General features: G+C 71.6%; 102 protein-coding genes and 6 pseudogenes (1 of these 108 only partly in view). 62 read left to right on the forward strand and 46 right to left on the reverse strand.

Annotated elements, in window-relative coordinates:
• The 3 genes from ACFYOY_RS38755 to ACFYOY_RS38765 all read right to left on the reverse strand — a co-directional run.
• Positions 1–5,492: beta-ketoacyl synthase N-terminal-like domain-containing protein (locus ACFYOY_RS38755; RefSeq protein ID WP_388592313.1), on the reverse strand; the 5,492-nt coding region annotated here is incomplete at its 3' end.
• Positions 5,493–6,223: 731 nt separating this feature from the next.
• Positions 6,224–6,385: a hypothetical protein gene (locus tag ACFYOY_RS38760; RefSeq protein WP_351903371.1), complete on the reverse strand. Its 162-nt coding sequence runs from the start codon at positions 6,383–6,385 to the stop codon at positions 6,224–6,226.
• Between the two features lie 155 nt (positions 6,386–6,540).
• Positions 6,541–8,043 carry an FAD-dependent monooxygenase gene (locus ACFYOY_RS38765; RefSeq protein ID WP_388592316.1) on the reverse strand — a complete coding sequence of 501 codons (1,503 nt, stop codon included), beginning with the start codon at positions 8,041–8,043 and terminating at the stop codon, positions 6,541–6,543.
• Positions 8,044–8,140: 97 nt separating this feature from the next.
• Here ACFYOY_RS38765 and ACFYOY_RS38770 point away from each other — a divergent pair, with 97 nt between their 5' ends.
• Positions 8,141–8,782, forward strand: coding sequence for a helix-turn-helix domain-containing protein (locus tag ACFYOY_RS38770; protein ID WP_351903377.1), 642 nt, complete (start codon positions 8,141–8,143; stop codon positions 8,780–8,782).
• A 30-nt stretch (positions 8,783–8,812) separates the two neighbouring features.
• Here the strand turns inward: ACFYOY_RS38770 and ACFYOY_RS38775 are convergent, their stop codons facing one another.
• Positions 8,813–9,700: an AraC family transcriptional regulator gene (locus ACFYOY_RS38775; protein WP_351903380.1), complete on the reverse strand. Its 888-nt coding sequence runs from the start codon at positions 9,698–9,700 to the stop codon at positions 8,813–8,815.
• 145 nt (positions 9,701–9,845) lie between these two features.
• Here ACFYOY_RS38775 and ACFYOY_RS38780 point away from each other — a divergent pair, with 145 nt between their 5' ends.
• From ACFYOY_RS38780 to ACFYOY_RS38795, 4 genes are all read left to right on the forward strand, one after another.
• Positions 9,846–10,646 carry an alpha/beta fold hydrolase gene (locus ACFYOY_RS38780; RefSeq protein ID WP_388592319.1) on the forward strand — a complete coding sequence of 267 codons (801 nt, stop codon included), beginning with the start codon at positions 9,846–9,848 and terminating at the stop codon, positions 10,644–10,646.
• A gap of 267 nt (positions 10,647–10,913) precedes the next feature.
• A complete protein-coding gene (locus ACFYOY_RS38785) occupies positions 10,914–11,801 on the forward strand; it encodes a serine hydrolase (protein ID WP_351903386.1) in 888 nt (295 codons plus the stop codon).
• 124 nt (positions 11,802–11,925) lie between these two features.
• Entirely contained in the window at positions 11,926–12,570 is a 645-nt protein-coding gene (locus ACFYOY_RS38790; protein WP_351903389.1) for a LysE family translocator, read from the forward strand.
• Between the two features lie 110 nt (positions 12,571–12,680).
• Positions 12,681–13,373 (forward strand): M24 family metallopeptidase, encoded by a 693-nt coding sequence (locus tag ACFYOY_RS38795; RefSeq protein WP_351903392.1) that lies wholly within the window; start codon positions 12,681–12,683, stop codon positions 13,371–13,373.
• A gap of 51 nt (positions 13,374–13,424) precedes the next feature.
• Here the strand turns inward: ACFYOY_RS38795 and ACFYOY_RS38800 are convergent, their stop codons facing one another.
• Positions 13,425–14,729 carry an MDR family MFS transporter gene (locus tag ACFYOY_RS38800; RefSeq protein WP_388592322.1) on the reverse strand — a complete coding sequence of 435 codons (1,305 nt, stop codon included), beginning with the start codon at positions 14,727–14,729 and terminating at the stop codon, positions 13,425–13,427.
• A gap of 198 nt (positions 14,730–14,927) precedes the next feature.
• Here ACFYOY_RS38800 and ACFYOY_RS38805 point away from each other — a divergent pair.
• Positions 14,928–15,207 (forward strand): annotated as a pseudogene (locus ACFYOY_RS38805) (methylisocitrate lyase); the annotation flags it as partial.
• A gap of 103 nt (positions 15,208–15,310) precedes the next feature.
• On the opposite strand, the gene ACFYOY_RS38810 reads toward ACFYOY_RS38805, so the two are convergent.
• Positions 15,311–16,390, reverse strand: coding sequence for an NAD/NADP octopine/nopaline dehydrogenase family protein (locus ACFYOY_RS38810; RefSeq protein ID WP_388592324.1), 1,080 nt, complete (start codon positions 16,388–16,390; stop codon positions 15,311–15,313).
• Positions 16,391–16,473: 83 nt separating this feature from the next.
• On the opposite strand from ACFYOY_RS38810, the gene ACFYOY_RS38815 reads away from it, so the two are divergent.
• The 3 genes from ACFYOY_RS38815 to ACFYOY_RS38825 all read left to right on the forward strand — a co-directional run bounded on the left by ACFYOY_RS38815 (position 16,474) and on the right by ACFYOY_RS38825 (position 18,363).
• Positions 16,474–16,947 carry an FCD domain-containing protein gene (locus ACFYOY_RS38815; RefSeq protein WP_388592325.1) on the forward strand — a complete coding sequence of 158 codons (474 nt, stop codon included), beginning with the start codon at positions 16,474–16,476 and terminating at the stop codon, positions 16,945–16,947.
• Between the two features lie 91 nt (positions 16,948–17,038).
• Positions 17,039–17,863, forward strand: a complete 825-nt coding sequence (locus tag ACFYOY_RS38820; protein WP_388592432.1) for a CPBP family intramembrane glutamic endopeptidase — start codon at positions 17,039–17,041, stop codon at positions 17,861–17,863.
• A 119-nt stretch (positions 17,864–17,982) separates the two neighbouring features.
• A complete protein-coding gene (locus ACFYOY_RS38825) occupies positions 17,983–18,363 on the forward strand; it encodes a VOC family protein (protein ID WP_351903407.1) in 381 nt (126 codons plus the stop codon).
• Positions 18,364–18,375: 12 nt separating this feature from the next.
• On the opposite strand, the gene ACFYOY_RS38830 is transcribed toward ACFYOY_RS38825, so the two are convergent.
• From ACFYOY_RS38830 to ACFYOY_RS38840, 3 genes are all read right to left on the reverse strand, one after another.
• On the reverse strand, positions 18,376–18,738 hold the full coding sequence (locus ACFYOY_RS38830) for a DUF952 domain-containing protein (RefSeq protein ID WP_388592327.1): 363 nt from the start codon (positions 18,736–18,738) through the stop codon (positions 18,376–18,378).
• 56 nt (positions 18,739–18,794) lie between these two features.
• Positions 18,795–19,451, reverse strand: a complete 657-nt coding sequence (locus ACFYOY_RS38835) for a hypothetical protein (RefSeq protein WP_351903413.1) — start codon at positions 19,449–19,451, stop codon at positions 18,795–18,797.
• Between the two features lie 152 nt (positions 19,452–19,603).
• On the reverse strand, positions 19,604–20,635 hold the full coding sequence (locus ACFYOY_RS38840; RefSeq protein WP_388592329.1) for an ATP-binding cassette domain-containing protein: 1,032 nt from the start codon (positions 20,633–20,635) through the stop codon (positions 19,604–19,606).
• A gap of 143 nt (positions 20,636–20,778) precedes the next feature.
• Between ACFYOY_RS38840 and ACFYOY_RS38845 the strand changes: the two genes are divergently transcribed.
• The 3 genes from ACFYOY_RS38845 (at position 20,779) to ACFYOY_RS38855 (ending at position 23,150) form a co-directional block, all read left to right on the forward strand.
• A complete protein-coding gene (locus ACFYOY_RS38845) occupies positions 20,779–21,222 on the forward strand; it encodes a GNAT family N-acetyltransferase (protein WP_388592331.1) in 444 nt (147 codons plus the stop codon).
• Between the two features lie 78 nt (positions 21,223–21,300).
• Positions 21,301–22,374, forward strand: coding sequence for a permease (locus ACFYOY_RS38850; RefSeq protein ID WP_351903419.1), 1,074 nt, complete (start codon positions 21,301–21,303; stop codon positions 22,372–22,374).
• Positions 22,371–23,150 carry a TIGR03943 family putative permease subunit gene (locus ACFYOY_RS38855; RefSeq protein WP_351903524.1) on the forward strand — a complete coding sequence of 260 codons (780 nt, stop codon included), beginning with the start codon at positions 22,371–22,373 and terminating at the stop codon, positions 23,148–23,150. The genes ACFYOY_RS38850 and ACFYOY_RS38855 overlap by 4 nt, the downstream gene beginning before the upstream one ends.
• An 83-nt stretch (positions 23,151–23,233) precedes the next feature.
• Here the strand turns inward: ACFYOY_RS38855 and ACFYOY_RS38860 are convergent, their stop codons facing one another.
• The 4 genes from ACFYOY_RS38860 to ACFYOY_RS38875 all read right to left on the reverse strand — a co-directional run bounded on the left by ACFYOY_RS38860 (position 23,234) and on the right by ACFYOY_RS38875 (position 26,977).
• A complete protein-coding gene (locus ACFYOY_RS38860) occupies positions 23,234–23,527 on the reverse strand; it encodes a hypothetical protein (RefSeq protein WP_351903422.1) in 294 nt (97 codons plus the stop codon).
• A gap of 276 nt (positions 23,528–23,803) precedes the next feature.
• A complete protein-coding gene (locus ACFYOY_RS38865; RefSeq protein WP_351903425.1) occupies positions 23,804–24,322 on the reverse strand; it encodes a copper chaperone PCu(A)C in 519 nt (172 codons plus the stop codon).
• Positions 24,303–26,705, reverse strand: coding sequence for a heavy metal translocating P-type ATPase (locus ACFYOY_RS38870; protein ID WP_388592338.1), 2,403 nt, complete (start codon positions 26,703–26,705; stop codon positions 24,303–24,305). Before ACFYOY_RS38870 ends, ACFYOY_RS38865 begins: the two co-directional genes overlap by 20 nt.
• A complete protein-coding gene (locus ACFYOY_RS38875) occupies positions 26,702–26,977 on the reverse strand; it encodes a hypothetical protein (protein ID WP_351903430.1) in 276 nt (91 codons plus the stop codon). Before ACFYOY_RS38875 ends, ACFYOY_RS38870 begins: the two co-directional genes overlap by 4 nt.
• 367 nt (positions 26,978–27,344) lie before the next feature.
• Between ACFYOY_RS38875 and ACFYOY_RS38880 the strand changes: the two genes are divergently transcribed.
• From ACFYOY_RS38880 to ACFYOY_RS38930, 11 genes and pseudogenes are all read left to right on the forward strand, one after another.
• Entirely contained in the window at positions 27,345–28,421 is a 1,077-nt protein-coding gene (locus ACFYOY_RS38880; protein WP_351903433.1) for an ABC transporter substrate-binding protein, read from the forward strand.
• Positions 28,421–29,506, forward strand: a complete 1,086-nt coding sequence (locus ACFYOY_RS38885; protein WP_351903436.1) for an iron ABC transporter permease — start codon at positions 28,421–28,423, stop codon at positions 29,504–29,506. The genes ACFYOY_RS38880 and ACFYOY_RS38885 overlap by 1 nt, the downstream gene beginning before the upstream one ends.
• Positions 29,503–30,345, forward strand: coding sequence for an ABC transporter ATP-binding protein (locus ACFYOY_RS38890; RefSeq protein WP_351903439.1), 843 nt, complete (start codon positions 29,503–29,505; stop codon positions 30,343–30,345). Before ACFYOY_RS38885 ends, ACFYOY_RS38890 begins: the two co-directional genes overlap by 4 nt.
• A 105-nt stretch (positions 30,346–30,450) precedes the next feature.
• Positions 30,451–31,881: an MFS transporter gene (locus ACFYOY_RS38895; protein WP_388592343.1), complete on the forward strand. Its 1,431-nt coding sequence runs from the start codon at positions 30,451–30,453 to the stop codon at positions 31,879–31,881.
• 34 nt (positions 31,882–31,915) lie between these two features.
• On the forward strand, positions 31,916–33,742 hold the full coding sequence (gene asnB, locus ACFYOY_RS38900; protein WP_388592345.1) for an asparagine synthase (glutamine-hydrolyzing): 1,827 nt from the start codon (positions 31,916–31,918) through the stop codon (positions 33,740–33,742).
• Positions 33,743–33,754: 12 nt separating this feature from the next.
• Positions 33,755–35,011 carry a cytochrome P450 gene (locus ACFYOY_RS38905; RefSeq protein ID WP_351903448.1) on the forward strand — a complete coding sequence of 419 codons (1,257 nt, stop codon included), beginning with the start codon at positions 33,755–33,757 and terminating at the stop codon, positions 35,009–35,011.
• A gap of 190 nt (positions 35,012–35,201) precedes the next feature.
• Entirely contained in the window at positions 35,202–36,137 is a 936-nt protein-coding gene (locus tag ACFYOY_RS38910) for an L-tyrosine/L-tryptophan isonitrile synthase family protein (protein WP_388592348.1), read from the forward strand.
• Positions 36,138–36,282: 145 nt separating this feature from the next.
• A complete protein-coding gene (locus ACFYOY_RS38915) occupies positions 36,283–36,534 on the forward strand; it encodes a hypothetical protein (RefSeq protein WP_351903454.1) in 252 nt (83 codons plus the stop codon).
• A complete protein-coding gene (locus ACFYOY_RS38920; protein ID WP_388592352.1) occupies positions 36,534–38,825 on the forward strand; it encodes a heavy metal translocating P-type ATPase in 2,292 nt (763 codons plus the stop codon). The genes ACFYOY_RS38915 and ACFYOY_RS38920 overlap by 1 nt, the downstream gene beginning before the upstream one ends.
• 70 nt (positions 38,826–38,895) lie before the next feature.
• Positions 38,896–39,399: pseudogene (locus ACFYOY_RS38925) on the forward strand (copper chaperone PCu(A)C); the annotation flags it as partial.
• A 10-nt stretch (positions 39,400–39,409) separates the two neighbouring features.
• Positions 39,410–39,907, forward strand: a pseudogene (locus ACFYOY_RS38930) (transposase); the annotation flags it as partial.
• An 86-nt stretch (positions 39,908–39,993) separates the two neighbouring features.
• Here ACFYOY_RS38930 and ACFYOY_RS38935 read toward each other — a convergent pair.
• Complete coding sequence (locus ACFYOY_RS38935) at positions 39,994–40,170, reverse strand: hypothetical protein (RefSeq protein WP_351903459.1); 177 nt, start codon at positions 40,168–40,170, stop codon at positions 39,994–39,996.
• Positions 40,171–40,238: 68 nt separating this feature from the next.
• Positions 40,239–40,643: a MerR family transcriptional regulator gene (locus ACFYOY_RS38940; protein WP_351903462.1), complete on the reverse strand. Its 405-nt coding sequence runs from the start codon at positions 40,641–40,643 to the stop codon at positions 40,239–40,241.
• A 397-nt stretch (positions 40,644–41,040) separates the two neighbouring features.
• On the opposite strand from ACFYOY_RS38940, the gene ACFYOY_RS38945 reads away from it, so the two are divergent.
• Entirely contained in the window at positions 41,041–42,555 is a 1,515-nt protein-coding gene (locus ACFYOY_RS38945; protein ID WP_388592355.1) for a SulP family inorganic anion transporter, read from the forward strand.
• A 65-nt stretch (positions 42,556–42,620) separates the two neighbouring features.
• Here the strand turns inward: ACFYOY_RS38945 and ACFYOY_RS38950 are convergent.
• Positions 42,621–42,913 (reverse strand): annotated as a pseudogene (locus ACFYOY_RS38950) (arsenic resistance protein); the annotation flags it as partial.
• Positions 42,914–43,058: 145 nt separating this feature from the next.
• Between ACFYOY_RS38950 and ACFYOY_RS38955 the strand changes: the two are divergent.
• Positions 43,059–43,727: a CBS domain-containing protein gene (locus tag ACFYOY_RS38955; RefSeq protein WP_351903468.1), complete on the forward strand. Its 669-nt coding sequence runs from the start codon at positions 43,059–43,061 to the stop codon at positions 43,725–43,727.
• Positions 43,728–43,756: 29 nt separating this feature from the next.
• On the opposite strand, the gene ACFYOY_RS38960 is transcribed toward ACFYOY_RS38955, so the two are convergent.
• Entirely contained in the window at positions 43,757–44,713 is a 957-nt protein-coding gene (locus ACFYOY_RS38960; protein ID WP_388592434.1) for an Acg family FMN-binding oxidoreductase, read from the reverse strand.
• 117 nt (positions 44,714–44,830) lie between these two features.
• Positions 44,831–44,998 (reverse strand): annotated as a pseudogene (locus tag ACFYOY_RS38965) (DUF1918 domain-containing protein); the annotation flags it as partial.
• A gap of 211 nt (positions 44,999–45,209) precedes the next feature.
• On the opposite strand from ACFYOY_RS38965, the gene ACFYOY_RS38970 reads away from it, so the two are divergent.
• The gene (locus ACFYOY_RS38970; RefSeq protein ID WP_351903474.1) at positions 45,210–45,884 is read left to right on the forward strand and encodes a CBS domain-containing protein; all 675 of its coding nucleotides are present in this window, start codon (positions 45,210–45,212) and stop codon (positions 45,882–45,884) included.
• Positions 45,885–45,940: 56 nt separating this feature from the next.
• Here the strand turns inward: ACFYOY_RS38970 and ACFYOY_RS38975 are convergent, their stop codons facing one another.
• Together ACFYOY_RS38975 and ACFYOY_RS38980 are read right to left on the reverse strand one after the other, a co-directional pair.
• A complete protein-coding gene (locus ACFYOY_RS38975; protein ID WP_351903477.1) occupies positions 45,941–46,231 on the reverse strand; it encodes a DUF1876 domain-containing protein in 291 nt (96 codons plus the stop codon).
• 43 nt (positions 46,232–46,274) lie between these two features.
• Positions 46,275–46,874, reverse strand: a complete 600-nt coding sequence (locus tag ACFYOY_RS38980; RefSeq protein ID WP_388592358.1) for a hypothetical protein — start codon at positions 46,872–46,874, stop codon at positions 46,275–46,277.
• A 204-nt stretch (positions 46,875–47,078) separates the two neighbouring features.
• On the opposite strand from ACFYOY_RS38980, the gene ACFYOY_RS38985 reads away from it, so the two are divergent.
• The 21 genes from ACFYOY_RS38985 to ACFYOY_RS39085 all read left to right on the forward strand — a co-directional run bounded on the left by ACFYOY_RS38985 (position 47,079) and on the right by ACFYOY_RS39085 (position 67,701).
• The gene (locus tag ACFYOY_RS38985; RefSeq protein WP_388592361.1) at positions 47,079–47,954 is read left to right on the forward strand and encodes a universal stress protein; all 876 of its coding nucleotides are present in this window, start codon (positions 47,079–47,081) and stop codon (positions 47,952–47,954) included.
• Between the two features lie 28 nt (positions 47,955–47,982).
• A complete protein-coding gene (gene acsA / locus ACFYOY_RS38990) occupies positions 47,983–49,776 on the forward strand; it encodes an acetate--CoA ligase (RefSeq protein ID WP_388592363.1) in 1,794 nt (597 codons plus the stop codon).
• Positions 49,773–50,873, forward strand: a complete 1,101-nt coding sequence (gene pdhA / locus ACFYOY_RS38995; protein WP_351903489.1) for a pyruvate dehydrogenase (acetyl-transferring) E1 component subunit alpha — start codon at positions 49,773–49,775, stop codon at positions 50,871–50,873. Before acsA ends, pdhA begins: the two co-directional genes overlap by 4 nt.
• Positions 50,874–50,877: 4 nt before the next feature.
• Positions 50,878–51,873, forward strand: a complete 996-nt coding sequence (locus ACFYOY_RS39000) for an alpha-ketoacid dehydrogenase subunit beta (RefSeq protein ID WP_388592366.1) — start codon at positions 50,878–50,880, stop codon at positions 51,871–51,873.
• 2 nt (positions 51,874–51,875) lie between these two features.
• Complete coding sequence (locus ACFYOY_RS39005; protein ID WP_388592368.1) at positions 51,876–53,246, forward strand: dihydrolipoamide acetyltransferase family protein; 1,371 nt, start codon at positions 51,876–51,878, stop codon at positions 53,244–53,246.
• Positions 53,243–53,488 (forward strand): acyl carrier protein, encoded by a 246-nt coding sequence (locus ACFYOY_RS39010; protein ID WP_388592371.1) that lies wholly within the window; start codon positions 53,243–53,245, stop codon positions 53,486–53,488. The genes ACFYOY_RS39005 and ACFYOY_RS39010 overlap by 4 nt, the downstream gene beginning before the upstream one ends.
• 193 nt (positions 53,489–53,681) lie before the next feature.
• A complete protein-coding gene (locus ACFYOY_RS39015; RefSeq protein ID WP_388592373.1) occupies positions 53,682–53,852 on the forward strand; it encodes a PhzF family phenazine biosynthesis protein in 171 nt (56 codons plus the stop codon).
• A 42-nt stretch (positions 53,853–53,894) separates the two neighbouring features.
• Entirely contained in the window at positions 53,895–54,971 is a 1,077-nt protein-coding gene (locus tag ACFYOY_RS39020; protein ID WP_388592375.1) for a trans-sulfuration enzyme family protein, read from the forward strand.
• Between the two features lie 2 nt (positions 54,972–54,973).
• A complete protein-coding gene (locus ACFYOY_RS39025) occupies positions 54,974–55,732 on the forward strand; it encodes an MBL fold metallo-hydrolase (protein WP_388592379.1) in 759 nt (252 codons plus the stop codon).
• 399 nt (positions 55,733–56,131) lie between these two features.
• A complete protein-coding gene (locus ACFYOY_RS39030; protein ID WP_388592437.1) occupies positions 56,132–56,515 on the forward strand; it encodes a ribose-phosphate pyrophosphokinase-like domain-containing protein in 384 nt (127 codons plus the stop codon).
• Between the two features lie 286 nt (positions 56,516–56,801).
• The gene (locus ACFYOY_RS39035; RefSeq protein ID WP_388592382.1) at positions 56,802–57,953 is read left to right on the forward strand and encodes a 4Fe-4S dicluster domain-containing protein; all 1,152 of its coding nucleotides are present in this window, start codon (positions 56,802–56,804) and stop codon (positions 57,951–57,953) included.
• Positions 57,953–58,408 carry a cyclic nucleotide-binding domain-containing protein gene (locus ACFYOY_RS39040; RefSeq protein ID WP_351903510.1) on the forward strand — a complete coding sequence of 152 codons (456 nt, stop codon included), beginning with the start codon at positions 57,953–57,955 and terminating at the stop codon, positions 58,406–58,408. Before ACFYOY_RS39035 ends, ACFYOY_RS39040 begins: the two co-directional genes overlap by 1 nt.
• Positions 58,405–59,217 (forward strand): FAD/NAD(P)-binding protein, encoded by an 813-nt coding sequence (locus ACFYOY_RS39045; RefSeq protein ID WP_351903513.1) that lies wholly within the window; start codon positions 58,405–58,407, stop codon positions 59,215–59,217. The genes ACFYOY_RS39040 and ACFYOY_RS39045 overlap by 4 nt, the downstream gene beginning before the upstream one ends.
• A gap of 1 nt (position 59,218) precedes the next feature.
• A complete protein-coding gene (locus tag ACFYOY_RS39050) occupies positions 59,219–60,061 on the forward strand; it encodes an oxidoreductase (RefSeq protein ID WP_388592386.1) in 843 nt (280 codons plus the stop codon).
• Positions 60,058–61,419 carry a nickel-dependent hydrogenase large subunit gene (locus ACFYOY_RS39055; RefSeq protein ID WP_351903519.1) on the forward strand — a complete coding sequence of 454 codons (1,362 nt, stop codon included), beginning with the start codon at positions 60,058–60,060 and terminating at the stop codon, positions 61,417–61,419. Before ACFYOY_RS39050 ends, ACFYOY_RS39055 begins: the two co-directional genes overlap by 4 nt.
• Positions 61,416–61,925, forward strand: coding sequence for a hydrogenase maturation protease (locus tag ACFYOY_RS39060; RefSeq protein ID WP_388592391.1), 510 nt, complete (start codon positions 61,416–61,418; stop codon positions 61,923–61,925). The genes ACFYOY_RS39055 and ACFYOY_RS39060 overlap by 4 nt, the downstream gene beginning before the upstream one ends.
• A 493-nt stretch (positions 61,926–62,418) precedes the next feature.
• Complete coding sequence (gene hypF, locus ACFYOY_RS39065) at positions 62,419–64,650, forward strand: carbamoyltransferase HypF (RefSeq protein ID WP_388592439.1); 2,232 nt, start codon at positions 62,419–62,421, stop codon at positions 64,648–64,650.
• A gap of 18 nt (positions 64,651–64,668) precedes the next feature.
• Positions 64,669–64,968, forward strand: coding sequence for a HypC/HybG/HupF family hydrogenase formation chaperone (locus ACFYOY_RS39070; protein WP_388592393.1), 300 nt, complete (start codon positions 64,669–64,671; stop codon positions 64,966–64,968).
• Positions 64,965–66,086 (forward strand): hydrogenase formation protein HypD, encoded by a 1,122-nt coding sequence (hypD, locus tag ACFYOY_RS39075; RefSeq protein WP_351904096.1) that lies wholly within the window; start codon positions 64,965–64,967, stop codon positions 66,084–66,086. The genes ACFYOY_RS39070 and hypD overlap by 4 nt, the downstream gene beginning before the upstream one ends.
• Positions 66,087–66,141: 55 nt before the next feature.
• The gene (hypE, locus tag ACFYOY_RS39080; protein WP_351904114.1) at positions 66,142–67,131 is read left to right on the forward strand and encodes a hydrogenase expression/formation protein HypE; all 990 of its coding nucleotides are present in this window, start codon (positions 66,142–66,144) and stop codon (positions 67,129–67,131) included.
• Between the two features lie 291 nt (positions 67,132–67,422).
• Positions 67,423–67,701, forward strand: a complete 279-nt coding sequence (locus ACFYOY_RS39085) for a universal stress protein (RefSeq protein ID WP_388592397.1) — start codon at positions 67,423–67,425, stop codon at positions 67,699–67,701.
• 15 nt (positions 67,702–67,716) lie between these two features.
• On the opposite strand, the gene ACFYOY_RS39090 is transcribed toward ACFYOY_RS39085, so the two are convergent.
• The 9 genes from ACFYOY_RS39090 to ACFYOY_RS39130 are packed head-to-tail and all read right to left on the reverse strand — an operon-like array spanning position 67,717 to position 75,587.
• A complete protein-coding gene (locus ACFYOY_RS39090) occupies positions 67,717–68,334 on the reverse strand; it encodes a V-type ATP synthase subunit D (RefSeq protein WP_351904090.1) in 618 nt (205 codons plus the stop codon).
• Positions 68,331–69,746: a V-type ATP synthase subunit B gene (locus ACFYOY_RS39095; protein ID WP_351904087.1), complete on the reverse strand. Its 1,416-nt coding sequence runs from the start codon at positions 69,744–69,746 to the stop codon at positions 68,331–68,333. Before ACFYOY_RS39095 ends, ACFYOY_RS39090 begins: the two co-directional genes overlap by 4 nt.
• 46 nt (positions 69,747–69,792) lie before the next feature.
• The gene (locus tag ACFYOY_RS39100; RefSeq protein WP_351904084.1) at positions 69,793–71,562 is read right to left on the reverse strand and encodes a V-type ATP synthase subunit A; all 1,770 of its coding nucleotides are present in this window, start codon (positions 71,560–71,562) and stop codon (positions 69,793–69,795) included.
• Positions 71,559–72,083, reverse strand: a complete 525-nt coding sequence (locus tag ACFYOY_RS39105; protein WP_351904081.1) for a hypothetical protein — start codon at positions 72,081–72,083, stop codon at positions 71,559–71,561. Before ACFYOY_RS39105 ends, ACFYOY_RS39100 begins: the two co-directional genes overlap by 4 nt.
• The gene (locus ACFYOY_RS39110) at positions 72,080–72,265 is read right to left on the reverse strand and encodes a hypothetical protein (RefSeq protein ID WP_351904078.1); all 186 of its coding nucleotides are present in this window, start codon (positions 72,263–72,265) and stop codon (positions 72,080–72,082) included. Before ACFYOY_RS39110 ends, ACFYOY_RS39105 begins: the two co-directional genes overlap by 4 nt.
• A gap of 38 nt (positions 72,266–72,303) precedes the next feature.
• Entirely contained in the window at positions 72,304–72,723 is a 420-nt protein-coding gene (locus tag ACFYOY_RS39115) for an ATP synthase subunit C (protein WP_388592401.1), read from the reverse strand.
• Positions 72,720–74,162, reverse strand: coding sequence for a V-type ATPase 116kDa subunit family protein (locus ACFYOY_RS39120; protein ID WP_351904072.1), 1,443 nt, complete (start codon positions 74,160–74,162; stop codon positions 72,720–72,722). Before ACFYOY_RS39120 ends, ACFYOY_RS39115 begins: the two co-directional genes overlap by 4 nt.
• Positions 74,163–74,166: 4 nt before the next feature.
• Complete coding sequence (locus ACFYOY_RS39125) at positions 74,167–75,093, reverse strand: V-type ATPase subunit (RefSeq protein WP_388592404.1); 927 nt, start codon at positions 75,091–75,093, stop codon at positions 74,167–74,169.
• Complete coding sequence (locus ACFYOY_RS39130) at positions 75,093–75,587, reverse strand: hypothetical protein (protein ID WP_351904066.1); 495 nt, start codon at positions 75,585–75,587, stop codon at positions 75,093–75,095. Before ACFYOY_RS39130 ends, ACFYOY_RS39125 begins: the two co-directional genes overlap by 1 nt.
• Positions 75,588–75,754: 167 nt before the next feature.
• Here ACFYOY_RS39130 and ACFYOY_RS39135 point away from each other — a divergent pair, with 167 nt between their 5' ends.
• Positions 75,755–76,594 carry a CBS domain-containing protein gene (locus ACFYOY_RS39135; protein ID WP_388592406.1) on the forward strand — a complete coding sequence of 280 codons (840 nt, stop codon included), beginning with the start codon at positions 75,755–75,757 and terminating at the stop codon, positions 76,592–76,594.
• A 171-nt stretch (positions 76,595–76,765) separates the two neighbouring features.
• Positions 76,766–77,635 (forward strand): universal stress protein, encoded by an 870-nt coding sequence (locus ACFYOY_RS39140; RefSeq protein ID WP_351904060.1) that lies wholly within the window; start codon positions 76,766–76,768, stop codon positions 77,633–77,635.
• Between the two features lie 302 nt (positions 77,636–77,937).
• Here the strand turns inward: ACFYOY_RS39140 and ACFYOY_RS39145 are convergent, their stop codons facing one another.
• Complete coding sequence (locus ACFYOY_RS39145; protein WP_351904057.1) at positions 77,938–78,810, reverse strand: potassium channel family protein; 873 nt, start codon at positions 78,808–78,810, stop codon at positions 77,938–77,940.
• Positions 78,811–79,528: 718 nt separating this feature from the next.
• On the opposite strand from ACFYOY_RS39145, the gene ACFYOY_RS39150 reads away from it, so the two are divergent.
• Both ACFYOY_RS39150 and ACFYOY_RS39155 read left to right on the forward strand, forming a co-directional pair.
• Positions 79,529–80,212, forward strand: a complete 684-nt coding sequence (locus ACFYOY_RS39150; RefSeq protein ID WP_351904054.1) for a pyridoxamine 5'-phosphate oxidase family protein — start codon at positions 79,529–79,531, stop codon at positions 80,210–80,212.
• Positions 80,213–80,462: 250 nt separating this feature from the next.
• Entirely contained in the window at positions 80,463–83,192 is a 2,730-nt protein-coding gene (locus ACFYOY_RS39155; protein ID WP_388592410.1) for a GNAT family N-acetyltransferase, read from the forward strand.
• A gap of 21 nt (positions 83,193–83,213) precedes the next feature.
• On the opposite strand, the gene ACFYOY_RS39160 is transcribed toward ACFYOY_RS39155, so the two are convergent.
• Complete coding sequence (locus ACFYOY_RS39160; protein ID WP_351904111.1) at positions 83,214–84,092, reverse strand: universal stress protein; 879 nt, start codon at positions 84,090–84,092, stop codon at positions 83,214–83,216.
• A 315-nt stretch (positions 84,093–84,407) separates the two neighbouring features.
• Between ACFYOY_RS39160 and ACFYOY_RS39165 the strand changes: the two genes are divergently transcribed.
• From ACFYOY_RS39165 to ACFYOY_RS39175, 3 genes are read left to right on the forward strand one after another with little or no spacing between them, the layout of a single operon-like run.
• A complete protein-coding gene (locus ACFYOY_RS39165; RefSeq protein ID WP_351904048.1) occupies positions 84,408–86,093 on the forward strand; it encodes an NAD(P)H-dependent oxidoreductase subunit E in 1,686 nt (561 codons plus the stop codon).
• Positions 86,094–86,098: 5 nt separating this feature from the next.
• On the forward strand, positions 86,099–88,783 hold the full coding sequence (fdhF, locus tag ACFYOY_RS39170; protein ID WP_388592442.1) for a formate dehydrogenase subunit alpha: 2,685 nt from the start codon (positions 86,099–86,101) through the stop codon (positions 88,781–88,783).
• On the forward strand, positions 88,780–91,359 hold the full coding sequence (locus tag ACFYOY_RS39175; protein WP_351904045.1) for a cation-translocating P-type ATPase: 2,580 nt from the start codon (positions 88,780–88,782) through the stop codon (positions 91,357–91,359). The genes fdhF and ACFYOY_RS39175 overlap by 4 nt, the downstream gene beginning before the upstream one ends.
• A 51-nt stretch (positions 91,360–91,410) precedes the next feature.
• Here ACFYOY_RS39175 and ACFYOY_RS39180 read toward each other — a convergent pair whose 3' ends face one another.
• The 3 genes from ACFYOY_RS39180 to ACFYOY_RS39190 are packed head-to-tail and all read right to left on the reverse strand — an operon-like array spanning position 91,411 to position 94,032.
• Complete coding sequence (locus ACFYOY_RS39180) at positions 91,411–92,199, reverse strand: FAD:protein FMN transferase (RefSeq protein ID WP_388592414.1); 789 nt, start codon at positions 92,197–92,199, stop codon at positions 91,411–91,413.
• Positions 92,192–92,635, reverse strand: a complete 444-nt coding sequence (locus tag ACFYOY_RS39185; RefSeq protein WP_351904039.1) for an FMN-binding protein — start codon at positions 92,633–92,635, stop codon at positions 92,192–92,194. The genes ACFYOY_RS39180 and ACFYOY_RS39185 overlap by 8 nt, the downstream gene beginning before the upstream one ends.
• 32 nt (positions 92,636–92,667) lie before the next feature.
• Positions 92,668–94,032, reverse strand: a complete 1,365-nt coding sequence (locus tag ACFYOY_RS39190) for a ferredoxin reductase family protein (protein WP_351904036.1) — start codon at positions 94,030–94,032, stop codon at positions 92,668–92,670.
• A 148-nt stretch (positions 94,033–94,180) separates the two neighbouring features.
• On the opposite strand from ACFYOY_RS39190, the gene ACFYOY_RS39195 reads away from it, so the two are divergent.
• From ACFYOY_RS39195 to ACFYOY_RS39205, 3 genes are all read left to right on the forward strand, one after another.
• Positions 94,181–94,915, forward strand: coding sequence for a response regulator transcription factor (locus ACFYOY_RS39195; protein WP_351904033.1), 735 nt, complete (start codon positions 94,181–94,183; stop codon positions 94,913–94,915).
• Positions 94,912–96,366, forward strand: a complete 1,455-nt coding sequence (locus tag ACFYOY_RS39200; RefSeq protein ID WP_351904030.1) for a HAMP domain-containing sensor histidine kinase — start codon at positions 94,912–94,914, stop codon at positions 96,364–96,366. The genes ACFYOY_RS39195 and ACFYOY_RS39200 overlap by 4 nt, the downstream gene beginning before the upstream one ends.
• A gap of 478 nt (positions 96,367–96,844) precedes the next feature.
• Positions 96,845–98,122 (forward strand): beta-propeller fold lactonase family protein, encoded by a 1,278-nt coding sequence (locus tag ACFYOY_RS39205; protein ID WP_351904027.1) that lies wholly within the window; start codon positions 96,845–96,847, stop codon positions 98,120–98,122.
• 265 nt (positions 98,123–98,387) lie between these two features.
• On the opposite strand, the pseudogene ACFYOY_RS39210 reads toward ACFYOY_RS39205, so the two are convergent.
• From ACFYOY_RS39210 to ACFYOY_RS39250, 9 genes and pseudogenes are all read right to left on the reverse strand, one after another.
• Positions 98,388–98,836: pseudogene (locus tag ACFYOY_RS39210) on the reverse strand (hypothetical protein); the annotation flags it as partial.
• Between the two features lie 188 nt (positions 98,837–99,024).
• Positions 99,025–99,234, reverse strand: a complete 210-nt coding sequence (locus tag ACFYOY_RS39215) for a hypothetical protein (protein ID WP_388592419.1) — start codon at positions 99,232–99,234, stop codon at positions 99,025–99,027.
• 36 nt (positions 99,235–99,270) lie between these two features.
• On the reverse strand, positions 99,271–100,569 hold the full coding sequence (locus ACFYOY_RS39220; RefSeq protein ID WP_351904024.1) for an ArsB/NhaD family transporter: 1,299 nt from the start codon (positions 100,567–100,569) through the stop codon (positions 99,271–99,273).
• A complete protein-coding gene (locus ACFYOY_RS39225) occupies positions 100,562–101,032 on the reverse strand; it encodes a CBS domain-containing protein (RefSeq protein WP_351904021.1) in 471 nt (156 codons plus the stop codon). The genes ACFYOY_RS39220 and ACFYOY_RS39225 overlap by 8 nt, the downstream gene beginning before the upstream one ends.
• Positions 101,019–102,305, reverse strand: coding sequence for a cation:proton antiporter (locus tag ACFYOY_RS39230; RefSeq protein WP_351904018.1), 1,287 nt, complete (start codon positions 102,303–102,305; stop codon positions 101,019–101,021). The genes ACFYOY_RS39225 and ACFYOY_RS39230 overlap by 14 nt, the downstream gene beginning before the upstream one ends.
• A 344-nt stretch (positions 102,306–102,649) precedes the next feature.
• Positions 102,650–103,618 (reverse strand): pirin family protein, encoded by a 969-nt coding sequence (locus ACFYOY_RS39235; protein WP_351904015.1) that lies wholly within the window; start codon positions 103,616–103,618, stop codon positions 102,650–102,652.
• The gene (locus tag ACFYOY_RS39240) at positions 103,615–104,304 is read right to left on the reverse strand and encodes a phosphatase PAP2 family protein (RefSeq protein WP_388592423.1); all 690 of its coding nucleotides are present in this window, start codon (positions 104,302–104,304) and stop codon (positions 103,615–103,617) included. The genes ACFYOY_RS39235 and ACFYOY_RS39240 overlap by 4 nt, the downstream gene beginning before the upstream one ends.
• A gap of 166 nt (positions 104,305–104,470) precedes the next feature.
• Complete coding sequence (locus ACFYOY_RS39245) at positions 104,471–105,406, reverse strand: M56 family metallopeptidase (RefSeq protein ID WP_351904009.1); 936 nt, start codon at positions 105,404–105,406, stop codon at positions 104,471–104,473.
• Between the two features lie 109 nt (positions 105,407–105,515).
• Positions 105,516–106,154 (reverse strand): DUF5134 domain-containing protein, encoded by a 639-nt coding sequence (locus tag ACFYOY_RS39250; RefSeq protein WP_388592426.1) that lies wholly within the window; start codon positions 106,152–106,154, stop codon positions 105,516–105,518.
• Between the two features lie 215 nt (positions 106,155–106,369).
• Between ACFYOY_RS39250 and ACFYOY_RS39255 the strand changes: the two genes are divergently transcribed.
• Entirely contained in the window at positions 106,370–106,789 is a 420-nt protein-coding gene (locus ACFYOY_RS39255; protein ID WP_351904003.1) for a PPOX class F420-dependent oxidoreductase, read from the forward strand.
• A 145-nt stretch (positions 106,790–106,934) separates the two neighbouring features.
• Here the strand turns inward: ACFYOY_RS39255 and ACFYOY_RS39260 are convergent, their stop codons facing one another.
• Positions 106,935–107,321, reverse strand: a complete 387-nt coding sequence (locus ACFYOY_RS39260) for a VOC family protein (protein ID WP_351904000.1) — start codon at positions 107,319–107,321, stop codon at positions 106,935–106,937.
• Positions 107,322–107,424: 103 nt separating this feature from the next.
• Between ACFYOY_RS39260 and ACFYOY_RS39265 the strand changes: the two genes are divergently transcribed.
• Positions 107,425–107,982 carry a GNAT family N-acetyltransferase gene (locus ACFYOY_RS39265; RefSeq protein ID WP_351903997.1) on the forward strand — a complete coding sequence of 186 codons (558 nt, stop codon included), beginning with the start codon at positions 107,425–107,427 and terminating at the stop codon, positions 107,980–107,982.
• Between the two features lie 42 nt (positions 107,983–108,024).
• Here ACFYOY_RS39265 and ACFYOY_RS39270 read toward each other — a convergent pair whose 3' ends face one another.
• Positions 108,025–108,708, reverse strand: a complete 684-nt coding sequence (locus ACFYOY_RS39270) for a glycerophosphodiester phosphodiesterase family protein (RefSeq protein WP_351903994.1) — start codon at positions 108,706–108,708, stop codon at positions 108,025–108,027.
• 309 nt (positions 108,709–109,017) lie between these two features.
• On the opposite strand from ACFYOY_RS39270, the gene ACFYOY_RS39275 reads away from it, so the two are divergent.
• Genes ACFYOY_RS39275 through ACFYOY_RS39285 form a run of 3 tightly spaced genes read left to right on the forward strand, consistent with a single transcriptional unit; the run spans position 109,018 to position 112,309 of the window.
• The gene (locus ACFYOY_RS39275; RefSeq protein ID WP_351903991.1) at positions 109,018–110,415 is read left to right on the forward strand and encodes a DUF6421 family protein; all 1,398 of its coding nucleotides are present in this window, start codon (positions 109,018–109,020) and stop codon (positions 110,413–110,415) included.
• Positions 110,416–110,468: 53 nt separating this feature from the next.
• A complete protein-coding gene (locus ACFYOY_RS39280) occupies positions 110,469–111,251 on the forward strand; it encodes an SDR family NAD(P)-dependent oxidoreductase (RefSeq protein WP_351903988.1) in 783 nt (260 codons plus the stop codon).
• Entirely contained in the window at positions 111,248–112,309 is a 1,062-nt protein-coding gene (locus ACFYOY_RS39285; RefSeq protein WP_351904105.1) for a low specificity L-threonine aldolase, read from the forward strand. Before ACFYOY_RS39280 ends, ACFYOY_RS39285 begins: the two co-directional genes overlap by 4 nt.
• 298 nt (positions 112,310–112,607) lie before the next feature.
• Here ACFYOY_RS39285 and ACFYOY_RS39290 read toward each other — a convergent pair whose 3' ends face one another.
• Positions 112,608–113,073: the 3' portion of a lysophospholipid acyltransferase family protein gene (locus ACFYOY_RS39290; RefSeq protein ID WP_351903985.1), read on the reverse strand. It continues 266 nt past the right edge of the window; only the last 466 of its 732 coding nucleotides appear in the window; the start codon falls outside the window, past its right edge; it ends in the stop codon at positions 112,608–112,610.

Here is a 113,073-nt window from a genome sequence, read left to right on the forward strand (position 1 = left end):
TGGAGTTCGTGCAGGGCGTCGGTGTCGCCTGCGATGACGGTGGCGTTGGGGCTGTTGTGTGCGGCGATCCAGAGTTTGCCCTGCCAGTGGGTGAGGTCGATGGTGTCGGCGGGGGTGGCGAGGGACATCATGCCGCCGTGTCCGGCGAGGTGGTGGGCGATGGTCTGGCTGCGCAGGGCGACGATTTTGGCGGCGTTGGTGAGGGTGAGGTGTCCGGCGACGCAGGCGGCGGCGATTTCGCCTTGGGAGTGGCCGATGACGGCGTCGGGGTGGATGCCGTTGGCCTGCCAGAGTGCGGCCAGGGAGACGACGACCGCGAAGGTGGCGGGCTGGACGACGTCGACGCGGTCGAGCGAAGGGGCGCCGGGCGCGCCGGTGATGACGTCGATGAGCGACCAGTCGGTGTACGGGGCGAGGGCTTCGGCGCACTCGCGCAAGCGGGCGGCGAAGACGGGTGAGGTGTTGAGGAGTTGTGCTCCCATCCCCGCCCATTGGGCGCCTTGGCCGGGGAAGACGAATACGGTTTTGCCGTCTGTTCCGGTCTGCCCGGTGACCAGGTGCGGGTCGGGTCGTCCCTCCGCCAGGGCGCGGGCGGTGGCGATGCCGTCTTCGGTGTTGGTGGTGAGGATGACCGCGCGGTGATCGAGGGCGGCTCGGGTGGTGGCCAGCGTCCAGCCCACGTCCACCGCACGCGGAGCATCCCCCGATTCCAGGTGGCTGACCAGACGCTCGGCCTGGGCGCGTAGCGCGGCAGGAGTCTTGGCGGACAGCACCCACGGCACCACGCCGCCCGTGGTCACCAGCCCAGGAGCGCCCGCGTCGTCTACCTCTGCTTCGGGCACAGCCACCTCTGGTGGGGCCTGCTCCAGGAGCACGTGCGCATTCGTCCCGCTGACGCCGAAGGAGGAGATTCCGGCGCGGCGGGGGCGTCCGGTCTCCGGCCAGGGCCGGGCCTCGGACAGCAGCGACACCGCACCCGACGTCCAGTCGACCTTGCTGGTGGGCTCGTCGGCGTGGAGCGTTTTGGGCAGTACGCCATGCCGCATGGCCTGGACCATCTTGATCACACCAGCCACGCCTGCCGCAGCCTGCGCATGCCCGATATTCGACTTCAACGACCCCAGCCACAGCGGCCTTTCGGCCGGGCGTTCCTGACCGTAGGTGGCCAGGAGTGCCTGGGCCTCGATGGGATCACCGAGACTTGTACCGGTGCCGTGGGCCTCGACCGCGTCCACATCGGCCACCGTCAGCCCGGCGTTCGCCAGCGCCTGGCGGATCACCCGTTCCTGGGAGGGGCCGTTGGGCGCGGTCAGGCCATTGCTCGCGCCGTCCTGGTTGACGGCGGTGCCACGGATGACCGCGAGCACCTCATGCCCGTTGCGGCGGGCATCGGACAGCCGCTCCAGCAACACAAGACCGACACCCTCGGACCAGTTGGTGCCGTCGGCCCCCTCCGCGAAGGACTTGCAGCGGCCATCGGGGGCGAGGCCACGCTGGCGGGAGAACTCGATGAACGACGTCGGCCTGCTCATCACCGCGACACCCCCGGCGAGCGCCAACGAGCACTCGCCCGTGCGCACCGCCTGAACCGCCAGGTGCAGCGCCACCAGGGAGGACGAGCAGGCGGTGTCCACGGTCACCGCCGGCCCGGTCAGGCCCAGCGCGTAGGCCACGCGCCCGGAGACGACGCTCCCCGCGCTGCCCACGCCGAGATGTCCCTCCAGGCCCTCCGCCGCGGTCCCGGCGTCGGCCCCGTAATCGTGGTACATCACTCCGCTGAACACACCGACATCAGTGCCGTGCAGCGAACCCGGGTCGATTCCGGCGTTCTCGAAGGTCTCCCACGCGGTCTCCAGCAGCAGCCGCTGCTGCGGGTCCATCGCCAGCGCCTCACGGGGCGAAATGCCGAAGAAGGCGGCATCGAACCCGCCCGCGTCGGTGAGGAAACCGCCCTCGCGCACATAGGACTTGCCCACGGCGTCCGGGTCGGAGTCGAACAGCCCGGCCAGGTCCCAGCCGCGGTCCTCCGGGAACCCGGCGATCGCGTCCCGTCCGTCGGCCACCAGCCGCCACAGGTCCTCGGGCGTCGCGACCTCGCCCGGCAGGTGGCAGCCCATCGCCACGATCGCCACCGGCTCGTCGGACACCCCGCGCGCCTGCACCGGCGCCTGCTCGTTTCGCTTCCCGGTGATCTCCCGCACCAGATGCCGCGCCAGCCCGGCGGGGGTCGGATGGTCGAAGACCACCGTGGCGGCGAGCCGTGCCCCGGTGGCCGCGTTCAGCCGGTTCCTCAGCGCGACCGCGGTCAATGAGATGAAGCCGAACGCGCTGAACGCCTGGCCGGCCTCGACCGGGTCGGCCGAGGCCAGCCCCAGCGCCGCCGCGGCGTGCTCGCGCACCAGTGTCAGCGCCATGCGCTGTCGGCCGGACTCGCTCTCTGCGGCCAGCCGCCGCCGGAACTCCGCGGCGGCGGGTTCGTCCGACGCCGGTACGCCGGCCGGCGCGTCCACCAGGTGACGCAGCACCGCGGGCACCGGCTCGCCACCCGGCAGCCCCGTCGTGCTCGGCCTGAGCAGCACGAGCGGGCCCTGACCGGCCGTCAGCGCCGCGTCGAACAGGGCCAGCGCCTCGGGCAGGGGAACGGCACCGGCCACCGACGCCGTGCCATGCTCGTCCGGCAGCGGGCCCCAAGCCAGTGCCAGCCCACCCAGGCCGAGCGCTCGGCGCCGCCGCACCAGGGCTTCGCCGAACTGGTCGGCGGCCGCCCGGTCCGGGCGGCCCGGCGAGCCCAGCACCCCGGCGGCGGAGGTGACGACGACGAACAGCGCCGGGTCGGCCCCCCGCGTCCGTTCCTCCAGGTGCGTCATGCCGCGCAGCGACGTGTGGAGCGACCGTTCCGGGCCCGACTCCTCGATGTGTACGGCAGCGGTCACCGGCCGGTCCTGTGCCTCCAGCACCGAGTCCAGCGCCGTCCGGTCGGCCGGGTCGCACACGGCCATCGAGACCTGGGCCCCGTCCCGCGCCAACTCCGTCCGCAACGCGGCCGCCGCCTCTTCCGGCAGGCCATTCGCGCTGAGCAGCAGCAGGTTACGGGCGCCGTACGCGCTCACCAGATGGCGGGCCAGCGCGGTGCCGCGGGCGGTGTCGCCACCGGTGATCACGACCAGTCCGTCCGGGTCCAGGGCTGGGGCGGGGCCCGACTCCGCGGGGACCGAGATCCGCGTCAGGCGCGGGACCAGCAGCACTCCGCCGCGGATCGCCGCCTGGTCGTGCCCGTCCTGGACGGCCCGCAACAGCGCGGCCTCCCGACCGTCCTCCTCGCGCCCGTGCCCGTGCCCGTGCCCGTCCACGTCCACGTCCACCAGCGTCAGTCGTCCGGGGTAGGCGGCCTGCAGCGACCGCACCACACCCCACAGCGCGGCCGACAGAGGGTCCGGTGCGTCCTCCTCGGCGCCGGTGGCCACCGCGCCCGTGGTGGCCACCACGAACGTCGTCCCGGCCAGCCGGTCGTCGGCCAACCAGGCGCCCAGTCGGGCCGCCAGCCGGTCGGCGCCCTCGCCAACCGTGACCCCGACCTCGTCGGAGACCCCGGCCTCGTCAGGGACCCCGGTCTCATCCGGGAGGCCCGCCACCGACGGCGCCACCACGACCACATCCGGGGCGCCACCGTGATCTCCACTGGCGTCGGTCACGAGGTTGGCCACGAGATCGGCCACGGAGTCGGCCGCTGGATCCGCCACGGAGTTGGCCACGAGATCGGCCACGGAGTCGGCCACCGGATCGTCCACCACCCGCACCCCCACTCCGGCCGCCCGCAGCCCCTCCCCGATCCCGAGCGCGTCGGCGTCCACCAGCGCCCAGGTGCCGGTCCCGGCCGGGGCGTCCGGGAGCGCGGACTGCGGCACCCAATCCAGCCGCAGTAGCGAGTCGTACTGGCCGTCTCCGGCGGCCCGCAGCCGTGCGGGCAGCTCCAGCAGTACGTGCCGGGTGATCTTCCCCGAGGCGGTGCGCGGCACCCGCGCGATCTCGTAGATCTCCTCCGGGACCTTGAAGTACGACAGCCGCTCGCGACACGTGGCCAGCAGCGCCGACGGGTCGAAGCCGTCCGGGCCGGGCACCACGAAGGCCACCGGGACCTCGCCGAGCACCGCGTGCGGCTTGCCCACCACGGCCGCGTCCGCCACACCGGGCACGGTGCGCAGCACGGCCTCGACCTCACCCGGGTGGATGTTCTCGCCGGCCCGGATGACGAGTTCCTTGATCCGGCCGGTCACCGTGCAGAATCCGGCCTCGTCGCGGCGGCCGAGGTCGCCGGTGCGGTACCACCCGTCGCGCAGCGCCGCGGCCGTCGCCTCCGGCTGGTTGTGGTACCCGGCCATGATGTTCGGCCCGGACACCCAGAACTCGCCCTCCCGCCCGGCCGGAACGTCCACACCGGTGTCCGGGTCGACCAGCCGCACCGTCAGCCCCGGCACCGGCAGCCCGCATGACCCCTCGACTCGCGGGCCGGTGGGCCAGTTCACCGCGATCGCGCCACAGGTCTCGGTGGAGCCGTAGGCGTCGACGAGTGGCACTTCGAAGGTGGACTCGAACGACCTGACCAGGTCCGCGGTGGCCACCGCCCCGCCCACGAGCGCGATCCGCAGCTCGGGCGTGGCGAAGTCACGCTCGCGGGCCGCCTCGATCAGGTGGTGGTAGAGCGTCGGCACTCCGGCGATGAAGGTCGACCGCTCCTCGCGCAGCGCATCCAGCACATCGGACGTCGACACCCCGTCCACGATCCGGGTGCCGGCCCCGACGGCAGTGGCCGCCAGCAGACACACGATGTGCGAGAGGCTGTGGAACAGTGGCAGCGGCCACAGCACGCGGTCCTCGGCGGTCAGCCCCGTCACGGGTACGTAGCAGGCGGCCAGGGACCACAGGCAGTTCCGCTGCGTGGACAGCACGCCTTTCGGCAGGCCCGTGGTGCCCGAGGTGTAGAGCATCCAGGCGACTTCGTCCAGGCCCAGGTCGTCGCGGGCCGCCAGCTCCGGCTCCGTGTCCGGCAGCGGCTCGAACGCGATGAAGCCCTTCGGCAGTGGGCCGTCCCCGCTGACCACCACCCTCAGCTCCGGGAACTGTTCCCGCAGCCGGTCGAACTGCTCGGCGTGGGCGACATCGGTGAGCACCAGCCGGGCGCCGCTGTCGGCGAGCAGATAGGAGAGTTCCGCGTCGGTCGAACGCGGGTTGACCGGCACCGCCACGCCGTTCGCCCGCAGGACGCCGAAGTAACTCTCCACCGTCTCGACGCGGTTGCCCAGGCAGATCATGGCGCGGTCGCCGGGATGCAGCCGCAGCCCGGCGAGATGACCGGCCAGCCGCCGGGTACGGCGCTCGAGTTCGGCATGGCTGACCGTACGGTGTCCGTCGGAACAGGCCGGCTTGTCACCGAAGCGATCCGCGTTGGCCCGGAGCAGTTCGGGCACCGGCCGGATCAGGTCAGTCCGTAGCATGCCGCCACACCTCTCGGTTCGAAGCAGGGCGCGCGGGAGGAGCGACCGGCCCGCGCGGGATCGCCCTTGCGCGGGACAGCCGCGCTCCGGTTGCGCGGCCCAAGGGAAAGAAGGCCCGGGAGAGAAAGCTCGAACGAGCTTGAGGAAGCTCGCTGCTGTTGTTGTGATTCTTGTTCCGGCAGCGAGCGGGCCGTCCCCTAAACATCCCCCTCATTCCCCCTGACCACGGCGGCGACAGCGGCTGACAGGGGGAATGAGGGGTCTTCGGCCGCTCCGGCCGCCCGATGACGTGCAACTGCTCACGAGACACCCCTGGGTGGCCCGCGCCGTCTACGAGGGGGTGCGGTGCTCCTGGGCGGCGTACGGCCTGGTCGGGGGCCTTCGACCGGTCCAGACGTCGCCGTCACCGCACCCGGGAACACCTCCTCTCCCTACTCCATGGGCGGCCCCTACGACTGGGAGTTCCGCCGGGGCCCGGACGGCTGGCTCCTGGTCCGCCAACGGCTCGGCGTCTGGTGGACCGACGGCGAGGACGCCCTGAGGGCCTTCGGATAGGCGTAGGCAGAACGGCTAGGACAGCCACCGCATAGCTGCGTCGGCGCCGTCCTCAGGGCTGCTGTTGAAGGCGATGGCCGCGCCGGGCGCGTGCTGCCGGACTAGGTTGACCACCTTCTCGAAGAATTCGAGCAACGGTTCGTGCTTGCGGATGCCGCCCCCGACACGATCGTTCCTTAGGGGTTCTCGTCGAGTGCCACCAGGCACCAGTCGGCCTCGATGCCGTGATCGTCGAAACGGGCCCGACCTCGTGCCATCGCCGCCTGGACCGGCTCCGGGTCCCAGCCTTGGATCTTGGTGGGATCGAGACCGATCACCAGTACTCGTGCCACTGTCACGCGTCCTCCTTTTCGCGGAGCCCCTCCGCCCCAGCGCGGTGTGGAAGGTGGTGTCTCGAGCCATCGTCCTGGTCGGTCTGGCCCGAGGGGCGGCGCCACGCTATCGGTAGTTCTGCGGTCGCGTGAGTGTGGTCAGGCCATGGTGGACACCCGGCTCAGTGCGCCCTCGCGAGGTCGCCGGTGATCGCGGCCAGCAGGGTGTCGCCGCAGGCGGCGGAGGTGTCCGTAGCCCAGCAGACATAGCCGTCGGGACGGATGAGCAGCGCGGCGGCGCCCATATCGTCGGCACATGTGGCGCGGACGAGGTCGACTCGTGGCGGGAGTGGGAGGTCGGCCGGGACGGCTCCGGCCAGGTCGAGCAGGACGGCGTGCCCGGAGCCGAACAGCGTCGACAGCCGGGTGGGGCCGGTTTCGGTGATCAGGTCGGCGTTCGGCATGCGCTGTCCGGTGAGCGGGTGATCCCCGGGCAGGTCGTAGCGCAGCGAGAGGCCGGACATCAGCCCCGCGAGATGGCGGTTGGTGTCGGGCAGGCGCAGCAGGTCGGTGACGATGTCACGCAGGGCGGCCACGTCCTCGCTCGGGTTCGGAACCGCCAGGACGCGCTGCGCCGACGTGTGATGCAGGACCTGGGCAGCGGCCGGATGCCGCTCGGCGTGGTAACTGTCCAGCAACCCGCTCGGCGCCCGGTCCTGGAGGACCGCGGCCAGTTTCCACCCGAGGTTGAGCGCGTCCTGTACGCCGAGGTTGAGGCCCTGGCCGCCCAGCGGCGGGTGGATATGCGCGGCGTCCCCGGCGAACAGGACACGGCCCGCGCGGTAGTGCTCCAGTTGTCGCGTGGCGTCGGAGAACCGCGAGGAGTTGTCCACGGCGCCGAGGGTGGTCTCAGGGCCGTACACGGCCTCCAGCGCGGCCGCGATCTCCTCGTGGGTGACGGAGGTGTCGCGGGCGGTGTCCGCCTGGTCCGCGTGCCCGAAGGTGAACCGGTACCGGTCGCCGCCGAGAGGGACCAGCATGGACCAGTAGCCGTGCGCATGACGGGTCAGGGTGCTCATATGCCCCATCTGCTGTGGCACCAGCGAGGAAACGGCGGACAGACGGATATCGGCCAGCACCGCCTGATGCGTTCCGGCCCTGCCGGGAAACGGCAGCCCGAGCAGTTTCCGCACCGTACTGTGGCCGCCGTCGCACGCCACCAGATAGTGAGCCCGCACCCGCAGGCCGTCCGTCGTGACGACCACACCGTCGTCGTCCGGTGCGACCGCTGAGACGGCGGTGCCGCGCAGTACCCCCGCGCCGGCGGCGGTCGCCCGCTCTCCGAGCACCTCCTCGATCTCCCACTGAGGGATCCCGATCGGGAAGGGGTGATCCGTCTGCCAGGGGGCGCAGTCCAGGGGCACGGGCAGGGCCGCGAAATGACCGCCCACCGGATCCCGCGCAATGGCCCGCCGCAGCAGCGGCTCCAGCAGGCCGCGGGACTCCAGCAGCTCGGCGGTGCGGGGCTGAATCGTGCCGCCCTTCACCTGCTGGATCCGCTGGGGCAGTTTCTCCAGCACCAGGGTCTCGACCCCGGCCAGCGCCAGTTCGTACGCCAGCATCAGTCCGGTCGGGCCCGCGCCCGCGACAACGACCTCGGTCGTGCTCTCCGTCAACACCGTCACTCCATCTCATCTCAACGCTCTGGCTCGGCTCACTCAGGGTAAATATATACCCGGTGCAGAAATCCACCAGGGGTAGTTTTCTGCTACCGTGGACGCCGTGGACGGCAAGCCAGGGCTACGGGAACGAAAGAAGCAGCGGACCCACGCGGCGATCTCCGACGCGGCGATCTCGCTGTTTCTCGAACACGGCTTCAACCAGGTCTCGGTGGCCCAGGTGGCCGAGGCGGCCGAGGTGTCCAAGCGCACCCTCTTCGCCTACTTCCCGACGAAGGAAGACCTCGTGGTGCACCGCCTGGCGGACCACGAGACCGAATCCGCACGCGTCGTGCGGGCCCGCCCGCCCCGTACCGCCCCGCTGACCGCACTGCGCGAGCACTTCCTCAAGGGGCTTCGCGAGCGGGATCCGATCACCGGGCTCAACGACCAGCCCGAGGTGCGCAGGCTCCACCGCATGATCCTCGACGCGCCCTCGCTGGTGGCCCGGATGGCACGGTTCAAGACCGGCGCCGAGCGCGCACTGGCTCAGGCGCTACAGGAAACGGCGGACACTCCGGAACTCACCGCGCGGCTCGCCGCCGTCCAAATCGTCGCGGTCCACTGGGCGTTGGCGCAGGACAACGCCGAACGCCTGGCGTACGGCGAGCCGGCCGACGAGCGCTATGCGGGTGCGGTGGCCGACATGGAACACGCCTTCGCCCTGCTGGAGAACGGATTGCGGCACCTGCTCCCGCAACAGTGACTCTCCAGGCTCCCGGCCGCTGAGGGCGAGTCAGGCGCCGCGTGTGCCGACGGTGCTGTAGGCGGCGCGCCACGCGGCGGGGGGCATACCGGCCTGGCGCCGGAAGAACGTGGTGAAGTTGCCGACGTCCCGGAAGCCGAGGCGCCGGGCGCAGCCGCTGACCGGCAGGTCGGTGTGGGCGAGCAGTCGTTTCGCCTCCAGCAGGATGCGCTGGTCGAGGAAGGTCTTGGCGCCCGTGCCAGTGGCGGCACGCGTGGCCCGGGTGAGGGTGCGTACGTCGTAGCCCAATGCCCGCGCGTAGTCGGCCACATGGTGCCAGTCGGTGAAACGCTCTTCGACAGTGGCCCGATAGGCACGGAACACATCGGCATGTCGGCTGCCGGGTCTCCCCGACGCGCCGGCTGAGGCCGGTGTGTCGGGGAGTGCGCGCAGGATCAGTGCCGCCAGCAGGTGGGACAGCAGGGCGGGGGATGCCAGGCGTGGTGTGTGTACTGCTGCGCTGTGCTCCCGGCCGAGATGGTCGGCCGCGAGCAGGGCGAGGGACAGACGCTGCTGGTCCAGGTGCCAGCACGCCGGCGTGCTGGCCTCTGACGCTGTGAAGCCGGAAAGGAAGCCGGGCCGGAAGAGGATCAGCGGGCCGTCGCAGGCGTCGATGTCGCTCCAGCGGTGCACCATGCCCGGCCGGATCCACACGGCGCTGCCTTCCCTCAGCCGGTAGTTGTGGAAGTCCGCTTCGTGGGTGCCGGTTCCGGAGCCGATCAGCGCGAACACATGGAAGTCGGGGCGTTGCGGCTGGGTGCGACGGCGCTGGGCGTCCATCGAACGCAGCGCGGCGAAATCGAGGACCTCCACCCCGTACGCCGATCCCACGGCAGGCAGGTAGCGCAGTTGCCGCACCGCACTGGGTCCGTTTTCCACAATGAACGTGTTCCTTTCCACCAAGGGAGCGGACACCCCCTCGCCTACGGTCGATTCCGGGCCTGACCGGCAGGTCAGGTTACTGGTTCAGAGCTGCGGCAGGATGACGGAGTCGCTTTCCGCAGCCGACAGGGAAGGCGCGAAGATGACCGAAACGACAATGACAGTTCCGGTGGCGGGCGGGTCGCTCGACGTACGAGTCGGGGGCGATACCGGACCGACGCTGGTGTTCGCCCACTACTGGGGCGGCTCCGCCGACACCTGGAACGGTGTGATCGGCCACCTGTCGCCCGGGCAGGCGACGGTCCGCTTCGACCAGCGCGGCTGGGGCACCTCGCGGGCGCTGCCCGGGCCCTATCACCTGGACCAGCTCGCCGAGGATCTCGTCCGGGTGATCGAGGCGCGCGTGTCGGGGCCGTTCGTCCTCGTCGGCCACTCGATGGGCGGCAAGGCGAGCCAGCTCGTCGCGGCCCGCCGACCGGTCGGCCTGGTCGGCCTGGTGCTCGTCGCGCCCGCGCCGCCCCAGCCGCCCGCCATGGTGACCGAGGAGTACCGGCAGGGCCTGTCACACGCCTACGACTCGGCCGAGACGGTGGGGCACGCCCTCGACCATGTCCTGACCGCCACACCGCTGCCCGAGACGGTGCGGGCCACCGCGGAGCGCGACAGCCTCGCCTCCGGTGCTGAGGCCCGGCACGAGTGGCCCCTGCACGGAATCGCGCGGGACATCACGGATGCCGCACGGCGTATCGAGGTGCCGGTGACGGTGCTGGCCGCGGAGAACGACGTGGTTGAGCCGCCGCACATCTTGCGCGGACACCTCTTGCCCCACATCCCGCACGCGACCCTGACGACCGTCCCCGACGCCGGCCACCTGCTCCCCGCGGAAGCCCCCGGCGCCGTCGCGAAAGCCCTCGGAGACTTCCTCACGGTCATTCAGCGCTGACCGGGCCGGCCGTGGAAGCCGGGCCGCTCGGTGGTCTTCGCCGTTCTGGCCGTCGCCGCCCAGCTCGTCCACCGCACCGCACCGCACCGCGCCCGGCCCGCCCGGGCGCTGTGCCTATTGTGGAGCGATCTTGTGAGACTCGGACGCGTTCGTGAACCTCACCTGCCGCCGACTCGTCATCCAGGGTCGGAGTATCCGGGTGTCTTCGCAACGGAGCGAAGGCACCCGCGTGTCCAACCGCCCCACAAACGAATGGACAAGCGCACCATGGGTCGACACCGACGAATAACCCAGCCTCCCCGGAGCACCCTGGCGACAAGAGCGGCGCTGGCCGCAGGGGTTCTCGTGCCGACGATCGCCTCGGTGGGGTCGGCCCACGCGGCCACCCCACAGGCGGCGATCTGCACCTCGGACCGGCCGGAACTCGCCGACAAGCTCTCCGAGGACATCAACTCGGCACTGGACGGTTCCGCCGCCACCACGGCGATCAGCCTCCACGACCGCACCACGAACACCACCTGCACGCTGGATGCGGACCGGCACTTCGACTCCGCGAGCACGGTCAAGGTGACCGTGCTCAGCACCCTGCTGTGGGACGCGCAGAAGGACAATCGCGCCCTGACCCAGGAGGAGAAGGACCGTGCCACCGCCATGATCACCGAGTCCGACAACGACGCCACCACCGCGCTGTGGAAGCAGCTCGGGACGGACAAGATCAACGGATTCCTGCAGGCCGCGGGGATGACCAACACCGTCCTCGACAGCGAGGGCCACTGGGGGCTCACCCAGATCACCGCGAACGACGAGGAAAAGCTCCTCCAGCTGGTGACCCACACCAACCCGGTGCTCAGCGATGACTCCCGCGCCTACATCCTGAAGCTGACGTCCGAGGTCATCCCCTCACAGCGCTGGGGCACCCCGGCCGGTGCGCCGAGCGACGCCCAGGTGCATGTGAAGAACGGCTGGCTTGAGCGGGCCACGAACGGCTGGCGTGTGCACAGCCTCGGCGCCTTCACCGGCGGCGACCACGACTACACGATCACGGTGCTCTCGCAGGACAACGCCACGATGGACGACGGCATCGCCAACATCGAGGGCATCGCCCGCGCGGTCCACGCGAACCTCAACGCGCCGGTGTCCAGCGCTCAGCCGTAAGCAGCTGGCTCGCCGGCCGGGGCCCCTTCTTGCGAGCCCCGGCCGGGGGCCCGGGTCTGGAGCGGACATCCCGCCGTCTGCTTGTATGTCCCCTGGGCGGAGCGATTCAGGAGGTGGCGGACACGTGGTGTCCACGGAGAGTGTTCTCACGTTCGCAGCGATGTCGCTCTTGGTGATCGTGATCCCGGGGCCGAGTGTGCTGTTCGTGGTCGGCAGGGCCCTCGCGCACGGCCGCCGCACGGCGCTCGCGACGGTCCTCGGCAATGTGATCGGCTGCTACGCCTTGGTGATCGCCGTGGCGTGGGGCCTCGGCGCGCTGGTGCAGAGCTCGGTGGCGCTGTTCATGGGCGTGAAGCTGGCAGGAGCGGCGTATCTCGTCTACCTGGGTGTGCAGGCGTTCCGGCACCGCAGGGAGATGCGCGTGGCGAACATGGACGCTCCGGCCGGTGAGCGGCGCGGTGATCTGCGGTCGATTCTGGACGGCATTCTGGTGGGCGCCACCAACCCGAAGGGCATCGTCTTCTTCGCGGCGGTACTACCGCAGTTCGTCGACCACTCGGCGGGGCATGTTCCCGTCCAGATGATGATGTTGGGCCTGGTCCCGATCACCATCGGCATGGTGACGGACACCCTGTGGGGTCTGGGTGCCTCGGCGGCCCGCTCCTGGTTCGCCCGCTCGGACCGCCGCCTTTCGATGGTCGGCGGGGCGGGCGGCCTCGCGATGATCGGCCTGGGCGTGACGGTGGCGGCGACCGGCCGCGCAGACTGAGGACTGCCCCTCCACGTCGGCGGGCACGGAATCTCGTGTGCGGGGCGCCTACCTCTCCCAGTGGCCAATTCGGTTGCCGAGAATCGATCCAGCAGCCTACCTTCGGGCCCATGGCGGACGACGAACCCACGCGCGCGGCACGGTTGATGGATGCCCAGGCGAAGGCCGTGCGACTCTTCGCGGAGATCGAGGAGCGCGGGCTGGTGGCGCCGGGCGAGGGGGAGCGGGAGGTCAGCGACCGGATCCGGGATCTGGCCAACGAGATGTTCGGTACGACCCGGCACTGGCACAAGCGGATCGTGCGCTCGGGGCCGAACACGCTCCTGCCGTACCGGGAGAACCCGCCGGACCGTGTGATCGGCACGGACGACATCGTGTTCGCCGACCTCGGGCCGATCTTCGAAGAGTACGAGGCCGACTTCGGCCGGACCTTCGTCCTCGGCGAGGACCCGGTCAAGCGGCGGCTGCGGGACGATCTGCCCACGGTCTTCGCCGCAGGCAAGCGGTTCTTCGAAAGCGACCCGGAGATCACCGGGAAGCGGTTGCACGCCGAGGTGGACCGGCTGGCCGCCGAGGCCGGATGGGAGCTGGGCGGCTGGCACGCCGGCCATCTGGTCGGGGAGTTCCCGCACGAGACGATCGACGGCGCGCACGTCGAGTCGTACATCACGCCCGACAACGACACCCCGCTCCGGCGCACCGACAAGGCCGGACGCCGCTGCCACTGGATCCTGGAGATTCACCTCGTCGACCGGGAACGGGAGTTCGGCGGCTTCTACGAGGAGCTGCTCACCCTGGGCTGATCAATCCGCTACCCCCGCCCCCGTGGAGGGCGAGCCGGACCCGGTCGCGGGTCAGGGGAAGCTCCCACCTTCTGGCCGGTCGGCCTGATGCGAGTGCCGGGGCAGCAGTGTCACCGCGAGGGCCGGGACGGCGGCGAGGACGAGCCAGGGCGCGGCGGGCGGGAGGCCCAGGTCGAGCAGGGAGCCGGTGGCCGAGCTGCCGATGAGGACGATCAGGCCGGAGACGGAGGACAGCGCGCCGGTGTAGAGGCCGAGCCACCCGTTCTCGGCGAGGTCGGGCACCCAGGCGCGGGCGGCCGGGACGACCAGCATCTGGCCGAGGGTGAGCAGCACGACGTAGCCCGCGGCGGGCAGCAATCCGACGGTGCCCGTCCAGGCGGCGGGGCGCGCGGCGGCCACCACCGCGAAACCGGCCGCGATGAGGAGCAGTCCGATGGTCATCGAGCGGCGCAGGTCGAGCCGGTTGCCCGCCCAGTGGGTGACCGGGAGCTGGGCGAAGACGACCAGCAGCGAGGACAGGGCGAACAGCCACGACAGCGGCACCTGGGAGCCCGCCGCCCGCTCCACTTCGGCCGGCAGGGCCAGGTAGAGCTGGTTGTAGGCGAGCAGATAGGTGCCGTACGCGCAGCACAGGGCGAGGAATCGCCGGTTGCGCACCATCGCGCGGACGCCACCCCGATCCCGGTTACGGACCCGGCCCGGGATGTGCTGCGGCATCAGCCACGCGTGCCCGGCGAGGACGAGGAGGAAGACCCCGGCCCCGGCGAGGCACGCGGCGCGGAAGTCCACGCCGAGCAGCAAGCCGCCGAGGAGGGGGCCGACAAAGGTACCGGCCTGGCCGGAGACGGTGAACAGCGCCAGGACCCGGGTGCGCGAACCGTGGCCTTCCTCCTCCCAGGCCACCGCCTGCCGGGCCACTTCGGATTCCACCGCGGGGGAGAAGAGCGCGGCGGCGAAGCCGATCAGCAGCACCGCGCCGATCACCGCCCAGGTCCGCTCCGCGTAGCCGAGCCAGACGAAGCCCGCTATCCGCGCGACACAGCCGGTCAGGACCACCGGGCGCACGCCGTAACGGTCCACCAGCCAGCCGCCGACCACGAACAGCCCCTGCTGGCTGAAGGTCCTGAGACCAAGGACGAATCCGACCATCCATCCCGCCATGCCGATCGCGGTGCCCAGGTGTTCGGCGAGGAAGGGCAGGACCGCGAAGAAGCCGATGTTGAAGGCGAGTTGAGTCAGGATCAGCAGCCGCAGAAGCGGAGACAGGTGCTTCCAGGTGCGCTCGCGCGGCGACTTCGGAGTCGGCGCCGTCCGGGCGGATCGGCCGGTCGGGGCGCGGCGGATCAGGTCCGTCATGGGGTGTCGTCCGGGAGGGAGCCAAGACCGGTGCGCATCTCATGCATCAGCACATGGTATGCAACAAGTGCCGAGCGCCCGCCCCGGGCGCCGGAGGCCACCGTCGGCTGATGCGAGGACGTGAAACGGCCTCACGGCGTGAGGGGCAGGGTGGCCGCGGTGCGGGCGGGGTGGTGAGCGCCGAGGAAGACCGCGAGGCCCCTGCTCGCCAACATGACCGAGTTCGGCAAGAGCCGCCTGCTGGACGTGTGGACGCTGCAGAACCTCGGCTACGACATCGCGCTCTACCCGGTCACCCTGTTGCGCCTGGCCATGGGCGCCGTCGAGGACGGACTGCGCACACTCGGCGCCGAAGGCACCCAGGAATCGCTGCTGCCCCGCATGCGGACCCGCTCCCGGCTCTACGAACTCCTCGACTACGAGGACTACACGGCCTTCGGCTCGGGTCTTCGACTTCACCCTCCCGCCCGGCACCTGACGCACCGCGGCCCGGGCGTCCGGCCGCTGACCCGGCAGGCATGGCGCCTTCCGGGACAGCGGACGGCCCGCACCGCAGGCGGACTACGGCGTGTGGCGCACGTCTACACCACGCCGTCGATGAACGCGGCGCGGATGCCGTCGACGTCGGAGCCGAGCAGGCCCAGCGTTTGCGCTGTGCGGCCGCCGGCCACGAAGTCCTGTCCGCACAGAGGCCCGCTCAGGGCGATGAACGAGTCGGTCAGGGGCACGGAGAGTCCGATCTGCGCGGCCAGCGAACTCCAGATGACCAGTCCGAAGGGGATGTCTTCGGTGAAGTACCGGTGCTTGATCGAGTCGGGTTCGGGGAATGCCTGACGGCCGTAGCCCTGCACGATGCGCTCGACGAAGCTGCCCTCGGTGACCTCGTAGGCGGTGTTGAGGAAGTCCCAGAAGCTGGCCGCCTTCACTCCGAGGGCGTCCGCCAGGGCGAGGCGCTCGCGGTCCAGGGTGTCGATGACCTCGGCGATGCGCGGGGTCACCAGACTGTGCAGCGGGTGGCCGTCGGCGTCTTCGACGGTCTTGAAGTTCAGCACCGCCGGCGGAACGTGGTAGATGGGGTTGCAGTTGCCCAGCCCGACGGTCAGCGCGTCCTCCTCCGGCACGTACCGGTCGCCGAAGTACGTCCGCAGGATGTCGAGGGCCTGGGGCGTGGCCGCACTGGGTACGGCGGCCAGCGGGACGGCGTGCTTGATCGCCCCGATGTAGACGTGCGCGGGGCGGCGAAGCCGGCAGGTGTACAGACTGGTCGGCGTCTCCGCGATGAGGCAGGGCTGCCGGCCGGCGAGCGCGAACATGCGCGCGAGCTCGACGCCGCTGCCGAGCACGCCCGGCTGGAACAGGACGAGCTGGTCCGGCTCGAGGACGGACGCGAGTTCCTTGGACAGGTAGGCGTGGGCGAAGGCGGGCACGGCGACGATGACCACCTCGGCGCCTCGGACGGCGTGCCCGAGGCCGGTCGTCAGCACCGAGGGTGTGCCGTGGCCCTCCACATCGCCGGTCATGTCGATGCCGTCGTTGGCCTTGATCGGTTCGAGGTCGCGGCCCCACCTGTCGAAGATCCGTACGTCGTGTCCGTCGAAGGACATATGACCCGCGATTGCCTGGCCGACGTTTCCTGCGCCAATGATGGCGATGCTGCCCATAGTGCGTGACTCTTCCGTTCTGACGTGGCGGGGGAGTGGGCTCGGCCTTGCCGAGCCGTGCGAGGAGCTGAAGCCGTAGTGTCGTGACGGCCGTGCGCGGCTTCCTTTCGGTCATCGGGCGCCCGTTGTCCGGCGGGGAACCGCCGGGACGGGCGGCAGGGGGTCATCTGACGGGCACCCCTGGGCCGAGCGGAATTCCCAGGGCGTACCAGAGGGCGAAGAAGGACGACCACGAGACCAGCACGGCGAGCGACCTGAACGAAGCGAACCGGCTGCTGCACGTGGCGATCGCCGAAGTCGCGCGCGTATCGCTGATGATTCCAATGATCAACACGCTGCACGAGGAGATCGAACGCTTCCTCAACCTCCGGGGTGAACTCGACCGGCCCCCTTACACAAGCGTCAACCACGGGCGGTTGGTCGAGACCATCCGGAGGGGCTCGGAGGAGGAGATCCGACAGGTCGTCCTCGAAGGCATCGAGCGCTCGCGCCAGTACATGCTGGAAACCCTGCTCTCCGGAGGGAACGAGACGAGCGGCGCTTCGTCGATGCCGTAGGTCGTCCAGGCGGGGAAGGGTACGGGCTGGGACCTTCGGGCGCGCGAATCCGGGGACCTCTTTCGCGTCCGCGGCTACGCTCGTTCTCGTGATGAATCGGTGGAAAGGCCACGTCATCCGTCATCCGCTCTGGGGCGCGGTGGAGTTGACCTTCGCATGGCATGCGTTGCTGCTGCTGTTCGCCGAGGTGGTCCTGCCTCCGCTGGCGCCCTCGTGGTATCCGGACCTCGGCGCTACCCTGGTCAACGCCGTCTGTGCCGCGGGGGTGTCGCTCGTGCTGTGGCGGTGGGGTTGGCTGCGTGTCTCCGCGGTGGCCGTACTCGGCCCTCCACACCGCTGGTGGCCGGCCGCGCCGATGCTGCTCATTGCCTGCTCGTACGCCGCGGCCGGCCTCGACGGCAGTGCGACGGTTGTCGTCAGCGGCCTGGTCTCGCTGCTGTGGGTCGGCATCAACGAGGAGATCTACAGCCGAGGCCTCGTCCAGCAGGCCCTCAACCCACTCGGTCCGATCCGCGCGGCCCTCGGCGTCGCCGTCTTATTCGGAGCAGGGCACATCCAGAACTTCCTGTTCTTCGGTGCCTCGCTCGACGACACGCTGTGGCAGATGCTGTCCGCCGGTCTCTTCGGCTTCACCTGTGCCGGTCTGCGCTACGCGATCGGCTCGGTCTGGCCGATGGTCGTGGTCCACGGACTCGACGACTTCTTCCAGATCCGCTCCCCGGGCTCGGCCCCCGACTGGTGGCAGGCGAGCGTGCTCGTCTTCCAGGCCGCGTACGGCGTGTGGCTGCTGCTCCGATACGGCGCCGAAGGCGCCCACTCGTCTGCCGAGGCCGTCAGCCCCGGCCCCGGCCTCGGCCCCGGCCCCGGCCCCGGCCCCGACGAGCGTCCCGAGGGAGACAGCCAGGCGAGGGCCTGAAATCCATTCGCCACTGCTCGCCTCGCCCGGTAAGTTCGCGAGCGTCCTCGCTGCTGGGTGCCCCTGTGATCTGCGCATGGCCACCCCGGCAGTTCCCACGCTGAGAGTAGGTTTCGTCAATGGCATGCCGTATCAGTGAGCTCGTGCTCGGTTGCCGCGACCCCGAGGTGCTGGCGCGGTTCTGGTGCGAGGTCCTGGACTTCGTGGTGCTCGATCGCGAGGACGACGGAACTCTCGAGATCGGGCCGCGCGAAGGGTTCGGCGGTCCGCAGCCGACGATCATCCTCAGCCGCAGGGACGAGCCGGAGCCCGGGAAACCCCGGCTGCACATCGACGTCAACGCCACCGACCGCGATCAGGGCGCCGAGCTCGAACGCCTCCTGAAGCTCGGTGCGCGCCCGGCCGACATCGGCCAGACCGGGGAGGAGCAGTGGCACGTCCTCGCCGATCCCGAAGGCAACGAGTTCTGCCTGCTCAAGGCACGCCTCGCGCCACTCTGACGGCCCTCGTCGTCAGCTGACATCCGTCAGCCCCACCGCCCGGCCCTCCGAGTCCCATGCGACCTCCTGGATCCGCGCCACGGCGTCGCGGTTGAGCGGCCCGAAGACATGAGGAAACAGGGTGTTCTCGGCGATGCCGGGCGGCGGGGCGGGGTCCGCGGCTTCCCATTCGCACCTCGCGGTGAGCTGGTCCTCGGCGAGGAGCAGCGCCAGCAGCGGCCTCGGCGCATTGCGGTAGAAGGCGTTGACGACGGCCAGCGTGGTCTCCTCGTCGGAAGAGCAGTGGATGAAACCGTCCTCCGTGAGGGAGGCGGGGCTGTAGGGACAGTCGGGAGCAGCGTTCCACTCGGCAAGCGGTACGACGTGGTAGATCATGACTCGATTAAACCGCCATCATCTGCCGCAGAGTGAGAGGACGATCGTCTCGCTCGCTACCGCAGCCCCGGCTCCGGCTGCGGTGCCACATCCTTCGGAGCCGGGTATTCGGGATCATCCCGGCAGCCCAACCGCGACGTAATCTTCTTCGCCGAGGCGATGAGCAGTTTGGCGTGCGAGTGGTCGCTGACGGTGAAGTAGTCGCGCAGGGCGAACTCCAGAGAACGATCCCCTCTTAACTCCGTCCCGCCGCTGCCGGTATCACACGCGACGAGGAGCCTGCCGGCGTCCTCCGGACCGACGGTGGTCGTGTAGTGCACCGACCGGTCCGACGGGGGTGAGTGGGGAGTCCACGCCACGGTGATGGCGAGCAGTTCCTTCCCCTCAGCCTTGCCCGACAAGGTACAGAGGTCCTCGGGCGTGCTTCTCCTGGCCGACTCCTCCCGCAAGGCCTTCGCCACGCGACCAGTGCTCTCGGTCTTGACCGGATAGACCTCGCTGGGCCCGTTCGGCTCCCGCGCCTCCTTCGCGATGGCCTCGTCGAACAGGCCATCGCAGGCTTGGGCGACAGGTACGAGCCCGGCGTTGGCGGTCGGCTCCGAGGTCGGCTTCGGAGCCCCGGAATCGCCGCCGCCACAGCCCGTGACGGCGACGACAGACGTACAGACCAGGGCTGCCAGTCGCCCCAGAGTCAGGCGAAAATTGCGGTGCACGATCTCTCCTGTCGCTCCATCAACTGCCGCTATCCGTCAGACGGACGTCACCGACGCCGCGTACGTAGTCTGCCTTTCCGCGCTCGCTGGTCTGGTGGTACCAACGACCAGCGTGCGTGGTCCCAGGCGTCGAACGCGTCCGGGCTGCGCGGTCATGCTCCGTCGCCGCCCGAGCCGGGCGGGCCGGACAACGCGGCGGGCAGGACCTCGTCGACGGGCCCGCGCCGCACACAGCGGCCGCCCTCGAACAGCGCGGCCTCCCGGGTCAGCGCACGGACCGCGGGCAAGTCGTGGCTGATGAAGAGAAGGGCGGTCCGGGCCGGGGCGAGGAGGCGGGGCAGCGCGTCGAGGACCCGCTGCCGGGAGACGGTGTCCAGCGCCGACGTCACTTCGTCGCAGACGAGCAGGGCCGGACGTGCGGTCAGTGCCCGTACCAGTGCGCAGCGCTGGAGCTGGCCGCCGGAGAGCCGGTCCGGGGCCCGGTGCAGCAGCGCCTGGTCGAGTCCCAGCGCACCGGCGGCCTCCACCGCCTCTGCCGTCGCCTCCTCGTGGCGCAGGTCGCGCAACAGCCGTGCGGTATAGGCGAGTTGGTCGAGCACTGGACGGTGTTCCTCGAAGGAACCGGCGCTGTTCTGGTGCACGTACTGGATGGCGCGGCGCTGGGTGGGCGTGCGCCGGTCGATGCGGCGGGGGAGCGGTCGGCCGTCGAGCCGTATCTCGCCGCTGGACGGCGTGGTCAGCGCGGCCAGCGCCCGGGCGGTCTTGCCCGAGCCGAAGGGACCGAGCAGCGCGACCTCGTCGCCGGGCGGGAACGCCATCGAGACCGGCCCGGCCAGTGGACCGCCGGACCGGCGGCGTACGACGATATCCGTGGCGGCGACCCCGCCGCGGCCCTCCGGCGCAGGGCCGGTTGTGGTCGGGCCCGCCTCTTCGCCCGCGCCGGTGTTGCGTTCCGCGGCGAGCAGTTCCCGGGTGGCCCAGTGGCGGACGGCCGGAAGCCCCGTGGCGGCCGTCCCGGCGCCGGGTACGAGGCCGCCGGCGCCGAGGACGTCCGCCGTCGGCCCGTCGTCCACGGCCCGGCCGTGTTCCAGCACGATGACGCGGTCGGCCGTCTCGCGCACCAGTCGCAGGTCGTGACTGAGCAGCAGCACGCCCGCGCCGTCGTCCGCGAGCGCCCTCACCATCCGCGGTGCCGTGAGACACGCCCGGCGTCTTTGAAAAGCGTTTTCAGTTGACTAGTGTGGCGGGATCCGGGCGTCGCGGCACCGGGTCCCGCCGCGCGGCGCTGCCGTGCGCTCGGCCCATGCCGGACAGGGAGGAACCCTCAGTGACACGGACCGCGCACCATGAGTACACCGTGCGCCTCGCCACGACCGGCGTACGGCCCGCCCACCCGCCGCACCCGCTCTGGCTCGCTGAACGCTACTCGCAGGACACCACCGCACAACTGGTCCGTGTCTATGTGCGCCCCGAACACCGACGCCGCGGACTCGCCCGCACCCTGGTCGACGCGGTCTGTGACTTCATCGCGGACACCCCTGGCTACGACCGCGTCTACCTCCACACCAACGTCAACGTCGACGGCGCGGAAGCTTTCTGGCGAAGCCTGGCCAAGGAGGTGTTCGACGCCCGCACCACCGGCGAACACGGCGGCCCGGGCGTCGCCACGGTGCACTTCAAATCCCGATGTGACGACCCGTCGCACACCGAGACCAGGCACACACCGAGACCGCGCACACCTCAACGCCCCGCGCATCCAACACCGCGGTGAAACGTGGCGCATGAGCCCCGCCGCTAAGGTATGGCTGCGTATGTCGCCGTGAGCAACAGCCATCCGAGGGGAGGCGCAGTGGACAGGGATGTCGGCGTCGCGTCACCGCTGCCCGAGAGTCATGCCGACGACCGGACGCCGTCGGCCACACGTCCCGACGGGGGCGGCGGCCTGCGCGCAACCGTACGTGTCACCTCCCATGCGCTGATCGCGGGACTCCCCGTCGCGGTGCTCGGCGTCGTCGCCATCGTGCTGGGGCCCGAGATCTCCGCCGGGCTCGACAACCGGGCGGTGGCGGCGTGGCGGACGGTGTTCACCGCGATCGTCATCCAGGGGGTGCCGTTTCTGCTGCTCGGCACTCTGGTGTCGGCCGCGATCAGCGCCTTCGTACCGGCGTGGGTCTTCACCCGGGTGCTTCCGCGCAACCCGGCGCTCGCCGTGCCGGTGGCGGGGATGGCCGGGGCGGTGCTGCCGGGATGCGAGTGCGCGTCGGTCCCGGTGGCCGGCAGCCTGATGCGGCGCGGGGTGACCCCGGCGGCGGCGCTGGCCTTCCTGCTGTCGGCCCCCGCCATCAACCCGATCGTGCTGATGGCGACGTACGTGGCCTTTCCCGGCAACCCCTGGATGGTCACGGCCCGTCTCGTCGCCTCGCTGCTGACCTCCGTGGTCATGGGCTGGCTGTGGATCCGTCTGGGCCGCGAGGAGTGGCTGCGCACCCCGAAGGGGCCCACCGGGCACACCTCCGGCGCGAGCCGAGCGGAGGAGTTCCGGGTCTCGCTCCAGCACGACTTCCTGCACGCCGGGGGGTTCCTCGTGGTCGGCGCGGCGGCCGCGGCCACGTTCAACGTCGCGATGCCGCACGCCGTGCTGCGGCTCTTCTCCGACTCGCCGTGGCTCTCGCTGCCCATGCTGGGGCTGCTCGCGGTGGTCCTCGCGGTGTGCTCCGAGGCCGATGCGTTCGTCGCCGCCTCGCTCACCGGGTTCTCGCCCAGCGCCCGGCTCGCCTTCATGGTGGTCGGCCCGATGGTCGACCTGAAGCTGATCGCGCTGCAGTCCGGCACCTTCGGGCGCGCCTTCGCCCTGCGCTTCTCGTCGGCCACCTGGGTGGTGGCGGTGCTGTGCAGCGCTCTGGTGGGGTGGTGGCTGCTGTGAAGCGCAACATCCAGGTGCTGCTGCTCCTGTGCACCGGCGTCGGCCTGCTGCACATCGCGCTGCTGACCGATCTGTATCTGCGCTATGTGCGCCCTGGCCTGCGGCCCGCGCTCATCGCCTCGGGGGTGCTGCTGATCGTGCTCGGCGCGGTCAGCGCCGCCCGCGACGGCTTTCCCTTCAACCGCCCGCGTCCGGACGATGGCCACGACCACGGCCACGGTCACGGTGGCCACCAAGGCCATGGACACGGTCACTCTCAGGGGCCGCGGATCGCCTGGCTGCTGTACGTACCGGCCCTGACCATTCTGTTCCTCGCGCCACCCGCACTCGGCTCGTACACCGCCGCCCGCGACGAGGCGAAGGCCAAGGCCCCCACCGCCGGAGACAGCCTCTTCCCCGCCCTCCCGCGGAACGGGATCGCCGAGCTGTCGCTGAACGACTTCAGCTCCCGGGCGGTCTGGGACACCGGCGGTACCCTCCGAGGGCACACCGTGCGCCTCACCGGCTTCGTCACCCCCGGCCACCACGGCACCTGGTACGTCAGCCGCCTGGCCATCAGCTGCTGCGCCGCCGACGCGACGGTACGCAAGGTACGGGTGCACGGGGCCTCGGCGCCCCCCGCCGATGCCTGGGTCACCGTCACCGGCACCTGGCACCCCACCGGCAAGGTCGGGACGGACGACGCGAGCCCGGCCCTGGACGCCACGACCGTCAAGCGTGTTCCCGCGCCCAAGGACCCGTACAACGATGCGGTGGCGACCCGGCCCGGTCGGTGAAGACGGGCACACGGTTCAGCCCCAGGCCGTCGGCCTGGGGCATTCCGCGTCGAGGACGATCGTGGCATCGGCCAGGAGCGTGGTCAGTGGTCGTCCCAGTGGCCCTCGTGCTGCGCGTGGCGGTGGCCGTCGTGGAGGTAGTCCACATGATCGCCGTGCGGTACGGCGACATGTCCGCAGTCGTCGCGATGCTGGTGGTCGTGGCCTTCGTGGACGGTGTGGCCACTGGGCTCGCACTCGTCGACATGGTCGTCGTGTGTCCGGTGCAGATGGCCGTCGTGGACGTAGTCGGTGTGATCGTCGTGCGGGACCGCGACGTGGCCGCAGCCGCTTCCATGCTGGTGGGAGTGGCCGGTGTGGGGAGCGTGCGTTGTCATGGGGGCACCTACTTTCTCCCCCCCCTGACCCATTCTGCACTCGGGCCACGGCCATGCCACGCTTCGGCGATCAGGACAGGGAACCGTGTCGCCGTGGCCATGGGCTGGGGCTTCCGTTTCCGTGGCGTACCGGTGGTTGTCACGAGTCGGCCCAGCCCGGGGCTGTCTGCCGTCGTTCCACGTGGGGTGGGTAGGTCGGCGACGCTGCGGCGGGACGCTACCGAGGATGGCCTACTTCCTGGAGGGCCCCTCATCGATGGGGGGCAGGCAGTGCTCTCAACGATCGGTGAGATGCGATCGCATCGCCTCGGTCCCGACCCGGCCGCGTACGGAGAACCACAGGTTGAACGACACTCTCCGTCCCGGCCGCAGCCTCGGGGGGTCGAGGAGGGCGATGTGGATGCCTTCCCGTGACATCCGCAGTGTGCTGTGCGCGCGTACGGTCACCGCTTTCGGCCGCCGGACAGCGCCCGGCCGCTTCCGGTCGGGCTCACGCAGCATGGAGACTCCCAGCTCCGGGGAGTCGGCGAAGGTCAGGGTGTCGTCCGTGTCCCCGATGTTGCGAATCTCGAAGTAGGCGGCGGCCGTCTGCCCGGTCGACTGGACGATAAGGCCGTCCCCGACCCGGATCCTCGGCGCGGGCTCTCCCGCCGCCCCGGTCGCCGTGTAGCCCGTGAGCAGGGCCAGGGTCAGGGCGCAGCCGCCCACTGGCACCAGCGCCGCCCGTACTCCCCGGGCCACCGTCTCCCTCAGACGGCGTCGCGGCGTGGTGCGGTCATCGGTCGCTGAGGACATCGGACTTCCTTCCCGGGTGGCCGTGCTCGGTGGCCGCGGTGCCGAATGAGGAGAGGGGAGTGGGCGAGGTGCCGGTCTGCCACTCGCCGGGGGCGTAGGACCGCAGCCGGAGGCTGTTGGTGACCACCAGGACCGAACTCGCGGACATGGCCGCTGCCGCGACCATGGGGTTGAGCCAGCCGGTCGCGGCCAGCGGAACGGTGACCACGTTGTAGCCGAAGGCCCAGACGAGATTGGCGCGGATGGTGCTCAGCGTGCGCCGGGTGAGCCGGATGGCGTCGACGACGGCCGGCATGTTGTCCCGTATGAGGGTGATGTCGGCCGCGCCGATCGCGGCGTCGGTGCCGCCGCCCATCGCCATTCCCAGATCGGCGGAGGCCAGCGCGGCGGCGTCGTTGACCCCGTCGCCGATCACCGCGACGCACCGGCCCTGCTCGCGCAGTGCGGTGACGATCCGTTCCTTCTCCTCCGGGGTCACCCCGGCGTGGATCGTGTCGATGCCCGCCCGTTCGGCCATCGCGCGGGCGGGGGCGGCTCCGTCGCCGGTGACCAGCACCGGCTCGATGCCCAGGTTGCGCATCGCCCACACCGCCTCGTGGCTGGTGGGCCGCAGGCTGTCCCCGACGGCGAGCAGCCCTGTGGGACGGTCGTCGATCTCCACGATCACGGCGGTGTGCGCGGCGCGTTCGGCGGCCTCGCGCGCCCGGACCAATGGCTCCGGCAGCGGTTCCGACGGCCCAGGGCGGCGCACCCGCACCTCACGGTCCTCGACGCGACCGGACACCCCCTCGCCGGGATGGGCACGGAATTCCGTCACCTCCGGCAGACCGGCGTCACCGGCCGCGTCACGGCGGGCCGCCGCCACCACCGCCCGGCCGATGGGGTGTTCGGAGCCCTGCTCCACGGCCGCGGCCAGCCGAAGCACTTCCTTCGCCTCCAAACCGTCCTTCGCCACCGCCACATCGGCCAGTGACATGCGGCCGGTGGTGAGCGTGCCGGTCTTGTCCAGGACCGCGGTGTCCACACGGCGCAGCCGCTCCAGTGCCTCCGGGCCGCGGACGAGAACGCCCAGCTGCGCACCTCGCCCGCTGGCCACCAGGAACGCGGTCGGCGTGGCCAGCCCCAGAGCACACGGGCAGGCCACTACCAGCACGGCCACGGCCGCGGTCACCGCCGTCTCACTCGCCGCGCCCGCGCCGAGCCAGAAGCTCAGCACCGTGCCGGCGATTGCCACGATCACCGGCACGAACACCCCCGCCACCGCGTCGGCCAGCCGCTGGATCGCGGCCTTGCCCGCCTGGGCCTCGGCCACCAGGCGTGTGATACGGGCGAGTTGGGTGTCGGCACCGACCGCCGTGGCCCGTACGACAAGCAGTCCGCCGGCGTTGAGGGCTCCGCCGACCACGGCGGATCCGGGGGTCACCTCCACCGGCACGCTCTCGCCGGTGACCAGGGAGAGATCCAGCGCCGACCCGCCCTCGACGACCACCCCGTCCGTGGCGACCTTCTCACCGGGGCGCACCACGAACTCCTGCCCCGCAGTGAGCGCGGCCACCGGGACGCGGCGATTGCCTCCCGGCTCCCGCAACTCGACGTCCTTGGCGCCCAGTTCGGCCAGCGCCCGCAGCGCCGAGCCGCTCCGGTGCCTGGCCCGTGCCTCCAGATGCCGCCCGATGAGAACGAACAGCGGCACGGCGACCGCCGCCTCCAGATAGATATGGGGCACATCGTCGTCGGCCGAGGGCAGCAGGCTGAACGGCATGCGCATTCCCGTCGCACCCGCGCCGCCCAGGAACAGCGCGTACGCCGACCAGGCAAACGACGCGAGGACACCGAGGGACACCAGCGTGTCCATGGTGGCCGCGGCATGCCGCAGACCGCGCAACGCCCGTCGGTGGAAGGGCCATGCACCCCAGGTCGCCACCGGTACGGCGAGGGAGAAGCAGGCGTACTGCCATCGGTCGAACTGCCAGGAGGGGACCATTGAGATGACGATCACGGGCACCGCCGTCACCGCCGTGACGACCAGTCGTTCGATGTCGACGGCCTCGTTGCCAACGGGCCCATCGTCAGCCCTGCTCCCGGGCGATGGGCTGTCGTCCCCGCCGGTCGCGGCCGGGGGCGCGGGGAGTGCGGCGGTGTACCCGGCCCGTTCGACGGTGGCGATCAGCTCCTCCGGGGCCACGGTGGCCGGGTGGGAGACCCGCGCCGTGCCGGTGGCCAGGTTCACGGTGGCGCTCACGCCCTCGACACGGGCCAGTTTCTTCTCCACCCGGGCCACGCAGGCCGCACACGTCATCCCGCCGATCAGGAGGTCGGTGGTGCGCGCGGACACACCGGACGAGGTCGCCGGATCGGACGCGGTATCCGGCCGCTCGCTCATCGCGCCCCCTTCCAGGAGCGGGGGCCGAGCCACCCCATGCCGTGTGTATCCATGCCCCCGGCCCCGCCGTCCTCCGGCACGCTCCGGTGGATACCGGGCGCCACCGGGCCGGCCGCCCGCCCCACCGCGTAGGAGGCGGCCATCAACACCGCCAGGAGGACGAGAAACCCGGTCAGGGCGGGAGGTGGCAGCGCGCGACGCACCCGGGCGACGTGCGGCTCCGCCGCGTCGGGCGCCGGTCGCTGCGGCGAGGCGGTATCGGTCAACGGCATCTTCGGCACTCCCCTGTGCAGGCTTGGCGGAAACGGCCGGGGTTCGCCCACCTTTACGGTGCGGGGCCGGTCGGCCGCTCACCGGACGGAGGCTCTGTCACACATGGAGGAAAGCCGCCCGGCCGGGAACTGTCCGGGTGCGTCAGCCGACATCTGAGCCGTGAGAGGTTTCTGCCCCCGCCCGGCGGAGCGCGGAAAGTGCGGTTGAGCAGCGGCCGGGGCGCACCTGTCCACCCGGCCGGGCCGAGGGGCCTGGTGCGGGGACCATGACCCTCACCGGCCCCCAACGAGCGGGAACCGATGCCGTATCCGCCACGACTACTGATCCGGGGCAACCCGTGTATCAAGTGGATCCAGGAGAGTTTCGATGCGTTCTCGTGTGTGGTGGGGTACGACGGCCGCGGTGCTTTGCGGCCTCCTCGTGGCGGGTTGCGGCAACGGAGGCGGCAGCGGCGACGGTGACAAGGCGGGCCCCGCCGACGAGAAGTCGGCCACCGGCGACTACCCGGTCACCGTCACCGATTGCATGGGCGCCAAAACCAGGTTCTCCAAGGCCCCCCAGAGGATCGTCACCAGTAACGCCTCCAGCCTGGAACTGCTGCTCCGCCTCGGTGCCGGTGACAACGTCATCGGCACCGGCTTCCCGCCCGGCAAGGGCACACTGCCCGGTGAACTCGACGCGCAGGCACGGAAGGTGAAGGTGCTCGGCCAATCCGTGATCCCGAAGGAGAAGCTCCTCGGCTCCGGCGCGGATCTGTACATCGACACCTTCGCCTCGATGAACATGGGCGGCGGCATGGGCGACGCGCCGACCGAGGAGGAGTTCAAGGCGGCCGGGATCAAGCACATCTACCTCAAGTCCACCGCCTGTGCGGCGCAGAACGAACGCGCGGTGACCGACCTGTCCGCGGTGGAGGCCGACATCACCTCCCTCGGCGCGGTCACCGGCACCAGCGCGAAGGCGAAGGCACTCGTCGACGGCATGAAGGAAAAGGTGGACGCCGTCCGGAAAGCGGTCGGCGGGACGGCGGAGGGCGAGCGGCCGACGTACTTCTTCTTCGACTACGACGCCGGCACCAAGCAGCCCACCGTCGTCTGCAACCGCCAGGTCGCCAACGCGGTGATCACTTTGGCCGGTGCCCGCAATGTCTTCGCCGACTGCGACGGCGACTACAAGCAGGTCGGATGGGAGGACGTCATTTCCAGGAACCCGGACTGGATCCAGCTGGGCGTCCGCGATCGGGGCAGCGAGGCGGCGAACGAGAAGGCGTTCGACGAGGCGCGGACGTGGCTGAAGTCGAATCCCGCCACCAAGGGTCTGAAGGCCGTCGAGGAGGGCCACTTCCTGCGCATCGGCTCCGAGCGGACCACCATCGCCGGAGTCGAGAACGCCGATACCGTCCAGGAGATCGCCAAGGCCCTCTACCCGGGCAAGGCCGGCTGATGGTGCTCGACGCCACGGTGAGCAGGAAGGGCAGCGCCGATGCCCGTGTGCGCACGCGGCGTTCCGTGCCCGCCGGGCCGCTGGCGCTGCTCCTGGCGGTCGCGTTGCTCGCGGCCCTCACGGCGGCGGTCGCCTGGGGTTCCACGTCGATCCCGCCGGGCGAGGTGTGGAGCGTGGTCTGGCGCAGACTGACCGGCGAAGCCCCCCGGCCCGGCACGAACGACCTGATTGTCTGGCAACTGCGTCTGCCGCGCGCCCTGTTGGCGGCTCTGGTGGGTGCCGGGCTCGGTCTGGTCGGTACGGCGATGCAGGCCCTCGTCCGCAACCCGCTGGCCGACCCGTACTTCCTGGGTGTCTCCAACGGCGCCTCCCTCGGAGCCGTCGCCGCCATCGTCCTCGGCCTCGGCACCGGGGGAGCGCTGGGCCTCGGCCTGTCCGGTGCCGCTTTCGCGGGAGCCCTGGCAACCTTCGCTCTCGTCTGGGCGGTGGCCCGGCGCGGCGGGGGGTTCGCGCCGCTCAGGCTGGTGCTCGCCGGGGTGGCCATCGGACAGTTCCTGTCCGGCTTCACCAGCTACCTGGTGTTGCAGGCCGGGGACGAGCAGCAGACCCACAGTGTGCTGTTCTGGCTCATGGGCAGCCTCAGCGGTGCGAGCTGGCCGCTGCTGGCCGCCCCGGCGGTGGCGGTTCCGGCGGTCCTGCTGCTGTTGCAGGCCCGGGCCCGGGGCCTGAACGCGCTGCTGATGGGTGATGAGACGGCGGCCGGGCTCGGCATCGACGTCGTACGGCTGCGCCGTGAGCTGTTCGCGGTCACCAGCCTGCTCACCGGCGTCCTCGTCGCGGTCTCCGGGGCCATCGCCTTCGTCGCCCTCATGGTCCCCCACGTCTGCCGCCTGGTCATCGGCGGCGACCACCGCCGTCTGCTGCCCGTGTCGGCGCTCTTCGGCGCGCTGCTGCTGGTGGTGGTCGACATCGTGTGCCGCACGGCCATGGACACGCAGGAACTGCCGGTCGGGGTCGTCACCTCGCTGATCGGCGCTCCGGCGCTGCTGTATCTGCTGGACCGGCGCTTGGGGAGCGGGAGTTGAGGATCGACATCGAGGACCTGCGGGTCGCGTATGCCGGACGCACGGTCGTGGCCGACGCCCACCTCATCGCGGCCGAAGGCGAGATCACCGGCCTGGTGGGGCCCAACGGCAGCGGCAAGTCCACTCTTCTGCGGACCGTGTACCGGCATCTGAAGCCCGCCGCCGGACGTGTTCTGCTCGACGGCACCGACATCCGCGAACTGAGCCCCGCGCGGTCGGCCCGGCACGTCGCCGCCCTCCCGCAGGAGCGGGGCGGGGACTTCGAGCTGACCGTGCGTGAGGTCGTCGCCATGGGCCGCACCCCCTACAAGCGGGCGTTCGCCGGGGAGGACGCCGCCGACCGGGACATCGTCGCGCGCTCTCTCGCGGACGTCGGCATGGAGGGCCACGCCGACCGCCGCTTCACCGAGCTGTCCGGCGGCGAGCGCCAACGCGTGTTGCTGGCCCGCGCGTTCGCCCAGCAGCCGGATGTCCTGGTCCTGGACGAGCCGACGAACCACCTCGACGTCCGGCACCAGGTCGAACTTCTCGCGCTGCTGCGCGCCCGACGCCGTACGACCCTGGTGTCGCTGCATGACCTCAACGCCGCCGCCTCCGTGTGCGACCGGCTGCACGTCCTGCACGAAGGCCGCGTGGTCGCCTCCGGAGCGCCCCGCGAGGTGCTGCGACCGGCCCTGCTGGCCGAGGTGTTCGGTGTGCGCGCGACCGTGGTCGAACACCCGCTGACCGGGGACCCGCTGATCGCCTTCGACCACCGGGAACCGGCGGACGGGCGGGAGGAACCGGAAGCGGCCGACCCGGCGGACGAGCACCAAGGGCAACCTGTCGGCCGATCATGAATTCCTGCGGTTTTTGCTGATACATCCGGGAACTCGCTCCACGGTTCGCCCGACTTCTAGAGCGAGGCCGTCGCTCGGCGGCCGGTCTGCCAGAGGGAGGGGTGTATGACCGACGACGCTCTTGGTGCGGATCAGCCCGGGGACGTACCTGAGCGGCCGGCGGATCCACCCGAAGTCCACGACCACTGGCTCCTGGTGGCCGTGGCGGGCGCGCTGGCGTTCGTGGCGATGCTCGACATGAACATCGTCAACGTGGCGCTCGCGGACATCTCCCGGGGCCTGCGGGTGCCGGCAGCGACAGCCCAGTGGGCGGTACTGGGCTACCAACTGCCTGTCGTCGCCCTCCTGTTGCCCGTCGGACGCTGGCTCGACGCCGTGGGCACCCGCCCCGCGCTGCTGGCCGCGACCGGCGGCTTCGCGCTGTGCAGCGCGCTTGCCGCCGCGTCCCCCTGGGCCGCCTGGCTGATCGCCGCCCGGATCGGGCAGGGCGCCTGTGGCGCGGTGCTGTTCGTGTTGATGCCGGTGCTGGCGATCCGCTCCGTGCGGCCCGAGCTGCGCGGGCGGGCGATGAGCGTGCCCGCGACCCTCGGCCCCCTGGGCGCCGTCACCGGACCGGCGGTCGGCGGTCTGCTCCTGGACCATCTGGGCTGGCGCTGGATCTTCCTGGTCAAGATCCCGTTCTGTCTGCTGGCGCTGGCCGTGGTGTGGCGCGCAATGCCCGGGGACGGCCGCCTGCGCGGCGCGGACCGGCGCTTCCTCGCCGACACCGCCCTGACAGCCACTGGAGTAACGATCCTGCTGCTGTCCCTGACCCTGGCCTCCGATACCCCCGCCTGGCTGCCGCTCGCCCTCGTCGCCGCCCCGCCGCTGTGGTGGTGGCTGCGGGGTCCGGGCGGCCGGCCGGTGGCCGGTGTGCTGCGGGCGGCGGGGCTGCTGCGGGCGCATGGCGCGGTGCTGGCGCTGGCGGTGGGTTTCGCCGCCATGCACTACGTGGTCGCCCTGCACCTCCAGCGCGACGAGGACGTCAGCGCGAGCGTCACCGGCCTGACGGTGCTCGCCTTCCCCCTCGGCATGGGGCTGGCGGGCCCGCTCGGCGGACGGCTCGCCGACCGGTACGGGGCCCGGCCCCTCGCGGTCACCGGCGCCGCGCTCACCGCCGTCGGCCTGCTGCTGCTCGCCCCGCTGGGCGACGGCTGGTCCCCTCCAGACGTGGCCTGGCGGCTCGCCCTCGCCGGACTCGGCATGGGCCTGAACGGCGGCCCTGCCCAGGCCCTGGTCATGGGCGCCGCCCCGCCGGGCCGCGCCGCCACGGTCGGCTCGACCGTCCAACTCGCCCGCAGCCTCGGCTTCACGCTCGGACCGGCCCTGGCCACGGCGGCCTGGGGGCTGGCGGGTCCGGACGACGGCGTCCGGGCGGGTCTGGCCCTCGCCGCCCTCGCCGCCTGCTCCGCCGTACCGCTGCTCGCCCGGCCCGCCCGCGGTCCCGCGAACCTCACCGAGAAGACCACCGACGCGGCGCCCGCCGCACCCCGCTGAGCCACCGCCTCACCGTCACCGAGGAGTCGTCGTCATGTGCGGAATCACCGGCTGGGTGTCCTTCCACCAGGACCCCCGCACTCAGGCCCCGGTCATCGAGGCCATGACCGCCACCCTGACCCCGCGCGGTCCCGACGCGGGCGGAGTCTGGCTCGGCCGGCGCGCCGCGATCGGCCACCGCCGCCTGGCCGTCATCGACATCGCCGGTGGCGTCCAGCCGATGACCGACCGGCCCGATGCCCCGACGACCGTGCTCACCTACAGCGGCGAGATCTACAACCACCACGAACTCCGCGCACAACTGAAGGGCCTGGGGCACGAGTTCCGCACCCGCAGCGACACCGAGGTGGTGCTGCGCGCCCACGCCGAGTGGGGTGAGGAGGTCGCCGACCACCTGGAGGGCATGTTCGCGTTCGCCGTCTGGGACGAGCGGGCGCAGCGGCTGCTCCTGGTCCGCGACCGGCTCGGCGTCAAGCCCCTGTTCTGGGCGGCCGTGGACGGCGGTCTGGCCTTCGCCTCCGAACCCAAGGCGCTCTTCGCCCACCCGGAGATACGGCCCCGGGTGGACGCGGACGGGCTGCGCGAGGCGTACAGCCTGCTGTTCAACACCGGTCCGACGGTGTGGTCCGGCGTGCGGGAGGTCGAGCCCGGCGGTCTGCTCCTCCTGGACCGGGACGGCATCCGCGAGCGCCGCTACTGGCGGCTGGAGGCCGACGCCCACCCGGACGACCGGGACGCCACCGTCACCCGCGTGCACGACCTGGTGAGCACCGCCGCTCGCGCTCAGTTGGAGGCCGACGTCCCCTTGTGCTCCCTGCTGTCGGGCGGCATCGACTCCACCGTCCTGACCTCCCTGCTCGCCGACGAACTGCGCCTGCGCGAGGGCCCGGGCGCCCGGATCCGCTCCTGCGCCGTCGACTACAGCGACCAGGCCGAGAGCTTCACCGGTGATGTTCTGCGCACCGGCCACGACACCCCGTACGCCACGGAAGCGGGCGCGTTCATCGGCACCGACCACAGCACGGTGGTGCTGGACCCGCGTGCCCTGCTCGACCCCGAACACCGCAAGGCCGTGGTCGTGGCCCGCGACGCGCCGATCGGCGTCGGCGACATGGACACCTCGCTCTACCTCCTCTTCGGGGAGATCCGTAAGCAGTCCACCGTCGCCCTGTCCGGCGAGGCCGCCGACGAGGTCTTCGGCGGCTACCCCTGGTTCCACAACCCCGAGGCGCTGGCCGCCGGCACCTTTCCCTGGCTGCTGGTGACCGGCGACGAGGCCGCGATGCCGCTGAACCCCGAATTGGACCTGCGCATCGGCGAGTTCCGTGACGACACCTATCGCACCGCCCTGGCCGCCGTACCGCACCTCGACGGCGAGACCCCCACCGAGCACCGGCAGCGCGAGATGCAGCACCTCTCGCTCACCCGCTGGCTGCGTCAACTCCTGCACCGCAAGGACCGGTTGAGCATGGCACAGGGCCTGGAGGTCCGCGTCCCCTACTGCGATCACCGGCTCGTCGAGTACGCCTTCACCACCCCCTGGACCCTGAAGAACTTCGACGGCCGGGAGAAGAGCCTGCTGCGCGCGGCGGGCACCGGACTGGCCCCCGACTCGGTGCTGCACCGCCCCAAGAACCACTACCCGGCCACCCATCATCCCGACTACAACCGCGGTCTGCAGTACATGGCCCGCGACGCCCTCGCCGACGACACCGTCCGCTCCCTCGCCGACGAGACCCGCCTCAAACCCTGCCTCGACATTCCGCCCGGCCAACTGGAGTGGGGCCACCGCCTCCGCCTCGAACGCGTCGTCGACCTCGCCCTGTGGCTGGACCACTACCAGCCCGAACTCGCCCTTTGAGGAGCCCCTGCCATGACCCTCCAGGAATCCGAGACGGCCCCCGAGGCCCTGCCCGAGCCCGTGCCGCTGATGGGCTGCCCCTACAAGAGCAACCCGTACCCCCTCTACGAGCGGATGCGCGAGACCGGCCCGGTGCACCGTGTCCGCTTTCCCAGCGGCGTGCACGCCTGGCTCATCACCGGCTACGACGCCGCGCACTCCGCGCTGGGCGACGACCGCCTCGGCAAGAACCACGACCGGGGCAACGACCGCTGGCGCGCCCGCGCATCGATCATGCCCGAGCCTCAGCACTCCCAGCTCCAGGTCCACCTCCTCCACCAGGACCCGCCGGCCCACACCCGCATGCGGCGCTTCGTCACCGAGGCCTTCAGCCCGCGCCGTATCGAGCACCTGAGGCCCCGCTTCCAGGAACTGGCCGACGCCCTCGTCGACGCCCTCCCGGAAACCGGCCCCGCGGACCTTGTCACCGGCTTCGCCGCCCGCTTCCCCTTCCAGGTCCTCGCCGAAGTCATCGGCCTGCCACCCGAGTTGGCGGCCCGCTTCGACCGCGACTGGGGCAAGGTCGTCCAGCCGGTCGGACCGACCGACCCCGGACGCCCGCTGTACGAGGCCCGTCTGCACGGGCTCCAGAGCTACATATCCGAGATCGTCGCCCACAAGCGCGAACGCGGGGAGGACGATCTGCTCAGCCGCCTGGTCGTGGCCCGTGACTGCCGCGAACTCTCCCATCAGGAGCTGGACTCGATGATCTTCCAGCTCCTGGTGGCGGGCCAGGAACCGGTCACCAACCAGATCACCACCGCCCTGATCGCCCTCTTCCGCCACCCCGCCGAACTCGTCCGGGTGCGCGACGACCCGGAGCTGATGCCCCGCGCCGTCGACGAACTCCTCCGCTACGACAGCGCCTTCGAGCTGACCACCTGGCGCTTCTTCGATCAGGACAGCGACCTGCACGGCACGGACGTCCCGGCCGGGGACTCGGTGATCATCTCCCTGTGCGCCGCCAACCGCGACCCGCGGCGCTTCCCCGACCCCGACACCCTGGACCTGGACCGCTCACCCAACCCCCACCTGGCCTTCGGCCACGGCATCCACTTCTGCCCCGGCGCGGCCCTGGCCCGCGCCGAACTCCAGATCGCGTTGGGCACCCTCCTGGCCCGCCTCCCCGGACTGCACCTGGCCATCGAAGACGAGGACATCGAGTGGATCCCGGCCGTCCTCGGCCGGGGGACCAACCACCTGCCCGTCGGCTACGACCGACGCGTCTGACCCGACGCCGTTCGATCGCAGTCTCCCCCCATCTGGCTCACGGGGCCGGTCCCGCGTGCCATCCGCGTGCGGACCGCCCGGGCCGCCCGCCCGCACTCCATCCGCCGGCGCCCGGCGCGCCACGCCGAGGCGCCATGCGGCCATGCCCGCATGCCCGCGTCGCGCACACCTTCACGGAGGAACCCACCTCATGCCGCTGACGACCGCACCGGACACCCGCTCCACGAGCAGCATGAGCGCCGCCGTCCTGGACCTGTTGCTGCCGTACCACCGCACGACCGACCCCTCGCCCGCGGCGGCTGAGGCGTTCGCGCACCAGCTGCGTCAGATCGCCGGGTTCGTGCGCGCCGGAGAACCCGTGGTCTTCACCCTGCCCGGCTTCCCCTGCAAGTCCCCGAACTCCGCCAAGGTCCTCGGCTACCTCCCCGACCAGGGCGAACGCCTCTCCCTCGGCTTTCTGAACACCCTGTGCGAGGAGATCGAGCGGGTCCACCCGCCGGGCGCCCGCGTGATCATCTGCTCCGACGGCCATGTCTTCGGCGACCTGATCCGCGTCCCGGACGACCGCATAGACGCCTACGCGGACGGACTCAGACGGCTCATAAGGGAGTCGGACCTGCACCGCCTCTCCGTCTTCGACCTGCGCGACGTCCTGGGCGACCTGCCCCACGACACCAAGCGCGCCCAGGTGCACGAGCGGTACGCCCCCACCCTGGAGGCGCTGCGAGCGGAGGTCCGCTCCGAGGACCACACCCTCGCCCTGTACCGGGGCATCACCCGGTTCCTCGTCGACGACACCGCCGACTTCACCGGCACGCGCTCCGCCCTCCAACGCGAATGCCGCACCCGGGCCTACGGCGTCATCCAGCGCAGCCGAGCCTGGGGCGACCTGATCGCCGAGCACCACCCGGGCTCCGTACGGCTGTCCATCCACCCCCAGCCCATCGGCGCCCCAAAATTCGGCGTCCGCCTCCTCGACGCCGCCGACGTCTGGACCACCCCCTGGCACTCGGCCGCCCTGCACCGCGCCGACGGCACCTGGACTCTCATGCCCCGCGCCCGTGCGGAGCAGCTCGGCCGTCTCGTCCACCGTGACGGCAGTCCGAGCCACTATGAACAGGGCTGAGCAGGTCACACGTGCGCCAGGCGAGCCTGGTGCCGTGACGCGCATCACGGCAAGGCGTCGGAACTCGGGTGCCGGTCGTCCCGACTCCTTTACCGGTACGGCCGGATCCGCTGACGCCGTACGGAGTGATCGGGAGTTTCCTCATATGGCGCAGCCCCGCCTCTCTGCCCGCCGGACGCCGGGTGTGTTCCTGTCCAAGTCACTGCCCCCGCCGGCGCTGTGCGGATTCCTTCTGCTGCTGGTCATGGTGTTCGCCGTTTCCTACGCCGTCGGCGCGGGCGCCGGGCCCGTTGCCCCCGGTATGCACGGCACCAGCACGACAGGCGGCGGCTCGGGAGACGGCCAAAGCGGTGGCGGCATGGACATGGGCGACATGGACCAGGGGAGTGGACGCTGATGGCCGGCGAACCGGCAGCGGTGGCCGTCGTGACCGACCTCGCCATCGGCGGCATGACATGCGCGGCCTGTGTGAAGCGTGTCGAGAAGAAGCTCGCCGGGCTGGACGGGGTCACGGCCGGCGTGAACCTCGCCACCGGCCGGGCACGGGTGAACCACCCGCCCGAGGTCGGCCCGGACCAGCTGATCGCCACCGTCGAGCAGGCCGGCTACACCGCCGCGCTGCCCGAGCCACTGGGGAAGGAACGGCGCGAGGACGAGGACGAAGCGGAGGACGTCCGGCAGGAGCGCGACCGGCTGGTGACCACGGCCTTGCTCGCGGTCCCGGTGCTGGTCCTGTCGATGATTCCCGGTCTGCAGTTCCGCAACTGGCAGTGGCTGTGCTTCGTGCTCGCCGCGCCCGTCGCCGTCTGGGGAGCCTGGCCCTTCCACCTGCGAGCGGCGCGCGGACTGCGACACTCGGCGGCCACCATGGACACCCTGGTCTCGCTGGGTGTCGCGGCCTCCTTCGCCTGGTCCTCCTACGCGCTGTTCTTCGGCGGGGCCGGCGATCCCGGCATGCGGATGCCCTTCAGCCTGGTGCCCACCGCCTCGGACGGCGTCGCCCCTATCTATCTGGAAGCCGCCGTCGGCGTACCGCTGTTCGTCCTCGCCGGCCGCTTCCTGGAAACCAGGGCCCGGCGGGGGACCGGCACGGCACTGCGCGCCCTGGCCCGGCTGGCGGCCAAGGAGGTGTCGGTACGCGATGGCGACGGCGAACGTCTGGTCCCGATCGAGGAACTGCGGGTCGGTCAGGTCTTCGTCGCCCGGCCGGGGGAGCGTCTGGCCACCGATGGCACGGTGGTGGAGGGCAGCTCGGCCGTCGATCTCTCCCTGGTCACCGGGGAGAGCGAGCCGGTGGAAGTCGGCCCCGGTACGCCCGTGATCGGCGGTGCCGTCAACGCCGGAGGGCTGCTCTTCGTACGGGCCACCGCGGTGGGTGCCGATACACAACTGTCCCGGATCACCCGGCTGGTGACCGAGGCCCAGGCGGGCAAGGCACGGGCGCAGCGGCTCGCGGACAAGGCCGCGGGCGTCTTCGTCCCGGTCGTGCTCACCCTGGCCGTCACGGTCCTGGGATTCTGGCTCGGGGCTGGCGCCGAGCCGCAGGCCGCGATCACCGCGAGCGTGGCCGTCCTGGTCGTGGCGTGCCCCTGCGCGCTGGGCCTGGCGACCCCCACCGCGCTGATGGCGGCGACCGGCCGGGGCGCCCAACTGGGCGTCCTGGTCAGCGGGGCGCAGGCGCTGGAGGGGCTGCGGCACCTCGACGCCGTCGTCCTGGACAAGACCGGCACCCTCACCTCCGGGCACATGAGCGTCGCCCGGGTCACCGCCGTGCCGGACGGACTCGGCGAGGAGGAACTGGTCCGGCTGGCGGGCGCGGTCGAAGGGGGGTCGGAACACCCGCTGGGGCGTGCCATCGCCGCCTATGCCCGGCGCACCGATCCCGGAGAGCCTCTTCCGGCCGTGGCCGACTTCGTCGCGCTGCCGGGCAAGGGCGTGCGCGGGCGGGTGGCGGGCCGGCTGATCGAGGTCCTGGCCCCGGACGACGCGTTGCCCCCCGCCCTCGCCCAAGCGCTGTCGGCTTCCGAGACCGCCGCCCGCACACCGGTCGTGGTCCGCGTCGACGGCGGGACCAAGGCACTGATCGAGGTCGGAGACGTGCTGCGACCGGGAAGCTACCGGGCCGTGGAGCGGCTCCGCCGCCTGGGCGTGCGACCGGTGCTCGCCACCGGCGATCGCGAGGCGCCGGCCCGCGCCGTCGCCGCCGACCTCCGCATCGAGGAGGTGCACGCCCGTTGCACCCCGGAGGGCAAGGCCGCCCTCGTCCGCGAGCTGCGGGGGCAGGGCTACCGGGTCGCCGTCGTCGGTGACGGTGTCAACGACGCGGCCGCCCTGGCCGGCGCCGACCTCGGCATCGCCATGGGCACGGGCACGGATGTGGCGATCGGGGCGGCCGACGTGACGCTGGTACGCGGTGACATCGAGACCCTGGCGGACGCGGTCCGCCTCGCCCGCAGTGCGCTGGGCACGATCCGCGTCAATCTGCTCTGGGCGTTCGGCTACAACGTCGCGACCGTACCGCTGGCCATGGTCGGCCTGCTCAACCCCATGCTGGCCGCGGCCGCGATGTCGGTCAGCTCGCTGCTCGTGGTCGGCAACAGCCTGCGCCTGCGCGCCTGGCAGCCGTCGCCGACCGGCGGACGTCGTCCCTCCCCGCCCGCCGCGCCCGCCGCCCGGAAGCCACTGTGACGCCCCTGTACGCCGCTGGTGGACTGCCCGCCCGCAGCTGCGACCCGACACCGAGGTGGAGACCCGCTCGATGACGCCCCCCTCCTGGACGCCCACCCGCCGCCGCCTCACGGACTCCCTGCCCGCCGCGGCCGCTCCGATCTGCGCCTGTGTCCTCGCCCTGGGCGGCCTCGTCACGTGGACCGCCTCGGGCAACGCGGGCAGGCCCCCGCGTATCGGCGTCACCGACGCACAGCTCTTCCTGCCCGCCCCGGGAGTGCCCCGGACCGCCGCGTTCTTCCGCGTCACCAACACGGGCGGGGTGCAGGACCGGTTGGTCGAGGTGACCTCCTCCGCGGTCGCCGAGGGGATCTCGCTCAGCCGCCACCGGATGACCGGGCGGGGAGCCGCCTCCCGGCAACTCGCGGACTCCTTGCCCGTTCCGGCGGGCGGCACGCTCGACATGTCACCGTTCACCAGCGATGTGACCGTCCCGGCCGCGGCTCGCTGGCGGGCCGGAGACCTGGTGCCCTTCACCCTCCGCTTCGAACACAGCGGACGTGTCGAGGCCAACGCCGTCGTCGTGCGCCCCGGCGATGGGGGATCACGCCCGGGCGGACCTGCCGGTCGTGCTGGTCGGCCGGCTGCGCTCGGACCGCGTGGTGCTCCGCACCGGGCCCCCGCTCCGGCCCGAAGGGCGGACGGCCCCGCCGCCACGGTGGCGTCCTGACCTTCAACAAGCCGGACACCTGGCACGAACCCGAGATCACCACGGTCACGGACACCACCCGCTACGGCGAGGCCAACGCCAGAGCCTGGGACCGGATGCACCCCGACTCACCCACCGTGGCCCCTGGCTGGAACACGCCGAGGAGTGCCCGTCCTGCACGGCACGTTGCTGCGGCTCGAAGTCGAGCGGCTGCCCGGCAACCGTGCCCCCAAGCCCGTCTGGCTATGGTGCTCGGTCACCGCCCCCACGCCGGCGGACCTGGGCCGCTGGTGGCAGTCCTTCCTCCGCAGATTCGATCTTGAGTACCCTCGCCCGCCCGCTCGCCGAGGACCTGCGCCGCCCCTGGGGGAGGCCCTTGGACCCCCGGCGCCTCCAGCGGCCGTGTGCAACTGCTCCAGGCCCGCCGGGCTGAAGTCGGTGGCCAGTACGGTGAAGGCCCCGCGGGCGAAGTAGAGCGCATCACGACCGTGGCCGGCACGGCTCCAGCACCTCGCGGGCACCGGCGGCCCGGAAGACCGCGGCGGCGTGGACGGCCGGCTCCGACGGCTCCTCGCCGTACACGCCGGGATGCTCGCCGTAGGTCTGCTGCCAGTGCTCACGCTGGACCTCGGCCAGCTCGCGCTCGGACTCCGACATGCTGACGTCCTTCCGGCCGCACCGGCAGCCTGCGGAGTGGTGAACGAGTAAACGCTGAAGCCCCGTCGTCAGGGATGCTGCGCCGAGGTGAGACGCTCGCCCAGTGTGGCGGCGAACTCTTCCGCTCGCGCCAGTTGGGTCCGCAGGTCCGCCACCCGCTGCCGCGTGGCCTCCTGGAAGCCGCGTACTCGCTCCAGCAGATCCTCCCGCTCATCGGGTGGCAGCTCGGCGTCGGAGTCGAGGCGGTCGGTGGCCTCCAGCAGGTCGCGCATCTGATCCAGGGTGAAGCCGAGCGGTTTCATGCGGCGGATGACCATCAGGCGGGCGACATCGGCCTCGGTGTAGAGGCGGAAGCCGCCCCGGGAACGAGCCGAGGGGACCACGAGGCCGGTCTCCTCGTAGTGCCGGATGGTGCGCAAGGACAGTTCGGTCCGCGCGGCGACTTCGCCGATCTGCATGTGCTTGCCGTCCACGCTCGTGACCCTTTGGCTCTTCTCATCCCCGGCCCGGGTCCCCTCGCGGCCCGGCTGATCTCTACCCTAACGTTAGGGTAGAGTTGCTGGTGGCGAGGGCGACGTATTTGCTGCCCTGCCGTTGCCGTGTCGGGGCCGACGTCGCCCCCGGCGAAGTTCCGACTCTTGCAGGAGAACCGCGTGCGCGAGCCCATGACGCCCGGCGCCGCGGTCTGCCCGCCGTGACGCCTCGCCCCTGGACGTGAGCCCGGCCGCACCCGCGCCTTCGCTCCGCCCCCTCTGTCGACTTCCGGCCCACCTCTTCACAGGGCCGCCCGCGGGGCGCCGGCCCGGCACTCCGCGCCGTTCCCGCACGCTCTGGCCCTTGCCGAAAGGGCTGTGCCCGAGTGCAAGGTTCATGTTTCCTTTGTCTGGTTCCGCTGTGTCCCCAGCCGCGCGCCTGCGCGGCCTGAAGCCCGATTGGCTGAACGATCCGAAGGTCTGGCGCACCGAAGTCCTGGGCGGCCTGGTGGTCGCGCTCGCGCTGATCCCCGAGGCGATCTCGTTCTCGATCATCGCCGGGGTCGATCCGGCCATCGGCCTGTTCGCCTCCTTCACTATGGCCGTCACCATCTCGATCGTCGGCGGTCGCCGGGCGATGATCTCCGCCGCGACCGGCGCTGTCGCGCTCGTGACCGCGCCGATGAACCGTGAACACGGCCTGGGCTACCTGGTCGCCACCGTGATCCTGGCCGGTGTCTTCCAGGTGGCGCTGGGCGCGCTGGGGGTGGCGAAGCTGATGCGGTTCGTCCCCCGCTCGGTGATGGTCGGCTTCGTCAACGCCCTCGCCATCCTGATCTTCATGGCCCAGGTCCCCGAGATGACCGATGTGCCATGGGCCGTCTACCCGCTGATCGCGGCCGGGCTGGTGCTGATGGTGTTCTTCCCGAAGGTCACCACCGTGATCCCCGCGCCCTTGGTGTCGATCGTGATCCTCACCGTTGTCACGGTCGCGGCCGGGGTCGCGGTGCCCACTGTCGGGGACAAGGGCGAGCTGCCGTCCTCCCTGCCGGTTCCCGGCCTGCCCGATGTGCCGTTCACCCTGGACACGCTGACCACCATCGCGCCGTACGCCTTCGCGATGGCGCTGGTCGGCCTGATGGAGTCGCTGATGACGGCCAAGCTGGTGGACGAGATCACCGACACCCGCTCCAGCAAGACCCGTGAGTCCATCGGTCAGGGCATCGCCAATATCGTCACCGGCTTCTTCGGTGGCATGGGCGGCTGCGCCATGATCGGCCAGACGATGATCAACGTGAAGGTCTCCGGTGCCCGCACCCGTCTGTCGACGTTCCTGGCGGGCACGTTCCTGATGGTGCTGTGCATCGTCTTCGGCCCGGTCGTCTCGGACATTCCCATGGGCGCCCTGGTCGCCGTCATGGTCATGGTGTCGTTCGCGACCTTCGACTGGCACTCCATTGCCCCGAAGACGCTCAAGCGGATGCCCGCCGGGGAGATCACCGTCATGGCAATCACCGTCGTGGTCGTCGTGGCCACTCATAACCTGGCCATCGGTGTTGTCGTCGGCTCGGTCACCGCGATGGTCGTCTTCGCCAAGCGCGTCGCCCACCTCGCCCAGGTCACCGCCGTCATGGACCCCGACCACGCCACCGTGGTCTACCGGGTCACCGGCGAGCTGTTCTTCGCCTCCTCCAACGATCTCGTCGGCCAGTTCGACTACACAACCGACCCCGACAAGGTCGTCATCGACCTGTCCGCCGCCCATATCTGGGACGCCTCCTCCGTCGCCGCCCTCGACGCGATCGAGACCAAGTACGCCCAGCGGGGCAAGACCGTCCAGATCACCGGCCTGAACGAGCCCAGCGCTCACCTCCACGGCAAGCTCAGTGGGGAACTCACACCCGGCCGCTGACCCCAACGATCCCACCCCGAAAGGCTGCCTCGGCAGGACAGCGGCTCAGGCAGCCACTGCGGCGCGATCGCGATACGGGCGACGTCCGGCAGCTGTGAGGTGATCCTTTTCCCCTGCAGGGCGAAGAGGATGGTGATCGTGCACAGCAGCCCGTAGAGGGCGAACGGGAAGATCTTCGGCAGGACGTCGTTCTCGTACCGCTCGTGGCCGAGCTTGGTCTCGCCTCTGCGGCGGGTGAGGAACCTGGCGAGCGGCCGGATGCCGAGGAAGATGACGCCGAGCCGGCCAGGCGGCAGGTCGACGTAGAACCGCTCAGCAGGCCGAACGCGATGACCTCGAAGACTGAGTTCACGGCGACCGTAAACGGCCGCGCCCGCACACACAGGGACTGATTCGCTGACGATGCGCTCTCCGGTGGCCGGAGGACACTCCCCGGCCGGAGACTGGAGGTGGTGGGGCGTCGGGGCGCCGTGGGGCGTGCGAGGCAGAAGGAGGATGGTCGTGTGTCCGAGACTCCGCACATCGTGAGTGATGTGATGACCCGGACGGTGGTGGCTGTCGGGCGTGATGCGCCGTTCAAGGAGATGGTGCAGACGCTGGGGCAGTGGCATGTGAGCGCCATGCCGGTGCTGGAGGGTGAGGGGCGTGTCATCGGCGTCGTCTCCGAGGCCGATCTGCTTCCCAAGGAGGAACTCCGGGACAGCGACCCGGACCGCTTCGAGCAGCTGCGGCGCCTGCCTGACCTCGCCAAAGCGGGGGCGGTGACGGCGGAGGAGCTGATGAGTTCCCCGGCGGTGAGCGTGCACACGGACGCCACGTTGGCCGAGGCGGCGCGGATCATGGCCGTCAGAGGGGTCAAGCGGCTTCCCGTGGTCGATGCCGAGGGGATGTTGCTGGGAATTGTCAGCCGGGGCGATCTGCTGAAAGTCTTCCTTCGCCCGGACGAGGACATCGAGGAGGAGGTCCGCCGCACGGTGGTGGCCTATCTCTTTCCTGGCGACAGCGGCATCCATGTCCGAGTGGATGAGGGAGTTGTCACGCTCAGCGGGCAGCTCCGCGATACCGCGCCGATCCCCGTGGCCGCGCGCCTCGCCCGGGCCGTGGAGGGCGTGGTGGATGTCGAGTGCCATTTCCGGGGCGTCGGACGGGGGGAGACGGCGGGCACCCCCTGAAGGAGGTGCTCCTGATCGTGTGGGCGTGGCTATGGCTCGATGTCCAGTACATCGTGGACCGGCCGCCGAGGGGTCTGGGTGCCGGGAGGGCCGTACCCCAGCCGCAGCACCATCTGCACATACGCGTTGCCCGCCATCGGGTCGCGGAGCGGCCAGCGCAGGTCGTGCCATTCGAGGGCCTGGGTGATGAACGAGGTCGAGAGGCCCTCGAGGGTGGCGCGCAGCAGGACCCGTTCCAACGCCTGGCCGGTCCGCAGCCAGTCCAGGGGCCGGTCGCGTGAGGTGCTCAGCAACGCCAGGTGGGGGGCGGTTTCGAAATCGACGGTCGGCCGACCGGGGATCGGTTTGCCGCCGGCGAAGTCACGCATGGGGGCCTTGCCGATGCGGCGGCGGGGCCCGAAGGCGTATTCCGGGACCCCTTCGGTGGCCGGCCGCGTATCGTCCGCCCTGCGGGTGAAGCGGGCCAGGTCCGCTGCGGCGCCGGCATCGGTGAGGTTGCGGGCCTCGGCCTCCAGCGCCAGGTCCATAACGGACTGCAGATGCCAGCCGGAGGCGAAGGACAGCGAAACGTACTCCCGGTGTGCGGCCTCGGCGAGGGCGGTCCGCACCGCATCGGGCAGCGGCGTCTCGGCGAAGGGGTACCGGCTGGTGTGCCGGGTGTGCACGGCGGGATACAAGGCGGCCGGATCGTCCTCGTCGCCGAGCGGGCCGGTCAGTGTCACGGAGGCCAGCAGCATCGGGTCGCTGGGGTCGGGCAGCACCCGGGTGGTCGCCTGCCAGCCCTCGTGTGCGACCGCGACCCGCAGGTTCATCAGGGCGGCGCCACAGCCGATGTGCAGGGCCCGGAGTACGGGGTCGCTGTGCGGCAGAGCGCCCCGGAGGTCGGCCCGCAGATGGAAGACGCGGTTGCGCCGGGAGTACTGGAATCGCCAGGGCTGGGCGTTGTGCATCGACGGGGCGGCCGTGGCGTCCTGCACCAGAGCCATGACCACCGCTTCGGAGAGCGATCGAGTGGTCCTGCGCGCTGCTGTTCCTGTTCCTCGATGGCCGGTCTCCTCCGGGTGTCCTTCCGGCCCGTGCTCGATGTGGTGAATGTGTGCGTCCGGTCCGGGGAACACAAGAGTGACCTGGTCCGAGTCTGACCACCGCACGTCATAGGGAGGTGTTCCGTCGTCATGGCGGAGTCCGACGATCTCACCGTCCCGTTGGGTGGCACCGGTGGTGGGGCTTTCGACAATCAGTTGGTCGCCGACTTGGGCACGCATCGACATCCCGCCTCTCTGTCTCACCTCCAACGTGCCACGGTTGGCGAGCGGTGTCCTGGGACGGCCAGCCCTTGAGCCAGGGCCGGATGGCCCCGTCGGGGGCCGTGCGGCCGGGAGAGGGAGCCATGAGGCTCATCCGGCGGCGGCGACGAGCTGGCAGGCTCGATAAGGAAACACCGGCCGGACCCCGCCGCGAGTCTCCGAAAGGAGTCGGGACATGCACCACAGAACGGTCGGAGAGCTCATGACGCGTCCGGTGGTCCAGGCACCACGCGAATTGCCATTCAAGGAACTCGTGGGGCTCCTCACTGAGTACGACGTCACAGCCGTGCCGGTCGTGGACGGTTCCGGACGCCCGATCGGCGTGGTGTCCGAGGCCGATCTGCTGCGCAAGTCGTCTGGTCAGACCGACCCGTCCGGTCGGCTGCCCCTCCCGCAGCTGGAGGCGTGGGAGCGCGCGAAGGCGGAGGGCGCGAGGGCGGAGGAGCTGATGTCGGCACCCGCCGTGTGCGCGCGTCCGGAGTGGACGGTCGTCGAGGCGGCTCGCGTGATGTCGGCCCGGAACATCAAGCGGCTTCCCGTGGTGGACGAGACCGACCAGCTGCTCGGCATTATCAGCCGTGGCGATCTGCTGCGGGTCTTCCTGCGCCACGACGACGCGATCCGCGACGAGATCGAAAGGGATCTGCTGCGTCGGACCCTGCGCCTGGCTCCCTCGGCCGTGACGGTCGAGGTGCGGGAGGGTGAGGTCACGCTGGACGGATCGGTCGAGGCCAGGAGCCTGGTCCCGGTCATCGTGCGGCTGTGCCGGGGCGTGGACGGGGTGGTCTCGGTCACCGAGCACATCGCCTACGGAACCGATGACACGGAGGGTTCCGCCACCGCGGCCTGAGATGCCTCGGACAGGCGGTGGGGATGCCGCATGTCCGAGGCCGCGGGACGGGCGCCTCAGGCAGGCCACCCCCACGCCGCCGCATGTGTCCGGGCGCGGGGCATCGCACCGCTGCCCTTGATATCGCGCTCCGCGGCACCCAGCAGTTGGTCACCCAGATCGTGCAGCGCCCGCCCGGCCGCCAGCTCGTCGCCGATCTCGGGCACGTCGTCATCCTCGGGATTGCATCGGGCGGTCCCGTGACCGGTGAGCGAGGTGTCCCTGGTGTCGAGCACGACGCGTGCCTTCGTCGTTCCGTCGTCCTCGAAGAGGTAAAGGCGGACTTTCCATTCCACTGTGTGCGACATCGTCTACTCCTCGGCAGAAGATGATGGTCGGCTACGGCATCGCTCAGCGAGACCTCCCGGACCACTGGGGCTCCAGCAGGTCCCATTCGGCGCCCCACCGCGCGTATTTCCGGCGGTCCAGGACATGGACAAGGCCGACGCGTGCCTTGGTGACCGCGGCGAGGACCGCGCCGGCGGTGGCGCATCCGGTGCCCCAGCCGGTCGCCGCCGCGGTGGCGGGCCGCATTGGCGCTTCGGTGACGGTCCCCTCGCGGTCCACCCAGATCCGCACGATGGCGCCTTGGGGAGTGCCGGTGGCCACGCGGGCGGCGCCCGTCCGCTTCGACCCGTCCCGATCCGTCCAGCTGACCTGGGCCCACTGCCGGGCGGCAGCAGTCCCCTCGCTGTCCGCGGTCAGGCGCGCCGTCACCTGGTGCCGTTCCGCCGCCTGGACGCGGGCCGTGTGCATCTCAGATATGTACGCGGCCCATCCGGCACCCAGCGAGGCAGTCGGCAGGCCGATCAGCAGGACGAACAGCAGCAGGATGGAGAGCCGGAACCGCAACCGGTCGCAGGGGCGCAACAAGGGGTTTACGGCACTCGACAGACGCACATAGGCACGCAGACCGAGTCCTCTCGTACCGGGGCAGCCGTGTGAGTTCATGTCGCGCCTCCGGAACTCGTTCGGCTGAGCTCCTTCCTCTCCACGGTCGGGTGCGGGTGAACCCGATCACAGGGCCGAAGGGCCCATACATGTAGCTGAATCACCCTGTTCCCGTGAAACACGGTATTCCATAATTAATGAGGCTTTTTGGTATATGGGGGTACTCCTCGGGGGCGAGGTCCTCTCACGAGACGGAGCAACACCATGGAACAAGTTGTCGCCGTGGGTCTCGACGGCTCGGCCGAGAGCCTTGCCGCCGCTCGCTGGGCTGCCGACGAGGCGGAGCGCCGCGAGCTGGGGCTGCGGCTGCTACATGCCTGGATTCTCCTGTCCCCGCAGCCGGCCGACAGCCCCGGGGAGGACGAGCAGGACTATTGGGCGAAGCGGATCGTGCACGAAGCGCATGCGGAACTCAGCCGACGCCACCCGGATCTGCGTATCGAGGAAGAGCTGGTCGCAGAGGAGGCCGAGAAGGCCCTGCTCGACGCGGCGGCGCGGTCCCGGATGCTCGTGCTCGGCTCTCGCGGGCTGGAGCGGGTGGCGAGCTTTTTCTTCGGCGACATCAGCTTGTATGTCGTGGCCCGGGCCGAGCGGCCCGTGGTCCTGGTGCGCGCGGGCGGGGAAGAGGAGCGGGAAAGGGCGTCCGATGTCCGTGATCGGCCTGTGGTGGTCGGGTTGAGTCTGCACGGGCCTCAGGACAACCTCCTCGAATTCGCTTATGTCACCGCCTTCACCCGAGGGGTACCGCTGCTGGCTGTCCACGGCAGGAGCCTGCCGGCCCAGGCACATGGCCCGTGGGGGGTGGAGTCCCAAATCGCTCAGGACATCGCCGCGAACGCGCAGCGGGAAATGGACGAGGTGCTGCGTCCGTGGCGCGAGAAGTTTCCCCGGGTACGCGTCATCGACCAAGTCCGACTCGAGAGTCCGCCCCGGGCCGTCGTGCATGCGGCCGGGGACAGCGGGCTGGTGATGATCGGCCGGCGGAAGCACCCGCCCGCTCTGGCGCCCCGACTCGGCCCGGTGGCGCAGGCGGCCGTGCACCACGCACCCTGCCCGATCGCTGTGGTCCCCCACGAATGACGCCGGGCAGACACCGGAAGGACGGTTCATGGTCTGGGAGACGATCCGGAAGGACACCGCACCGTCGTACGTCACGCCGAACCTCACCGACTACGACCGGGCCCGCGCCGAGTTCTCCTGGTCGCGGGCGGGCGCCGCGCTGGCTGGACTCCCCTGCGGCGGCCTGAACATCGCCCACGAGGCGGTGGACCGGCATGCCCGCTCCGACGGTGGGGAAAGGAGCGCGCTGCGCTGTGTCGCCCGGGACGGCACCGTCCGCACCGTCACCTACGCCGACCTGGCCCGGCGCACTGCCCGCTTCGCCAACGTCCTGCGCTCGCTGGGCCTGGGCCGGGGCGACCGGGTGTTCACACTGCTCGGCCGCTGCCCCGAGCTGTACACCGCGGTGCTGGGCACCCTGAAGAACACCAGCGTCCTCTGCCCGCTGTTCTCCGCCTTCGGTCCCGACCCGGTGGAACAGCGGCTCAGGCTCGGCGATGCGCGGGTCCTGGTGACCACCGCGGCGCTCTACCGGCGCAAGGTGGCCGAACGCCGTGCGTCCCTGGCGGGACTGGACCATGTGCTGATCGTCGGTCCCGGTGGTGAGGACCTGCCGGGCACTCTCGGTTTCGACGAGCTGATGGACCAAGCTCCGGAAGAGTTCACGATCCCGGCGACCTCACCGGAGGACATGGCACTGTTGCACTTCACCAGTGGCACCACCGGCACTCCCAAGGGCGCGGTACACGTCCACGAGGCGGTGGTCGCCCACCACGCCACCGCCGCCTACGCGCTCGATCTGCACCCTGAGGACGTCTACTGGTGCACCGCCGACCCTGGGTGGGTCACCGGCATGTCGTACGGCATCATCGCCCCGCTCGTCCACGGTGTGACGCTCGTCGTCGACGAGGGCGAGTACGACACCAGGCGCTGGTACCGAATCCTCGAGGAGCAGCGGGTGAGCGTCTGGTACACCGCGCCCACGGCGCTGCGCATGCTGATGCGGGCCACGCCTAGGCGAGGCTCTCACGACCTGCCGGCTTCCTACGACCTGTCCCGTCTGCGGTTCATCGCCTCGGTCGGTGAGCCACTGAACCCCGAGGCGGTGGTCTGGGGCCGGGATGTGCTGGGCCTTCCGGTTCATGACAACTGGTGGCAGACCGAAACCGGCTGCATCATGATCGCGAACTTCGCGTCCTGTGACATCCGCCCCGGCTCGATGGGACGCCCGCTGCCGGGTGTCGAGGCGGCGGTCCTGAAGTGCGGGGAGGACGGCCGGGCGCTGGTGACCGACGGCCAGGTGAGCGTGGAGGATCGCCCGGGGGCCGAGGGAGAGCTGGCGCTGCGCCCTGGCTGGCCGTCCATGTTCCGCGGCTATCTGCACGACAAGGAGCGTTACCGGGCCGCGTTCGCCGACGGCTGGTATCTCACGGGCGACCTGGTCAGCCGGGACGCGGACGGCTGGTTCTGGTTCGTGGGCCGTGCCGACGACGTGATCAAGTCCGCGGGACATCTGATCGGGCCGTTCGAGGTGGAGAGCGCGCTCATGGAGCATCACGCGGTCGTCGAGGCCGGAGTGATCGGACGGCCGGATCCTGTCGCCGGGAACGTTGTCAAGGCGTTCGTGTCGCTGCGTCCCGGCATCGGGCCCAGCCCAGATCTCGAGCGCGATCTGCTGGCCTTCGCACGTCGGCGACTGGGTCCGGCGGTAGCGCCCCGCGAGATCGGCTTCGACCAGAACCTGCCCAAGACCCGCAGTGGCAAGGTGATGCGCCGAGTGCTGCGCGCCCGGGAACTCGGCCTGCCCACCGGCGACCTGTCCACTCTGGAGGGATCAGCATGAGCCCGGCCCGCGAGACCCGGACGCGCAAGACCGCGAAGCCCACCGAGTCGCCGAAGACAGCGAAGACCCCCAGGACATCGAAGAGCGTGCGCAAGAGCGACGAAGGGTCTTCCGCTGGCCGGCCCGGGGCCGCACACCGCCGCGACCTGTTGCACGCCATGCTGCGCATCCGCCGTTTCGAGGAGCGGTGCGTCGAGCTGTACAGCGCCGCGAAGATCCGGGGCTTCGTCCACCTCTACATCGGGGAGGAGGCCGTTGCAGTCGGCATCAACGAGGCGCTGACCCCGGACGACGCGGTGGTCTCCACGTATCGTGAGCACGGCCACGCACTCGCCCGTGGTATTCCGGCCGAAGCTGTCATGGCCGAGATGTACGGCAGGACGGCCGGGTGCAGCGGGGGCCGTGGCGGGTCCATGCACCTCTTCGACGCCAGCCGCCGGTTCTACGGCGGGAACGCCATCGTCGCCGGCGGGATTCCGCTGGCCGCCGGGCTCGCGCTGGCCGACCGGATGCGCGGACAGCCCCGCGTCACCTGCTGCTTCTTCGGCGACGGCGCCTTCGCGGAGGGCGAGTTCCATGAGACCGCGAACCTCGCCGCGCTGTGGAACCTGCCGCTGCTGCTGGTCTGTGAGAACAACCGGTATGCCATGGGCACGGCCCTGGAGCGTCATGAGGCACAGACCGACCTGGCCCTGCGCGCCGCCTCGTACGGCATGGTCTCCTGGGCCGTGGACGGCATGGACGCCGAGGCCGTCGAGTCCGCGGCCTGCCGGGCCGCCGAGGGGATCCGGGCAGGCGCCGGACCGCACTTCCTCGAACTGCGTACCTACCGGTTCCGGGCGCACTCGATGTACGACCCGGACCGTTACCGCGACAAGGCCGAGATCGAGCAGTGGAAGGGGCGGGACCCCATCGAGCGGCTCACGGACCGGATGCGCGAGCGCGGCGAACTGGACGGCAAGGCGCTGGCCGCGTTGGAACGTCGGGTTGGTGGAGAAGTGGAACACGCGGTCGAAGCGGCCGAACGGGCGCCGGAGGAGCCGGTCGAGAGCCTGCTGCGCCATGTCACCAGCGCGCCGGTGGGGGAGGTGAGCTGACGCCGTGGGAACCAGCCGGACGGATGAGCGGAAGACCACCTACCGGGAAGCGCTGCGCGAGGCCCTTCGCGAAGCCATACGCTCCGACGACCGCGTGTTCCTGATGGGAGAGGACGTGGGACGGTACGGCGGCTGCTTCGGCGTCAGCCTCGGGCTGCTGGAGGAGTTCGGTCCGGAGCGGGTCCGCGACACCCCGCTGTCGGAGTCCGCGTTCGTCGGCGCGGGCATCGGCGCCGCCCTGGCCGGGATGCGGCCGATCGTCGAGATCATGACCGTGAATTTCAGCCTGCTCGCCCTCGACCAGATCCTGAACAACGCCGCCACCCTGCTGCACATGTCGGGCGGTCAGCTGCCTGTTCCCCTGGTGATCCGCATGACGACGGGTGCGGGCCGCCAGCTCGCGGCGCAGCACTCGCACAGCCTTGAGGGCTGGTACGCCCATATTCCCGGCATCCGGGTGATCGCCCCGGCGACCCTCGAGGACGCTCGCCACATGCTGGCCCCTGCCCTGGCCGACCCCGATCCGGTCCTGATCTTCGAGCATGGCGTTCTCTACAACGCCTCGGGCGAGCTGGGTCCGCCTGCCGCGTCGGTGGACCTGGACCACGCGGCGGTCCGCAGGCCCGGCACCGACATCTCCCTGATCACCTATGGCGGCTCACTGCCCAAGGTGCTCATGGCGGCCGACGAACTGGCCGTCGAAGGCATCAGTGCCGAGGTCGTCGACCTGCGCACACTGCGGCCACTCGACGGCGAGACCATCGCCGCCTCGGTGGCCAGCACGCATCATGCCGTGGTCGTCGACGAAGCCTGGCGCACCGGCAGTCTGGCCGCCGAGGTGTCCGCACGGATCGCCGAGGGTTCGTTCTACGAACTGGACGCGCCCGTCGAGCGGGTGTGCAGCGCCGAGTGCCCCATGCCCTATGCCCGGCGGCTGGAGGAGGCCGCGTTGCCGCAGGCGGCCGATGTCGTGGCCGCCGCCCACCGGGCGGTGGACTGACCATGGCCGAGTTCACGATGCCGTCGCTCGGCGCCGACATGGACGAGGGGACGCTCCAGGAGTGGCTGGTGCGCCCCGGTGAGCGGGTCCAGCGGGGTGATCCGGTCGCGGTGGTCGAAACCGCGAAGTCCACGATCGAGGTCGAGTGCTTCGAGACCGGAACGGTGGGAGAGTTGCTGGTTGAGCCCGGAAGGACGGTGCCCGTGGGCACCCCGCTCGCGCTGATCGAAACGGCGACGGGGAAAGGGAAACCGGAGAAGCCGAGGAGGAAGCCGCCGCGGGGTCGCAAGCCGAAGGTCACGCCGCCACCGGAGCCTGTCTCGCGGCCTCCGCCCGAGTCCGTTTCCGCCGGTGCCCACGGGCCCCCCGTCGCCCTTTCCCGGGAAGAACCCGCCTCTCGCGAGGCCGTCCCCCTGGTCCGGCAGCTGGCGCGGGAGCGTGGTGTCGACCTGGAGACTCTCCACGGTTCGGGCCCTCACGGACGCATCACTCGCTCTGATGTCAAGCGCGCTGCCGCCCGGCAGCCGCGAGCGCGGATCACCCCTCTCGCCCGACGGCTGGCCGGGGAACTGGGGGTGGACCTCGCCGCCGTGACGGGGACCGGCAGACACGGCGCTGTCCGGGCCGATGACGTGCGCAAGGCTGCTCCCGGTCCCGTAGCCGCCCCGGTGAGCGGCCGCGCTGTACCGGCGCGCACGGCTGACGACCGAGCCGGGGGCATGCGCCGGACGATCGCCGGCCTGATGGCACGTTCCAAGCGGGACATCCCGCACTACTATCTGTCCACCACCGTGGACATGGCCGCTGCGATGGGCTGGCTGCGCGAGCACAACCGGCGCAGCCCGGTGGGCGAGCGGCTGCTCCCCGCCGCCCTGCTGCTGAAGGCCGCGGCCCTGGCGGCGCGGGAAGTGCCCGCGCTCAACGGTTTCTGGACCGAGGACCACTTCACCGAGGGCGACGGTGTGCACCTGGGCGTGGCGGTGTCCCTGCGTGGTGGCGGGCTTGTCGCCCCCGCGCTGCGCGACGCCGACACGCTTGCCCTGCCGCAGTTGATGGCCCGCCTGAAGGACCTGGTCACCCGGGCCCGCGAGGGGCGGCTGCGAGGTTCCGAGGTCTCCGACCCCACCATCACGGTCACCAACCTCGGAGATCAGGGAGTGGAGAGTGTTCTCGGCGTGATCTACCCGCCGCAAGTGGCCCTCATCGGGTTCGGGCGCCTCGTCGACCGTCCCTGCGCCGTCGATGGGCTGCTGGGCGTACGGCCGACGGTCACGGCCACCCTCTCCGCCGACCACCGGGCAACCGACGGCGCCATCGGGGCCCGCTGTCTGACCGCGATCGACCGTTTCCTGCAGCATCCGGAGGAGCTGTGAACCGCACCGAAGCAGCGGACGTGGTCAAGGAGTCCCTGGCGCAGGTCGTGCCCGGCGCCGACCTCGCCGCCCTGCGCCCGGACGACGCCTTCCGCGACGCCCTCGAACTCGACTCGCTGGACTTCCTGAGCTTCATCGAGACGCTCAGCGAGCGCACGGGCGTCCGCATCGACGACGAGGACACGCCGCGGCTCACCACGCTGTCCGACTGCGCCGGGTTCCTCGCCTCGCGCACGGAGTGAGACGGTTGCCGGCTGCCGTCACGCTTTCCGGTGGACTAACTCATGAAGTGGTGGAGGGGCTTCGAGGTCGGTCGGGGCGACGGACACGAGGAGGTTGGCGGGGCCACTGCGTTGCGAGTGGCCCTGTACCGGTCCCACACGCGCCAGCTGGGATGGACGCCGAATCCGCTGGCACCGATACGAAAGGCCCTCGATGACCAGGTCGCGAACCCGTCCGTTCATGCAGGTCGATATGTTCTCCACGCTTCCCTACGGTGGCAATCCGGTCGCGGTCGTCCTGGACGGCACGGACCTGACAGATGAGGAGATGCAGCGCCTGGCGCGTTGGACGAACCTGTCCGAGACCACGTTCGTGCCGTCCTAGCCCTCGAGCCCGACCTGTCCCTCATTCCGACCGCGATGGTCGGTGCGATCGGGGCCCACCCCGAGGGATCCGGGCACCGAGGACGCAACCACGTTCGCCGCCGGCGCCGTCGAGCCGCGGGGCCAGGACTTCTACACCCGCTCCGGCAACCCCAACCACGCTCAGGCCGCCGCCGTCGTCGCGGAACTGGAGGGCACCGAGGGCGCGATGGTCACCGCGTCCGGCATGGCCGCGATCACCACCGCGGTGCTCGCCCTGGTGTCCTCCGGCGACCATGTCATCGGGCAGAAGTCCACCTACGGCGGCACGGCCTCGGTCCTGCTGAACCTGCTGCCGCGCCTGGGCGTGTCCACCACGCTGGTCGACCAGAGAGACCCCGAGGAGTTCGAGAAGGCCCTCACCTCCAAGACCCGGCTGATCTTGGTGGAGACACCGAGTAACCCGCTGCTGCAGATCACCGACCTGCGGGCCGTTGCCGGCCTGGCCCGCGCCCACGGTGTGCTGACCCTGGCGGACAACACCTTCGCCACCCCGCTGAACCAGCGCCCGGCGGACTTCGGCATCGACGTGGTCTGGCACAGCGCGACGAAGTACCTCAACGGCCACTCCGACGTCTCCGCCGGAGTGCTGGCCGGACCGGCGAAGATCCTGGACCGGATCTGGGACACCAGCCTGCTCACCGGCGCCACCCTCGGCCCCACCGACCCATGGCTGCTGCTGCGCGGCATACGCACCCTGCCGCTGCGCGTTCCGCGGCACAACGACAACGGCCTCGCCCTCGCCGAGGCACTGAGCAGCCACCCGGCGGTGACACGCGTGCACTACCCGGCCGCGCTTCCTCACCTCCGGCGACGTCGTCGAGTGCGCGGTCACCGGACTGGGCGCCCTGCGCAACACCGTCAGCAAGCGGACGAAGGAGGGCTCCTGCGAAGCCGCACGCGCCGCGGCTGCCTGTCCTCGCGGCGGACTCGCTGCCGCAGCCGCCGCGAGGCCAGGCAGCAAGCCGCTCGCGGACAACTCCCCGACCCCGACCGACCACCCCCCCCGTACACAAGGACGACTCCATGCGGCTCTCCTCCAGCGGCCGGCGATACGCCACATTCGCATTCGGAGACCTGACAGTGACTTCACTGCGCGACGGCCACGTCGACATGCCGCCGACACGGCTGCGCGACAAGAACGGACACCCGCTTGCGGAGCTGCCGGACACGGTCCCACTCGTCGGCGGCAACCTGCGGCTGTCGGTCAACGCGTTCCATGTCACCGACGGAACCGCAGCAGTCCTCATCGACACCGGCGCATCCAACGCCTGGCACTCCACCATGGGATCGCTCCTCGACGCCCTCGACGAAGCCGGAATCGACCGCGGCGACATCACCGACGTGGCGATCACCCACAACCACGAAGACCACGTGGGCGCCCTCATCGCACCCGATGGCTCCGAGGCGTTCCCCGACCTCCGACGCGTGTGGATCGGCGTCGGCGACACAGCGGTATTCACGGGGCGGCTCGAGCCCGTCCGCGGCCGAGTCGTCCCCGTCACCGGCAAGGTCGCGATCAACGACTGGGCGACGGCCGTCCCGACCCCCGGACACACCCCCGGCCACACCGTCTACGGGGTCAGCAGCAGCGCCAGCCGGCTCCTCGTCTGGGGCGACACCGTGCACGTACCGTCACTGCAATTCGCCCAGCCGGACGTGTCCTGGGAACTCGACGGCGCACAGCCACAAGCGCGCAAAGCACGCACCGCGCTCCTCGAACAACTCACCAGGCCCGGATACTTCGTCGCCGGCGCCCATCTGGACTCGCCCGGAGTGGGACACGTCACACGCGAGGGCACTGGCTACGCGCTTGAGTACCTTGCGCCAGCGCTCGTCTGAATCTGTCAAGCACGCACCTGTGGCCGATGCCGCGATTCGGCACCTGCGCAGCGCAGAGAAAATCGAACCGGACAACGCCAGCACGAGCAGGCCTCGTTGACATCCAACATAGTCGGCACAGGTAAGCGGCCGGCGTTCGACTACCTTCGCTGTCAAAGGACAGCAGCGAACAGGGGGCCTGCGCGGCGTGCCACCGGGCCTTCCCGGTGGCGGGGCCGCGGGATGGCGGTGGTCTGACCGCTTGGCCTGGGATCATGCGCGAGGTCCCTGTCAAGGAGCCATGCACCCGGATGTCCACAGCTTGTCACGGGCCGCGAGTGCGGGCGTCGGAGAAGGCAACGTGACCGCGGCCCGTGGCCGGGGAGGGATCTGAGCTCGGGGACTTGGCGGGTCCTGCTGCTGGATGCCTGTCGCCGGGGTGGTGCGGACAGGCTCCTCGCCGTCGCACCGTACTTCGGCTGCGCCCGGCAGGACCGCCGCACGCGGGCGGGCCGGCCGGTGGGAGTCCGGGTCGTGGCTGAGGCCCTCGAGGTGCGGGCGCGGACCGGCCTCGTCATGGGCGCCGCACACCGCCGCACTGGAGGCGGTGTGCGGCATACCGGTGGAGGCGGCGGTCCGGGTCCTATACCCATGCGGGGCCGCTCCGGACATGACCGTGGCCGCGACCCATGGCCTCCTGACGGCAGACGCCCGGGACCGGGCTCGGACGGCTCCCGCTCCGCAGCGTGCTCGTCACGGACACGCTCGCCACGGGGTAGACGCAGGGACTGCCGCTTCAGCTAAGCCGTCGTAGCGACGGCAGACCATGTCAACGGGGAGGGGAGCCGATACGCCCGCATGGTGGTGCCAATCGTCCCGTCCGGTCCATCACGGCCGTGTCGGAGGCGGATTTCCCGCGCACCCGACGGGAGATGTGCGCAGATGGGCCCCGCAGGCGTTGAACGGCGAGGCCCGAAGCGTCAGGACGCGGGTCCGGCCGGGCGAGGAGTGTCGGCACGATGACGTGGACAGTTGACGGCCCCGGCGGTGAGGGCCTTGCGAACGCGGCCGATCGGTGGGGTGGGTCGGGGTGAGCACGTCGAGTTCCTCCCCGGCCGACGGAGCCGTGCTCGGCAAGGACGGCCTGGCAGCCCTGGTGGACGTACTGCTGACGCGCGGATTCACAGTGATCGGCCCCACGGTGCGGGACGGTGCCATCGTGCTGGCCGAGCTGGAGGCGGCCGACCAGTTGCCGTACGGATGGGGTGTCGATCTCGAAGCCGGACAGTACCGATTGCGGTCGCGTACTGATGGCGCGGCTTTCGCCAACGCAGCGGGTCCCCAATCGTGGAAGACCTTCCTGCACCCCGCACGGGTACGTCAGTGGAGGGCTGAGCGGGCGGGTGGAGAGCTGGTCATCGAGACGGACGACACCCCGCCTCCCCGCTACGCGTTCCTCGGCGTCCGCTCCTGCGACCTGCGGGCCATCGCCGTCCAGGACCGGGTGCTCACGGCGGGGCCGCACTCCGACCCGGTCTATCGGGGCAGGCGGTCCGGGGCGCTTCTGGTGGCGGTCGAGTGCACTGAGCCCGGGGGGACCTGCTTCTGTGTCTCGATGGGTACCGGGCCCGCCGCCGGTCCCGGATACGACCTGGTGCTGACCGAACTGGTCGATGGCCAGGGGCACCGGTTCTGGATCCGCGCGGGCAGCCCCGAGGGCGCCGAGGTCCTCGCGGAACTGCCCGGCGAACCGGCCTCCGACGCCGTCTGCCAGGCCGCCGTGGACGCCGTCGCGTCCGCCGCCGAGCGGATGGGCCGCACCATGCCGGAGACCGACCTGCAGCGGCTGATGGCGGAGACGCTGGAGGCACCCCGCTGGGACGACGTCGCCTCCCGGTGTCTGACCTGCGGCAACTGCACCATGGTGTGCCCCACCTGCTTCTGCACCACCACCGAGGACGTCACCGACTTGACCGGGGACCACGCCGAACGCTGGCGAGTCTGGGACGTCTGCTTCGACCTGGACTTCTCATACCTGCCGGGCGGACCGGTGCGCTCCTCGTCGCGCAGCCGGTACCGGCAGTGGCTCACCCACAAACTGGGCACCTGGTACGACCAGTTCGGGTCGTCGGGGTGTGTGGGCTGCGGGCGGTGCATCGTCTGGTGTCCGGTCGCCATTGACATCACCGAGGAGGCCGCGGCCTTGCACGACTGGACCCGGCGCACGGAGGACGAGCTGTGATGACCGCATGGCCACTGCTGCTGGACACCCTCCCGCAACGCCAGCGGGAACGATTGTTCTCACTCGCCGACGAGCGTGACTTCCGCGCGGGCAGCACCCTGTTCGACGAGGGCGGGGTCGCTGACCGGTTCTGGCTGATCCGCTCCGGCGAGGTCGCCCTGGATGTGTATGTTCCCGGCCGTCGGGCCCAGGTGGTGGAGACTCTCGGGTCGCGGCAGCAGCTCGGATGGTCCTGGATCTTCCCGCCGTACCGCTGGCATCTGGGTGCCCGGGCGCTGGGGGCCGTGCGGACCTGGGAGTTTCCCGCGGCAGAGGTGCGTGAGCTGTGCATGGCCGATACGGAACTCGGATACGAGCTGATGCTGCGGTGCGCGGCGCTGATCGCCGACCGGCTCCAGGCCACCCGGTTGCGGTTGCTCGACCTGTACACGCCGCACGGAAGCGTTCCGTCGTGACCACCGTGCCTGCGTCGTACCGGGTGACCGCCGTCTCGGCGGAGAACGCCGACTGCGTCTCGCTGGACGTGGCACCCGTGGGGCGGGCGCTGCCCGACTTCTCTCCGGGACGTTTCGCCATGCTGTACGCCTTCGGCGTCGGTGAGGTGCCGATCTCGGTCAGCGTCATCGGCGACGGCCACCGCCTGGTGCACACGGTGCGCGCCGTCGGCGCGGTCACCACAGCGCTGTGCCGGCTCCAAACGGGGAGCGCGCTGGGCCTGCGCGGCCCTTACGGCACCGGTTGGGATCTCGACGCGGCGGCCGGATCCGACCTCCTGGTGGTCGCGGGCGGCATCGGGCTCGCCCCGCTGCGTCCTGCGGTGCGTCACGTACTCGATCACCCCGGACGCTACGGCCGCCTTCATGTGCTGATCGGGGCCCGCACCCCCGAGGATCTGCTCTACCGGGAGGAACTGGAGCACTGGCGGCGCACCTCGGCGCAGGTGGAGGTCACCGTGGACCGGCCCGTCCCCGGCTGGCGGGGGAGCGTGGGCGTGGTCACCACCCTGCTGGACCGGATCGAAGTGGCCCCGGACCGCACCGCAGCGCTGGTCTGCGGGCCCGAGGTGATGATCCGGCACACGGCCCGGGCGCTGCTCGCCCGCGGCCTTCCGGCGCACCGCGTCCAGGTGTCGCTGGAGCGGAACATGCGCTGCGGCACCGGCCACTGCGGTCACTGCCAGCTCGGACCGTTGCTGCTGTGCCGGGACGGCCCGGTGGTCGGCTACGACCGCGCCCGGTCCCTGCTCGCCGTCAGGGAGCTGTGACATGGAACGCGATCCCCGCCCCTCCCTCGCCGTGTGGAAGTTCGCCTCGTGCGACGGCTGCCAGCTGACCCTGCTCGACTGCGAGGACGAACTGCTCCCGCTCACCGACCGGGTGCGCATCGCACACTTCCTGGAGATGTCCGGCGCAGAGGACTTCCGGGAGCCGGCCACCCTCGCCGGGACCGGACCGTACGACCTGTCCCTGGTGGAGGGGTCCATCACCACCGACGAGGACGTCCGGCGCATCCACCACATCCGGCGGATCTCCCGCCGCCTGGTCACCATCGGGGCCTGTGCCACCGCCGGGGGCGTCCAGGCGCTGCGCAACTTCGCGGACGTCGAGGAATTCCGGGCAGCGGTCTACGCCAGTCCGGAGTACATCGCCACTCTGGACACCTCCACCCCCATCTCGGCGCACGTGCCGGTCGACTTCGAGTTGCGCGGTTGCCCGATCGACCGTGGCCAGCTGCTGGAAGTGATCACAGCGTTCCTGGCAGGGCGAAAGCCGAATGTCTCCGGCCACAGCGTCTGCTTCGAGTGCAAGCGGCGCGGCACGACCTGTATCACCGTCGCCCAGGGCATCCCCTGTCTGGGGCCGGTCACCCACGCCGGGTGCGGCGCCCTCTGCCCCGCGTACGGGCGCGGATGTTACGGCTGCTTCGGGCCGGTCGCCCACCCCAATCTGGAGTCCATGGTGCGCCAGTTGCGGCACGACGGCATGACCGAGCGGGACATCGTGCGCGTCTTCCGCACTTTCAACGCGGCCTCGCCCGAATACGGCCCCGTACCGGAACTCGCGGCCCAGGAGTCCACTGAGCCCCCGGCGGAAGAAGAGCGCCGATGAGCCACCGCGGATCCCGTGTGCTGCGGCTGGACGCACTCGCCCGGGTGGAGGGCGAAGCGGCCCTTCACCTGGCCGTGCACGACGGGACCGTTGCCGAGGCGCGGCTGCGGATCTACGAGCCGCCGCGCTTCTTCGAAGCGTTCCTGGTCGGCCGCGGCCACCACGAGCCGCCCGACATCACCGCCCGGATCTGCGGGATCTGTCCCGTCGCCTACCAGATGACGTCCTGTCAGGCTGTTGAGCGGGCCTGTGGGGTGACGGTCGACGGACCGCTCGCGGAGCTGCGGCGGCTGCTCTACTACGGCGAATGGATCGAGAGCCAGTCCCTGCACATCCATCTGCTGCACGCCCCCGACTTCCTCGGCCACCCCAGCGCGGTCGAACTCGCCCGCGTGCACCGCGCGGCCGTAGAACGCGGCCTGCGGATCAAACAAACGGGCAACGCCATCATGGAGCAGCTCGGCGGACGCGCCATTCACCCCGTCAACGTCCGTGTGGGAGGCTTCTACCGCGTGCCCGCCCCGGCCGAACTCGACCCGCTGGCCGAGCGGCTGCGCCGGGCCCATGATGACGCGCTGGAGACCGTGCGCTGGGTGGCCGGCTTCGACTTCCCGGATGCCGCCTACGACGGGCCCCTGCTGGCGATGCGCGACCCCGGCCGGTACGCCATCGACTCTGGCACCCCGGCCGTCCTGCCCCCGTCTGCGGACAGGAGTTCGGCCGGTGCCGACCCGGTACGGGCTTTTCCTGTGGAGCAGTTCGAGCGCCATGTAGCAGAACGGCAGGTGCCGTACTCGACTGCCCTGGTGTCCGAACTGGACGGCCACCACTACCTGACCGGCTCACTGGCCCGGTACGCGGTCAGCGGACAGTGGCTCCATCCCTCGGCCCTCGATGCGGCGCGGGAGGCGGGGCTCGGCGACCCGGTCGCCGGTGCGGTGTGCCGCAATCCGTTCCGGAGCATCATCGTCCGCGCCGTCGAGGTGACCCACGCCGTGGCCGAAGCGCTGAGGATCATCGATGCCTACGAGCCGCCGCCGCGGCCGCACGTCAAGGTGCCGGCCCGCCGGGCGACCGGGTGCGCGGCCACCGAGGCACCGCGCGGACTGCTCTACCATCGCTACGCCATGGACGCCGACGGCACCCTCACCCTCGCCCGTATTGTGCCGCCCACCGCACAGAACCAGTCCGCCATCGAGTACGACCTCCGCCGCCAGGTGCAGTCCCGTCTGAACGGGCCGGGTGAGCCGGCCGGGGACGAGGAGCTGACCGCGCTGTGCGAGCGGGCCGTCCGCAACCACGACCCGTGCATCTCCTGTTCCGCGCATTTCCTCGACCTGACGGTGGAGCGCGGATGACGGGCCGGGTGGTGGTCATCGGCGTGGGCAATCCGTTCCGCCGGGACGACGGTGTCGGCCCGCTCGTCGCTGAGGCCCTGCGCACCCGAGTACCCGAGGGCACGGTGCTGACCGACAGCGACGGCGAGCCCGGGAGGATGCTCGGTCTGTGGCGCCGTCAGGATGCCGTCGTCGTGGTCGAAGTGGTGCACGCCCACCCCGGTCAGCCGGGGAGGTTGCACACCCTGACGGCGGAGCGGGCCGCGCGATGCGCCGTACGCTCCGCCAGTACCCACGCCCTCGGGCTCGGCGAGACCTTCGCCCTGGCCGCCGCGCTCGACCGGATGCCGCGGGAGCTGACGGTGTACGCGGTGGAAGGGAGCGACTTCGGCCTCGGGCGGGGGCTCAGCACCGGGGTGGCCGACGCGCTTCCCGAGATGATCCGCCACGTGGCCAAGGCCATCGACGAGGCGCACGACCGGCTTCGGCACGCGAGCGCGCTGACCGATGACCGGGGAACCGCATAGTCCCGCCGCCCACAACCTTCGTCGCCGCCTAAGCCGTTCGGGGTGCCGTGGGCCGCCGCGCGGGCGTGGTTTCCCACAGTGGCCGGTCCGGTTCCTAACATGACGGACGGCCTGGGCGGACGGACTTCGTGCACGGCCGGGACCGGGAACCCCGCACAGACTCATGACCACACCGGACGGAAGCGCCGTGCCCATGGAACAACCATTCGTCGTGGGGGGGGGGGGGGGCGGGGGGGGGGGGGCCCCCGGGGGGGGCCCCCCCCGCCCCCCCCCCCCGGGGGGGGGGGGGGGGGGGGGGGGGGGGGGGGGGGCGCGCCGGGGGGGGGGGGGGGGGGGGGGGGGGGCCCCCCCCCCCGCCCCCCAAAAACAAACCCCACCCCCCCCCGCGGCCCCCCCCCCCAACAAAAAAATCGTGGGGGGCGCCCCCCGCCCCCCCCCCCCCCCCCCCCCCACGACGGATGGCCCACACCGGCCGATCCGACGCCTGGTGGAGATCGGCGGCGTGGTGCAGGGTGTCGGATTCCGTCCGTTCGTCCATGCCTTGGCCACCGAGCTGGGCTTGGCCGGGCAGGTGGCCAACGATCCGACGGGAGCCCGGATCGAGATCGAGGGCCGCCCCGACGCGGTGGCCGCCTTCTGCCACCGGCTGACGGCGGACGCACCCCCGCTGACGGACATCGTCTCGGTGTCCACAACCGAGCTGCCCCCGGCCGGGGCCCCAGGGTTCGCGATCCTGCCCTCCACGATGGGCCACGGCCGCACTCTGGTCCCACCCGACGCCGCCACCTGCGAAGCCTGCCTGACGGAGCTGGCCGATCCGGCGGACCGCCGCCACCGACACCCGTTCATCACCTGCACCGACTGCGGCCCACGCTTCACCATCACCACCGCGACGCCCTATGACCGGGCCACGACCACCATGGCGTCATTCCCGATGTGCCCGCACTGCGCGGCGGAATACAAGGACCCCTCCGACCGGCGGTTCCACGCCCAGCCGGTCGCCTGCTGGGCCTGTGGGCCACGACTGAGACTCACCGGCGCCCTACGCCGGGACGGCAGGGCCGCGTTGGCCGAGGCACGGCGCATGCTGGCAGCCGGAGCGATCCTCGCGGTCAAGGGCATCGGGGGGTATCACCTGGTCTGCGACGCCACCGCTCCGACGGCCGTGGGCGAACTTCGGCGTCGCAAGGCCCGTGGTGACAAGCCGTTTGCCGTCATGACGCCCGATCCTGGCACCGCCGTCCGGCTCGGCCACCTGGGCCCGGGGGAGCGCCGTGTCCTGATGGGGCGGTCCCGTCCCATTGTGTTGCTGCGCCGCCGAGACCCGTTCCCGCTCGCACCGCAGGTCTGTCCGGGCAGCCCGGACATCGGGGTCATGCTGCCCTACACCCCTGTGCACCGGCTGCTGTTCGGCCTTCCGGGCGATCCACCGGGCCCCGGCGTACTGGTCGTGACCAGCGGGAACATCTCCGGTGAGCCGCTGGTCACCGATGACCGGGAGGCGATGCTCCGCCTGGACGGGCTGGCCGACGCCTGGCTTTGGCATGACCGGCCCATCGCGGTGGCCTGCGACGACTCGGTGGTCCGGGTCCGCGCGGACGGTTCGCCCCTGCCGATCCGCCGCTCGCGCGGCTTCGCCCCGGCGCGCATCCGCCTTCCGGTGGCGGTCCGGCCGGTCCTCGCGGTCGGTGGCGATCTGAAGAGCACTCTGTGCCTGGCAGAGGGCGACTCCGCCTGGCTGTCCGCCCACATCGGGGACATGGACGGCCCGGCCACCCAGCGGACTTTCGAACGCGCCGAGAGCCATCTGCGGGCGCTCACCGGCGTCGAGCCGGTCCGCGTCGCCGCCGACTGCCACCCCGGCTATCGTTCCACGCGATGGGCGCGCCGCGATGGCCGGCCGCTCACCCTGGTCCAGCACCACCACGCCCACATCGCCTCCGCCATGGCGGAGCACGGGCTGGACGAGCCGGTCATCGGTGTCGCCTTCGACGGCACCGGCTACGGCGACGACGGCGCCGCCTGGGGCGGCGAGGTGCTGCTGGCCGACTACGCGGGCTACCGCCGCCTGGCGCATCTGGCGTACGTCCCCCTGCCCGGCGGTGACGCCGGGGTGCGCAATCCGTACCGGATGGCCCTCTCGCACCTGCGCGCTGCCGGAATCGCCTGGTCGTCCGACCTGCCGTGCACGACCGCCTGCCCGCCGGAGGAACTGCGCCTGCTGGACACCCAGCTGGCACGCGGCCTCGGCTGCGCGCCGACGTCCAGCGTGGGGCGGCTGTTCGATGCCGTGTCCTCGCTGGTGGGCATCTGCCATCGGGCGGGCTACGAGGCCCAGGCCGCCGTGGAGCTGGAGGCCGCGGCGGTGACCGCCGGCCGGGTACGGGAGGGCTACGCCTTCGAACTCGGTGAGCCCGCGCCGCTGCTGATGGCGATCGTGGCCGATCTGCGCGCGGGTGCAGGGGCCCCGCTGATCGCTGCCCGTTTCCATCTGGCGGTCGCCGGTGCGGTCCGCACGGCCTGCCGGAAGGCATCTCGGAGCACGGGAGTGCGGACGGTCGTCCTCACCGGCGGGGTGTTCGCCAACGCCCTCCTGGACGGGATGTGCACCGCCGGGCTGGCCGAGGACGGACTCACCGTCCTCGGGCACACGGTGGTCCCGCCCGGCGACGGCGGCCTGGCCCTGGGACAGGCAGTGGTCGCCGCCCGTGTCACCGACATCTGAGGGACAGAGGAGGAGTACATGTGCCTGGCGGTACCCGGCCGCGTGGTCGGCGTTGAGGAACGGGACGGCACGCCGATGGCGCGGGTCGACTTCGGTGGGGTGGTCAAGGACGTCTGTCTGGCCTATCTGCCGGAGATCGAAGTGGGCGACTACGCGATCGTGCACGTGGGCTTCGCGATCCAGCGGCTCGACGAAGAGTCGGCCCTGGCCACCCTCCGGCTCTTCGAGGAGATCGGCGCACTGGAGGAGGAGTTCGGCGACGCCTGGGCACGAGCGGCGGCCGAGGCGGAAAGCCCGCCCGAGGAGGAGAACCGGTGAAGTACATCGACGAGTTCCAGGATCCGAAGCTGGCCCGACGACTCCTGGACGACATCGCCCGGACCGTCACCCGCCCGTGGGCGATGATGGAGATCTGCGGCGGTCAGACCCACTCGATCATCCGGCACGGCATCGACCAACTGCTGCCCGTGGAGATTGAGTTGATCCACGGGCCGGGGTGTCCCGTCTGCGTCACTCCGCTGGAAGTGATCGACAAAGCGCTGGAGATCGCCTCCCGCCCGGACGTGGTCTTCTGCTCGTTCGGTGACATGCTCCGGGTGCCGGGGACCGACCGGGACCTGTTCCGCGTCAAGAGCGAGGGTGGCGACATCCGGGTCGTCTACTCACCGCTGGACGCGCTGCGGATCGCCCAGCAGACCCCGGACCGGCAGGTGGTGTTCTTCGGCGTCGGCTTCGAGACCACAGCGCCCGCCATCGCCATGACGGCCCATCAGGCCAAACGGCTCGGTGTTGACAACTTCAGCCTGCTGGTCTCGCATGTTCGGGTGCCACCGGCCATCGAGGCGATCATGCGGTCGCCGGACTGCCGGGTGCAGGCGTTCCTCGCCGCCGGGCATGTGTGCAGCGTGATGGGAATCAGCGAGTATCCAGACCTCGCCGACACCTACCGGGTGCCCATCGTGGTCACCGGTTTCGAACCGCTGGACATCCTGGAAGGCATCCGCAGGGCGGTCCGCCAGCTCGAACGGGGCGAACACCACGTCGAGAACGCCTATCCGCGCGCCGTGCGTTCGCAGGGCAACCCGGTCGCGCTGGACGTGCTGCGGGAGGTGTTCACCACCACCGACCGTGCGTGGCGGGGTATCGGCACCATCGCGGACAGCGGCTGGCGGCTGTCGGACGCCTACCGCGACTACGACGCCGAGCACCGGTTCGACATCACCGGCCTGGTCGCCGACGAGTCCGCCGTGTGCCGCAGCGGTGAGGTGCTCCAGGGCCTGGTCAAGCCGTACGAGTGCGCGGCCTTCGGCACCACCTGCACTCCGCGCACACCCCTCGGCGCCACCATGGTCTCCAGCGAGGGCGCGTGCGCCGCCTACTACCTGTACCGCCGCCTGGCCACGCCCCGCACAAAGGAGACGACGTCCGTTGACTGACACGACCACCGGGTGGTCCTGTCCGCTGCCGCTGCGCGACCACCCGCTGGTGGTCATGGGCCATGGTGGCGGGGGAGCGCTGTCCGCGGAGCTGATCCGGCACCTCTTCCTCCCGGCCTACGGCGACGGGGCGCCGGGAGGACTGACCGACTCGGCCACCGTCACGCTCGGCGGCGCCCGGTTGGCCTTCTCGACCGACTCCTACGTCGTCCGCCCGTTGTTCTTCCCCGGCGGCTCCATCGGGGATCTCGCCGTCAACGGCACCGTGAACGACCTCGCCATGAGTGGCGCCGTTCCCGCCTACCTGTCCTGCGCGTTCATCCTGGAGGAGGGTACGGAGCTGAACACCGTCGGCCGCATCGCGCAGGCGCTCGGCGCGGCCGCCCGTACGGCGGGCGTCACCATCGTCACCGGCGACACCAAGGTGGTCGACTCCGGACACGGCGACGGTGTGTACGTGAACACGGCGGGGATCGGGCTGGTCCCCGACGGCGTGGACATCCGTCCGCAGCGCGCCCGGCCGGGCGACGTGGTGATCGTCAGCGGCCCGATCGGTCAGCACGGCATCGCCATCCTCAGCGTCCGCGAAGGACTGACGTTCGGCACCGAGGTGGCCAGTGACACGGCGCCCCTGGCCGGACTGGTCCAGGCGATGCTCGCCGTCACCCCCGAGATCCACGTCCTGCGCGACCCGACGAGAGGCGGCCTGGCCGCCGCGCTCAACGAGATCACGGCGGCCTCGGACACCGGCGTGGTCCTGGACGAGGCAGCGGTGCCCGTCCCGGACGCGGTGGCGACCGCCTGTACTCTCCTCGGTCTGGACCCGATGTACGTGGCCAATGAGGGCCGTCTGGTGGCATTTGTGCCCCGGCGACATGCCGAAGCGGTCCTGGACGCGATGCGCGCGCACCCCAATGGACGAGAGGCAGCCGTCATCGGCGAGTGCGTGGCCGAACATCCGGGGATGGTCGTGGCCCGTACCGGTCTCGGCGGCACCCGGATCGTGGACCTCCCGCTTGGTGAGCAACTGCCCCGAATCTGCTGAGCCAGTGGGGGACGCAGCTCCCGATGGGTGTCGACCCCCATCGGCCACCGTCGGCGAGACCAGCGCGTACGTCGTCGCACGAGCCGAGCGGCCGGTGGTCCTGGTCCGCACGGACCGGGAAGCGGACCGGGGGGCCGGGGAACGGTTGCGGCCGGTGGCCGTCGGTCTGAGCCTGCACGGTCCCCAGGACAACCTCCCGGAATGCGCCTGCGTCACTGCCTTCACCCGGGTCGTGCCACTGCTTGCCGTCACGGGAGGAAGCTGCCCGACCGGGCGTACGCCCCGTGGAACGTGGAAGCGGGCATACCCGAGGACATCGCGGTCGGCGCGCGCCGGGAACTGGATGAGGTGCTGCGTTCGTGGCGGGAGAAGCTGCCCCGGATGGACGTCAGGGACGAGGTCCGGCTCGAGAGCCCGGCCATGGCCGTCGTACGGGCGGCGGCCGACCGCGATCTGCTGATGGCCGGAGGGCGGAAGCGCCCACCTGCCCTGGGCCCCCGCCTCGGCCCTGTGGCACAGGCCGCGGTGCACCACGCGCCTTGCCCGGTCGCCGTGGTGCCTCACGAATGACCGTGGTGGAGCCGATCACCCCCGCCTGTCCGCGGCCCAGCGACGGCGTACGGCGTCCTCGTGTTCGCTCTCCTCGAGAGCCAGGTTGATCCGGGCGAGCGACTCCTCCAGCCGGGGGATCCAATGGCGCCGCAGTGCGCGTACCCGCTGGCGGGTGCGTGCCACCTCAGCCCCGACGATCCCGGCGGCCGCCCGCGCGACCGCGTACTCCGCGCCTGCCCGCAGCGCTTCCCGCCAGGCGGTTTCGGCGTGCATCAAAGCGGTGCTACCGGGAGTGGCGGCGTCGGCGGAGCGGCCGGGGACCCGGCACGAGACGTGCGAGGGATGGCGCACTCCCATCGTGGTCTCCTCGCGCCAGTCGACCTCCGGGGGGCCGACTCCGTCCGCCGCCGTTTCCAAGGCGTGCTCGCCCCCTTGGAGAAGCCCCCGCAATAGCCAGGTCTCGGCTTCCCGGACGGCGTCCTGCCAGGCGCGCTCACCGGCCTCCTCGGCCCGCAGCACAGCCTCGTGCCGCGTTCGCAGGATGCGGAGCTTCTGTTCGAGGAGGTCGGCTCCCCGCAGGGCGACGTCCAGGCTGTGCCGCAGCCGCAGACGGGCCGCGCGCGATGGCGGGGTGGCGGACGCGGCGCTCATATCCCCGACTCCCGCTCCTCGCCCTCGGCCGTTTCCTCCCGCGCGCCGTGTGCGTCGAGCAGCGCGGGGGGAAGCATGGCGAGCTGGCTGCGGGGGAGGGTTAGCAGCACCTGCCAGGCGGTGTCCAGCGTCCGGTCCAAGGAGCGTGCCTCGTCGCGTGGCTGGTCCACGAAGTGGTGCAGGAAGGCCTCGTCGAAGGCGAGGTAGCGGCGGTCGGTCGGGCTCAGAGCCGCCTGCCCGACGAGGTCCGACAATTCCCGGACCTGCCGTGCCCGGGACAGGGCGGCCAGTGTCTGGGCGGCGAGATCGAGGTGATCGGGCCGGGTCCGCCCGGGCCCGGCGCCCTTGCGCATGAGCCGGGACAGCGAGGACAGGGCATCCACCGGCGGATACACGCCCAGGGCATGCGTCCGGCGGGAGAGCACGATCTGGCCTTCGGTGATATAGCCGGTCAGGTCGGGGACCGGATGGGTGATGTCGCCCGCGGGCATGGTGAGGACGGGCAGCACGGTGACCGATCCACTCCGGCCGCGGATCCGCCCGCAGCGCTCGTAGAGCGAGGCCAGGTCGCTGTAGAGGTAGCCGGGGTAGGCGCGGCGGGCCGGGATCTCGCCCCGGGCGGCGGAGACCTCTCGCAGCGCCTCGGCGTAAGCCGTCATGTCGGTCATCACCACCAGCACATGCCGGCCGCCGGAGAAGGCGAGGTGTTCGGCCACGGTCAGCGCGACCCGCGGGGTCAGGATCCGCTCGATCACAGGATCATCGGCGGTGTTGAGCAGAAGCACGAGCTCCCCCGCGGCGGAGCGCTCCTCCAGAACGTCCCGGATGAAACGCGCATCCGGGTGGGTCAACCCCATGCCGGCGAAGACCACGCTGAATGCCTCGCCACCGACGGTGGATTGCGCGGCGATCTGGGCGGCCAGCTCCAGATGGGGGAGCCCGGCCACGGAGAACACCGGCAGCTTCTGCCCGCGCACCAGCGTCGTCAGCGCGTCGACGGCGCCGATACCGGTGAGGACCGGATCCGACGGGGGCTCCCGCCGCACCGGATTGATCGGGGTGCCGCCCACCGCCGCGCTGCTCTCACAAAAGACCGGTGGACCACCGTCGACGGGCTCGCCCCGGCCGTTGCACACCCGGCCCAGCCAGCCCGGCCCGACCGGAATGCGCAGCGGCTCCCCGGCGAAGGACACCCGCACACCCTCCGGATCCATTCCGGAGGTGTCCTCCAGCACCTGCACCACGGCGAGTTCGCGGTCCACCTCCAGCACCAAGCCGTAGCGCCGCTCGCCCGAGTCGAGGGTGATCGTCACGAACTCGTCCCATCCCACTCCGGAGACCCCCTCCACGATGGCGAGCGGGCCGCGCAGCTCCCGCACGGCCGTGTACTCGACCTCACTCCAGCCGGTCACGATCGCTCACTTCCCAACCTGCCGTGGGCCGGAGGGAGACAGCCGGTCACTGGAGCTCCCCGAGGCGGGCGAGCATGGCCTCCCGCCGTGCCCTCACCCCTTCGGCGTCGTGCGGCCCCACCTCCTCCCCGGCCCGGAGCACCGGCCCGAAGTCCACCGTCTCGACGGTGGCCGCGGGCAGTCCCGAGGCGACCAGTTCCCGGCAGCGGTCGACGACCGCGAGCACGGCCTCGGCCAGCGCCGCGGCCTTGTCCGGGCCGCAGTACGCGTCGTGGGCGGACAGCGCGCTCTGCCGCAGCACACCCTCGCGCACCAGCCGCCCGGCCAGGACACTGACCCGCTCCTGGTCGGGCAGAGCCGTGATGCCGATCAGGTCGACCAGGTCGGCCAGCCGGTCGGCCTCCGCGAGCACCGAGGCGATCCGGCCACGCCGGGCGGACCAGGCGGGGTCGCCCGCCGCCGCGTGCCGGGCGGCGAGCGCCGCCGCGTCCCGGGAGAACGAACCCGCCCAGGACAGCGCCGGGTAGTGGCGGGCGTAGGCCAGGTCGCGGTCCAGCGACCACAGGCAGCGCACGAAGCGTTCGGTGTGCGCGGTGACCGGCTCGGTCAGGTCGCCGCCGGGCGGCGAGACCGCCCCGATCACGGTGACCGATCCCCGGCCGCCACTCAGCGTCGTCACGGCTCCCGCACGCTCGTAGAACGCCGCGATCGCCGACGCCAGGCCCGCTGGATAGCCCTCTTCGGCGGGCAGCGCCCCGGTACGGGAGGCGAACTCGCGCAGCGCCTCGGCCCACCGTGAGGTGGAATCGGCGATGACGACCACATCGAGGTCCATGTCGCGGAAGTACTCGGCGACCGTGGCCCCCGTGTAGATGCTGGCTTCGCGGGCCATCATCGGCATGTTGGAGGTGTTGGCGATGGTCACCGTGCGGTCGGCCAGCCGTCCCCCGCTGCGCGGGTCCTCCAGGGCGGATAGCTCGGCGATGACATCCGCCATCTCATTGCCGCGCTCCCCGCAGCCGACGTAGACGATCACATCGGCGTCGCACCATTTGGCGATCTGCTGCAGCAGCATGGTCTTTCCGGTGCCGAAGCCGCCCGGGACGGCCACCGTGCTGCCCCGCGCGACGGGAAAGAGCAGGTCGATCACGCGCTGCCCGGTGCCCAGCGCCTCCCGCTCGCCACCGCGCTCACGCACCGGGCGCGGACGGCGGACCGGCCACGTGGTGCCGATCCGTACCTCCGTTCCGCTCACGACGGCCACCACCGACTCCTGGCGGTATCTCCCCTCGGCGGCGACGCGCTCCACCACGCCACCGGCCCCCGGAGGCACCAGGACTCGCAGCGGGACCGGCCCCCCGTCCTGGATCCGCCCCAGCTCTCCGCCCTCGTGGACGCGGTCCCCCTCGCTCACCGCCGGTGCGAAGGGCCAGGCGCCCTCCTCGGCCACGCCCCGGGCGGTCCCCGGCGAGAGCCAGTCCCCGCTGCCGGACAGCGGTCGCAGCAGGCCGTCGAACACGCCACCGAGCAGCCCGGGGCCGAGCGACGCGGACAACGGGGCACCCTGTGGCCGCGCCACGTCGCCCGGGGCCAGCCCGCCGGTGTACTCGTAGGACTGTGCGGTCACCACGCCGCCGCTGATCGCCACCACCTCGCCGGGGATCCCGGTCTCACCGAGGGACACCAGGTCGTACATCGCGGTGTCGCCCACGTACTCCATCTCGACCAGTGGCCCCGCGATGCGCAGAATGCGGCAGGAGCGTCCCCGGTCGGCCCCGTGGCCGAGCCGCCCGGACGCCTCCGCGGATCCGCTCACGGCGACCACAGCGTCTCCACCTCCGCCCCGAGCCGGTCCAGCGCGCGTGCGGTGAGACTGTCCAGAGTGCACTCGGCGCGCCGACCCGCGACCCGGCCCACCACCCCTCCATCCGGGGCCTCGGTGACCTCGGCATCAGGGCCCAGCAACCGCAACGCCCGCCGTCGCAGCCGGTCCCGGACGGCCGGATACGTCGCGGCGTCCCGTAGCTCACGGCCACGCGCGAAAGCCCGGCGGCGCAGCTCTTCGTACGCCTCCCGCCGGACGGCGAGTGTACGGGCCCTGGCCGTCCGGCGGGCGCCCGCCCGTACGGTGCGGGCGGCGGCCGCGCCGTCCTGCTCGCCCTGCCGCGAAGCCTCCTCGAAAAGCGAGCGCGCCCTGGCCCTCGCCTCGCCGATCAGTGCCGCGGCCTCCCGGTCCGCCCGTTCGAGCAGCCCCTGGGCCTCGCCGCGGGCCGTGCGCAGCAACGCGGCGCGCACCGGCGCGAGTGCGGTCACCGCCTCGTCGGAAGTCGGCTTCATGACGGCATCACCACCGTGAGCGGCCGGGTACCCCCCACGGGGCCCGGGCCGAGCGCGTCCGCCGCGGCGGGAGTGAGGATGACCAGTGCGGTCTCGGGGGGCAGGCCGCGCCACGCCTCGCGGACCGCGTCCGGTTCCTCGGCGGCCACCACGGTGACCCCCGCCAGGAGGAGTCCGGCCACTCGTGTCCGCTCCCCGACAGCCGCCACCCGCCCCATGATCAGGATTTTCCGATCAAGATGATCGCCACGACCAGGCCGTAGATGGCGATGCCCTCGGCCAGCCCGACGATCACCATCGCCCGGCCGAACAGCTCCGGGCGTTCGCTGATCGCGGCCACGGCGGCGGCCCCGGTGTAGGCCACGGCGATCGCGGCACCGATGGACGCCCCGGCCACCGAGATCGCGGCGCCGATCAGGGCGGCGGAGCCGGAGCCCTGCGCCGCCGCCGCGGCCGGCGCGGCCGCCTGTGCGGGGTGGTGGTCGAGTGCCACTGTGAGGAGCGCCACCGCACCCGTGAACATCAGGAAGTTGGTGGCGAGGACCCAACGCAGGGTGGTGTGCCGGGAACGCAGCAACAGTCTTCGGCCGACCGCCAGGACCACGGCGACGAGGGGCAGAACGATGAGCCAGACGATCATGTGGTCTCCTTGCCCGGCGCGTCCCCTCGCGGCGGGGCGGCCTCGGATCCGTCGCCGTCCAGTACGGGCAGCCGCCAGGGGCGGAAAGGGCGGCCTTGGGCCTCGAAAACGCGCGAGAACAGCTCGTAGAACTCCAGCCGCAGCGCCTGTACCCCGGCGACCAGCGCCTCCAGCGCGAAGGCGAGCGCATTGCCGACGACGAAGAGCACCACGGCCGCGGGCAGTGCCGCCGCGCCCAGGCCCGCCAGCGCCGTGGCGCCCTGCCACACGATCGCGCCGAGCGCCGCATGCGTGAGGCCGAACGCCGCGAGCCGCGCGAAGGAGACGACGTTAGACCCGATGCGCAGCACCCCGTCGAAAAGCTGGATGCCGACCTGGACGACGCCTCCCGGACCGCCGCCGGTCACGGCGAACAGACCGGTGCCCGCCAGGACGAGACCCGCGCTCGCGATCGCCACGCCTGTGAAGGCCAATTCCGCGCGGTGCAGCCAGGCCGCGCCGCCCACGACGAGGAGCCCGAGGTAGAGCGCCGCCCCGGCGATACCGGAGAGCGTGTACAGGGCACCTGCCGGCCCGCCTTCCCGCCAGCGGTTGACGATGCCCACCCCGTAGGCCAGGGCGAGCAGCACGACGCCGAGTCCGACGGCGGCGATGAGCAGCCGCATCGGCTCCTGAAGTGGATTCAGCCAGAGCACCGGCAGCACCCCGGTGGGTCCGAAGAACTCCCCGTACGCCACACCGGCCAGGGCACTGGCCAGCCCGGCTCCGGTGATGAAGGGCCACAGCGGACGCAGCGCCCGGGCCCGGCGGGGGCGGCCGAAGCGCAGCAGGAGCCCGGCGAGAAGCAACAGCGCCCCGTGCCCGGCGTCACCGAACATGACCCCGAACATCACCACGTAGACGACGCCCGCGGGCATCGTCGGGTCCAGATCCGCGTAGGGCACCGTGCCGTAGGTGCGCACCAGTGGTGCGAACGAGCGCCGTACCGCCCCGGTACTCCGGAGCAGCGTCGGCGGAGCGGCTCCGCGCGGCGCACGCAGGGGCACCAGCGCCGCCCCCGCCCGGGCGAGGCGTTCAGCGGTCGCCGGGACGTCCGCGGCGGGACACCAGCCGGCGAGCGCCGCGACGGCGCCGTGCGGCACGGCGCTGCCGAGGTGTTCCTCCAACTGCGCCTCGCCCGCCAGCAGATCCGTACGCCCCGCACGCTCCAGCGAGTCGAGATCGGGCGGGCCGACGCTGAGGGCGGCGCGCCGCGGCTCGACGCGCGTACTCCGCAGCCGGCGGGAGGCCGACCCCGGGGCGGCCGACGGCCCGCTCGATCCACCGTCATCGACGCGGTCGATCTCCACGCACCCGGCCGAGGCGACACGCACCAGCGCGCCCCGCAACCCCTCCCGTGGCGCGACGATCGCCACCCGCCGCATGCGAACCGGAGTCATCGCCTCAAGCCCGAACATCCATGACCTCCAGCCGTCCCCCGCCCCGCGCGGCCAGTTCCAGCGCGCCGCGCACCCGCCAGGCGTCGGTGGAGAGCACGGCGACCGCGCCCACCACCGGTGCGGAGCCCAGCCGGGCGCCGTGCAGCAACTCCCGTCCGTCCTCTTCGACCCGGTCCCACCACCGAGTCTCCGCCTGCCATAGGTCGCCCGCGCTCTCGACGCCGTTCACAGCCCAGCGTGCGGTGGCCGGCAGGCGCTGCCGGAAGTCCGGATACGACGTCGCCGTCACGGCCGCGGTGCCGAGCAGCCGCCCCGCCCGTCGCGCGGACGCCGGCGTCATCGGGTGGTGGGCGACGAACACTTCACGGCCGACCAGCAGCGCCAGTCGGCCCGCCGCCCAGCGCACGGCCTCCGGCAGGGCCGCCGCCGTGCGCACGGTGGCGGAAACCCGCATACCGGTGGCCACCGCCGCCGGGGACCCGGCTCCCGGGTCGCCCCAGGCGGACGCGGCCAGCGCGGCTCGCAGCTCCTGGGGGGAACGGGTCCGGGCCAGCCGGGGCCAGGCGGTGGCCAGCGTACCCAGGCGATACGGTGCCCGGGGCGCTCCGCTGCCCGTCAGCGCACGCAGATGGTCCCGGGTATTGGCGATCTCGAAGCCGGAGGCGAGCAGGCGGAGGGCGTTCGCGCCCCTCGGCGGCTGCCAGCCGGCCAGCACCCGCAGATGCCACAGGAGGGTCGCTCCGACCGCCTGCTGGGCATCGGCGAGCGAGGCCCCGGGAAGCAGATCATGGCCGTACGCCGTGGCGCTCAGACAGCGCACGGCGTCATCGAGGCCCGGAGCCGAAGCCACCTCCGCGGCCTTCTCCCTCCCGAGGGCACGGGAGAGCATGGCCCTGGCGCGGGTGACCCCGGCCACCCAGCCGGCGCCCATCACGGGCCCCTCTCCCGTGGCTCCTCGAGCTGCCCCGCCGTAGGATCCCCGGCGCCCGGCACCCGCGACAGCCCGATGTCCTCGGCCACGAGCTGTGCCACCCGGTCCAGGAGAACGGGCATACGGGCCTCGGCACGAGAGCGCACCGCGGACACCTCCCGCTCCGCCGCGGCGAGCAGCTCCGCCGCCTCGGCCTCGGCCTCACGGCGCACCCGGGCCGCGCTCTGCACCCGTAGGTCCCGAGCCCGCGCGGACGCCTGCTCCACGATCTCCTCGGCCTGCCGCTCGGCCTCGCGGCGCTTCGCCGCCGCCGTGCGGGCTGCCCCGTCCCTGATGCCGCGCGCTTCCGCCTCGGCCTCTTCCAGCAAGGACAGCGGTGGCTCCAGCTCCGCGGTGAGCTCCCTGGCGCGGTCCGCGGGCACACCTCCGGGGGCTGCCTGGCCCGGAGAGCCGGCCGTGCGAAACCGCAGCAGGAAATCCCGGAATCCGGCCACCGCCGCCCTCCTCACGGTCAGGCCCCTGACCCAAGTGTCCGTACGCGGTGCGTACCTGTCGCGCCGAACGGGCCCGCCCGTGGCGCCGCGCGACCCGGCGGCGTGACCGCCTGATCGGTGCGACACTGGCGGCATAGGTGACCGGCCGCGCTCGTGGGGAGGTTGCCGTGAGCGAATTCGAACGTCATGCGGCGGGGAAGGAAGCCCGCCTCGGCGTCCCCGGCCGCCACTGGACACCGGAGGCGGAGCGGCGTGAGGACACGCTGAGGCGTTACCTCGGTGCCGTGGCCACCGCATCGTCGATCGCGGAAGAACAGGCACCGGCGGAGAGGGCCGCGTCCTCTCACACCGGCCGCCGGGCTCCCACCGCAACGCAGGTGGGCGATGTGATGAGGGCGCCCGCGGTATCGGTGCCGGGCGATATGCCCTTCCTCGATGTCGCCCGTACGCTCGCGCGCCAACATCTGAGTGCGGTGCCGGTGGTCGATGCCGAAGAGCACGTCGTCGGGATGGTGTCCGAGTCCGATCTGCTGGCCAAGGCCGCCGTTATGGCCATCACCCGCCGACCGGGCCCGCTCGGCAAGCTCAAGGAGCACCGCCTCTACGAGAAGAGCCGTGGCGAGACGGCGGCCACCCTCATGACCTACCCCGCCGTCACGGTCCATCCGGCGGACACGGTGGCCGACGCGGCCTGGACCGCCGCGCGTTCCCGCCTCAAGCGACTGCCCGTCACCGACTATCGCGACCGACTCGTCGGCGTGGTGAGCCGGGCGGATCTGCTGCGGTCGCTCGTCCGTGACGACACCGACATTCGCCAGGAGATCGAGTCCCGCGTTCTCCGCGAGGAATACCGTCTCGACCCGGACGCCATCGAGGTGACGGTGGAGGGCGGCGTCGTGACCGTGGAGGGCAGGGTGGACGTGGCGCTCGCCCCCGGACTGCTCGAGGCGATCCGGACGATCGAGGACGTCGACGATGTGGTTGATCACCTCACGGGGGTCACCTGACCCGGCCCACGCGAACCGCCGACGCGAAGGTGTCATCGGAACGCCATCACCTGGGCGTCCCTCGGCGGGAAGGTCCGGACGGCCGGGATCGTCGGGCGTGTCCGGCTCCACGAGATCCGAACGGGGGAAGCCGCAGCAGCCGCGCACCGCGGCGGACACCGAGGAGGTCCTATGGCTCGTCCCATCACCGTAGGTCTGGACGGATCGCCCGAGAGCCTGGACGCCGCCGACTGGGCGGCGCGGGAGGCTCAGTGGCGTCATACGCCGTTGCGTCTGGTGCACGCCTGGATGCTGCCGCCGCAGACGGCGCGGACCGCTCAGGCTCCCGAGGTCCGCAAGGAGTGGGCACGCAAGGTCCTGGACGATGCGGAAGCCGATCTCGCCGCCCGCTACCCGGACGTGTCGGTCTCCACCGAGCTGGCGTCGGAGACCGCCGTCCCGGCTCTGGTGGCCCACGGCGCGGACTCGGAGATGCTGGTGCTGGGCTCACGGGGCCGTGGCGCCGTGGCCGGGTTTCTGCTCGGCTCGATCGGGCTGCAGGTGCTCGGCCGGGCCACCCGCCCGGTCGTGCTGGTGCGGCACAGGAGCGGCGAGGGGCCTGGGGCCGCCGGGGGAGATGTGGTGGTGGGCATCCAGGACCCGCCTGAGTCGGCCGCGCCGATCGAGTTCGCGTTCGCCACGGCCGCCGCACGAGGCGGAGGAGTTCGCGCCGTGCGGGCCTGGGCGCTGCCGCCGGTGTTCGAGTACGGCCCGGCGTATCTGCGGGCCCTCGACGAGGCCGGTGGCATCGAGCCCGGCGAGCGGAAACGGCTGGCGGAAGCGGTCCTGCTGTGGCGGGAGAAGTACCCGGAGGTGCCGGTGACCGAGCACGTCGAGATGGGCAACGCCGCGGAGACGCTGTTGACATCGGCCGCAGGGGCGGGACTCGTAGTCGTCGGCCGGCACACCCACCGGCCCGCCGTCGGCCCGCTCCTCGGCCATGTGGCGCACGCCCTGCTCCACCATGCGGCGTGTCCGATCGCGGTCGTCCCCCACGACTGACACCGGATGTGTGGCGGACCCGGACACACCGGGGACGGTCTGCCCGCCGGGCGCCGCCAGGGGCTCATCACCGCTGCGGGACGACGGCGACCGGGAGGCGTAGATCAGGCGCCGCGGCAGTCCATGGTGCGCCGCCTCATCCACGGCCCAGTCCACCGCTCGCCGTCCTGCGGGCGCGCGGGTCCACCGTGGTTGCTCCCACGGTGCGGGGCGGCGCTGTCACGAAGAGGTTCATGCGGCGTCGTCGCTGTCGCGGATCCTGGAGCCGCCGTGGGTGAGCACGCGGTAGCGGCCACAAGACGTCAGGACAGGTTGCGGCCGTGGTCGGCTTCGTACGCGGCGAAGACCGCCGCCGGTGTTCCGCCGGTATGGAGGAACTGCTCGTCGAGGACCGTGGCAAGGGCCTCCAGAGCACCGGCGAGTATGGTCGCCGCCAGACGCACATCGGGACGAGCTGCCGCCTGCCCGCGCTGGGCGAGCTCAGCGGCATAGCCGACGCTGGAGGCCATGGGCGCGTGGTTTTCACCGTCGTGGAAGTAGTACGCCTCGGCGTACTGGGTGAAGTCGACACGGACGCGCACCACTTCGGTGGCCAAACTCTCCAGCAGCGAGGCCCCCAGAGCGCCATCCAGCTGGTGAGCCGAAGGGTCCGCCTGGCGCAGCAGCGCCAGGCGGATCGCCAGGACCCTCCTCCGAGCGAGTGCCGGGTAGATCTCGAGCACCCAGGTGACCGTGGCCGTCAGCAGGGCGAAGCCGAGGAGGGCTTCCAACGGCGCTGCGATGCGCAGCCAGTCCTCGGTCGGCACGATGTCGCCGAGCCCGAGGGTGGCGATCGTGACGAGTGAGACGTAGAGGGCGTCCAGCAGGTCCGCATGCTGGGCAGCTTTCAGGCCGCTTCCGAAGGAGAACGCTTCCGGCATGTGGGGCCAGTAGATGATGGCCCATCCGAGGATGATGGTGCAGGCCCACATCACGACCACCGTGACCATGGCCAGCGGTCCGACGAGCCCTGCCACTCGCTTGCGGGCGGGGACACGCTGGGACGCGCTCCACAATGCCGACATGATCAGGCGGCTCAAGCCTCCCCGACGAGTCGGGTGCCAGAGTGTATGGAACAGATCTCGCAGTGCGGCCATGACCAGCCCGGCCCCGGTCAGCGAGACCAACCACTCCATGCGCGTCTCCCACGGCGCTGTTCGGTACGTTGCCCGAGGGCGGCCTGACCTGACCCTACGTCTCGGCGACCACCGGGGAAGGCAGGCTCGCCGGGCAGTGGCTGCGAGCCGAAGGCCGGCGCCGGCGAGGCCGGCGAGAGCTGCGCCCTCCGGTTGCCGCGCGGCCGGGCGCACTGCAACCGACTCGAGTGCCGACGCCCGGGACGGCGATGTGGCGGTGGGCGTACCCAATGCGGGGGGCGTACGGCGAGGTGTCGGAGTCCGCCTTCGAGGCCACCGCACGGCTCGGTGCGGCGCTGTGGGGCGTGCACGCCGGCCAGGGCCTCGCCATTCGGCGGCGCCCTGGAGGTGGTCGTGGGCTTGAGCGACGCGAGGAAGGAGGCGCGGACGCTGGGCGAGGTGCTGGTGCCATGGCGGGAGAAGTCCCCGGAGGCGCGGGTGTTCCAGGAGACTGTGTCGGACAGCCCGTCCCTACGGCTGGTGGGTGCCGCGGCAGGGGCAGCGCTGAGGCTTGTGGGCCGTGGTCTGCCACGTCGTCTGCCTTGTCGCGGTGGTGCCACAGCGATGATTCGATGGGGTCATGAGGCCACGAGGACATGGCCGAGGTGTTCGAGGTGGGACCGGGTGCGCGGCATCCGGGGCATCGACACCGGGGCGCTCAAGGCCGCTCGCGGGGGACCAGAACAGGACATCGATGACCGAAGGGATGTGATCCCCGGTGTCCGAACCATCACGCTCCAGTCCGGCGGCCAAGCAGCCGATCGGCGGCGGAGGCGACCTCGGGCGGCGCATCGCGCTGCGGCGCGCGCAGCTCGGGCTCTCGCGAGAGGAGGTGGCTGTCCGGGCGGGTAGCTCGCCGGGCTACGTGCGCTATCTGGAGGAGTATCCCGCCGATCCGAGCGCCGGCTCCCTCCTCAGGCTCGCCGCAGCCTTGGAGACCACCACGGCCGAACTGCATGGCGGCGGCACCGATCTGCCGCCCGGCCTCGGCCGGGCAGGCCACCACCCCCATCTGATGGAGCTGGACCCCACGGAATGCCGGGCCCGACTCGCGACGCACGGCGTGGGCAGGATCTCGGTGTCGACCTCCCGGGGACCGGCCATCATCCCGGTCAACTACAGCGTCATCGACGACGCCGTCGTTTTCCGGACCGCGCCCGACGCCTCACCAGTGGCAGCCGCCGGCACCGATGTCGCCTTCGAGGTGGACCATATCGACGAGGCACTCAGCCAGGGCTGGAGCGTCCTCGTCGTCGGACGCGCCCGGCAGGTCACCGAGCCGGCGGCGGCACGTGAACTGGCCGACAAGGCGTTCACCACCCCATGGCCCGGCGGTAGCCGTGACCTGTGGCTTCGCATCGAGCCCACGAGCGTCACCGGCCGCCGGATCCAGGTGGACTGACCAATCGCCGTACCGGCCGGGCCGCGAGCTCCGCGCCCGAGGACCGCAGCTCCCGGTGAGCGTCGGATGCCCCTGCCGGACACTGGAGGGGAGGAGGCGACCGGTACGCCGGGCGAAGCCGACACGGAAGGGGACCTCGTGTCCGAGACCCCGCACATCGTGGACCTTTGTGCCCAACCACGCCGCCGCACTGATGCACCGGAGTGCCGACCGGCCCGAGGCGGTTCGCAAGAAGCGGAGAGGGACACGGATGGCGGACACGACACACCGCTCCGACACCATCCACGCGCTGCTCGCCGACGGCACCACCGTCGGGATACGGGCCGCTCGGCCACAGGACTGGGACGAGGTCCTGCGCATGCATCGGGAGATGTCGCCGGAGGATCTGCGCCTGCGGTTCTTCGCGGTCAACCCGCGGTACGCTCGTGCGGCGGCGGACCGGATCTGCGCGCCCGGCCGCCGCGGCTACCGTGCGCTCGTCGCGGTGGCGCATGAGCGAGTGGTCGGCGTGGCCGAATTCACCGCCCTTCCCCCATCCGAAGGCGAACAGCGCTCCGCGGACATCGCGCTGGCCGTCGCCGAGGGCCACCACGGCCAGGGCATCGGGACCCTGCTGCTGGAACATCTGGTCCACGCGGCCCGGGACGCGGGGATCTCGACCTTCACAGCCGAGGCGCTCGCCGAGAACCATGCGGTCCTGAAGGTCTTCGCCGATCTGGGGCTGAGGACCTCCCGCCATTTCGACGGCACCGACGTCCGCTGCACCGTGCATCTGGAGGAGGACGAGTGCTATCTCTCGGCGGTGGACCGGCGCGGCCGGATCGCCGATGTGGCGAGCCTGCGTCCGCTGCTGCGGCCGCGTTCGGCGGCCGTCGTCGGCGCGGGCCGCCGTCCCGGATCGGTGGGACGTGCCGTGCTCGGAAATCTCCGCTGCGGCGGCTTCCGCGGAACCTTGTACGCGGTCAATCCGCACGCCACGGTCGTCGAGGGGACGTCGTCGTACCCGTCGGTGGCTTCCCTGCCCCTGGTACCAGATCTCGGCGTGCTCGCCGTGCCCGCGCCTGCCGTCCCGGAGGTGGCGGAACAGTGCGGCCTCCGGGGGGTACGGGCGCTGGTCGTCCTCACGGCCGGGCTCGACGCCCGCCAGGCCGAGGCGCTGTTCACCGCATGCCGACGCCACGGGATGCGGCTGGTGGGCCCCAACTGCCTGGGCATCGCCGATACGGCCGACGAGGCGCGCCTGAACGCCACGTTCGCCGCGCACCCCCCGCTGCCAGGATGTGTCGGCGTCGCCGTGCAGTCCGGAGGCGTCGGCATCGCGCTGCTGGAGCGGTTCGGCCGCCTCGGTGTCGGGGTGTCCAGTTTCGTGTCGCTCGGTGACAAGTACGACGTCAGCGGCAACGACATGCTGCAGTGGTGGGAGACCGACCCGGGAACCCGCCTGGCCGTGCTCCACCTGGAGTCCTTCGGTAATCCGCGGGCGTTCTCCCGCACCGCACGACGCGTCGCCCGCTCCATACCCGTCCTCACCGTGGACGCGGGCCGCTCCGAGGCCGGACGGCGCGCCGCCGCCTCGCACACCGCCGCCGCGGCCACCCCCACCATGACCCGCCGGGCGCTCTTCGACCAGGCCGGGATCATCGCGACCCGGAGCATCGCCGAACTGGTCGACACCGCGGCCCTGCTGCACGCCCAGCCGTTGCCCGACGGAGCCGACGTCGCGGTGGTCAGCAACGCCGGAGGCGCCGGTGTTCTTGCCGCCGACGCCTGTACGGAGGCGGGGCTGCACGTCCCCGCCCTCGACACTGCCCTGGCCGACGAGCTCCGGGCGCTCCTGCCGCCCGGGGCGGCCACCGCCAACCCCGTGGACACCACGGCCGCGGTGACCGCCGACCGGATGCGTGCCTGTGTGGACCGGCTCGCCGCGCATGGAGCCGTCGACGCGGTGCTGGTGGTGCTGGTCCCCACCGCGCTGACCACCGGTACCGGCTATGACCCGCTGCGGGCCCTCACCGACGCCCCCGGCGCGCGCCCCCGCCCGGTGGCAGCGGTCCTCCTCGACCAGGAGGCCCCGGTACGCCTGCTCCCGAGCGCCGACGCATGCGCCATCCCGTCCTACGCCGAACCGCAGTCGGCCGCCCACGCCCTCGCCCACGCCACCCGCTACGCCCGCTGGCGTGCCGAACCGCCAGGCAGCATCCCGCCGCTGTCCGGGATCGACCCCGGCGGGGCCACGGCCACCGTGGAGGAGTTCCTCACCCGCCACCCCGGCGGCGGATGGCTCGACCCGCGTGACTGCGCCGCCCTGCTCGACCGCTACCGCGTTCCCCAGTTGCCCTGGGCGTGGGCCGAGGACGAGGACACCGCCGCGGCGGCCGTGCGGCACCTCGCCGACGGGTCCACGAGGGTGGCCCTGAAGGCGTACTGGCCCGGTCTGGTGCACAAGAGCGACCAGGGTGCGCTGCGGCTGGACCTCGACGGCGTGGACCAGGTCCGCCACGCCTATCGTGACCTGCGGGAACGATTCGGCGATCGGATGACCGGGGCGCTGGTGCAGCCCATGGCGCGGCGTGGCACCGAGCTGTTCGCCGGAGTCGTCCAGGACGAGGTGTTCGGCCCGCTGGTGCTCTTCGGCCTCGGTGGCACCGCCACCGAGCTCCTGGCCGACCACGCCGCCAGGCTCGCCCCACTCACCGACCGCGATGTGCACACTCTCATCACCTCCCCGCGCTGCGCTCCGCTGCTGTTCGGTTACCGGGGCGGCGGTGCGGTCGACCTGGAGGGGTTGGAACAGTTGCTGTTGCGGCTGTCGCGGATGGCCTGCGACCTGCCGCAGCTCGCCGAGGCCGACCTCAACCCGGTGGTGGCCCGCCCCGACGGCGTCGTCGCGCTCGACGTCCGGCTGCGCATCCTGCCCCGCCACGCCCACGACCCCTATCTGCGCCGACTGCGTGACGCCGGACGGCGGCGCGGAGCCTGACCTCGCCCTTGCCGCGCGCGGTCATACTTGCTGTGGGACGACGGCGACCGGGCAGGCGGAGTGGTGCAGTACGGCGTGGCTGACCCGGCCGAGTTGCAGCCCGAGGTGGCCGTGGGGTCTGAGGGCGCCGACAACCAGCAGGTCGGCGCGTTCCGACGCGGCCAGGAGGACCTTGTGCGCGGGCCCCTCGACCACATCGCGGCGCAATGGAGTCTTGTCGGGGTCACGCTCCATCCGGCCCAGCACGTCGCTGATGATGGCCGCCGCCTGCTCCTCACGGAGGAGCGCCCCCGCCTCCCGCATGAAGGGTGGCTGGTTCACCGGTTCGTGAGCCGGACGGCGCCAGGCTCGTACGGCGTCCAGTTCGGCCTCCCTCACTTGCGCTTCGCGCAAGGCGAACTGTACGGCCGTCGAGTCCTCTGTGAGGTCGCCGACCCCGAGTATCACCTCTCCCAATTCCCCGTTGCGGTTCCGCTCCGCGCCGCGGACCACGATCACCGGGCACACCGCGCGGGCCGCCACCGCCAAACCCACCGACCCCAGCAGTATCGCGGGCAGCTCGCTTCGGCCGCGGTTGCCCGTCACCACGGCGAAGGCCTGGCGGCTCTCCTCCAGCAGCGCATCCACCGCGTCATCGGGAGTCACCTCGCCGGACACCTTCACATCCGGCTTCCGCAGCCGGGCGCGTTCCGCGCAGGAGGCGACGACGTGCTCGGCCAGCACCTCCACCGAGGGGCGTTCGGTGCCGAAGGAGGGGAGGGTTTCCTCGTAGCGCTCCCATCGGGAGGCGTGGACCAGGCGCAGGGGCAACCCGTGGCGCGCCGCCTCGTCCACGGCCCAGTCCACGGCCTGCAGGCTGGAGTCCGATCCGTCGACACCCACGACCAGCGGGAGCTCCATCGTCCCCACCACCTCTCCTGTGACTGACCTCCGCCCCGGGTACCCCTTGGCCGCCGTCGCACCGCTCGGGACCGGGTGGATGGGCGGGTCCGGCCCTGGGCAGGGCCGTCCGGCTCGTCGCACCGGCCCCCGGTGGTCCCCTGGAATTGGCGCCGAGGGCAACCGCCAGCTGCGGGGAAGCGGAGTCAAGCCGCGCACTGTGCGATCAGGGCACGCGAGAAGCGGGCGGCATCGGCGCCGACGTGTGCCGCACGCCTGGGTCACAGGAGCGAGGCACCGGATGCGGCCGGGCGGGACTGGCTCCACGATGAGGGCATGACGGCTCCCCGTCCCGCCGAGGGCTACGACGCCTTCCGGGCCCTGGCCGCCCGGCGAGGCCGGCCAGGGGACCTGCTGATGGAATCCCTGGCCCGCGTGCGAGGGGAAACGGCCTGCAGCCCCGAGGCCTGGGCATCGGCGGTCGGCACCGAGGCAGGGCTCCCGGCGGCCGCCGGCCTCGGCCCGGCGTCCTATTTCGCGGACTTCGCCACCCCGCACGGCCGCCGCCATGTCCGCGTGTGCGTCGCGACGGCCTGTTTCGCGGCGGAAGCCGGGCGCCACCTTCCCGACGTGGAGGCCGCATTGGGTGTGGGCGACGGGGACGTCACTCCTGACGGGGAGACGTCATTGCAGGCCGTCCGCTGCCTGGGGTACTGCTACGCGGGGCCCGCGGCCCTCGACGGCAACATGCCACGCACGGGCCCGGCCCTGGCCGCCCAGCTGGCCGGTCGGGAACACCCGCGGGCACCGGAGATTCCGGCGGCCGACGCCACCGGCGATCCCGTTCTGCTCGGTGGCGTGATCTCCGGTGAGGCTCCGTGGCAGGTGTGGCCGAGCGTGGTTACGGCACGCGGCCCGGACGATGTGCATCGGGAGGTGGAGGCGTCCGGGCTGCGCGGGCGTGGCGGTGCGGGTTTCCGCGTGGCCGCGAAGTGGGCCGCGGCGGGAGGCGCCCCGGGCACCGTGGTGGTGGCCAACGGGGACGAGGGCGATCCCGGCTCCTACGCCGACCGGCTGCTGATGGAGGCCGATCCGGACCGGGTGCTGGAGGGGCTGGCGTTGGCCTGCTTCGCCTGCGGAGCCCGCCAGGGCGTGGTGCTGGTCCGTTCCGAGTATCCGCACGCGCTGACCCGCATGAGGGAGGCGGTCGAGGAGGCGTACGCCTCCGGACACCTCGGCTCCCGTGTGCACGGGACGGACACCACGGTGGAGGTCAAGGTGGTCCGGGGCGCCGGTTCCTATGTCACCGGTGAGGAGACGGCTCTGATCGCGAGCCTGGAAGGCAGCCGGGGATGTGCCCGGCCACGCCCGCCCTATCCGACCCAGCGCGGGCTGTGGGACGCGCCGACCGTGGTGAACAACGTGGAGACGCTGGCGGCCGTCCCGTGGATCGTCTCCCGGGGCGGCGCCGCGTACGCCCGGCGCGGAACCTCCGAGGAAACCGGAACGAAGCTGGTCTGCCTCTCCGAGCGGTTCGCCCGTCCGGGCGCGTACGAGGTCGAACTCGGCACCTCGGTGCGGCGGATCGTCACCGAACTCGGCGGTGGCCTCAAAGACGGCGCGGAACTCGCCGTGCTCCAGGTGGGCGGCCCGCTGGGCGGCTTCCTCGCTGCCGACGCGCTGGAAGTGCCGCTGACCGAAGCGGAGTTGTCGTCCCGGGGTGCTGCCCTGGGCCACGCCGGTTTTGTCGCCTTCGACCGGCGCGTGGCACCGGCGGACGTGATGCGGCACATCTGGGAGTTCGCCGCCGCCGAGAGCTGCGGCGCGTGCTCTCCCTGCCGCGTGGGCTCGCGTCAGGGCCTGGAGCTGGCGGCCGGGCAGACACCGCCCGGTCCGGCGTACGGACGGCTGTCACGGCTCTTGGCCGAGGCGAGCCTGTGCGCTTTCGGCCGGCGGATTCCCCCCGCGGTACGCAGCCTGGCCTGCGCCTACGGAGAGCCCTTGACGGGATGGGACCGGTGACACGGATGGAGATCGACGGCGCCGCCGTCGACGTACCGGAAGGGGCATCGCTGCTCGCGGTGGTGCGTGGGGCCGGGATCGAACTGCCCGCGCTCTGCCACGACGACCGGCTCTCTCCGGCCGGGTCCTGCCGCACCTGCCTGGTACGGGCCGACGGAAGGATCGCGGCGGCCTGTGTCACCCCGGCGACCCCGGGCGCCACGGTCGAGGCCGGGGCGGACGATCTGCGAGCGCTGCGCCGGGACGCGGTGGAGGTCATCGTCTCCGCCCTGCCGCCCCGGGCCCTAGCGGACGACAGCCGCACCGAACTGGCACACGTGTGCCGGTCGCTGGGCATCGGCCCCGAGACGGCGGCCGGAACCGGAGATCGGGGTGGCGACGCCTCGCACCCGTACGTCCACCTCGACCGGGACCTGTGCATCGCCTGCGGGCGGTGCGTGCGTATGTGTGCCGAGGTCCAGGGCACCTTCGCCCTCACCCTGGTCGGCCGGGGCGCCGACACCGTCGTGGCCCCCGGCACCGGCGGCCCCTGGGCAGAGTCCGACTGTGTCGCGTGCGGCGGCTGCGTCGACACCTGCCCCACCGGGGCGATCACCGAGCCGGGCCCCGCGCGCGGACTCACCTCATCAACCCGCCCCGCACCACCCCGGACCCGCACCACCTGCGGCTATTGCGGAGTCGGCTGCGCCCTGGATGTGGCCACCGAGAACGGCCGCGTCTCCGCCGTGCTACCGGCCCTGGACGGGCCGGTCAACCGGGGGCACGCGTGCGTCAAGGGCCGCTTCGCTCACGGATACCTCACCTCCCCCGAACGGCTCACCCAGCCGCTGCTGCGCCGCGGGGGTGGTCTGGAGCCGGTCGGCTGGGACGAGGCATTCGCTCACGTCGCCCGCGGACTGCGCGCGGCCGTCCGCGCGGGCGGTCCCGACGCGGTGGGGGCCATCTCCTCGGCCCGCGCGACCAACGAGGAGAACTACCTCGTCCAGAAGTTCATGCGGGTCGTGATCGGCACCAACAACGTCGACAACTGCTCCCGGCTGTGCCACTCCCCGTCCGCCGTGGGACTCACCGCCTCCTTCGGACTCCCCGGCGGCACCAATACCTTCGACGACGTCGAGCGCTCCGACTGCCTGCTGGTCGTGGGCGCCAACCCCGTCGAGGCGCACCCCGTGGTCGGCGCCAGACTGCTGCAGCGCGTCCTCCGCGGGGCCCATCTGGTCGTCGTCGACCCCCGCGCCGTCGGCCTGGCCCTGCATGCCGATGTGCATCTGCGGCCCCGCCCCGGCACCAACGTCGCGCTCAGCCACGGCCTCGCCCATGTGCTGTTCACGGAAGGGCTTGTCGACCAGGAGTTTTTGCGGGACCGGACCACCGGCCTGCCGGAACTGACCGAGCTGCTGGCCGACTACCCGCCCGACCGGGTGGCCGAGCTGACCGGTGTGCCCGCCGCGGACCTCGTCGCGGCCGCCCGGCTCTACGGCCGGGCCGAACGCCCCGCCATCGTCTACGGCCTGGGCGTCACCGAGCACCTCCACGGCACCGACGGCGTACGGGCGCTGGCCAACCTCGCCATCCTGCGTGGCGCCGTCGGCACCGGCCGGGGCTTCGGGGTCAACCCGCTGCGCGGCCAGAACAACGTCCAGGGCGCCTCCGACATGGGTGCCCTGCCCGATGTGCTGCCCGGGTACGGAAAGGTGACCGACCCGGCCGTCCGCGCACGGGTCGAGGAGGTGTGGGGCGTGCCGGTCCCGGCCCGGCCCGGTCTGCGGATCCCCGACATGTTCGCGGCGGCCCGGGCCGGGCGGCTGGGGGCGCTGTGGGTCATCGGCGAGGACGTGTGCGCCACCGATCCCGACGCCAACCGGGTGGCGCAGGCCCTGGAAGCCTGCCCGCTCGTCGTGTGCAACGAGCTGTTCCTGTCCGAGACCGCCCGCCACGCCGATGTCGTGCTGCCGGTCGCCTCCTGGCTGGAGAAGGACGGCACCTTCGTCAACTTCGACCGCAGATTCCAGCGGGTCCGTCCCGCCGTCGTCCCACCGGGGCAGGTCCGTACCGACTTCGATGTGGTGCGTGCCGTCGCCGCGGCCATGGACACCGACCTGGGCTGCCCGACCCCGGCGGACGCGCTGGCCGAATGCGCCCGGCTCACCCCGCACTTCGCCGGGCTGTCCCATCCGCGGCTGGACCGCGAGGGCGCCGTCCCCTGGCCCTGCCCGGACCCGGAGCGACCGGGGCAGGCCACCTTGTACCGGGAACGGTTTGCCACGGCCGACGGGCGGGCCCATCTGGCGGCCGCCCCCTATCTGCCGCCGGGCGAGCAGCCGGATGAGGACTATCCCCTGGTCATGGTCACCGGGCGGCGCTGGGCGCACTACAACTCCGGCTCCATGACCCGCCGTGGCGGCAATCTCACGCTCGATCCGGTCGACCGCATTGACCTTCACCCGGACGATGCCGCCAGGTACGGCCTGAGGGACGGGGAACCGGTCCAGGTGGCCAGCCGGCACGGACGGGCCCGCCTCATCGCACGCATCGGCACCGAGACGGCGCCCGGCCAGGTCTTCTGCTCGTTCCACTTCCCCGTGAGCGGCGTGAACCGCCTCACCTCCGACCACGCCGACACGGTCACCTCCTGTCCCGAGTACAAGGTCACGGCCGTGCGGCTGGCGGCGGTGGACGGCTCCAGGTGACGTCCGGTCTGTCGCAGCGGGAGGCCGCACGCCGACTGGGGGAGTACGGGGCCAACGTGGTCGCCCAGGAGCGGCGCACCCCCGTGTGGCGCCGCGTGGCACAACAGCTGCGTGACCCTCTGATCGTGGTGCTGATCGTGGCCGCCGCGCTGACCATCGCCACCGGGGATCTCCCCGACGCCGCGGTCATCCTGCTCGTGATCACGGTGAACACCGTGGTCGGCGTCGTCCAGGAGGTAAGGGCGGAACGGGCTGTTGCCGCCCTGTCGGCCCTGAGCGCCCCCACCGCCCGCGTCGTACGCGACGGTGCGGAGTGTTCCGTACCGGCTGCCGAAGTGGTGCCGGGCGACCTGGCCCTGCTGTCCGAGGGCGACATCGTGCCGGCGGACGGTGTCGTTCTCGACGCGGCACGGCTTTTGGTGGACGAATCGTCGCTGACGGGCGAGTCCGTTCCGGTGGAGAAGACCACCACCGCGGACCAGCAGCTCGGAACGGTCTCGTCGGGAACGGTGATCGTCCGAGGCCACGGCCGTTTCCAGGTCACCGACACCGGGGCGAGCAGCGCGCTCGGCAGGATCGCTTCGCTGATGGGAGCCGCACCCGGCCTCACACCCCTGCAGCGTCGGCTGGCCCGGTTCGGCCGGGTGCTGGCGGCCGTCACCATCGTACTGTGCGCCGTGGTGCTGGCCCTCGGGCTGGCGCGCGGACAGCCAGTGGAGCTGATGGTCGTAACGGCCATCAGCCTCGCCGTCGCCGCCGTACCCGAGTCCCTGCCCGCCGTGGTGACCCTGGCACTCGCCCTGGGGGCGCGGCGGATGGCCGACCGGCACGCCATCGTCCGCCGACTCCCCGCCGTGGAGACCCTGGGGTCGGTCACGGTGCTCGCCACCGACAAGACCGGCACCCTCACCGAGGGCCGCATGGCCGCCGAGAAGCTGTGGACGCCCCGGGACGAGGCCACGGTCACCGGTACCGGCTACGGGCCCGAGGGCCACATCACCCGCGACGGCCACCCGGTGACCGCGCACGACGCCCCCGATCTGGCACTGCTGCTGCGGGCCTCGATGCTGTGCAACGACGCCGCGCTCGAACCTCCGCCGGACGGCGAGTCACGGTGGCGCGCGCTGGGCGACCCCACCGAGGCCGCCCTGCTCACCGCCGGAGCCAGAATGGGCCTGGACCGGGCCGTGCTGGACCGCGAACTCCCACGCGTGGACGAGGTCCCCTTCGACAGCGCCCGCAAGCGCATGACCACCGTGCACCGAAGGCCAGGCGGCGGCCTGTGGGTCGTCTCCAAGGGGGCGCCGGAGGTGATGCTCCGGCCCTCGGTCCTCGTCGACCCCCCGCAGCTGCTCGCCCGGGCCGCCGCCGAGGCGGAGGAGCTGGCCCGGGGCGGATACCGGGTCCTCACCGTCGCCTCGGCCGAGCGCGAGCAGGCACGGCGGGCGGACCCTGGGACGTGGGAGTCGAACCTGTCGCTCCTCGGACTCGTCGGCATCCTCGACCCGCCCCGCGACGCCTCCCGGACGACCATCGCCGCCTGCGAACGCGCCGGCATCACCCCCGTACTCATCACCGGCGACCACCCGCTCACCGCCCGGGCGGTCGCCCTGCGCTCGGGTATCACGGCGCAGGAGAGCGAAGTCACCACGGGCGAGCGGATCCGCACCGGCACCGCGGGCGACCTCACACACCTGCGCGTATACGCCCGGACCACTCCCGAACAGAAGCTGGACATCGTCCAGGAGTGGCGCGCCTCGGGCCACGTCGTGGCGATGACCGGAGACGGTGTCAACGACGGCCCCGCCCTTCGCCAGGCGGACATCGGCGTGGCCATGGGACAACGCGGCACCGAAGTGGCCCGTCAGGCGGCCGACCTCGTACTCGCCGACGACAATCTGGGCACGGTGGTCTCCGCCGTCGAGGAGGGCCGCCGCGTCTACGCCAACGTCCGCCGGTTCCTGCTCTACGCGCTCGCCGGGGGCACCGCCGAGATCCTGGTGATGCTTCTCGGCCCCTTCCTGGGCATGCCCCTGCCCCTGCTCCCGGCCCAGATCCTGTGGATCAACCTGCTCACCCACGGCCTCCCCGGCGTGGCCCTCGGAGCCGAACCGGGCGCCCCGGACGTGATGCACCACCCGCCGAGACCTCCCGAGGAGAGCGTGCTCGGCGCCGGCCTGTGGCCCCGGATCCTGGCCATGGGAGCGTTCGTCGCCACCGTCACCCTGGTGGCCGGGGTCTGGGCGCGGGAGACCGGCCGCCCCTGGCAGTCCATGATGTTCCTGGTGCTCGGCGCCACCCAACTCGGCGTCGCACTGGGCTCGCGAGCCCGCCCGGGCAGCCTCACCAACCCGTTTCTGCTGTTCGCCGTGGGCACAGCCCTGGCACTGCAGGCGGCTGGCGTCTATCTCCCGCCCCTGCGCGCCCTGTTGGGAACGGAACCACTGCACCTCGTCGACCTCGCGATCGCCTGCGCGCTCTCCGGCCTCGGGCACGTCGTCATGCGCCTGCAGAGGCAGCTATTCCCTGAGCGCCCACCCCATGGGCGCTCAGCGCCCGGCCCGGCGCATGGCTGAACCGGCCGACGGCCGCGCCGCTTCGGGATCGGCCGGTGCGGGCGCCGCCCGTCACGGCCCGGCTCCGGCGGCCGGGGCGGCCCCGGGGAAGTCCAGGGTGCGCCAGATCTCACCCGCCGTGGTGATCCCCAGCGCCTCATGGCCATCCAGTGCCTCGACCCAGTCGTGGGCTCCGGCGCCCATGGCGAACGCGGCCGTGGCGTAGGCGTCGGCCCGGGTGAGGTGGCGGCCGGTCAGGGTGAGCGAGAGCAGACCGGTGGCGGGTCGGCCGGTGTGCGGGTCCAGCACGTGCGCACCGCGCTCGGCCGTGCCCGAGGTGGCGACGGCCAGATCGTGCCCGGTGACGACGGCGGCCAGTTCCCCGACACGGGTGGGGTGGGCGATGCCGATCCGCCAGGGGATGCCCGGGGCGGCCTCGCCGCGGAGCTGGATGTCGCCGCCGCCGTTGACGCAGGTGTTGTGAGCGCCCGCCGCGTGGAGGATCCGCGAGGCGCGTTCGACCGCCCAGCCCTTGACCATCCCGGAGGGGTCGAGCCGGCCGTCGGGGGTGGGGCTGAACCAGCCGCCGGTGGCGTGTGCCGCCTCTTCGCACAGGCCGAGCACTTCGGCTACCTCTGGGCCGCACCGGTCCGGGGTGAGTTCGCCCCGGTCCAGGCGGCTGATCACGCTGTCGGGGCGGTACGGGGAGAAGACCTCGTCCACCTGGTGCAGCCACGCCACGGCGGTGTCGACGGCGCGGTGGATGGCGGGGGTGGCCGGATCGCGGATGTCGAAGGAGACGACCGTCCCCATGACGTGCTCGGCGTGACGTGTCCCGTGCTCGGGGGCGGGCTCAGCCATCGGCCTTGTCCAGGGCGCTCTGCAGCGACCGTGTGTAGCCCTCGCTGGTGTAGGTGGCGCCGGAGACCGCGTCGATGTGGGCACTTTGGGCGCTCAGCGCCTCCTGGGTGAGCTGCGGTACGGCGTAGGAGGAGATCTGCTGGGACCGGGGCCGGTCGGAGGGCGTCTGGAGCGCTTTGACAGCCGTGATCCGGCCGTGCGCGAGGGTGACGGCGACCTGCGTCGGCCCGTAGGCGGTGTCGATCACGCTGCCGGTGAAGGTGCCGGACGCGCCGCTCGGGGAGTGGCCGCCGGTCGGGGCGGGGGACCTCCCCGCGGAGGCGGGGGCGCGGGGTGGTGGCGCGGCGGCCGTGACGGGGTCCTGGTGTGGTTTGAGCGACAACAGCAGGACGATGCCCGCCACGGATGAGACGGTGGTGACGGCGGCCTTGTGCACGGTGGGTCTCCTTTGGGTGCGGCCGGATCGAGTCAGAGCGCGAACGACTCGTGGTGGACGCGGCGGCGCGGCACCCCGGCGTCGCGCAGGACGCGTCGGGCGGCCTCCGTCATGCCGGGCGGGCCGCACAGGTAGACGTCGCGTTCGGTGAGGTCGGGTACCAGTCCGCGCAGCGCCTCCGGGGTCAGCGGTGAGGAGTACGTGGCGGGCTCGTCCACGACGTAATGAACGACCGTCCCGCGCGCGGCGGCCAGCGCGTCGAGCTCCGTGCGCAGGGCCAGGTCCTCGGGGCGCCGGGCCCGGTAGACGAGGATCACCTCGCCGGGCAGTGTCTCGAAGAGGGTCCGCAGCGGGGTGATCCCGACGCCACCACCCAGCAGGAGGGTCTTGCGGGTGCGGCGACGGCGTGCGGTGAAGGCCCCGTACGGACCCTCGGCGAGCACCCGGGTGCCGGGTTGGAGGTGGGCGAGCGCCGCGCTGTGGCCGCCGGACGCCTTGACCGTGATCCGCAGATACGCGGGGTGCGGAGCGGCCGACAGGGAGTAGGGATTGGCGGCCCACCACAGGCCGCGGGTGAGGAACCGCCAGCGGAAGAACTGGCCGGGCTCGGCCCCCAGCTCGTCCAGCCGGTCGCCGGAGAGGTAGACCGATATGACACCCGGAGCCTCGGGCCGGACCTCGGTGACATACAGCCGGTGGCGCAGCGCCCGGCGCACCGGAACGGCGAACCGGTACCAGGCCAGCAGCGCCGCCGCGCCGATGTAGAGGGTTTTCCAGGCCAGCTGGGCGGGTCGGTTTCCGGTGAAGTCGGCCCCGTCGGAGAGCTGGTGCCCGAAGGCCAGGAAGACCGCGAGATAGGTCGCGAAGTGCAGAAGGTGCCAGGTCTCGTAGGAGACGCGACGGCGCACGGCGCGCGCGGACACGATCGCGGTGAGGAGAAACAGCAGAAAGCCGATCGTCCCCTTGAGCAGGTCCGGGTAGTGGAGGACCAGGGTGGTGGTCTGGTCCACCACGCCGGTGTGCGATTCCGATGAGTACCCCCAAATGATCAGCAGGACGTGGGCGCAGGTCAGCGAGATCGTGTAGCGGCCCCCCAGAGCGTGCCAGCGGGCCAGCCGGTCGGTGCCGATGGCGCGGTCCAGCAGTGGTACGCGCGCCATCAGCAGCAGGAGGATCGCGCAGGCGTAACCGGCGAGCAGCCCGGTGATCCGCCCCGCACCGGTCAGCCAGCCGGCGGCACCGACGACCGAGGGAGTGTCGCTCCACCACAGCGCCAGTACGGTCGCGGCCCCGCCCCAGATCATCAGGTGTGCGAGCGCCGGGACGGGGCTGGGCGGGCGTGGTGCCGACCGGGACGGGCGGGTCATGGCCGGAGCCGGTGGCGTCGTGCTGGTCATGGGGGTCCTCTCGGCGGTGTGCCCGGTCAGCGTCTCCGGCGAAGCTCTGAGGACCCTCTGAACCCGGGCGGACGCTTCGGATTCAGAGGAAACTCAGAGGGAGGGGCGGGCCTCGGCACCGCGCACCACGAGGGATGCTGGACGCATCATGGATACGCACTCCGCCAACCGTTCTTTGCTGCGGCCCGACGGCGCCCGGGTCCGCGTCCTCGTCGTCGACGACGAGCCCGATCTGACCGAGGTGCTGTCGGGGGCGCTGCGCTACGAGGGCTGGGACGTCCGTACCGCCGCCGACGGCGGGGCCGCGCTGGACGCCGCGCGGGCGTTCCGCCCGGACGCGGTGGTGCTCGACTGGATGCTGCCGGACACCGACGGGCTCGCGGTGCTGCGCACGGTGCGGGCGGAGCTGCCGGACGTGTGTGTGCTGTTCCTGACCGCGCGGGACGCGGTGGAGGACCGGATCGCGGGGATCACGGCGGGCGGCGACGACTATGTGACCAAGCCGTTCAGCCTGGAGGAGGTGCTGGCCCGGCTGCGCGGGCTGCTGCGCCGGGCCGGGATGACGCGGGAGCCGGGCGACGACCGGCTGGTGGTCGCGGATCTGGTGATGGACGAGCAGGCGCGCGAGGTGACCCGTGGAGGTGTGGCCGTGGAGCTGTCCCGCACCGAGTTCGAACTGCTGCGGTTCCTGATGCGCAACCCCCGACGGGTGCTGTCCAAGGCGCAGATCCTGGACCGGGTGTGGAGCTACGACTTCGGCGGCCAGGCCCATGTGGTCGAGCTGTACATCAGCTATCTGCGCAAGAAGATCGACGCCGGGAGGGCACCGCTGATCCACACAGTGCGCGGGGTCGGCTATGTGCTCAAGGCGGAGGTTTCATGAGGCGGTGGCTGCCCCGTACGCTGCGTGCCCGGCTGACCGCCGGGCTGGTGGTGCTGCTGGCGGTGGCGAGTCTGGCGGTGGGGCTGACCACGGTGTTCGCGCTGGAGGGGTTTCTGGTGCGCCGGCTGGACCAGCAGCTCACGGCGGCCGGCGGCCGGTTCCCGGCCAGCCTGGAGCACGGTGAGCGGCGCCCGGACGCAGACAACGCGCCCGACACCCGTGGACAGTCGGACCGCACCTTCGGCGCCCGGCTGCTGCGCGGTACGACGACGGATGCCGCGGTGGTACGCGACCAGACGGACGCCGCCGTACCCCTGACCGGCGCTGACCGGCGGGTCCTGGCGGCAGTGCCGGTGGACGGCGACGGCCACAGCGTGCGTCTGTCCGCGCTCAGCGGCTACCGAGTGGTTGCGGTCCACGGGGACGACGGGGATGTTCTGGTCACCGGGCTGCCGCTGCGTCCGGTGGAGGAGACCGTGCACCGGCTGGAGATCGTGGAGACTGTGGTGTTCGGCAGCGCGCTGCTGGTCACCGGGGTGGCCGGGGCACTGTGGGTGCGGCTGTCGCTGCGCCCGCTGCGGCAGGTGACCATGACCGCCGCCGGGGTGGCGGAGCTGCCGCTGGCCAGCGGTGAGGTGGCCATGCCGCCGCCGGTGCCGGACACCGATCCGCACACCGAGGTGGGCCAGGTGGGCACCGCGCTCAACCGGATGCTCGGCCATGTCGGGGACGCGCTGGCCCGCCGTCAGGCGAGCGAGGAGCGGCTGCGGCACTTCGCCGCCGACGCCAGCCATGAGCTGCGGACGCCGGTGGCCTCCGTCCGTGGACACGCCGAGCTGGCGCTGCGCCATCCGGATCCGGTGCCGGATGAGGTGCGGCACGCGCTGGAGCGGATCCAGGCCGAGTCGCAGCGGATGTCCACGCTGGTGGACGATCTGCTGCTGCTCGCCCGGCTCGACGCGGGACGGCCGCTGGCCCGTCGATCGGTCGATCTGACCCGGCTGGTGCTGGACGCGACGGGCGACGCACGGGCCGCGGGGCCCGGCCACCGCTGGAGGCTGGAGCTGGCCGAGGAGCCGGTGACGGTGCTCGGCGACGAGCACCGGCTCCAGCAGGTGGTGGGCAACCTGCTGGCCAACGCCCGTACCCACACCCCGCCCGGCACCCGGGTCACCGTACGGCTCGCGACGGCCGGTGCCGACTGGGCCGAGCTGACGGTGTCCGACGACGGACCGGGCGTCCCGGACGCGCTCCAGGACGAGGTGTTCGAACGGTTCGCGCGCGCGGATCCCGGCCGGTCCCGGGCGGCGGGCGGCACCGGGCTGGGGCTGGCCATCGTCCGGGCCGTGGTCGCGGCCCACGGCGGCACGATCACGCTGACCAGCCGGCCGGGCACCACCGTCTTCCGGGCCCGGCTTCCCCGCCGTACCGCGGCGCTCGATCCGGGCTGAACGGGAGACGGGCGGATTTCAACAGCCCGGCCCCTGGACAACCATCGCGGCGACACAGGTGCGCGAACTCCTCACCCTCAATCAGCGCATCAACCGGCCCCGCACCGGCATCGTCGACGTCCCTTTCGGACACGCCGCCCACGCTGTACGCACCCTCCTCACGGGAAACCGCTGACTCCTCGGTCGTAACAACTCCACACCCACACCCCCAGACCTCAAGGCCACCAAAACGCCACACAAGATCGCCAAGAGGGTCCTGGCATGGACGCTAGGCCATACGGGTGGCTTTCTCTTCATCTCTTGTTAGCGCCTTACGGCTTTGCGTTACTGGGGTTGATGAACCCGGATCGGCGGCCCATCCCTTTCGGGGGAGTTCGCCACCGACCGCGACGGTCGGCAGCGCTCTCGGATGGGTGTCCTGTGCCGTCTCACGTGCCGCCCCATCGAGATCCGCATTTCTCGACGAATGGGGTACATCGTGACTACCCAGTCCCCTTCCCAGGGCGAGTCGGCAACGCTGGCGGACCCGACCCTGCCCGCTGGTATCCAGCCGACGAGCGTGGCCATCAATCCGGCCGGCACCAAGGCGTATGTCACCAACGCGGGGAACAACGACCCCGCGACGAGCAGCGTGTTCGTGTACGACACGACCACCTTCGTCCAGAGCGCCGTCACCGGAATCCTCGCGGGCGGGTCTCCCCGGGGGGTAACGGTTCTGCCCAACGGGGCGTTCGCCTATGTGGCGATCCCCGGCGGTGGGTTCGTACAGAAGATCAATACGGCTACGGACGCCGTCGTCGCCACCATCTCCGTGGGAACCACCGCCTTCCCGTTCGGGGTGGCGCCCACTCCCGACAGCCAGTTCGTCTACGTCTCCAACCTTTTCGGCAACCAGCTGCGCAAGATCAGCGTCGCCTCGAACTCGGTCGTCAACAACCTCTCGGTCGGGAGCAGCCCGTCGGGTGTCGCGGTGACCCCCGACAACCTGTTCGTGTGGGTGGCCAACACCTTCAGCAACACTGTCAACAAGGTCAGCATCAGTGCCAACAGCGTCGTGGGCACCATCCCCGTGGGCGGTGCCCCGTCGGGGGTGGCGATTTCACCGAACGGTTCGTTCGTGTGGGTGTCCAGCACCTTCGCCAACACCGTAACCAAGATCGACGCTGTGACGAACGCGATCGTCGCCACCATACCCGTCGGGAACGCACCGCAGGGCCTGGCGGTCTCCCCGGACAGCTCACTGGTGTATGTCGCCAACAACGGCGCCAACACCGTGAGCGTCATCAACGCCGCCACCAACACAGTCACCAGTACGCTCACCGTGGGGGCCAACCCCCTGGGCGTGGCGGTCAACGCCTCGCCCAGCCAGGTGTGGGTGACCAACAACAACAATGACACGGTGAGCGTGCTCACCCCGTCGGTGACGCTCGCGACCACACTCACCGCCTCTCCGGCCGTCATCAATCTCAACACCACCACCGGCCAGTTCTTCATCCCGCTGCTGAGCGCCACCCTCAAGGAGACGGTCAGCAACAACCCGGTGTCCGGCCAGACCGTGACCTTCACGGCCAACACCGTGGTCGGCCCGGTGCCACTGGGGTCGGCGGTCACCAACGGCAGCGGTGTCGCCAGTCTCACCAATGTGGTCGTCCCGCCCACGGTCATCACGGCCACGACGTACACCGCGGCTTTCGCCGGGGCACCCGGCTTCGGCCCCTCGTCCTCGACCGCGTCCCTGACCTTCACCGGAGCCTGACTCCTCCGGCGGAGAACCGGCCTGCTCCTTCCGGGAGTTGTCCGAGGATACGCCCCGGAAGGAGCTTGACTCTCCCCGTCTCGCCGGTCCCGGCGGGCCTCGAGCCGGGGCGGACCGGGACCGGGTGGGTGAGTGGATTGGGGGCGGGGACGGTAGAAAGGGCGTATGCCGCGTCGCCCTTCTCCGGCCTCCGAGTCCGATGCCGAGGCGATGGTCACCGCTTTGCTGACCGCGTCCCGACTGCTTGTCGCCGTCTCCGCCCGGTCCCTGGCGTCACCCGCACCCCCTTCGGCGAGGTCACCACCTCGTACAAGTCCCCGCCGATGCGGGCCTCGGCCACGGCCGAGGTGTACGAGACCGCCACCCGCAACCGCCCCGCACCCCGCGGCACCGGCCGCAGCAGCACCCGCTGCGCCACCTCCGCGATCGACCGGACGCTGGCCAGCTCCGCCTCCCGCCGCTGCCGCAAGACCGCTGCCGCGAGACCGGCGGCCGTGAGGCCGCCACCGAGAGCAGCGCGGTGAAACCACGGCGCGTGCCGAACAGACCGTCGAACGCGCTGAGCCCCATGCACAGGAAGATGGCGACGGCACCGATGGCGGCCGTGCGCCGCCACCCTCCGGTGAGCCCCGCGAAGGCCGGTCCCAGCGACACGAGAGGCGGAAGTCCCACCCCGGGTCCCGAGGTGAGGTCCAGCACGGCCACGACCGCCATCACCGCGAAGGGCAGAACAGACAGGAGCAGGGAGTCCTTCGGATCGTCCTCCTGCGCCAATGAACACTCCCGAGGGTGCCGCGTGGAGCATGCGCCGCCGCCACCAGAGCGCGGCACGGGCCAGAACAGGTCTCTTGACCCTGAGCAATAGGAGCGGAAGCGCGGGTCACATCCCGGACACGACGTGATCAACGGCTGCCCGGAGTGTTCCAGAGGAAGTCCAGCACCCCGGGAAGACGGCCCGAAAGGGGACCCCAGAAGCAGAGGTCCTCGGTGTCGTAGCCGGCGAGGAGGGCACGGCTGCCCTGGACCGGATTGGTGTCGTGTGTCCGCACCTCGATGGCGATGGTCGAACCGATGCCGGTGAACGGTGTGGCGGCGGTGCCGACGCGGCCCACACTCGAAGCCCCCGTTCGGTCAATGGGTATCGGCGGTCACCTCAGGGCGAAGTACCGCAGCCACAGGTATCCGGCGGACAGCACCACCGTGACGGCGGTGACGATCAGGCCGTACCGGGTGAACTGCCAGAAGGAGATGGGCTGGCGGTTGCGTTCGGCGATGCCCAGGACGACGACGTTGGCGGAGGCGCCGATGGCCGTGGCGTTACCGCCCAGGTCGGCGCCGAGCGCCAGTGCCCACCACAGCACATGGACACCGTCGCCGCCGAAGCCGTGGGCCAGGTCGGCGGTGATGGGGGCCATGGTCGCGACGTACGGAATGTTGTCGACGACCCCCGACAGCACCGCCGAGCCGAACAGCAGCAGCATCACCGCGCCGAGTTCGCTGCCGCCGGTGGCGTCCGCCAGCGCGCGGGAGACCTCCCCGATGACACCGGTCTCGATGAGCGACCCGACCATGATGAACAGCCCGGCGAAGAACGCCAGCGTCGGCCACTCCACCTCCTTCAGCGCCTCGCCCGTCTCCACCTTCGAAATGGCGATGAGCAGCCCGGCCCCGAGCAGGGCCACCACGCTCGGCGCGTAGTGCAACACCGGGTGCGCCACGAATCCGAAGACGACCAGGACCAGGACGCCCAGCCCCTGGTACAGCAGCCGGTGGTCCCTGATGGCCTCCCGCTCCGCCAGCGCCATCACCTCCGCCGCCCGGTCCTCGTCGTACACCAGCGCCTTGCGGAACATCACCCGGCACAGCAGCACCAGAACGGCGGTCAGGACCACGGCGATCGGGGCGAGGTGGACCAGGAAGTCGTTGAAGGTCAGCCCGCCCCGGCTGGCGATGATGATGTTCGGCGGGTCACCGACGAGCGTCGCGGTGCCACCGACGTTGGACGCCATCACCTCCGCGATCAGGAACGGCGCCGCGGGCAGCGCGAGGCGTTCACACACCAGCAAGGTGACCGGGGCGACCAGCAGGACCGTGGTGACGTTGTCCAGCAGTGCGGAGGCGGACGCGGTGATGACTATCAGCATGGTCATCACGCGGAAGGGCTTGCCGCGGGCGCGTTTGACCGCCCAGATCGCCAGATACTCGAACAGGCCCGTCTGCCGCAGGACCCCGACGATCGCCATCATCCCCAGCAGCAGGAAGACGACGTTCCAGTCGATCCCGGAACGCTCGTCGAAGAAGGCCGCCTTGTCGTCGGTGGCACCGATGGTGAGCATGACCGCCGCCCCTCCCAGGGCGGCGGCCGTCCGGTGGACACGTTCACTGATGATCGCCACGTAGGCGACGGCGAAAACGGCGATCGCCGCCCAGCTGTGCCAGTCACTCATGGGGCTCCGCATGTCCGAGGAGTCGATGGAGGAGCTGCGAGGCGGTGATCACCCCGAGCAGATACAGGCCCGCCTTGTCCCGCCTCGCCACCGCCACCAGTGGGCTGCGCGCCTGGGCCATCAGCGCGGCCACCTCCAACGCCGTGTCGTCGGGGGCGGCGATCGGCGGCCGGGCCGCCTTGTCGGACAGCAGGTCGCCGACCCGGCGGCCACGCAGTGCCTCGCACAGCCGGTCGGCGTGTTTCTCGTCGATGACCGCCGCCAGCGCGGGGTCCTCGATCACATAGGCCGGGACGAGTGCCTTGATCACCTGGGAGGCGGGCAGGATCGCCTTCGGCTCCCCGTCACGGTCCAGGACCAGCAGCCCCGGCAACTGACGCTCGGCCATGAGGCGGGCCGCCTCCAGCGCGTCATCATCGACGCGGACCGACTCGTACTCCACCGCGAGATCACGTGCGCGCATCGCCGTCCTCCTTCGCTCGGGGCGCCGTCCGGGCCACTCCGGAGGCCTGTCTCTCCCTGCCCTCATCGTGACCGTCATCGTCATCGTCGTCCGGGATGCCGACGAGGTCCTCGACGTCGAAGAGGCGGGCTACGGGCACGTCCGTACTGCTGTGAGCGGCGATGGAGAACGCGATGCACACCGCGATCAGGGTGTACGCCTCCTGGCCCTGTGGGACGCCGGACTGCAGTACCAGCAGGCCATAGACAACGGAGGCGAAGCCCTTGGGGCCGAACCAGGCCGCCGCCAGCTTCTCCCGCGGCGCGAAGCGGGTGCCGACCAGCGAGATCAGCAACGAAGCGGGCCGGACCAGGAGGATGGCAAGCACCACGGCCGCATAGCCCCCGGCCGACAGCTCCCCGAACAGCCGCGGCGTCAGCAGCGCGCCGAACACCAGCAGCGCCGCGAACTTGCTCAGCTCCGCCACCGCCTCACCCAGCGGCTCGAACGCACGGCCGGAGTCCGGCGAGACGGAGGCGAGCACCGCTCCGGCCGAGAAGGCGGCCAGATAGGGGTTGGCATGGGTCAGATGGCAGGTGGAGTAAAGGATCACACCGGTCGCCAGCGGCAGCAGCGGCTGGAGCTTGGGCTCGGCACCGAGCACTGGGAATCGCACGAGCGCATGGACCATCAGCGGCAGCACGATGCCCAGGGCCAGACCGCCGAGCAGTTCGAGGGCGATCTTCGACAACGACGTCTCCGCCTCCCCCGAGGCCGGACCGGCTGCCGCGATCAGCACCAGGACGACCGGCAGCGCCAGCCCGTCGTTGATCCCGCTCTCCACGTTCAAGAGCTGCCGCAGCCGCGCCGGAACCTCCTTACGGCCCACGATCGCCGACGCGAAGACCGGATCGGTCGGCGCCAGCACCGCGCCGACCAGGAACGACGTCGTCCAGTCCAGCCCCACCAGGAAGTGGGTGATCAGCGCCATCCCCACGAACGCCAGCGGCATGCCAAGTCCCAGCGCCCGTGCGGGATTACGCCAGGCACCGCGCAAGGCGGGGAACGAGACATGCATGCCGTCGGTGAACAGCACCGCGAACAGCGCGAGATCCGCCGTGACCGCCACGATCGGGCTGTCCGCGGTGACGTGGATCAGCCCGAAGGCCCCATCGCCGACGAGCGCGCCCGCGACGAGAAAGAGCAGCGAGGTGGAGAGCACGGAGCGGGCCGCCAGGCCCGAGACCAGGACCGCGATGAGGAGCGCCACGCCGAACACCGCGATGAGCACCATGAGTACCGTCCCCGATCGGTAAAGAGAGCAATCCCCTACCGCCGACCAGGCTTCCCGGCACACCGCAAGGCACCTTACATGATCCTTACGCGCTGCCTATGCCGTATTGAACCCCGCTGCCCGACCTCGCGCCCCGGACAGGGCCAGTTGCCCCGGGGCAACTTCACACCGGCATCAACCCGATCGGGCGGAGAATCCTGATTCTGCGGCCTTCACACCGCGTAGCGGGTGTGGCGCCGAAAGGAGGGATCTGGCCGCGGGCTTGGCTTTGTGCGGCCGGTCACTGCACTTCGACCGTAACGATCAAGCGATCAACGATGGCTCGCCTCCGGGGATATCCCAGGTCAGCGGGTACGGCCGCGGGGTTTGAGGGGCAGCGGAGGGAGTTCGGGAGCGTGCAGTGGGGCGCCGTCGAAGCCGTGCACCTCACCGAAGCGAGTGCCCGCCTCCCAGTCCGCGCGGGCCTGTGCGATATCGTCGTGGGACCGCCCGATGAAGTTCCACCACATCACGATCTTCTCCTCGAAGGGCTCCCCGCCCAGCAGCATGAACGCGCTGTCCACATCCGCGCGCAGCGGCAGTTCGGTGCGCCCGCAGCCGAGGTAGAGGAGGGATCCGGGGGCGAGGCGGACTCCGTCGACCTCGGCCTCGCCGGACATGGTGAGCGCCGCGTACTCGAAGTCGGGACGCACCGGCAGCCGGGTGTCGGTGCCGGCCGCGAGGGCGATGTCCGCGCCCATCAGCGGGGTGAACGTGGTGCCGGGCGAGGCCGCGCCGTCCAGTTCACCGAGGACGACCGTCGCCCGCAGCCCTCCGCCGCCGGTCACCCGGGGCAGCTCGGCGTGGTGCTCCCACATGGGGGCGATATGGCGGTCGCCGTCGGGCAGCGCGACCCACAGCTGGGCCCCGTGCAGCAGGCGGGCGTGCTCGCGCGGGGACTCCTCGGAGTGCGCGATGGCCCGGCCCGAGGTCATCAGCCCCAACTCGCCGGGACGCACCGTCTGCAGACTGCCGACGCTGTCGCGGTGCAGCACCTCGCCGTCGTGCAGCCAGCTGACCGTCTGCAGCCCCATGTGCGGATGCGGAGGGACCTGCATGCCCGGTTCCTGGGCGATGTCGTCCGGGCCGTAGTGGTCGATGAAGCACCATGCGCCGACCATGCGCCGCCCGAGGTTGGGCAGCAGCCGACGCACCATCGTGGATTCGCCCAGCGGGACCTGTTTGGCGGCCAGCAGTTCGCGAACCGGCTGGGCGGTGACGTCATCGCGGCCGCCGCATACGGTCGCCGCGGGCCTCATGTCGAGATTGCTCATGACCGCACTCTCCCATCAGAGGACGACTCGCGCTCACCCGTACGGCTCTGGGCGTAGCCGTACGAGGCGATCGCCCCGTACGCCAGCGCCGCACCCAGCAGCCAGCCGCCCAGCACGTCGCTGGGCCAGTGGACGCCCAGATACAGGCGGGTGAAGCCGACGCCCAGCACGGACACGGCGGCCACGGTGGCCACGAGCCGCAGCCACTTCGCCGGTGCCCCGTGCAGTGTCATCAGCCACAGCAGCAGCCCGAAGGTGACGATCGCGGTCAGGGCGTGGCCGGAGGGGAAGGCCGCGTAGTGCGCCGAGTCCACGGGATCCGGCCACCGGGGGCGCTCCCGGTCGACGGCGGCCTTCACCGCCTGTTGCAGCGCCGTGCCCACCGCCGCCGTGACGGCGACCCAGAGGGCGAGTCGCCGCTCCCGGCGCCACAGCAGCCACCCCACGGCCACCGCCAGCAGCGCACGCATCGCCCAGGGGTCCCAGATCCAGTCCGAGAGCACTCTGTTGGTCCGGGTCCAGCCGTGGTGCTCCACGGCGGAGCGGTGCAGGGCGACGACGATCTCCCGGTCGACGCTCCCCAGGGGCCCCCAATGGGCGGCCACCAGGGCGAGCAGCACCAGGAAGAGCGCGGTGAACACGGCCGCGGTGCGGGCGGCCCGGCGGTGGAGGGTTGCCGACTGCATGGGTCGATGATCGCCGACGGGCGGGTCTCGGAGCCAGGAGGCCCCTGTGGTGGCTCTGGAGTCAGGAGGCTGTTGTGACGGACTCGGGGTCAGGAGGCGCCTGTGGCGGCCGGGAGTCAGGAGGCCCGTGGCACGGCCGGGGCCAGGAGCCTTGCGCCGCGAACGGCTACCCCAGCACCCGCAGCGCCGGGACGAGGGTGACCATGAGCGGGACGGCCGGGACGAGCGCCGCGGTGGCCGTGAGGCGCCAGCGGCGCCCCACCGAGAGGCGGGAGGCCGGGGCCAGCAGCCGGTCCACCCGCTTCGGGACCTGGGCGAGCGCGCTGGGGCCGGGGCCGAACACCCCGCGGTCCTCGTTGAGTTCGACCAGCGCGAGCGCGGTGGTCGTCCGCCCGAAGCGCCGGGACGCGGAGTCGTCGGCGGCCAGCTCGACCAGCCGGTGCACCTCGTCGCGGAACGCCGCGAACATGGTCACCCGCGGAAAGCCGGTGGCCAGCGCGCCCGAGCAGTGCAGCAGCCAGTGGTGGCGGGCGCGAGCGTGGCCCTGCTCATGCGCGATGACGGCGTCCAGCCGACGGCCCTTGAGGCGGCGCAGCGCCGCCGTGGTGATGACGAGCTGGGGCGTGGTGCCCGGCAGCAACCAGGCGTCCGGCTTGTCGCCCTCGAGGACGACCAGGCGCTCCCCGCTGGGCTCCTCACCGGGCAAGACGGGGGAGCGGACGAGGAGTTCCGCGCGGTGCTGTCTGCGCCAGGCGCGGGCGCGGCCGATCTCGCGGGTGAGCATCACCGCGCTCCAGACGGCCCCGAGGGCGAGCACGAGGGCGATGGGCGCGGCCAGCGGCCCGTAGCCGGAGAGCGCGTACGCCTCCACCACGCCCTTGGGCGCGGGGGCGAAGACATTGCCGCGCACGGCCTCCCATGCGGCCGCGGCGGTGAGCGCCATGGTCAGCGCGCAGCACAACAGCACCCCGACGACCACGCACTGCCACACCCATAGGGCGAGCACAGGTTCGCGGTCGATCCAGTCGGAGCGGGACAGCAGGCGCGGCGCCATTGCCGCCGCCAGTGCGCCGAGGCCCATCAGCGCGAACGGGACCAACATGGCGGTCACCCTATGATCGCGAAGCTCCGGCCGGGTACGGTCACGACGGGGAAGTGACGCATACCACGGTGCGACTACGGGTGGGGCTATGGCCCGGCCCGCCGCCCGTTCACACGGTCAGCAGCATTGCGAACATCCCTATCCCCATCGACAGCCTGCAGGCATGCCGCAGCTCGGGCCGCCGTGACCAGCCGATACCGGACGAGCCCGCCCCCGCGTCGGCCCCCGCATCGTCCACGGCCCCGCCCCCCGCGCCGTCCAGTGCGCCGTCCGTCATCGGTACGAGTCGCAGCCCGGACCGTACGACGTAGACCGCGAAGTACACGAGCAGCACCCCGGTCAGCAGCGGCACCCCGCCCGCCATCCGGCCCGGTGCCAGCTGGCCGGTGTGGTGGTGGCCGCTCGTGGTGCCCGTCATCATCGCGAGCGCCATATAGACCATCGCGAGCGACCCGATGGCGTGATGCAGACGGTGCCCCGGAAAGCCCGCGCCGCGCACCACCGGCAGCAGAGCTCTTACGGCGGCCACGGCGAAGACCGCCGCGAACGCGGGCGGACCCCATGGCCGCGGGTCCAGCACGGTGGAGGGCACCGCCATCGCCGCCATCCCCCACCCCATCAGTGCCTCGGCGCCCGCTACCCGCCGCCCCGGCCCGGGCGGCTCACCGCGCATCTGAAGCAGACAGTAGGCACCCGTGGCCGCGCACAGCGCGACCAGCAGCCAGCCGACGAGCGGAGCTCCGTGCACGGCACACCTCCCGAAGGGGGACGTAATACCAGGAGACATCCCCTGCCGCGGCGCCACACACGGGAGCGCATGGACGCAGTTGGGGAGCGCGAGGCGCGCGGAGTGGCAGGGGGCGCGAGGCGCGGTATGGCACCGTGAGAGGTGCGGCCCGTGGATCAAGCAGGCCCCCGCCGCACCAGGGGACGTGAACAGCCGTTCTACGAAGAGGAGAGCCCGTGTCGAATCCACCGCTTCCCGAGGCCGCGGTCGCCATGCTCAAGAAGCCCAACCCGGCCGTGATCGCGACGATCCGGTCCGACGGCCAGCCGGTCTCCACGGCCACCTGGTACCTCTGGGACGACGGCCGGGTCCTGGTCAACCTGGACGAGGGCCGCAAGCGGCTCAGCCATATCCGCAACGACCCCAGGGTCTCGCTCACCGTGATCGACGAGGCGAACTGGTACAACCACATCAGCCTCATCGGCCGGGTCGTGGAGCTCCAGGACGACGAGGACCTGTCCGGAATCGACCGGCTGTCCCGGCAGTACCTCGGGAAGGACTACCCGCAGCGGGACCGCGGCCGGGTCAGCGCCTGGATCGAGATCGACCGCTGGCACGGCTGGGGCGAGCACAAGGAGAGCAGCCAGCCCGGCTGATCCCCCGGAACCGCCCGCCGTCCGCCCCACCACCCCCGGCCCCCGCGAGCCGGGGCGGGCGGGCGGACGGCGCCAGGGCGGCCGAGCGGCGACAGGGCGCCCGGCCGCTGTCGGGCGATGTGTGCGTAAGGCTTTGAGGAAGGAGTCAGGGCCGGTAGCGCATCGGATGGTCCTCGGGGACCTCCACGACCGCGATACGCACGCCGTCCGGATCCGCGATCCACATCTCCACCAGCCCCCACGGCTCCTTCTTCGGCGGGCGCAGCACCTCGACCCCCTGCGCGGTGAGCTCCTTGTGCGCCGCCGCCGCGTCCGCGACCTGGAGCCACAGCTGGAGGCCCGGGGCGGGCGGGGTGTCGGAGCGGCCGGAGACCTCCAGGAAGCCCCCGCCGAGGAAGTAGACCGTGCCGCGCTCGGGGCCCGTCCCGAACTCCCGGAAGATCGCGAGACCCAGGGCCTCGCCGTAGAACGCCCGGGAACGCTCGGGGTCCGTCGGCCGCAGCAGAATGCGACTGCTCAGTACGTGAACCATGCCGCGACCTTACGCAACCCGACCTGCTTGGGGCAGGTTAAGGTCACTTTGCCACCACCACCGACCGCCCCCACCCCGCCCCCGAAGGGACCCTTCCGACGCCATGGACACCGCGGACGCCACCGTACGAGCCACCGCCCCGCTCGCCTTCCGCCCGGCCACCGAGGCCGATGTGGACGCGCTGGTGCCGCTGATCGAGTCGGCCTACCGCGGGGACGCCAGCCGCGCCGGATGGACCACGGAGGCGGATCTCCTGGCCGGGCGGCGCACTGACCCGGAGGGCGTCGCGGCCGTGGTGCGGGACGAGAACAGCCGCATGGTGATCGTCGAGCGGGACGGTGAGCTGATCGCCTGCTGCCAGCTCGAGCACCGCGGGGACCACGCCTACTTCGGCATGTTCGCGGTCCGGCCAGCGCTGCAGGGCGGGGGCCTGGGCAAGGCGATCCTCGCCGAGGCCGAGCGGTTCGCGCGGGCGGAGTGGGGTGCGACGGAGATGCATATGACGGTGATCACCGCCCGTGAGGAGCTGATCGCCTGGTACGAGCGGCGCGGCTACGCCCGTACCGGCGAACGGACCCCGTTCCCGTACGGCGATGAGCGGGTCGGCGTGCCGCGCCGCGCCGACCTCGAGTTCGAGCTGCTGGTCAAGCCCCTCGACTGAGCGCCGCTTACGTCGTACGGGTGAAGGCGGCCCGCGAGGGCGTCACGCCGTGAAGCGCGCCGCCCGCCGGATCTCCGGGAAGTCGGTGGTGGCCCCGTCCAGGCGGAGGCCGCGGACCAGCTTCAGATGGTCGGGGGTGTTCACGGTCCAGCCGATGACCCTGAGGCCGGCGGCGTGCGCGCGCTCCACCAGCTCCAGGGTCACCCTGCGGATGTTCAGCACCAGCATCCCGGCGTCCACGGCGTGTGCCCGGTCGATCACATCGAGGCCGAAGCGGCTGGCCACGAGGGCGGTGCGGGCGGTCGGGAGCAGGCTGCGGATCTCGGCGAGTGCCTCGTCGTGGAAGGACAGGACGTCCACCCGGTCCAGCAGATCGCGGCCGGTCAGCACCTCCGCCAGCGCCCGGGCGGCCGCCGTGTCCTTGATCTCGGCCTGGAGGGGCGCCTTCACGGCGTCCACGACCTCCTCGAAGACCGGGATCCGCTCACCCTCCCCGGCGTCCAGCTCACGCAGCTCCGCGAGGGTGAAGTCGCTGATCGAGCCCTTGCCGTCGGTGGTGCGGTCGACGTCCGCGTCGTGCATCACCACGAGCGCGCCGTCCTTGCTGAGGTGCAGGTCCAGTTCGATGACGTCCATGCCCTCGTGCTCGGCGCGGACAAAGGATCGGAGGGTGTTCTCCGGCTCGACGCCCATCACTCCGCGGTGTCCGATGGTGAGAAAAGTCAACGCTGTCTCGCTCTTCTGACGGCCCTTGACGGCCTTCGTCGGGTCGTCTTCGTCGGGTCGGGGGGAGGCAGTGGGGAGGCAGATTCGTCGGCTCTCGGCGGGCGGGCCGCCGGACCGGCGCACACCCTACCGGCCGCTCATGACAGGACTGCTCAAGCGGGGCCGTGGCATGAGCCGAGCCGATGGGGGCAGGAAAAACTGCGGTGGTGCGGGTGTGGCGCAGGATGATTTCCCGTACCGTCGCTTGAGCGAGGGGGTGTCCGATGGATACGGTGGTCGTACGCAAGTTTCTCCGGTGAAGGAGTGGTCATGACGGAAATTCTTTCGTCCCCGATAGCTGAAGGTGTCGTTCTGCCTGCAGAGCGTGTGGTCGAACATCCGGCCTGGCCGACCCTCAAGGACGCCGTCGAAACGTTTCGCCCATGGCAGTCGAAGGACGGCTCCATCGACTTCGACGCCGAGGGCGCACCCACCCGCGAGACCGCCGCGGCGACCATCGCCCGGGTGATCGAGGCCATCGAGGGGCTCGCCCCGCTGCTGCCGCACGACGCCGACTACCACCGGGCGGTCGTCGCGGATCTGCGCCGCTGGGCCGAGGACGGCTTCGGCGTCCCCGACTTCCTCGACTCGCTGCTCGCCTTCCAGCCCGCCCGCACGCGCGCCGACGGCCTCCAGCACCTCGTGGTCTTCCCCATGTACACGCAGAACGGCAACCCGGACCGCAACCTGGAAGCCGTGGTGCTGCGCATGGTCTGGCCGGACTGGCTGGCCGAACTGGAGCGCACCCGCTATGACAACCCGCTCTACTGCGGCCTGGCCTTCGAGGACTTCACCTCCGGCTACGACACCAACTCCGCGGTGCTCTTCCCGGAGACCATCGCCGTCCGTGAGGCCCCCGAGCGGTTCACCTGGGGCGGCATCTTCTGCGACCGCGAGGCGGCCCGCTTCCGCCGGGTCAGCGATGCCGCGGTTCGGACTCTGGGGCTCGAACTCCCCGAGGACATCCGGGACATGCTCGCCGACCAGCGCCGCTGCCAGGAGGCGTTCGCCCTGTGGGACATGGTCCACGACCGTACCCACAGCCATGGCGACCTGCCGTTCGATCCCTTCATGATCAAGCAGCGGCAGCCGTTCTGGATGTACGGACTGGAGGAGCTGCGCTGCGACCTCACGGCCTTCAAGGAGGCCGTGAAGCTGGAGGCCGAGGGCGTCGCCCAGGGCCGTGACGTCCAGTACGCCGTGATCTTCGACCGGATGTTCCGGTTCCCCGTCACCGGCGCGCGGGTCCGCAACTACGACGGGCTCGGCGGCCAGTTGCTCTTCGCCTACCTCCACCAGCACGACGTCGTACGCTGGACGGACAACACCCTGCATATTGACTGGTCCCGCGCCTCGCAGGTCACCAACCAGCTGTGCGGCGAGATCGAGAAGCTCTACCGCGACGGCATCGACCGCCCCAAACTGGTCCACTGGTTCAAGGCGTACGAGCTGGTGTCGACGTATCTCGCACCTCACCCCGGCTCGGTCTGGGCCAAGGGCCCGGAAGCCCTGGACTTGACCCAGCCGCCGCGCAAGCTCGTCGATGACGTGCTCCCCGACGAGTTTCCGCTGAGCATGTTCTACGAGGCGCTTGCGAAGAAGCTGCGTGACGTGGTCGCCTCCACCAAGGGGATCACGGCCGGCAGCGACCTACCGGCGGCGGCATGAGCCCCGCGACGGCGGACGGCCGCCGTGCGGGGAAGGACGAGGAGGCAGCGAGCATGACCACACCGACGTCGAGCCCCAGCCCGAACGAACCGGGCGAGCGGCCGCTGGACGGCGCGGTGGTGGCGGTGGCCGGCGCGGCCGGCCCCGCGGGGCGGGCCACACTGCTCCGCCTCGCCGAGGCCGGTGCCACCGTCGTCGCCTCCGACTCCGACCCGGCGCGGCTGGCCGAGGCCGTGGACGCGGCGCGCTACGCCCACGGCGGCGCCAGCGTCACCGGCGAGACGGTCGACCTGCTCGACCTCGACGCCGCCCGCGCCTGGGCCGACCGCACCGAGAAGGAGTTCGGCCGGGTCGACGGGCTGATCCACCTGGTCGGCGGCTGGCGCGGCAGCAAGACCTTCGCCGACGCCCCGCTCGCCGACTGGGACACCCTGCACAATCTGCTGATCCGGACCGTCCAGCACACCTCCCTGGCCTTCCACGACGCCCTGCTGCGCAGCGGCAAGGGCCGCTTTGTGCTGATCAGCGCGGGGGGCGCGGCCCGGCCCACCGCGGGCAACGCCGCGTACGCCGCCGCCAAGGCCGCCGCCGAGGCATGGACGCTCGCGCTCGCCGACTCCTTCCGCAAACTGGGGGGCGAGGGCGCCCCGTCGGCGGCCGCTGCCATCCTGGTGGTCAAGGCGCTGGTGCACGACGCCATGCGGGCGGAGCGCCCCAACGCGAAGTTCGCGGGCTTCACGGACGTCAAGGAGCTGGCCGAGGCCATCACCGGACTCTGGGACCAGCCCGCCCAGGAAGTGAACGGAACCCGCCTGTGGCTGACCCCCAAGCCGTGAGGACCGACGCCCGTCGCCACCACGACCCCGAAGTGAGCGGCTTCGCCAGCGACAACTACGCCGGCGCCCACCCGGAGATCCTCGCCGCGCTCGCTCTCGCCAACGGAGGCCATCAGGTCTCCTACGGCGAGGACGACTACACCGCGCATCTGCAGTTCGTCATGCGCAGCCACTTCGGCCCGCACGCACAGGCGTTCCCGGTCTTCAACGGCACCGGTGCCAATGTCGTCGCCCTGCAGGCACTCACCGACCGATGGGGCGCGGTCATCTGTGCCGAGACCGCACATATCAACGTCGACGAGTGCGGGGCGCCCGAGCGCGTCGGAGGGCTGAAGCTGCTCACCGTCCCCACCGAGGACGGCAAGCTCACCCCCGAGCTCATCGACCGCCAGGCATGGGGCTGGGAGGACGAGCACCGGGCGATGCCACAGGTCGTCTCGATCGCCCAGAACACCGAGCTCGGCACCGTCTACACGGTGGACGAGATCCGCGCCATCTGTGATCACGCCCACGAGCGCGGGATGAAGGTCCACCTCGACGGCGCCCGGATAGCCAACGCGGCCGCGTCCCTGGACGTGCCGATGCGTTCGTTCACCAACGCAGCGGGCGTCGACATCCTGTCCTTCGGCGGCACCAAGAACGGGATGCTCTTCGGCGAGGCCGTCGTCGTCCTCGACCCGGGCGCGGTGGGCGCCATGAAGCATCTGCGCAAGCTGTCCATGCAGCTCGCGTCCAAGATGCGGTTCATCTCCGTCCAGCTGGAGGCCCTGCTCGCCCGCGATCTGTGGCTGCGCAACGCCCGCCACGCCAACACCATGGCCCAGCGGCTGGCCGACGGCGTGCGCTCGGTGGACGGAGTGAAGATCCTCCACCCGGTCCAGGCCAACGCGGTCTTCGCCCGCCTCCCGCACGAGGTGAGCGAGCGCCTCCAGAAGCGCTACCGCTTCTACTTCTGGGACGAGGCCGCGGGCGATGTGCGCTGGATGTGCTCCTTCGACACCACGGAGGAGGACGTGGACGGCTTCATCACCGCCGTCAAGGAGGAGATGGGCCGCTAGGCCCTGTCCGGCGGATCTTCGCGGGCCCGCGACGCCTGGCACGGCGCCCCCAGCTGCCGCTGGGAGGTGCCCCCGGCCGCGTTGTCGGGATCGTCCGAGTACGACCCGGTACGAGGACGACCCTCCGCCTTGCGATGCTCCCCCAGCTACCGCTGGGAGGTGCCCCCTGCACCAGACGCCGCGGGCCCCGCGGCGGCAGCCGCTGATGTCACAGGCGCGAAGATCCACCGGACAGCACACCTAGGCCCTCCGTGGGTGCGGTACGCGCGGGCCGCCGGGGCCGCCCGCGCAGATTTCGTTACCGGCCCCGGTCCAGGGCCAGCGCCTCGGCCGGAGTGGGAGCGGTGCCGCCCAGATGGGCCGGGACCCACCAGGTGTCGTCCGGGCCCTTGGGTCGCACCGGATACGCCCGCTGCGCCGCCTCCAGCAGCTCCTGCACCCGGCCGCGCAGCCGCTCCGTCAGGGTGTCCGAGGGTTCGGTCGGGTCGGCCTCCATCGGCTCGCCGATCCGCATCGTGATCGGGAAGTGATGGCGGCCCAGCGCCCGCTTCTGGCCCTTGGTCCACAGTCGCTGCGTGCCCCACAGCGCCATCGGCAGCAGCGGGACGCCCGCCTCCTGCGCCAGCCGGGCCGCGCCCGACTTGAAGTTCTTGAGGGCGAACGACCGCGAGATCGTCGCCTCCGGGAAGACCCCGATGATCTCGCCGGAGCGCAGCGCCCGCAGGGCGTGCTTGTACGCGTCCATGCCCGCCGCGCGGTCCACC

The sequence above is a fragment of the Streptomyces sp. NPDC007875 genome (assembly GCF_042868035.1).
Taxonomy (GTDB): domain Bacteria; phylum Actinomycetota; class Actinomycetes; order Streptomycetales; family Streptomycetaceae; genus Streptomyces; species Streptomyces antimycoticus.

What these genes read in the sequence shown, in the direction of transcription:
- ACFYOY_RS39145 (WP_351904057.1), bottom strand. Translation starts at nt 78,810, where the DNA reads ATGGAGTGGTTGGTCTCGCTGACCGGGGCCGGGCTGGTCATGGCCGCA.
- ACFYOY_RS38800 (WP_388592322.1), bottom strand. Translation starts at nt 14,729, where the DNA reads ATGACGGACCTGATCCGCCGCGCCCCGACCGGCCGATCCGCCCGGACG.
- ACFYOY_RS38820 (WP_388592432.1), top strand. Translation starts at nt 17,039, where the DNA reads ATGAATCGGTGGAAAGGCCACGTCATCCGTCATCCGCTCTGGGGCGCG.
- ACFYOY_RS39040 (WP_351903510.1), top strand. Translation starts at nt 57,953, where the DNA reads ATGACCGCATGGCCACTGCTGCTGGACACCCTCCCGCAACGCCAGCGG.
- ACFYOY_RS39115 (WP_388592401.1), bottom strand. Translation starts at nt 72,723, where the DNA reads ATGATCGTCTGGCTCATCGTTCTGCCCCTCGTCGCCGTGGTCCTGGCG.
- ACFYOY_RS39165 (WP_351904048.1), top strand. Translation starts at nt 84,408, where the DNA reads ATGACGGCTCCCCGTCCCGCCGAGGGCTACGACGCCTTCCGGGCCCTG.
- ACFYOY_RS38780 (WP_388592319.1), top strand. Translation starts at nt 9,846, where the DNA reads ATGACCGAAACGACAATGACAGTTCCGGTGGCGGGCGGGTCGCTCGAC.
- ACFYOY_RS39245 (WP_351904009.1), bottom strand. Translation starts at nt 105,406, where the DNA reads ATGTTGGTCCCGTTCGCGCTGATGGGCCTCGGCGCACTGGCGGCGGCA.
- ACFYOY_RS39265 (WP_351903997.1), top strand. Translation starts at nt 107,425, where the DNA reads ATGGACACCGCGGACGCCACCGTACGAGCCACCGCCCCGCTCGCCTTC.
- ACFYOY_RS38985 (WP_388592361.1), top strand. Translation starts at nt 47,079, where the DNA reads ATGGAACAAGTTGTCGCCGTGGGTCTCGACGGCTCGGCCGAGAGCCTT.
- ACFYOY_RS39195 (WP_351904033.1), top strand. Translation starts at nt 94,181, where the DNA reads ATGGATACGCACTCCGCCAACCGTTCTTTGCTGCGGCCCGACGGCGCC.
- ACFYOY_RS38920 (WP_388592352.1), top strand. Translation starts at nt 36,534, where the DNA reads ATGGCCGGCGAACCGGCAGCGGTGGCCGTCGTGACCGACCTCGCCATC.
- ACFYOY_RS38910 (WP_388592348.1), top strand. Translation starts at nt 35,202, where the DNA reads ATGCCGCTGACGACCGCACCGGACACCCGCTCCACGAGCAGCATGAGC.
- ACFYOY_RS39235 (WP_351904015.1), bottom strand. Translation starts at nt 103,618, where the DNA reads ATGAGCAATCTCGACATGAGGCCCGCGGCGACCGTATGCGGCGGCCGC.
- ACFYOY_RS39230 (WP_351904018.1), bottom strand. Translation starts at nt 102,305, where the DNA reads ATGGTGCTCATCGCGGTGTTCGGCGTGGCGCTCCTCATCGCGGTCCTG.
- hypE (WP_351904114.1), top strand. Translation starts at nt 66,142, where the DNA reads ATGGGCCATGGTGGCGGGGGAGCGCTGTCCGCGGAGCTGATCCGGCAC.
- ACFYOY_RS38905 (WP_351903448.1), top strand. Translation starts at nt 33,755, where the DNA reads ATGACCCTCCAGGAATCCGAGACGGCCCCCGAGGCCCTGCCCGAGCCC.
- ACFYOY_RS39120 (WP_351904072.1), bottom strand. Translation starts at nt 74,162, where the DNA reads ATGACTCCGGTTCGCATGCGGCGGGTGGCGATCGTCGCGCCACGGGAG.
- ACFYOY_RS39280 (WP_351903988.1), top strand. Translation starts at nt 110,469, where the DNA reads ATGACCACACCGACGTCGAGCCCCAGCCCGAACGAACCGGGCGAGCGG.
- ACFYOY_RS38785 (WP_351903386.1), top strand. Translation starts at nt 10,914, where the DNA reads ATGGGTCGACACCGACGAATAACCCAGCCTCCCCGGAGCACCCTGGCG.
- ACFYOY_RS39220 (WP_351904024.1), bottom strand. Translation starts at nt 100,569, where the DNA reads ATGAGTGACTGGCACAGCTGGGCGGCGATCGCCGTTTTCGCCGTCGCC.
- ACFYOY_RS38840 (WP_388592329.1), bottom strand. Translation starts at nt 20,635, where the DNA reads ATGGTGAGGGCGCTCGCGGACGACGGCGCGGGCGTGCTGCTGCTCAGT.
- pdhA (WP_351903489.1), top strand. Translation starts at nt 49,773, where the DNA reads ATGAGCCCGGCCCGCGAGACCCGGACGCGCAAGACCGCGAAGCCCACC.
- ACFYOY_RS38945 (WP_388592355.1), top strand. Translation starts at nt 41,041, where the DNA reads ATGTTTCCTTTGTCTGGTTCCGCTGTGTCCCCAGCCGCGCGCCTGCGC.
- ACFYOY_RS38895 (WP_388592343.1), top strand. Translation starts at nt 30,451, where the DNA reads ATGACCGACGACGCTCTTGGTGCGGATCAGCCCGGGGACGTACCTGAG.
- ACFYOY_RS38870 (WP_388592338.1), bottom strand. Translation starts at nt 26,705, where the DNA reads ATGAGCGAGCGGCCGGATACCGCGTCCGATCCGGCGACCTCGTCCGGT.
- ACFYOY_RS38915 (WP_351903454.1), top strand. Translation starts at nt 36,283, where the DNA reads ATGGCGCAGCCCCGCCTCTCTGCCCGCCGGACGCCGGGTGTGTTCCTG.
- ACFYOY_RS38830 (WP_388592327.1), bottom strand. Translation starts at nt 18,738, where the DNA reads ATGATCTACCACGTCGTACCGCTTGCCGAGTGGAACGCTGCTCCCGAC.
- ACFYOY_RS39155 (WP_388592410.1), top strand. Translation starts at nt 80,463, where the DNA reads ATGGCGGACACGACACACCGCTCCGACACCATCCACGCGCTGCTCGCC.
- ACFYOY_RS38795 (WP_351903392.1), top strand. Translation starts at nt 12,681, where the DNA reads ATGGCGGACGACGAACCCACGCGCGCGGCACGGTTGATGGATGCCCAG.
- ACFYOY_RS38980 (WP_388592358.1), bottom strand. Translation starts at nt 46,874, where the DNA reads ATGAACTCACACGGCTGCCCCGGTACGAGAGGACTCGGTCTGCGTGCC.
- ACFYOY_RS38875 (WP_351903430.1), bottom strand. Translation starts at nt 26,977, where the DNA reads ATGCCGTTGACCGATACCGCCTCGCCGCAGCGACCGGCGCCCGACGCG.
- ACFYOY_RS38970 (WP_351903474.1), top strand. Translation starts at nt 45,210, where the DNA reads ATGCACCACAGAACGGTCGGAGAGCTCATGACGCGTCCGGTGGTCCAG.
- acsA (WP_388592363.1), top strand. Translation starts at nt 47,983, where the DNA reads ATGGTCTGGGAGACGATCCGGAAGGACACCGCACCGTCGTACGTCACG.
- ACFYOY_RS39125 (WP_388592404.1), bottom strand. Translation starts at nt 75,093, where the DNA reads ATGGGCGCCGGCTGGGTGGCCGGGGTCACCCGCGCCAGGGCCATGCTC.
- ACFYOY_RS39055 (WP_351903519.1), top strand. Translation starts at nt 60,058, where the DNA reads ATGAGCCACCGCGGATCCCGTGTGCTGCGGCTGGACGCACTCGCCCGG.
- ACFYOY_RS39160 (WP_351904111.1), bottom strand. Translation starts at nt 84,092, where the DNA reads ATGGAGCTCCCGCTGGTCGTGGGTGTCGACGGATCGGACTCCAGCCTG.
- ACFYOY_RS38860 (WP_351903422.1), bottom strand. Translation starts at nt 23,527, where the DNA reads ATGACAACGCACGCTCCCCACACCGGCCACTCCCACCAGCATGGAAGC.
- ACFYOY_RS39105 (WP_351904081.1), bottom strand. Translation starts at nt 72,083, where the DNA reads ATGAAGCCGACTTCCGACGAGGCGGTGACCGCACTCGCGCCGGTGCGC.
- ACFYOY_RS39240 (WP_388592423.1), bottom strand. Translation starts at nt 104,304, where the DNA reads ATGCAGTCGGCAACCCTCCACCGCCGGGCCGCCCGCACCGCGGCCGTG.
- ACFYOY_RS38960 (WP_388592434.1), bottom strand. Translation starts at nt 44,713, where the DNA reads ATGGCTCTGGTGCAGGACGCCACGGCCGCCCCGTCGATGCACAACGCC.
- ACFYOY_RS39275 (WP_351903991.1), top strand. Translation starts at nt 109,018, where the DNA reads ATGACGGAAATTCTTTCGTCCCCGATAGCTGAAGGTGTCGTTCTGCCT.
- ACFYOY_RS39190 (WP_351904036.1), bottom strand. Translation starts at nt 94,032, where the DNA reads ATGACCAGCACGACGCCACCGGCTCCGGCCATGACCCGCCCGTCCCGG.
- ACFYOY_RS38880 (WP_351903433.1), top strand. Translation starts at nt 27,345, where the DNA reads ATGCGTTCTCGTGTGTGGTGGGGTACGACGGCCGCGGTGCTTTGCGGC.
- ACFYOY_RS38885 (WP_351903436.1), top strand. Translation starts at nt 28,421, where the DNA reads ATGGTGCTCGACGCCACGGTGAGCAGGAAGGGCAGCGCCGATGCCCGT.
- ACFYOY_RS39140 (WP_351904060.1), top strand. Translation starts at nt 76,766, where the DNA reads ATGGCTCGTCCCATCACCGTAGGTCTGGACGGATCGCCCGAGAGCCTG.
- asnB (WP_388592345.1), top strand. Translation starts at nt 31,916, where the DNA reads ATGTGCGGAATCACCGGCTGGGTGTCCTTCCACCAGGACCCCCGCACT.
- ACFYOY_RS39180 (WP_388592414.1), bottom strand. Translation starts at nt 92,199, where the DNA reads ATGGCTGAGCCCGCCCCCGAGCACGGGACACGTCACGCCGAGCACGTC.
- ACFYOY_RS38810 (WP_388592324.1), bottom strand. Translation starts at nt 16,390, where the DNA reads ATGGGCAGCATCGCCATCATTGGCGCAGGAAACGTCGGCCAGGCAATC.
- ACFYOY_RS39060 (WP_388592391.1), top strand. Translation starts at nt 61,416, where the DNA reads ATGACGGGCCGGGTGGTGGTCATCGGCGTGGGCAATCCGTTCCGCCGG.
- ACFYOY_RS39070 (WP_388592393.1), top strand. Translation starts at nt 64,669, where the DNA reads ATGTGCCTGGCGGTACCCGGCCGCGTGGTCGGCGTTGAGGAACGGGAC.
- ACFYOY_RS39050 (WP_388592386.1), top strand. Translation starts at nt 59,219, where the DNA reads ATGGAACGCGATCCCCGCCCCTCCCTCGCCGTGTGGAAGTTCGCCTCG.
- ACFYOY_RS38825 (WP_351903407.1), top strand. Translation starts at nt 17,983, where the DNA reads ATGGCATGCCGTATCAGTGAGCTCGTGCTCGGTTGCCGCGACCCCGAG.
- ACFYOY_RS39225 (WP_351904021.1), bottom strand. Translation starts at nt 101,032, where the DNA reads ATGCGCGCACGTGATCTCGCGGTGGAGTACGAGTCGGTCCGCGTCGAT.
- ACFYOY_RS38935 (WP_351903459.1), bottom strand. Translation starts at nt 40,170, where the DNA reads ATGTCGGAGTCCGAGCGCGAGCTGGCCGAGGTCCAGCGTGAGCACTGG.
- ACFYOY_RS39005 (WP_388592368.1), top strand. Translation starts at nt 51,876, where the DNA reads ATGGCCGAGTTCACGATGCCGTCGCTCGGCGCCGACATGGACGAGGGG.
- fdhF (WP_388592442.1), top strand. Translation starts at nt 86,099, where the DNA reads ATGGAGATCGACGGCGCCGCCGTCGACGTACCGGAAGGGGCATCGCTG.
- ACFYOY_RS38865 (WP_351903425.1), bottom strand. Translation starts at nt 24,322, where the DNA reads ATGTCCTCAGCGACCGATGACCGCACCACGCCGCGACGCCGTCTGAGG.
- ACFYOY_RS38975 (WP_351903477.1), bottom strand. Translation starts at nt 46,231, where the DNA reads ATGTCGCACACAGTGGAATGGAAAGTCCGCCTTTACCTCTTCGAGGAC.
- ACFYOY_RS39015 (WP_388592373.1), top strand. Translation starts at nt 53,682, where the DNA reads ATGACCAGGTCGCGAACCCGTCCGTTCATGCAGGTCGATATGTTCTCC.
- ACFYOY_RS39200 (WP_351904030.1), top strand. Translation starts at nt 94,912, where the DNA reads ATGAGGCGGTGGCTGCCCCGTACGCTGCGTGCCCGGCTGACCGCCGGG.
- ACFYOY_RS39260 (WP_351904000.1), bottom strand. Translation starts at nt 107,321, where the DNA reads ATGGTTCACGTACTGAGCAGTCGCATTCTGCTGCGGCCGACGGACCCC.
- ACFYOY_RS39090 (WP_351904090.1), bottom strand. Translation starts at nt 68,334, where the DNA reads ATGAGCGCCGCGTCCGCCACCCCGCCATCGCGCGCGGCCCGTCTGCGG.